The sequence below is a fragment of the Roseateles oligotrophus genome (assembly GCF_014204525.1).
GTDB lineage: Bacteria > Pseudomonadota > Gammaproteobacteria > Burkholderiales > Burkholderiaceae_C > Paucibacter_A > Paucibacter_A oligotrophus_A.
In genome coordinates this window covers 1-94,231 of sequence record NZ_JACHLP010000005.1, presented here as the reverse complement: position 1 = coordinate 94,231, position 94,231 = coordinate 1, and the positions used below count along the sequence as shown (strand labels likewise).

The 94,231-nt window shown below is 66.5% G+C and carries 79 protein-coding genes, 1 tRNA gene and 1 pseudogene; 34 read left to right on the top strand and 47 right to left on the bottom strand.

The features are described 5' to 3' along the window. Together HNP55_RS12935 and HNP55_RS24680 are read left to right on the top strand one after the other, a co-directional pair. Nucleotides 1-4,491 (top strand): annotated as a pseudogene (locus tag HNP55_RS12935) (hypothetical protein); the annotation flags it as partial. Nucleotides 4,492-4,554: 63 nt separating this feature from the next. Next, nucleotides 4,555-5,028, top strand: a complete 474-nt coding sequence (locus HNP55_RS24680; protein ID WP_184299936.1) for an acyltransferase — start codon at nucleotides 4,555-4,557, stop codon at nucleotides 5,026-5,028. 3 nt (nucleotides 5,029-5,031) lie between these two features. Here the strand turns inward: HNP55_RS24680 and HNP55_RS12925 are convergent, their stop codons facing one another. The 6 genes from HNP55_RS12925 to HNP55_RS12900 all read right to left on the bottom strand — a co-directional run bounded on the left by HNP55_RS12925 (nucleotide 5,032) and on the right by HNP55_RS12900 (nucleotide 14,045). Continuing rightward, entirely contained in the window at nucleotides 5,032-6,135 is a 1,104-nt protein-coding gene (locus tag HNP55_RS12925) for a DegT/DnrJ/EryC1/StrS family aminotransferase (RefSeq protein ID WP_184299934.1), read from the bottom strand. Next, nucleotides 6,128-7,093 (bottom strand): WxcM-like domain-containing protein, encoded by a 966-nt coding sequence (locus tag HNP55_RS12920; protein WP_348648699.1) that lies wholly within the window; start codon nucleotides 7,091-7,093, stop codon nucleotides 6,128-6,130. Before HNP55_RS12920 ends, HNP55_RS12925 begins: the two co-directional genes overlap by 8 nt. 19 nt (nucleotides 7,094-7,112) lie before the next feature. Further along, nucleotides 7,113-8,561, bottom strand: a complete 1,449-nt coding sequence (locus HNP55_RS12915; protein ID WP_184299930.1) for a TolC family protein — start codon at nucleotides 8,559-8,561, stop codon at nucleotides 7,113-7,115. A gap of 74 nt (nucleotides 8,562-8,635) precedes the next feature. Next, the gene (locus tag HNP55_RS12910) at nucleotides 8,636-9,844 is read right to left on the bottom strand and encodes an HlyD family efflux transporter periplasmic adaptor subunit (RefSeq protein ID WP_184299928.1); all 1,209 of its coding nucleotides are present in this window, start codon (nucleotides 9,842-9,844) and stop codon (nucleotides 8,636-8,638) included. Next, on the bottom strand, nucleotides 9,841-12,186 hold the full coding sequence (locus HNP55_RS12905) for a type I secretion system permease/ATPase (protein ID WP_184299926.1): 2,346 nt from the start codon (nucleotides 12,184-12,186) through the stop codon (nucleotides 9,841-9,843). The genes HNP55_RS12910 and HNP55_RS12905 overlap by 4 nt, the downstream gene beginning before the upstream one ends. 26 nt (nucleotides 12,187-12,212) lie before the next feature. Further along, entirely contained in the window at nucleotides 12,213-14,045 is a 1,833-nt protein-coding gene (locus HNP55_RS12900; RefSeq protein WP_246448392.1) for an acetylglucosamine transferase, read from the bottom strand. Nucleotides 14,046-14,353: 308 nt separating this feature from the next. Between HNP55_RS12900 and HNP55_RS12895 the strand changes: the two genes are divergently transcribed. The 5 genes from HNP55_RS12895 (at nucleotide 14,354) to HNP55_RS12875 (ending at nucleotide 17,384) form a co-directional block, all read left to right on the top strand. Further along, complete coding sequence (locus HNP55_RS12895) at nucleotides 14,354-14,848, top strand: hypothetical protein (RefSeq protein WP_184299922.1); 495 nt, start codon at nucleotides 14,354-14,356, stop codon at nucleotides 14,846-14,848. 6 nt (nucleotides 14,849-14,854) lie between these two features. Beyond that, complete coding sequence (locus tag HNP55_RS12890) at nucleotides 14,855-15,199, top strand: hypothetical protein (protein WP_184299920.1); 345 nt, start codon at nucleotides 14,855-14,857, stop codon at nucleotides 15,197-15,199. A gap of 72 nt (nucleotides 15,200-15,271) precedes the next feature. Beyond that, nucleotides 15,272-16,279, top strand: a complete 1,008-nt coding sequence (locus HNP55_RS12885; RefSeq protein ID WP_184299918.1) for a D-2-hydroxyacid dehydrogenase family protein — start codon at nucleotides 15,272-15,274, stop codon at nucleotides 16,277-16,279. Continuing rightward, entirely contained in the window at nucleotides 16,276-16,851 is a 576-nt protein-coding gene (locus HNP55_RS12880; protein ID WP_184299916.1) for a chromate transporter, read from the top strand. The genes HNP55_RS12885 and HNP55_RS12880 overlap by 4 nt, the downstream gene beginning before the upstream one ends. Continuing rightward, nucleotides 16,851-17,384 carry a chromate transporter gene (locus HNP55_RS12875; RefSeq protein ID WP_184299914.1) on the top strand — a complete coding sequence of 178 codons (534 nt, stop codon included), beginning with the start codon at nucleotides 16,851-16,853 and terminating at the stop codon, nucleotides 17,382-17,384. The genes HNP55_RS12880 and HNP55_RS12875 overlap by 1 nt, the downstream gene beginning before the upstream one ends. A gap of 9 nt (nucleotides 17,385-17,393) precedes the next feature. Here HNP55_RS12875 and HNP55_RS12870 read toward each other — a convergent pair whose 3' ends face one another. Genes HNP55_RS12870 through HNP55_RS12850 form a run of 5 tightly spaced genes read right to left on the bottom strand, consistent with a single transcriptional unit; the run spans nucleotide 17,394 to nucleotide 20,198 of the window. After that, the gene (locus tag HNP55_RS12870) at nucleotides 17,394-17,792 is read right to left on the bottom strand and encodes a PIN domain-containing protein (RefSeq protein WP_184299912.1); all 399 of its coding nucleotides are present in this window, start codon (nucleotides 17,790-17,792) and stop codon (nucleotides 17,394-17,396) included. Continuing rightward, nucleotides 17,792-18,013 (bottom strand): AbrB/MazE/SpoVT family DNA-binding domain-containing protein, encoded by a 222-nt coding sequence (locus tag HNP55_RS12865; RefSeq protein WP_184299910.1) that lies wholly within the window; start codon nucleotides 18,011-18,013, stop codon nucleotides 17,792-17,794. Before HNP55_RS12865 ends, HNP55_RS12870 begins: the two co-directional genes overlap by 1 nt. Before the next feature lie 51 nt (nucleotides 18,014-18,064). Then, the gene (gene upp, locus HNP55_RS12860) at nucleotides 18,065-18,697 is read right to left on the bottom strand and encodes a uracil phosphoribosyltransferase (RefSeq protein WP_184299908.1); all 633 of its coding nucleotides are present in this window, start codon (nucleotides 18,695-18,697) and stop codon (nucleotides 18,065-18,067) included. A gap of 2 nt (nucleotides 18,698-18,699) precedes the next feature. After that, a complete protein-coding gene (gene rlmB / locus HNP55_RS12855; protein WP_184299905.1) occupies nucleotides 18,700-19,458 on the bottom strand; it encodes a 23S rRNA (guanosine(2251)-2'-O)-methyltransferase RlmB in 759 nt (252 codons plus the stop codon). Beyond that, nucleotides 19,455-20,198, bottom strand: a complete 744-nt coding sequence (locus HNP55_RS12850; RefSeq protein ID WP_221439619.1) for a DUF1624 domain-containing protein — start codon at nucleotides 20,196-20,198, stop codon at nucleotides 19,455-19,457. The genes rlmB and HNP55_RS12850 overlap by 4 nt, the downstream gene beginning before the upstream one ends. A 78-nt stretch (nucleotides 20,199-20,276) precedes the next feature. Here HNP55_RS12850 and HNP55_RS12845 point away from each other — a divergent pair, with 78 nt between their 5' ends. Then, nucleotides 20,277-21,392: a S1C family serine protease gene (locus HNP55_RS12845; protein WP_184299903.1), complete on the top strand. Its 1,116-nt coding sequence runs from the start codon at nucleotides 20,277-20,279 to the stop codon at nucleotides 21,390-21,392. A 92-nt stretch (nucleotides 21,393-21,484) separates the two neighbouring features. Beyond that, on the top strand, nucleotides 21,485-23,800 hold the full coding sequence (locus HNP55_RS12840) for an ATP-binding protein (protein ID WP_184299901.1): 2,316 nt from the start codon (nucleotides 21,485-21,487) through the stop codon (nucleotides 23,798-23,800). 262 nt (nucleotides 23,801-24,062) lie between these two features. Here HNP55_RS12840 and purL read toward each other — a convergent pair whose 3' ends face one another. After that, nucleotides 24,063-28,046: a phosphoribosylformylglycinamidine synthase gene (gene purL / locus HNP55_RS12835; RefSeq protein WP_184299899.1), complete on the bottom strand. Its 3,984-nt coding sequence runs from the start codon at nucleotides 28,044-28,046 to the stop codon at nucleotides 24,063-24,065. A 389-nt stretch (nucleotides 28,047-28,435) separates the two neighbouring features. Here purL and HNP55_RS12830 point away from each other — a divergent pair, with 389 nt between their 5' ends. Then, the gene (locus tag HNP55_RS12830; RefSeq protein WP_184299897.1) at nucleotides 28,436-30,394 is read left to right on the top strand and encodes a DUF5666 domain-containing protein; all 1,959 of its coding nucleotides are present in this window, start codon (nucleotides 28,436-28,438) and stop codon (nucleotides 30,392-30,394) included. Nucleotides 30,395-30,449: 55 nt separating this feature from the next. On the opposite strand, the gene HNP55_RS12825 is transcribed toward HNP55_RS12830, so the two are convergent. From HNP55_RS12825 to HNP55_RS12775, 11 genes are all read right to left on the bottom strand, one after another. Continuing rightward, on the bottom strand, nucleotides 30,450-31,769 hold the full coding sequence (locus tag HNP55_RS12825) for a TRZ/ATZ family hydrolase (protein ID WP_184299895.1): 1,320 nt from the start codon (nucleotides 31,767-31,769) through the stop codon (nucleotides 30,450-30,452). A 57-nt stretch (nucleotides 31,770-31,826) separates the two neighbouring features. Next, nucleotides 31,827-32,819 carry a nucleoside hydrolase gene (locus tag HNP55_RS12820; RefSeq protein WP_184299893.1) on the bottom strand — a complete coding sequence of 331 codons (993 nt, stop codon included), beginning with the start codon at nucleotides 32,817-32,819 and terminating at the stop codon, nucleotides 31,827-31,829. 12 nt (nucleotides 32,820-32,831) lie between these two features. Next, nucleotides 32,832-33,824 carry a ribokinase gene (locus HNP55_RS12815; protein ID WP_221439575.1) on the bottom strand — a complete coding sequence of 331 codons (993 nt, stop codon included), beginning with the start codon at nucleotides 33,822-33,824 and terminating at the stop codon, nucleotides 32,832-32,834. A 3-nt stretch (nucleotides 33,825-33,827) separates the two neighbouring features. After that, entirely contained in the window at nucleotides 33,828-34,874 is a 1,047-nt protein-coding gene (locus tag HNP55_RS12810) for a LacI family DNA-binding transcriptional regulator (RefSeq protein ID WP_184299891.1), read from the bottom strand. A gap of 181 nt (nucleotides 34,875-35,055) precedes the next feature. Continuing rightward, a complete protein-coding gene (gene gltA, locus HNP55_RS12805) occupies nucleotides 35,056-36,366 on the bottom strand; it encodes a citrate synthase (RefSeq protein ID WP_184299889.1) in 1,311 nt (436 codons plus the stop codon). Between the two features lie 29 nt (nucleotides 36,367-36,395). Further along, nucleotides 36,396-36,689, bottom strand: coding sequence for a succinate dehydrogenase assembly factor 2 (locus HNP55_RS12800; RefSeq protein WP_246448391.1), 294 nt, complete (start codon nucleotides 36,687-36,689; stop codon nucleotides 36,396-36,398). Between the two features lie 25 nt (nucleotides 36,690-36,714). Continuing rightward, nucleotides 36,715-37,419 (bottom strand): succinate dehydrogenase iron-sulfur subunit, encoded by a 705-nt coding sequence (locus HNP55_RS12795; RefSeq protein ID WP_124451023.1) that lies wholly within the window; start codon nucleotides 37,417-37,419, stop codon nucleotides 36,715-36,717. A gap of 39 nt (nucleotides 37,420-37,458) precedes the next feature. Further along, nucleotides 37,459-39,261 (bottom strand): succinate dehydrogenase flavoprotein subunit, encoded by a 1,803-nt coding sequence (sdhA, locus tag HNP55_RS12790; RefSeq protein ID WP_184299887.1) that lies wholly within the window; start codon nucleotides 39,259-39,261, stop codon nucleotides 37,459-37,461. After that, nucleotides 39,261-39,620, bottom strand: a complete 360-nt coding sequence (sdhD, locus tag HNP55_RS12785) for a succinate dehydrogenase, hydrophobic membrane anchor protein (protein WP_184299885.1) — start codon at nucleotides 39,618-39,620, stop codon at nucleotides 39,261-39,263. Before sdhD ends, sdhA begins: the two co-directional genes overlap by 1 nt. 20 nt (nucleotides 39,621-39,640) lie before the next feature. Beyond that, nucleotides 39,641-40,081, bottom strand: a complete 441-nt coding sequence (gene sdhC / locus HNP55_RS12780; RefSeq protein ID WP_184299883.1) for a succinate dehydrogenase, cytochrome b556 subunit — start codon at nucleotides 40,079-40,081, stop codon at nucleotides 39,641-39,643. A gap of 118 nt (nucleotides 40,082-40,199) precedes the next feature. Further along, nucleotides 40,200-41,048, bottom strand: a complete 849-nt coding sequence (locus HNP55_RS12775; RefSeq protein ID WP_184299881.1) for a GntR family transcriptional regulator — start codon at nucleotides 41,046-41,048, stop codon at nucleotides 40,200-40,202. Between the two features lie 299 nt (nucleotides 41,049-41,347). Between HNP55_RS12775 and HNP55_RS12770 the strand changes: the two genes are divergently transcribed. From HNP55_RS12770 to HNP55_RS12730, 9 genes are all read left to right on the top strand, one after another. Continuing rightward, nucleotides 41,348-42,334: a malate dehydrogenase gene (locus HNP55_RS12770; RefSeq protein WP_184299880.1), complete on the top strand. Its 987-nt coding sequence runs from the start codon at nucleotides 41,348-41,350 to the stop codon at nucleotides 42,332-42,334. Nucleotides 42,335-42,431: 97 nt separating this feature from the next. After that, on the top strand, nucleotides 42,432-43,430 hold the full coding sequence (locus HNP55_RS12765; protein ID WP_348648698.1) for an HpcH/HpaI aldolase/citrate lyase family protein: 999 nt from the start codon (nucleotides 42,432-42,434) through the stop codon (nucleotides 43,428-43,430). A gap of 279 nt (nucleotides 43,431-43,709) precedes the next feature. Then, nucleotides 43,710-44,351: a hypothetical protein gene (locus tag HNP55_RS12760; RefSeq protein ID WP_184299875.1), complete on the top strand. Its 642-nt coding sequence runs from the start codon at nucleotides 43,710-43,712 to the stop codon at nucleotides 44,349-44,351. Nucleotides 44,352-44,458: 107 nt separating this feature from the next. Then, nucleotides 44,459-44,704 (top strand): AbrB/MazE/SpoVT family DNA-binding domain-containing protein, encoded by a 246-nt coding sequence (locus HNP55_RS12755; protein ID WP_184299873.1) that lies wholly within the window; start codon nucleotides 44,459-44,461, stop codon nucleotides 44,702-44,704. A 13-nt stretch (nucleotides 44,705-44,717) separates the two neighbouring features. Continuing rightward, nucleotides 44,718-45,122, top strand: a complete 405-nt coding sequence (locus HNP55_RS12750; RefSeq protein WP_184299871.1) for a type II toxin-antitoxin system VapC family toxin — start codon at nucleotides 44,718-44,720, stop codon at nucleotides 45,120-45,122. Nucleotides 45,123-45,162: 40 nt separating this feature from the next. Continuing rightward, nucleotides 45,163-47,754 carry a bifunctional aconitate hydratase 2/2-methylisocitrate dehydratase gene (acnB, locus tag HNP55_RS12745; RefSeq protein WP_184299869.1) on the top strand — a complete coding sequence of 864 codons (2,592 nt, stop codon included), beginning with the start codon at nucleotides 45,163-45,165 and terminating at the stop codon, nucleotides 47,752-47,754. Between the two features lie 275 nt (nucleotides 47,755-48,029). Beyond that, nucleotides 48,030-48,371, top strand: a complete 342-nt coding sequence (locus HNP55_RS12740) for an iron uptake protein (RefSeq protein ID WP_184299867.1) — start codon at nucleotides 48,030-48,032, stop codon at nucleotides 48,369-48,371. Beyond that, on the top strand, nucleotides 48,371-50,038 hold the full coding sequence (locus HNP55_RS12735) for a PepSY-associated TM helix domain-containing protein (RefSeq protein WP_184299865.1): 1,668 nt from the start codon (nucleotides 48,371-48,373) through the stop codon (nucleotides 50,036-50,038). Before HNP55_RS12740 ends, HNP55_RS12735 begins: the two co-directional genes overlap by 1 nt. 3 nt (nucleotides 50,039-50,041) lie before the next feature. Further along, complete coding sequence (locus HNP55_RS12730; RefSeq protein WP_184299863.1) at nucleotides 50,042-50,356, top strand: DUF3325 domain-containing protein; 315 nt, start codon at nucleotides 50,042-50,044, stop codon at nucleotides 50,354-50,356. Nucleotides 50,357-50,360: 4 nt separating this feature from the next. Here HNP55_RS12730 and HNP55_RS12725 read toward each other — a convergent pair whose 3' ends face one another. Genes HNP55_RS12725 through HNP55_RS12715 form a run of 3 tightly spaced genes read right to left on the bottom strand, consistent with a single transcriptional unit; the run spans nucleotide 50,361 to nucleotide 54,383 of the window. Continuing rightward, nucleotides 50,361-51,725, bottom strand: coding sequence for a hypothetical protein (locus HNP55_RS12725; RefSeq protein ID WP_184299861.1), 1,365 nt, complete (start codon nucleotides 51,723-51,725; stop codon nucleotides 50,361-50,363). After that, nucleotides 51,722-53,911 carry a hypothetical protein gene (locus HNP55_RS12720; protein ID WP_184299859.1) on the bottom strand — a complete coding sequence of 730 codons (2,190 nt, stop codon included), beginning with the start codon at nucleotides 53,909-53,911 and terminating at the stop codon, nucleotides 51,722-51,724. Before HNP55_RS12720 ends, HNP55_RS12725 begins: the two co-directional genes overlap by 4 nt. 46 nt (nucleotides 53,912-53,957) lie before the next feature. Then, a complete protein-coding gene (locus HNP55_RS12715) occupies nucleotides 53,958-54,383 on the bottom strand; it encodes a hypothetical protein (protein WP_184299857.1) in 426 nt (141 codons plus the stop codon). Nucleotides 54,384-54,582: 199 nt separating this feature from the next. On the opposite strand from HNP55_RS12715, the gene HNP55_RS12710 reads away from it, so the two are divergent. The 5 genes from HNP55_RS12710 to HNP55_RS12690 all read left to right on the top strand — a co-directional run bounded on the left by HNP55_RS12710 (nucleotide 54,583) and on the right by HNP55_RS12690 (nucleotide 58,674). Next, complete coding sequence (locus HNP55_RS12710; RefSeq protein ID WP_184299855.1) at nucleotides 54,583-56,154, top strand: AbgT family transporter; 1,572 nt, start codon at nucleotides 54,583-54,585, stop codon at nucleotides 56,152-56,154. Between the two features lie 100 nt (nucleotides 56,155-56,254). Beyond that, nucleotides 56,255-56,791 carry a GbsR/MarR family transcriptional regulator gene (locus tag HNP55_RS12705; RefSeq protein WP_184299853.1) on the top strand — a complete coding sequence of 179 codons (537 nt, stop codon included), beginning with the start codon at nucleotides 56,255-56,257 and terminating at the stop codon, nucleotides 56,789-56,791. A 100-nt stretch (nucleotides 56,792-56,891) separates the two neighbouring features. After that, on the top strand, nucleotides 56,892-57,785 hold the full coding sequence (locus HNP55_RS12700; protein WP_184299851.1) for an NAD-dependent epimerase/dehydratase family protein: 894 nt from the start codon (nucleotides 56,892-56,894) through the stop codon (nucleotides 57,783-57,785). Beyond that, nucleotides 57,782-58,174, top strand: coding sequence for a DoxX-like family protein (locus HNP55_RS12695; RefSeq protein WP_246448390.1), 393 nt, complete (start codon nucleotides 57,782-57,784; stop codon nucleotides 58,172-58,174). The genes HNP55_RS12700 and HNP55_RS12695 overlap by 4 nt, the downstream gene beginning before the upstream one ends. Next, the gene (locus HNP55_RS12690) at nucleotides 58,171-58,674 is read left to right on the top strand and encodes a DUF2269 family protein (protein WP_184299849.1); all 504 of its coding nucleotides are present in this window, start codon (nucleotides 58,171-58,173) and stop codon (nucleotides 58,672-58,674) included. The genes HNP55_RS12695 and HNP55_RS12690 overlap by 4 nt, the downstream gene beginning before the upstream one ends. Nucleotides 58,675-58,693: 19 nt before the next feature. On the opposite strand, the gene HNP55_RS12685 is transcribed toward HNP55_RS12690, so the two are convergent. From HNP55_RS12685 to HNP55_RS12670, 4 genes are all read right to left on the bottom strand, one after another. Next, complete coding sequence (locus HNP55_RS12685; RefSeq protein WP_184299847.1) at nucleotides 58,694-62,050, bottom strand: two-component regulator propeller domain-containing protein; 3,357 nt, start codon at nucleotides 62,048-62,050, stop codon at nucleotides 58,694-58,696. 96 nt (nucleotides 62,051-62,146) lie between these two features. Beyond that, a complete protein-coding gene (locus tag HNP55_RS12680) occupies nucleotides 62,147-63,424 on the bottom strand; it encodes a dihydrolipoamide acetyltransferase family protein (protein WP_184299845.1) in 1,278 nt (425 codons plus the stop codon). Between the two features lie 9 nt (nucleotides 63,425-63,433). Then, entirely contained in the window at nucleotides 63,434-64,438 is a 1,005-nt protein-coding gene (locus HNP55_RS12675) for a transketolase C-terminal domain-containing protein (RefSeq protein WP_184300677.1), read from the bottom strand. 62 nt (nucleotides 64,439-64,500) lie between these two features. Next, nucleotides 64,501-65,790: a thiamine pyrophosphate-dependent enzyme gene (locus HNP55_RS12670; RefSeq protein ID WP_184299843.1), complete on the bottom strand. Its 1,290-nt coding sequence runs from the start codon at nucleotides 65,788-65,790 to the stop codon at nucleotides 64,501-64,503. 284 nt (nucleotides 65,791-66,074) lie between these two features. Here HNP55_RS12670 and HNP55_RS12665 point away from each other — a divergent pair, with 284 nt between their 5' ends. Further along, nucleotides 66,075-68,066, top strand: coding sequence for a bifunctional 2',3'-cyclic-nucleotide 2'-phosphodiesterase/3'-nucleotidase (locus HNP55_RS12665; RefSeq protein WP_184299840.1), 1,992 nt, complete (start codon nucleotides 66,075-66,077; stop codon nucleotides 68,064-68,066). A gap of 9 nt (nucleotides 68,067-68,075) precedes the next feature. Here HNP55_RS12665 and HNP55_RS12660 read toward each other — a convergent pair whose 3' ends face one another. From HNP55_RS12660 to sbcB, 4 genes are all read right to left on the bottom strand, one after another. Continuing rightward, complete coding sequence (locus tag HNP55_RS12660; RefSeq protein ID WP_184299839.1) at nucleotides 68,076-68,396, bottom strand: hypothetical protein; 321 nt, start codon at nucleotides 68,394-68,396, stop codon at nucleotides 68,076-68,078. Nucleotides 68,397-68,528: 132 nt separating this feature from the next. Next, entirely contained in the window at nucleotides 68,529-69,470 is a 942-nt protein-coding gene (locus tag HNP55_RS12655) for a GGDEF domain-containing protein (protein ID WP_184299837.1), read from the bottom strand. 154 nt (nucleotides 69,471-69,624) lie between these two features. After that, entirely contained in the window at nucleotides 69,625-70,503 is an 879-nt protein-coding gene (locus HNP55_RS12650) for a DNA ligase (protein ID WP_184299835.1), read from the bottom strand. Between the two features lie 68 nt (nucleotides 70,504-70,571). Next, nucleotides 70,572-72,014 carry an exodeoxyribonuclease I gene (gene sbcB / locus HNP55_RS12645; protein ID WP_184299833.1) on the bottom strand — a complete coding sequence of 481 codons (1,443 nt, stop codon included), beginning with the start codon at nucleotides 72,012-72,014 and terminating at the stop codon, nucleotides 70,572-70,574. 97 nt (nucleotides 72,015-72,111) lie between these two features. Here sbcB and HNP55_RS12640 point away from each other — a divergent pair, with 97 nt between their 5' ends. Then, nucleotides 72,112-74,502: a penicillin-binding protein 1A gene (locus HNP55_RS12640; RefSeq protein ID WP_184299831.1), complete on the top strand. Its 2,391-nt coding sequence runs from the start codon at nucleotides 72,112-72,114 to the stop codon at nucleotides 74,500-74,502. Here the strand turns inward: HNP55_RS12640 and HNP55_RS12635 are convergent. Beyond that, complete coding sequence (locus tag HNP55_RS12635) at nucleotides 74,499-75,515, bottom strand: NAD-dependent epimerase/dehydratase family protein (RefSeq protein WP_184299829.1); 1,017 nt, start codon at nucleotides 75,513-75,515, stop codon at nucleotides 74,499-74,501. The genes HNP55_RS12640 and HNP55_RS12635 overlap by 4 nt on opposite strands. Before the next feature lie 10 nt (nucleotides 75,516-75,525). Then, entirely contained in the window at nucleotides 75,526-76,647 is a 1,122-nt protein-coding gene (locus tag HNP55_RS12630; RefSeq protein ID WP_184299827.1) for a beta-ketoacyl-ACP synthase III, read from the bottom strand. Between the two features lie 199 nt (nucleotides 76,648-76,846). On the opposite strand from HNP55_RS12630, the gene HNP55_RS12625 reads away from it, so the two are divergent. After that, nucleotides 76,847-77,824, top strand: coding sequence for a GMP reductase (locus HNP55_RS12625; protein WP_184299825.1), 978 nt, complete (start codon nucleotides 76,847-76,849; stop codon nucleotides 77,822-77,824). Between the two features lie 56 nt (nucleotides 77,825-77,880). Here the strand turns inward: HNP55_RS12625 and HNP55_RS12620 are convergent, their stop codons facing one another. The 6 genes from HNP55_RS12620 to HNP55_RS12595 form a co-directional block, all read right to left on the bottom strand. After that, complete coding sequence (locus HNP55_RS12620) at nucleotides 77,881-78,225, bottom strand: hypothetical protein (RefSeq protein WP_221439573.1); 345 nt, start codon at nucleotides 78,223-78,225, stop codon at nucleotides 77,881-77,883. Further along, nucleotides 78,191-78,409 (bottom strand): DUF433 domain-containing protein, encoded by a 219-nt coding sequence (locus HNP55_RS12615; protein WP_184299823.1) that lies wholly within the window; start codon nucleotides 78,407-78,409, stop codon nucleotides 78,191-78,193. Before HNP55_RS12615 ends, HNP55_RS12620 begins: the two co-directional genes overlap by 35 nt. 45 nt (nucleotides 78,410-78,454) lie before the next feature. Continuing rightward, nucleotides 78,455-79,513, bottom strand: coding sequence for an alkene reductase (locus HNP55_RS12610; RefSeq protein WP_184299821.1), 1,059 nt, complete (start codon nucleotides 79,511-79,513; stop codon nucleotides 78,455-78,457). 106 nt (nucleotides 79,514-79,619) lie between these two features. Next, nucleotides 79,620-80,963 carry an ATP-binding protein gene (locus HNP55_RS12605; protein WP_184299819.1) on the bottom strand — a complete coding sequence of 448 codons (1,344 nt, stop codon included), beginning with the start codon at nucleotides 80,961-80,963 and terminating at the stop codon, nucleotides 79,620-79,622. Next, nucleotides 80,960-81,658 carry a response regulator transcription factor gene (locus HNP55_RS12600; protein ID WP_184299817.1) on the bottom strand — a complete coding sequence of 233 codons (699 nt, stop codon included), beginning with the start codon at nucleotides 81,656-81,658 and terminating at the stop codon, nucleotides 80,960-80,962. The genes HNP55_RS12605 and HNP55_RS12600 overlap by 4 nt, the downstream gene beginning before the upstream one ends. Before the next feature lie 63 nt (nucleotides 81,659-81,721). After that, nucleotides 81,722-82,186, bottom strand: coding sequence for a Spy/CpxP family protein refolding chaperone (locus HNP55_RS12595; RefSeq protein ID WP_184299815.1), 465 nt, complete (start codon nucleotides 82,184-82,186; stop codon nucleotides 81,722-81,724). 254 nt (nucleotides 82,187-82,440) lie between these two features. On the opposite strand from HNP55_RS12595, the gene HNP55_RS12590 reads away from it, so the two are divergent. Beyond that, nucleotides 82,441-85,305: a valine--tRNA ligase gene (locus tag HNP55_RS12590; protein WP_184299813.1), complete on the top strand. Its 2,865-nt coding sequence runs from the start codon at nucleotides 82,441-82,443 to the stop codon at nucleotides 85,303-85,305. 6 nt (nucleotides 85,306-85,311) lie between these two features. Here HNP55_RS12590 and HNP55_RS12585 read toward each other — a convergent pair whose 3' ends face one another. Then, nucleotides 85,312-86,298 carry an NAD(P)-dependent oxidoreductase gene (locus tag HNP55_RS12585; RefSeq protein ID WP_184299811.1) on the bottom strand — a complete coding sequence of 329 codons (987 nt, stop codon included), beginning with the start codon at nucleotides 86,296-86,298 and terminating at the stop codon, nucleotides 85,312-85,314. A gap of 91 nt (nucleotides 86,299-86,389) precedes the next feature. Here HNP55_RS12585 and galU point away from each other — a divergent pair, with 91 nt between their 5' ends. After that, on the top strand, nucleotides 86,390-87,289 hold the full coding sequence (galU, locus tag HNP55_RS12580) for a UTP--glucose-1-phosphate uridylyltransferase GalU (protein WP_184299810.1): 900 nt from the start codon (nucleotides 86,390-86,392) through the stop codon (nucleotides 87,287-87,289). 63 nt (nucleotides 87,290-87,352) lie between these two features. Here galU and HNP55_RS12575 read toward each other — a convergent pair whose 3' ends face one another. From HNP55_RS12575 to cysM, 3 genes are read right to left on the bottom strand one after another with little or no spacing between them, the layout of a single operon-like run. Then, entirely contained in the window at nucleotides 87,353-87,580 is a 228-nt protein-coding gene (locus HNP55_RS12575; RefSeq protein ID WP_184299808.1) for a sulfurtransferase TusA family protein, read from the bottom strand. 46 nt (nucleotides 87,581-87,626) lie between these two features. Beyond that, nucleotides 87,627-88,166 carry an NUDIX hydrolase gene (locus HNP55_RS12570; protein ID WP_184299806.1) on the bottom strand — a complete coding sequence of 180 codons (540 nt, stop codon included), beginning with the start codon at nucleotides 88,164-88,166 and terminating at the stop codon, nucleotides 87,627-87,629. A 3-nt stretch (nucleotides 88,167-88,169) separates the two neighbouring features. Beyond that, the gene (cysM, locus tag HNP55_RS12565) at nucleotides 88,170-89,093 is read right to left on the bottom strand and encodes a cysteine synthase CysM (protein ID WP_184299804.1); all 924 of its coding nucleotides are present in this window, start codon (nucleotides 89,091-89,093) and stop codon (nucleotides 88,170-88,172) included. A gap of 96 nt (nucleotides 89,094-89,189) precedes the next feature. Between cysM and HNP55_RS12560 the strand changes: the two genes are divergently transcribed. Further along, nucleotides 89,190-89,274: transfer RNA gene (locus tag HNP55_RS12560), tRNA-Leu, on the top strand. A gap of 201 nt (nucleotides 89,275-89,475) precedes the next feature. Then, nucleotides 89,476-90,054, top strand: a complete 579-nt coding sequence (locus HNP55_RS12555; RefSeq protein ID WP_184299802.1) for a rhomboid family intramembrane serine protease — start codon at nucleotides 89,476-89,478, stop codon at nucleotides 90,052-90,054. On the opposite strand, the gene HNP55_RS12550 is transcribed toward HNP55_RS12555, so the two are convergent. After that, complete coding sequence (locus HNP55_RS12550) at nucleotides 90,055-90,969, bottom strand: SDR family oxidoreductase (RefSeq protein ID WP_184299800.1); 915 nt, start codon at nucleotides 90,967-90,969, stop codon at nucleotides 90,055-90,057. Nucleotides 90,970-91,081: 112 nt separating this feature from the next. Here HNP55_RS12550 and HNP55_RS12545 point away from each other — a divergent pair, with 112 nt between their 5' ends. From HNP55_RS12545 to HNP55_RS12535, 3 genes are all read left to right on the top strand, one after another. Beyond that, on the top strand, nucleotides 91,082-92,119 hold the full coding sequence (locus HNP55_RS12545) for a CDP-6-deoxy-delta-3,4-glucoseen reductase (RefSeq protein WP_184299798.1): 1,038 nt from the start codon (nucleotides 91,082-91,084) through the stop codon (nucleotides 92,117-92,119). Nucleotides 92,120-92,149: 30 nt separating this feature from the next. Continuing rightward, nucleotides 92,150-92,878 carry a 2OG-Fe dioxygenase family protein gene (locus HNP55_RS12540; protein WP_184299795.1) on the top strand — a complete coding sequence of 243 codons (729 nt, stop codon included), beginning with the start codon at nucleotides 92,150-92,152 and terminating at the stop codon, nucleotides 92,876-92,878. An 87-nt stretch (nucleotides 92,879-92,965) separates the two neighbouring features. Then, the gene (locus HNP55_RS12535) at nucleotides 92,966-94,072 is read left to right on the top strand and encodes a Leu/Phe/Val dehydrogenase (RefSeq protein ID WP_184299793.1); all 1,107 of its coding nucleotides are present in this window, start codon (nucleotides 92,966-92,968) and stop codon (nucleotides 94,070-94,072) included. Nucleotides 94,073-94,231: the final 159 nt, after the last annotated feature.

Genomic DNA, 94,231 nt, shown 5'->3' with positions numbered 1-94,231 from the left:
GGCACCGACCAGTTCAAGGCCCTCAGCACGGCCCAGGTCGCGGCCCTGACGACGGCCCAGCTCGCCACGCTGGAGAGCGACGACCTGCGCACCCTCGGCAGCAGTCAGTTGCGCACCCTCAGCAGCGCGCATCTGGCCGCCCTCTCGACCGACAATATCCAGGCGCTCAGAAGCGAGCAGGTGGGCGCCCTCACGACCGCCCAGATCAGCGGCCTGACGACCGACCAGATGGTGGCCCTGCAGAGCGACGATTTGCGCGCCCTGGGCTCGGCCCAGATCCAGGCCCTGACGACCAACCAGCTCGCTGCCCTCTCCACCGAACACATGGCTGCGCTGCGCACCGAGCAGGTGGCCGCCCTCTCCAGCAACCAGATCCGCAGCCTTGCCAGCGATGACCTCAACGCCCTGGGCACCGACCAGTTCAAGGCCCTGGGCACGGCCCAGATCGGCGCGCTGACGACCGCCCAGGTGGCCACGCTGGAAAGCGATGACTTGCGCACCCTCTCCAGCAACCAGCTGCGCAGCCTGGGCTCAGCCCAGTTCACCGCCCTCAGCACCGACAATATCCAGGCCTTGCGCAGCGAGCAGGTCGCCGCCCTGACGACGGCACAGCTCAAGGGCTTGAGCACCGACCAGATGGTGGCCCTGCAGACCGATGACTTGCGTGCCCTGGGCTCGGCGCAGATCCAGAGCCTCAGCACCGACCAGCTCGGCGCCATGGGCTCCGATCAATTCGCCGCCCTACGCACCGATCAGGTCGCGGCTCTCAGCAGCAACCAACTCCGCAGCCTGAGCAGCGACGACCTCAATGCCCTGACGACCGACCAGTTCAAGACCCTCTCCACCGCCCAGGTGGCCGCCCTCACGACGGCCCAGGTCGCCACGCTGGAGAGCGATGACTTGCGCACCCTGGCCAGCGGACAAATCCGCGCCCTGGGCAGCGAAGACCTCGCCGCCCTCAGCACCGACAACATCCAGGCCCTGAAGAGCGAGCAGTTCGGCGCCCTCACGACAGCGCAGATCAAGGCCTTGAGCACCGACCAGATGGTGGCCTTGCAGACCGACGATCTGCGCGCCCTGGGCACGGCCCAGATTGCGGCCCTCTCCAGCAACCAGTTGGGCGCCATGGGCTCCGACCAGTTCGCCGCGCTGACGACAGGCCAGGTCGGCGCCTTGACCACGGCCCAGGTCCGCAGCCTCAGCAGCGAGGACCTCAACGCCCTGGGCACCGACCAGTTCAAGGCCCTCACCACGGCCCAGGTTGCCGCGCTGACCACCGCCCAGGTCGCCACGCTGGAAAGCGACGACCTGCGCACCCTCAGCAGCGCCGCCCTGCGCACCCTGGGCTCCGAGCACATCGCCGCCCTGACGACCGACAACTTCCAGGCTCTGAAGAGCGAGCAGATGGGCGCCCTCACGACCGCCCAGATCAAGGGTCTGAGCACCGACCAGATGGTGGCCCTGCAGACCGAGGATCTGCGCGCCCTGGGCACGGCGCAAATCCAAGGCCTGTCCAGCAACCAGCTGGGCGCCATGGGCTCCGACCAGTTCGCCGCGCTGACGACGGCGCAAGTCGCCGCACTCACGACGGCCCAGGTCCGCAGCCTGGCCAGCGATGACCTTAATGCCCTGGGCACCGACCAGTTCAAGGCCTTGAACACCGCCCACATCGCCGCCCTCAGCAGCGCCCAGGTGGCCACGCTGGAAAGCGACGACCTACGCACCCTCTCCAGCAACCAGATCCGCGCGCTCGGCTCCGAGCAGATGGCCGCCCTCAGCACCGACAACATCCAGGCACTGAAGAGCGAGCAGGTCGCTGCCCTGGGAACCGCCCAGATCAAGGGTTTGACGACCGACCAGATGGTGGCCTTGCAGACCGAGGACCTGCGTGCCCTGGGCACGGCGCAAATCCAGGGTCTCTCCAGCAACCAGCTGGGTGCCATGGGCTCCGACCAGTTCGCCGCGCTGACGACCGCCCAGGTCGCCGCCCTGAGCACGACCCAACTGGGCAGCCTGAGCAGCGACGATCTCAATGCCCTGACGACGGACCAGTTCAAGATCCTCTCCACGGCCCAGATCGCCACCCTCACCACCGCCCAGGCCACCACACTGGAGAGCGACGACCTGCGCAGCCTCTCCAGCAACCAGATCCGCGCCCTGAGCACCCAGGACATGGCCGCACTCAGCACCGACAATATCCAGGCGCTGAAGAGCGAACAGGTCGGCGCCCTCACGACGGCGCAGATCAAGGCCTTGACGACCGACCAGATGGTGGCCTTGCAGACCGAGGACCTGCGCGCCCTGGGCACGGCCCAGATTGCGGCCCTCTCCAGCAACCAGCTGGGCGCCATGGGCTCAGACCAGTTCGCCGCCCTGACGACAAGCCAGGTCGCCGCCCTGACGACGGCCCAGCTGCGCAGCCTCTCCAGCGACGACCTCAACGCCCTGGGCACCGACCAGTTCAAGGCCCTCACCACGGCCCAGGTCACGGCTCTGACGACGTCCCAAGCGGCCACGCTGGAAAGCGATGACTTGCGCAGCCTCGCCAGCAGCCAGCTGCGCGCCCTCGGCTCCGAGCATATTGCCGCGCTCAGCACCGACAACATCCAGGCCTTGCGCAGCGAGCAACTGGCCGCCTTCGGCACGACCCAGCTCAAGGGCCTGGGCAGCGACCAGATGGCCGCCCTGCAGACCGATGATTTGCGCGCCCTGGGCTCGGCACAAATCGTCGCGCTCTCCAGCAGCCAGCTCGCCGCCATGGGCTCCGACCAGTTCGCCGCCCTGCGCACCGACCAGGTCACGGCCCTGAGCAGCAGCCAGCTGCGCAGCCTTGGCAGCGACGACCTCAATGCCCTGGGCAGCGACCAGTTCAAGTCCATGGGCACGGCCCAGATCGCCGCGCTGACCACGGCCCAGTTCGCCACGCTGGAAAGCGACGATTTGCGTGCCCTCACCAGCAACCAGCTGCGCGCCCTGGGCTCCGAGCAGGTGGCCGCCCTCAGCACCGACAATATCCAGGCCCTGAGAAGCGAGCAGCTGGGCGCCTTTGGCACGGCCGAGGTGAAGGGCTTGACGACGCAGCAGATGTCGGTGCTGGAAACCGATGATTTGCGCGCCCTGGGCACGACCGAGCTGCGCTCGCTCAGCACCGATCAATTGGCCGCCCTGGGCTCCGACCAGCTCGCCGCCCTGACGACGGGCCAGGTCAACGCCCTGACGACGAGCCAGATCCGCAGCCTCTCCAGCGAAGACCTCAACGCCCTGGGCACCGACCAGCTCAAGGCCCTCTCGACGGCGCAGATCGCCGCCATCAGCAGCAGCGATATCGCCACGCTGGAAAGCGACGATTTGCGCGCCCTCAGCAGCACCCAGCTGCGCGCCTTCGGCAGCGAGCAGATCAATGCCCTGTCTACCGACAGCATGCAAGCCCTGGGCACGGCGCAAGTGGCGGCCCTGAGCACGGCCCAGATCCACACGCTGAGCAGCAACCAGATCCATGCGCTGACGACCGACGCCATCCAGGCCCTGGATACCCAGCAATTCGCCACCCTCAGCTCCAACCAGCTGGCGGGCCTGAGCACCGACCACATCCAGGCCATCCAGACCCAGGACCTGGCGGCCCTCACCACCGCCTCCATCCACGGCCTGACGACCGACCATATCCAGGCCCTGCTGACCCAGCAGATCGCCGGGCTGGAGACCCAGGATCTGGCGGCCATGAGCATGGATCAGGCCCTGGCCTTCAGCACGGCGCAAACCGGTGCCATGAATGCGGGCCAGCTCAACGCCTTGATCGCCGCCTCGCCCATCATGCTGGACCTGGACGGCAACGGCATCCAGACCCTGGCCGCCAAGGACGGCGTCAACTTCGACCTCAACGGCACCGGTTCGACCCAGAAATGGGGTTGGGCCGGCGGCGGCGACGGCCTGCTGGTGATGGATCGCAACCACGACGGCATCATCAACAGCGGCAAGGAGTTGTTCGGCTCGGCCACCGTGCTGGGCAACGGTCACCGCGCGGCGGACGGCTTCCAGGCCATGGCCGCCGAGGACAGCAACCACGATGGCAAGCTCAGTGCGCAGGACGCGCACTTCAAGGACCTGCGCGTCTGGGTCGATGGCAACCACGACGGCAAGACCGATGCCGGCGAGCTCAAGACCCTGGACGAACTGGGCATTACCGAGCTGAACCTGCAGGCCAGCCGCGGCACGGCGCTGGACAACGGCAATCTGCTGGGCCTGGTGTCGGACTACAAGACCAGTGACGGCGCCACCCACAATATGACCGATGTCTGGTTCACCCAGGACCGCAGCGCCGCTGAGCCCCAGGTGTCCATCGCTGATGTGCTGGCCGCGCCCGCCGAGCATCTGCTGGGCCCGGTGGACAAGGCCGCAGCACCGCTCGCCGCAGAGACCAGCAGTAGCCACCACCTGCTGATCAAGCCCCGCAACCCGGACGATGAAGACAACCGTCTGAACCCGCTGATCTGACGCAGCTCACCGAGAGCGCGTGACCCTTGCGGTCACGCGCTCTCTCTCGTCTATGCTGACGCCATGACTGATCCCCATATCCATCCCAGCGCCGATGTGCAAAGCCAGAGCATCGGCGCCGATACCCGCATCTGGCAGTTCTGCGTCGTGCTGGCCGGCGCGCGCATCGGCCGCGATTGCAATATCAACGCGCAATGTTTCATCGAGAACGACGTGGTGCTGGGCGACCGGGTGACGGTCAAATGCGGCGTTCAGTTATGGGACGGCCTGCGGGTGGAAGACGATGTCTTCATCGGCCCCAACGTCAGCTTTGCCAATGACAAATACCCGCGCTCCAAGCAATACCCCGAGGCCTTCCAGAGCACCCATCTCGGGCGCGGCGCCTCGATAGGCGCGAACGCCACCATCCTGGGCGGCGTGAGCATAGGCGCGGGCGCCATGATAGGCGCGGGCAGCGTGGTGACCCGCGATGTACCGGCGGGCGAGCTGTGGCTGGGCAACCCGGCGCGTTCGCGCGGGCCGGTGCCTGGGCCCTGAACCCTAAACCGAAGCCTTGACGGCAGCGATGACGCGGGCCACCTGGGCCTCGCTCATACCCGGCCACAGGGGCAGGCTCAGTACCTCGCGATGCATGGCCTCGGCCACCGGGAAGTCCCCCGCCGCATGGCCCAGCTCCGCATAAGCGGGCTGCAGATGCGGGGGCACCGGGTAGTGGATCAGGGTGCCGACTCCCAAGGCAGCCAACCTGGCCTGCAAGGCATCGCGCCCGGGGTGGCGGATCACGAACAGATGCCAGGCCGGGTCGGCCCAGGTGGGCACCTGGGGCAACACCAGATCGGCGCCCGCAAGCCCATCCAGCAACTGAGCCGCGATAACGCGGCGCTGGGCGGTGGCGGCCTCCAGATGGGGCAGCTTGGCGCTCAGCACGGCGGCCTGGATCTCGTCCAGCCGCGAGTTGAAGCCCTTGACCTCGTTGTGATACTTGATGCGCGAGCCGTAATTGCGCAAGACCTTGACGCGCTCCAGCAAGGCCGCATCGCCGCCGCTGACCGCCCCGCCGTCGCCCATGGCACCCAGATTCTTGCCGGGATAGAAGCTCCAGGCCGACAGGTCCGCCAGACCCCCGACCGCCCTGCCCTTGTAACGCGCCCCATGGGCTTGGGCGCAATCGTCCAGCACGGCCAGGCCATGCTGGCGGGCCACGGCGTGGATGGCATCCATATCGGCCGGCTGGCCGTAGAGATGGACGGGTAGCACGACCTTGGTGCGCGGGGTGATGGCAGCCTGGATACGGGTGGCGTCGAGATTGAAGCTCAGCGCATCGGGCTCCACCGGCACCGGCGTGGCCCCGCATTGGCTGACGGCCAGCCAGGTGGCGATATAGGTGTTGGAGGGCACGATGACCTCGTCTCCCGGCCCCACGCCCAGGGCCAAAAGGCCTAAGTGCAGGGCATCCAGCCCATTGGCGACCCCGGCCGCATGGGCCGTGCCGCAATGGAGCGCCCAAGCGGCTTCAAACGCGGCCAACTCCTGGCCCAGCAGAAACCAGCCGCTGCCGGCCACCCGCAGCAAGGCCGCGTCGATGGCGCTCTGGGCGACCTGGTAGCCGGGTTGCAGATCGAGGAAAGGGATGGGCTCAAGCATGATCGCGGGCGCGCACGGCGCTCAAAAAGTCGTCGTAATTGCGGATGTAGTCCTCGGCCTCGTAGCAATGCGAGGCCAGCACCAGCAGCACGGCATCGGCCGAGAACTGGTACTGGATGCCCCAGACCCAAGGCGGGATGTGCAGGCCCACGCGGGCGCTGTCCAAGCGGATCTGGTCGCGCGCGCGGCCATCGTCCAGCACCACGCTGAGCGAGCCCTTGACGCAAACCAGGAACTGATGGCAGGCCTTGTGCGCATGCTCGCCTCTGACCTCCAGGCTGGGCACGTCATAAACCATGAAGAAGCGCTTGGGATCAAAAGGCAGGTGGGCGCCGATCTCGCCAAACGAGAGCGCGCCGCGCAAGTCCACGATCTTGGGCAAGGCATGCAGGCGGGCGCCGCGCGCATGCAGCGCGGGCAGGGACTCGGCCTGCGCGGCCGGGATGGCGGCGCTGCGGGAAGCATCCGCAGGTGCATCCACATAACCCGTGATGTAAGCCGGGTTGCCGGCCACGATGGCATTGGGCGGCACATCGCGGGTGACCACCGCGCCGTCGCTGACCCAGGCCGCCGCGCCGATGGTGAGACCGGGCCGGATGGTGGCCCCCGAGCCTATGCTGGCGCCCGCGCGGATGCGGGTCTGCAAGGTCTGGACGGGCGGCTGCTTGCTGCGCGGCAGGGGGTCGTTGGCGAAGGTGACGTTGGGGCCGATGAAGACATCGTCTTCCACCCGCAGCCCGTCCCATAACTGCACGCCGCATTTGACCGTGACCCGATCACCGATCAGCACATCGTTCTCGATGAAGACATGGTCGCAGATATTGGCCTCGCGGCCGATGCGCGCCCCCGGCAGCACATGGGCAAAGGCCCAGATGCGGCTGCCGGCGCCGATGTGCGGACTCTCCACCAGGGCATGTGAATGGATGAAAACCTCTTGCTCTGCTAACCCGCTGCTCACCATGACTGTCCTTGATTCATCACTGCAAAGGTGTCAATACGCCACGGCCCAGGGACCACAGCAAGGCCACCGACTGCTGGCCATCGACCAGGGCATTGACCTGGGCGACCCGCAGCGAATAGTAGTCGGCCTCGGCCCCCATCACGTCGAACAGCGAACGCCGGCCCAGCTGGGCCCATTGCTGCAGGGTCGAGGCACGCACACGCTCGCTATTGCGCAGGGTCTCGACGATGAGCCGGGCTCGCTCGAAGGAGGAGGTGGCCGCCTCATGCATGTCCAGCATGCGGTAGCGGCGCACTTCCAACTGCTCGTCGCGCTGCAAACGGGCCGCCTCGGAGCGCAGGCGGGCGGCAGAAATGCTGTGGTCCGAACCCGCGTTGTACAGCGGCATGTTCAGGCTCACCCCCGCCACCCACTCGCCGCTGCGCCGGGTATCACCGGCCTGGTGGATGGCGCTGGCCGTGCTGCCCAGCAGCAGGCTGACCTGGGGCTTGTAGGCCGCCGCCACCGAGGCGGCATAACTGCTTTGGGCCCGGGCCTGGGCGTCCAGCGCGACGATGTCGGGCGCCTGCTCGGCGTCCCGCTGCATCTCGCTCAATTCGGGCACCTGGGTCAGCAGTGCGCCATAGCTGGCACCGGGCGGCAAATCATCCCCCACCAGGCGGCGCAAGCGCCCTTCCACCTGGCGCAGCGTGCTGAGCGTCTGCAGCAGGGCCAGCTCGGCCTGCTGCTGGGTCTTTTGCGCCTGCACCAATTCGCTGGCACGGCCGCGGTCGGCCTTGACGATGGTGCCCAGGGCCTCGACCAGGCAGCGCATCTTGCCCACATACTGCACATAAACCTTGGCCTGCAACTGATAACGGCCTCGGTCCATGGACAGGGAGACGGTCTGCAACACCAGTTGCTGCTCGGTGCTGAGCAGCCCTAAGCGCGCGCCCTCGGCCAGTTGGGCGCGCCAGTTGGCCAGTTGGACGTTGCGGCCGGCGTCGAAGATGGGCGCGCTGACGCTCAGGTTGACGCTGGCCTTGGGGCCGCTTTGCAAGGGGTAGTCCTGAGTCTTGCTGCCCGCGTGGACCAGGCTGCCGCCCAGATTGAGCTGGGGCAGGCGGGCCGCCTTGGCCTCCTCCCAATCCGCACGCGCCGCCTGCGCCAGCAAATTCGCCGCGCCCAGGGCCTGGCTGCGCTGCAAGGCCTGCTGCGCCAGCTCCTGCAATTGCTGCCTGGGGTCGGCCGTGCCGGGCTCCAGGGCGCGCAGCTGGGCCAGGGCTGCGGGGGGCAGCTTGTCGCCCTCGCCGCAGCTGCCGGGCACGGGCAGGGTTTCGGCATCGACGGGCGCGGGCGCAACGGCCGCTGCGGGGGCTGCGGGGGCTGCGGGCAGCTTGCCGGGTGCCGCCCCGGCCAGGCCCTGGGCCAGAACCATCGCCATGCCCAGGGCACGCTGCGGCCAATGAGTGAGAGGGGATTTCATGCCCTCTACTTCATCACAGCGCGAGGCCTGGCAAGCGCCAAACAAAAGGCCACAAACCGGCCCAATTGCCCCGCTCAACGCTCCTGCAAAGCCTCCCGGCTCTTCAGCATGGGGCGCAGCAAAAAGCTCAGCACCGAGCGCTCGCCGGTCCGGATCTCCACCGAGGCCGACATGCCAGGAATGACTTGCAGCGCCTTGCCCTGGTAGCGCAAGGTGTTGCCCTCGGCGCGGATCAGGGCGCGGTAGTAGCGGCCCTCACCGCTCTTGGCATCCGCCTCGCCCAGGGCGTCGGGGCTGATGTATTCGACCTTGCCGCTCAGGCCGCCGAAGACGTTGTAGTCAAAGCCGCCCAGCTTGATGCGGGCAGTCTGGCCCACGTGCAGATAACCCACTTCAGAGGGCTTGATGCGCGTCTCCACCAGCACCGCATCGGTCAGCGGCACGATCTCCATGATGGGAGCGCCGGTGGTGATGACGCCGCCCAGGGTGTTGGCGCGGATGTTCTTGACCAGGCCGCGCACCGGCGAGCTGAGCACCGTGCGGGTCAGCGCGTCCTGGCGCACCACCATCTGCTCCTGCTGCTGGGCCAACTCGTTACGCAGCTTGACCAACTCCGAACTGGCCTCCTGGCGGAAGCGGGCGATGCGCTCGCTGCGCTGCAATTGCAGCTCGTTGACCTGGCGGGTCAGGCGCATCACCTCCACATCGGACAGCAAGCCCTTGGCCGCCATGGTCTGGGCCATCTTGAGTTCACGCCCCAGCAGGGCGGCGCTGCGACCGATGCTGGCCACGCCCTCGTCCAGCAGGCGCTGGCGGGCCTCGAAGGCCTCACGCTCGGTCGCCATCAAATCCTCATGCTCCCGCAGCTCGGGCGGCGTCTGCATGGGCTTGCCCAGGGACTCGGCCGTCAGCCGGGCGATGCCGGCCAGCAAGGCCAGGCGCTTGACCTGGCCCTCGTTCTGCTGCGCCTCCACCCGGGTCGGGTCCAGCCGCGCCAGCACCTGGCCCTGGCTGACCTGCTCGCCCTCGCGCACCAGCAGTTCGCGCAAGATGCCCACCTCGGCGCTGGCGATGACTTGCTCGCGCCCGTCCGGCACGATGCGGCCCTCGCTGCGGCTGACCTGATCGACCTGGGCCAGCCCGGCCCAGACCACCGCCACCACCAGGGCGGCCAGCAGCAGGTAGAGCACCCAGGTCACGCGCGGCAGGGGTTCGTCCACCTGGGCGGCCGCCAGGGCGCTCATGAACATGCCTTCGTCGCGCACGGTTTGGCCCGCGCTCATACCGAGGCCTGTCTTTGCACAGGCTGGGAGGATGGATGCATGTGCAGATTGGATTCGGAGTTAGCCGCTTGATTCGATGCAGGTGCCGGACGCACGCCCGACAAGGCGGCCAGCACCTGGTCGCGCGGGCCGTCCATCACCAGACGGCCGCTGTCCATCACGGCGATGCGCTGCACCAGCTCCAGCACGGCCGGCCGGTGCGTCACCATCACCAGCGTGCAATCACCGGCTGCGTCGCGCAATTGACGCAGAAACGCCACCTCGGACTGCGCGTCCATGGAGCTGGTGGGCTCGTCCATCAGCAGCACTTGCGGCTTGGTGACCAGGCTGCGCGCCAGCGCCACCAGCTGCCGCTGGCCGCCGGAGAGCAAGGCCCCCATCTCGCCCACCGGCAAATCCCAGCCCAGCGGGTGGTTGGCAATCACCCGGTCCAGGCCGGTCAGCCGGGCCACATCGACCAGGCGGGCCGCGTCCACATGGGCCCGCCCCATCAAGACGTTGTCTCGGAGCGTGCCGTGGAAGAGCCGCGGCTCTTGCGAGACAAAGCCCACGCGGGCGCGGAACTCGGCCGGGTCCACCTGGCGCAGGTCGATGCCGTCCACCTCCACCATGCCCTCGGTGGGCTGGTAGAGGCCGGCCAGCAGACGCAGCACCGTGGACTTGCCGCTGCCGATGCGGCCCAGCACGGCCACGCGCTCGCCCGCCCGCAGGCGCAGGTTCACGCCCCGCAAGACCTTGGGCGCGGCCGCCCCGCCTTGCGTGGGATAGGCAAAGCCCACATCCAGCAAGGCCATGCCGCCGCTGACGTTCTTGAGCGGCACATAGTTGCGATCCGCCGTGCGTTCGGTGGGCTTGGCCATCAGCTCGTTGAGCGAGAGCAGCGCCGCGCGCGCACCCTGGTAGCGCGAGGCCAGGCTGACGACGCTGCCCAGCGGCGCAATGGCCCGGCCGGCAAACATCACCGCGCCGATCAGCGAACCGGCCGTGACCTGGCCGGCCTCGATCAGATACACCCCCCAGACCAGCATCACCAGCGTGATGGCCTGCTGCAGGGTGGAAGAAATATTGCTGCTCCAGCTGTGCAGGCTGCGGGTGCGCATGCCGGACTCGGCCGCCATCGCGCTGCTGGCCTCGTAGCGGCGCAGGAAGCGGCCTTCGGCGCCCGAGGTCTTCAAGTCCTCCAGCCCCTCCACCGCCTCCACCAGCGTGCCCTGCAGATCGGCCATCTCGCCCATATTGGCGCGCACGGCCCGGCGCATCTGGCCCTGCATGGCCCAGCTCAGGCCCAGGATCAGCGGAATGGCCAATACCAGCACCCAGCCCAGCGGCCCGCCGACGATGAAGGCCATGGCCACGAAGAGCACGATGAAGGGCAGATCCGAGGCCACCGACATGCTGGCCGAGGCAAAGAAGTCGCGCACCACCTCGACCTGGGCCAGGGTGTGGGCGTAGGAGCCGGCCGAAGCGGGCTTGTGCTCCATGCGCACGCCCAGGGTCTGGCGGAACAGCTTGGCGCCGATGATGAGGTCGGCCTTGCGGCCGGCGATGTCGATCAGGTGGGCGCGCAATTGCCGGGCAAACAGGTCGAACAGCAAGGCCAGGGTGGCGCCGATGGCCAGGGTCCACAGCGTCACAAAGCTCTGGTTGGGAATGACCTTGTCGTAGATCACCATGGTGACCAGACCCGACACCATCATCAAGACATTGCTCAGCAGGGCCGCCACCATGGCCGCGCGGTAATAGGGAATGAAGCGCTTGAGCGTGCCCCACAGCCAGTGGCTGCCCTCCGCCCGCAGCAGGGGTTCGGCGCGGCTCTCGCTGCTGCCGGCCTGGGCCGCCTCGGGCAGGGTGGCCAGCAACACAAAGCCGCTGAACTCCGCCTCCAGCTCGGCAGTCGTGGCCAGGCAGACATTCGCATCCGCCCCCGGGAACACCACCTCGTAACTGTGCAGCCCAGCGCCCTCGCCGGCCTTGCGGCGCACCAGCACGCAGGCGTCGCCGCCCTTGAGCAGCAGCACAACGGGGAATAACAGGGGGTTGATCTCGTCGATGGGTTTGCGCAGCAGGCCGGCGTTGTAGCCGGCCTCGCGCATCACCCGCAAGGCCTGGTCGGGCGACAAAACCCCTTCCACCGGCATGCCGGCGCACAGCGACTCGGTCGAGCGCGCCCGCCCATGGTGGCGGGTCAGCCAGGCCAGGGCCTGCAGCAAGGGGTCGCCCAGAGCGGGCTCGTCCGCCGCCGGCGCGGCCTGGTCCACCGGCTCGGGCGCAGTGGCCAGGCGCAGGGTGGGGCCGGCGCTGGGCGCCTCGTCACCAAAAAATGAATCCCGTCGTGATTGCACGCCAGCCCCGTGTCAAAAATCAACCATCAAACCGCATCCCTGGCCCGCTGTGCCATGGCCAGGCGCTCGAACTCGCTCTCCATGGCCTTGACGATGGCCGGCATGTCAAACAGGGCGGACCCACGCCCCTGCTCGGCCAGATAGCGTTTGTAAGAGGCAGCCCGGGCCGGGTTGCGGCCGATCTGCACGGCCAGGCGCTCGTACTCGGCCAGGCTGTGGGTAATCAGGTCCGGCAGGCCCACGGCGCTCAGCAAGCTGCCGGCCATGCGCGAGATATAGCTGCGCCCGGCCCGGGTCAGGATGGGCGTGCCCATCCACAAGCAGTCGCTGGCCGTGGTGCCGGCGTTGTAGGGGAAGGTGTCGAGGAAGAGATCGGCCAGCGCAAAACGGGCCAGGTAGTCGGGCGGCAAGGCGCGCGGCGCAAACACCAAACGCCCGGCCTCCACACCATGTGCGGCCGCCACGCGCAGCATATTGGCCTGCGCCCACTCGTTGTCCGCCAGCAGCCACAGCACGCTGCCGGGCACCTGCACCAGCACCCGCATCCAGCTGGCAAACATCTCTTCGCTGAACTTGTGGTTGTTGTTGAAGGAGCAGAAGACAAAGCCTTCTTCCGGCAGGCCGCAAGCCTGCCGCGTCGGCATGGCGCCGGCCACGCGCTGGCGGTCGCTGACCTGGTAGCAATGCGGCAGGTAGATGGGTTTTTCGCTGCAATAGGGCAGATATTCGGGCGGCATCACAAAGCGGTCCGCCAGCATCCAGTCCACCCCCGGCACGGCTGAGGTGGCCGGCAAGCCCAGATAGCTGACCTGGATGGGCGCGGCGCGGTAGGTCAGGATATTGGGGCGGGCGCCGCTGGTCAGGCCTTGCAGATCGACCAGGATGTCGATGCCGGCCTCGGCGATCAGGCGGGCCGCCGTGTGGTCGTCCACGCCCTTGAGGCGCACATGGTGGTCCATGGCCTGCAGGATGCGCGCCCGCAAGGGGCTACCATCCTCGCGGCTCCAGCAAAAAGCGTAGGTCTCGAAGCGGGCCTTGTCATGCAGCTCGAATAACTCGGCAGTCAAGAGGCCGACGGCATGCATGCACAGATCACCCGAGAGATAACCGATCTTGATGCGGCCCTGGCGGGCCTGGCGTGCGGGGGCTTCAGCATGCAGGGGTGCGCCCTTGTGGGCCTGGGCCTGCACCTTCTCGTTGACGAAGCGCTGGGCCACCAGCAATTGCACGGCCGGGTCGTCGGTGGCGCTGAGCGTGGCCAGCAAGGAAGTGTTGACCAGCAACTGGTTTTGCGTCACCTCGCCCACCGTTTGATAGATGGGCCAGTCGCATTGCTTCTGACGGATGTGGATGTAGTGCTGGATCACATCGCCCTGGGCCGGGTTCAGCGCCAGGCTGCGCTGCATCAAGGCCTGCGACTCGGCATAGCGCTTGGCCGTCTCCAGCATGCGGGCGGCGTTGTTGAGGCCGTGCAGGCGCAGCTCCAGGCCGCTCTGGCCCAGGGACGGCGGCTGGGCCGCGTCGGCCACGGCCAGCCATTCGGCCAGGGCCTCGTCTATGCGGCCCTGGTGTTCCAGCTGATGGCCCAGATTGAGCTTGGCCTGGGCAAAGCCCGGCGTCAGGCTCAGCGCCAGGCGGTAGGCATGCTCGGCCTCCTTGTGCTTGTTCAGCCCGCCCAGCAAGGCGCCCCAGTTGTAACAGGCCACATGCAGATAGGCCGATTTGCTATGCATCAGCCAGGTCTGGTACAGCAGGGCGGCGGCCTCGGCCAGGCCAGCGCGCTCCAGCAGGCTGGCATGTTGGATCAGGGCTTCAAAAGCCATTTCGCCGCTGCCGGCCAGGCGCAGCAAACTCGCCATCTGTGAGTCTGCGGCGTGGGGCATCTGAGCGTTCAAAGTTGGAAAGTCCATGGCAAGACGATCCCGGCAAAGGGATGGCAGAAGGCTTGCTGGATGTTAGAAGCCACCCTCCTTGCTTATCGGCTGATTAGCCGCGGGATTAACCAGCATTTCTCGACACCAGGGCGACCCATCCAAGACTGCGAAAAATGCTAGCAATCTGCCGCTCAATTTCGCACTTCAGTTGCCAGATCGCCTGCCGAGAATCCCTTCATGCCCTCTGGAGGGGGACGGGGCCGCAAGGCGGCCGACAACAAGTAGAGCAACAAATGCTGAATGCAATTCTGACTCGTTGGGCCAGGACTCGCGGAGCTCTGACTGGCCACTCGCCGCGCGGCGCGGCATCGACCTTGCCGCCCTCTTTGCAAAGCCGCAGCTCCAGCTACCCGCCGCCCCGCGGCGCGGCGGCCGACACGCTGTGGCAAAGCCTGCTGCGCTGGATGCCCGGTGATGCCGACCCCTGGGCCGGCAAGCCCGTCCCGGCGCGCAATCCGGGCCTGCAGAACAATCTGGCGGCGGCACGGGCCCAGTTCCAGGCCAGCATGCAAGGCCTCAGCGGCGACAGCATCGACGAGTTGCGGCGCAGTGTGCAGCGCAGCCGCAGCCTGCGCGATCTCTGGCATCTGCGCACCTGGCTTTACACCGAGGTGGCCCGCGCCTTCTCGCAGCAGGAGGCCGAGCGCCGCTTGCAGCAGCTCAACCTCCTCTTCATCTGCGCCCCTGCGGCCCTGGCCAAGCCCGGCCGCGCCAGCAGCGGCCACTGAACCACCATGCTGCTGACCCTGCGCGAGATTCCCACATTCCCGCCCCCCTGGGGCTATGCCAGTGCCAGGCGGCCGGAGGAAAGGCGTGGCCGCAACCTGGCCAGACAGGGTTTTGTGACCCTCAAGCTGGTGTTCCTGCGCGCCGCCGCCGACATCCCGGGCGAAACCGGCCAGGAGTTGCAGCGCCGCATCCGCCAGTCCAGCGAGCCCATCGAGCTGTGGCTGCTGCGGGCCCAAGTGTTGGCCGCCCTGCCCGAGGAGCCGGGCCGCGGCCACGCGGCCGCCATTCGCCACGCCCTGGCCAGCGTCTACCCGGTGGGCAAGCCACTGGCGGCAAACACCCCGGGCTGAAGCGATAGCGCGCCGCTTTTTGCGTCCCCGGCCGAGCCGCCCTGCAGATCAGGGCAAAATGCTCGGCACACCATGAATATCACCATCCTCGACGACTATCAGGATGCGGTCCGCAAGCTCCGTTGCGCCGCCAAGCTTGAGCATCTCAATGCCAAGGTATTCACCAACACCGTCAAGGGCATAGGCCAGTTGTCGGTGCGCCTGCGGGACGCCGAGGTGCTGGTGCTGATACGCGAACGCACGGCCTTCCCCCGCCAGCTGCTGGAAAAACTGCCCAAGCTCAAGCTGATCGCCCAGACCGGCCGGGTCGGCAGCCATATCGACGTCGAGGCCTGCACCCGCTTAGGCATTGCCGTGGCCGAGGGCATAGGCTCGCCGGCCGCGCCGGCCGAGCTGACCTGGGCCCTGATCATGGCCGCCATGCGCCGCCTGCCCCAGTACATCGGCAATCTCAAGCATGGGGCCTGGCAGCAGTCGGGCCTCAAATCGGCCTCCATGCCGTCCAATTTCGGCCTCGGCATGGTGCTCAGGGGCAAGACCCTGGGCCTGTGGGGTTATGGCCGCATCGGCCAGTTGGTGGCGGGCTATGGCAAGGCCTTTGGCATGCAGGTGCTGGTCTGGGGCAGCGAGGCCTCGCGCCTGCGCGCCACGGCCGATGGCTATACCGCAGCCAGCAGCCGCGAGGAATTCTTTGCCAGCAGCGATGTGCTGAGCCTGCATCTGCGCCTGTGCGAAGCCACCACCGCCCTGGTGACGCCCGAGGACCTGGCCCGCATGAAGCCCACCGCCCTCTTCGTCAACACCTCACGGGCCGAACTGATCAGCGAGGGCGCCCTGGTCTCGGCCCTGAACCGGGGCCGCCCCGGCATGGCCGCCATCGACGTCTTCGAGACCGAGCCCGTGCTGCAAGGCCACCCCTTGCTGCGCATGGAAAACGCCGTCTGCACCCCGCATCTGGGCTATGTGGAGCAAGACAGTTATGAGCTCTACCTCAACGCGGCCTTTGACAATGTGCTGAGCTATATCCGAGGTGAGCCCAGCCATATCGTCAACCCCGAGGCCTTGAAGGTCTTGCGTTGACGGCCGCCACCCCAACACCGTCCCCGCCCCGCCCCGCCTCGCTGTGGGCGCTGTACTGGGCCTTCAACCGCCTGGCCTTGCAAGGCTTTGGCGGCGTGCTGGCCGTGGCCCAGCGTGAGTTGGTGGAGCGCCTGCGCTGGCTGACGCCGGAGGAATTCGTCGAGGCCCTGGCCGTGGCCCAGGTGCTGCCCGGGCCCAATGTGGTCAATCTCTCGCTGATGATTGGCGACCGCTTCTTTGGCGTGCGGGGCGCCTTCACCGCCCTGGCCGGCATGTTGCTGCTGCCCTCCCTCATCGTGCTGAGCATGGCGGCCGCCTATGGCCAGATGGCCGGCCACCCGGTGGTGGGCCAGGCCCTGCGCGGCATGGGCGTGGTGTCGGCCGGCCTGATCCTGGCCACCGGCTTCAAGCTCATCCCGACGCTGCAAACCAACCCCATGGGCCGGGCCATGGCCTGGCTGCTGGCTGTTCTGACGCTGCTGGCCATCGCCTGGCTGCGCCTGCCCCTGCCCTGGGTGCTGGCGCTGCTGGGGCCGCTAGGCATGTGGGCGGCCTGGCGGAGGCTGCGCTGATGGTCGAGCTATGGCCGCTGTTTCTGCATTTTCTGACGCTGTCCCTGCTGTCCATCGGCGGGGCCATCACCACGGCGCCGGAGATGCACCGCTATCTGGTCGGCGAGCGGCATTGGCTCAGCGACACCCAGTTCACCAGCTCCATCGCCCTGGCCCAGGCCGCGCCGGGGCCCAACATCCTGTTCGTGGCCGTGCTGGGCTGGAATATCGCCGGCTGGGCCGGCGCCTGCGCGGCCATGGCCGGCATCATGCTGCCCTCCACCACCCTGGTGCTGGCCGCCACCCGCTGGGCCCAGCGCAATCAGGCCAGCCTGGGCGTGCGCGCCTTCAAGGCCGGCGTGGCGCCCATCACCCTGGGGCTGCTGATCGCCACCGGCTGGCTGCTGGCCGAGCCCTATCTGCGCGAACCCGCGCAACGCTGGGCCATCTTGGCCTTGATGAGCGCCACGGTGGCCCTCACGCTCAAGACCCGTTTGAGCCTGGTCTGGATGGTGCTGGCGGGCGGCGCGCTGGGGGCGCTGGGCTGGGTTTAGAACTTATCCTCAGCCCAGCAGACGGGCACCTTCCATCTTGGCAGCGCCCTTGTCGAAGGTCCATAGAGGCAGCTCGCCGGCCTGTGCAGCGAGGGCGATATGCAGGCAGTCCGCAAAATCCGCTGAACCGTCTCGAAACAGTTGCAGCGCGACTTCGAGAGCACGCTCTGACTCAATGCCGAGTTCAGCGGCAGAGAACAGGCTGGACAGGGTCAGCGAAACCTCCTCCCGCCCGAACTTGAAGCATGCACGCAGCACCCATTCGAGTTCCAGCACCACGGTCACGGGCACAAACAAGGCCCGGCCTTCGCTCACGCTTTGCCGGATCAGCCGCTTCGCTGCCGCAAACTGCGCCGCATCGTCCTGGACGAGGTAGCGCACCAGGACATTGGTATCCAGCGCCGGCATCAGCGCCAGGGGTTCATGTCTTCGACGGCAACGCGCTTGCCCTTGGGAGCCTTGAGCATGCCGGCCATATCGAGGATGGACTTGGTCTTGGCCCGGACGACGATGGTGCCGTCAGGCATCACCGACCAGACCAGGCGCGTCCCCGGCTTGGCATCCACCAGCGCCCGGATTTCAGCCGGCACCGTGGTCTGCCCCTTGGCGGTGAGGGTCGATTCGCTCATGGCAGAACTCCTTACTTTCACGTAAATTGTAATGCCTCCAAGCCCGGAGAACTAACCCTCCTTGGTGCCAAAAATCTTGTCCCCCGCATCCCCCAGCCCCGGGATGATGTAGCCATGCTCGTCGAGGTGGCTGTCGATGGTGGCCGTCCAGCAGCGCACATCGGGGTGGGCATCGTTCAAGGCCTTGACGCCTTCGGGCGCGGCCACCAACACCAGGGCGCGGATGTCTTTGCAGCCACGGCGCTTGAGCAGATCAATCGTCGCCACCATCGATCCGCCGGTGGCCAGCATGGGGTCGACGATCAGGGCCGTGCGCTCGTCGAGCTGGCCGACAAAGCGCTCGAAATAATGCACCGGCTGCAGGGTTTCATGGTCGCGGGCCAGGCCGACCACGCTGATCTTGGCGTTAGGCACCATGTCCAGCACGCCGTCCAGCATGCCCAGACCGGCACGCAGAATCGGCACCACCGTGACCTTGCGGCCGGCGATCTGGTCCACCTCGGTGGGGCCACTCCAGCAGTCAATCGTGGTCTTCTCCAGCGGGAAATCGGCCGTCGCCTCATAGGCCAGCAAACGCGCCACCTCACCGGTCAGCTCGCGGAACTTCTTGGTCGAGATATCGGCCTCGCGCATCAGGCCGATCTTGTGTTTGACCAGCGGGTGCTGGACTTCGATGACGGGCATGTTCAGGCTCCTTGTTTGGCGACAGCGGCGGCACGCTGGCGCGCCACCTCGAACAGACAGACACCTGCCGCCACCGAGACGTTCAGGCTTTCCACCGCGCCGGCCATGGGGATGCGCACCAGCTCATCGCAGGTCTTGGCGGTCAGCTGGCGCAGGCCGTCACCCTCGGCGCCCAGCACCAGGGCCACGGGGCGGTTCAGGTCCAGGTCGTAAATGGATTTCTCGGCCTGGTCGGAGGTGCCCACCACCCAGACGTCGAACTCCTTCAGCTCGTTCAGCGTGCGCGCCAGATTGGTCACCATCACATAGGGCACGGTCTCGGCCGCGCCGCTGGCCACCTTGGCCACCGTGGCGTTCAGGCCCACGGCATGGTCTTTGGGGGCGAACACGGCTTGCGCGCCGGCGCCATCGGCCACCCGCAGGCAGGCGCCGAGATTGTGCGGATCGGTGACGCCGTCCAGCACCAGCAGCATGGGCATGCCCTGGATGTTCTCCATCACGTCGTCGAAGTTATGCGGCAGGGCCACGGCCTGCACACGCGCCACCACACCCTGGTGGCGGGTGGAGCCGGCGATCTTGGCCAGGCGATCGTCGTCGCTTTCCACCAGCTTGGTGCCGGAGGATTTGACGCGTTCGATGAACTGCTTCATGCGCTGGTCGCGCCGGCTGGCGTCGACATGGATCTCGCTGATCGAGGCCGGGTGCGTCTTCAGGCGCACGGTCACGGCATGGAAGCCGAAAAGGATTTTGTTGGAACTCATGCGCGCATCGTAGCGGCTAGCGTGAGAAGTCCGATCAAAACCGGTTGGTGGAGCATGTAAAAACTCAGCGACCATCGGCCCAAAACAGCCAGCGGATGCAAGAACCGGGGCAAACCACCGGCCAGAACGCCAGGCCGGCTGGCCAGCAGCCAGCGCGCCAGCGCAAAGCCCCAAAGCATCACACCCAGCCAGGGCAGCAGGGGCACATAGTCCTCGGTGACGGGCTTGCGGGTCACCAGGCCTAACCAGTTGGTCCAGCGGGAGTCGAACCAGGGATGGGCCAACAAGCAGGGCAAAAGCAAGGCCACGGCGCCGAGCACCAGCACCCATCGATTGGACAGCCGCGGCCCGGCCAGGCGCAGGACCAGCAGCATCACCGCCATGCCGTGCAGGACCCCGAAGCTGATGAAGCTGCGCGGATACATCAGCCAGGAGCCCAGCGACACGGCCAGGGCACAACCCGCCACCTGGGCCCAGCGGCGCCAGAAGCGCGGCCAGCTCAGGCCTTGCTGCAGGGCCAGGGCCTGGCCCATGCCGGCGCAGAGCAGGAACAGGCTGACGATGACGGTGCGCTGGCCGGTCCAGACCGGGTCGCGGTAGAAGTCCTGCCGTATCCAGCCGAAATGATTCAAATCGAAGGCGAAATGGAAACCGGCCATCCAGACCACGGCCGCGCCACGCAAGGCGTCCAGCCGCGCCTGCCGGGCTGCTTGAGGAATGGGCAAAATCGGGGAACTCAATGGCTTGGCCTTGCTTGCACAGGAATGAACTGGCGGCAGTCTAAGCCCAACTTTTTTCCTTGACCGCAGTCTCACGCCATGCCGAACACCAAACTCAAGACCTTGCTGCCCCTGGCCCTGTCCGCCAGCCTCCTGCTGGCCCTGGCCGGCAGCGGGTTCTGGCCCACGGCGGTGCAAAGCAAGCCCCAGGCCGAGCCGCGAGCGGTGCAGCCGCGCGGACCGCTGGAGCCGGCCGAGCAAACCCATATCAAGGTGTTCAAAAAGGTCTCGCCCTCGGTGGTGCACATCACCACGCTGGCGCGCAGCCGCGACTTTTTCTCGATGAATATCACCGAGCAGCCGGCGGGCACGGGCTCGGGCTTTATCTGGGACGAGGGCGGCCATGTGGTGACCAATTTCCACGTCATCCAGGGCGCCAATGCGGCCACGGTGACGCTATCCGACCAGAGCAGCTACCCGGCCAAGCTGGTGGGCGTCTTCCCCGACCGCGATCTGGCCGTGCTGCGCATCGACGCACCCAAGGCCAAGCTCACGGCCATCGCCATCGGCAGCAGCGCCGATCTGCAGGTGGGCCAGGCGGTCTACGCCATCGGCAACCCCTTTGGCCTGGACCAGACGCTGACCACCGGCATCGTCAGCGCGCTGAACCGCGAGATCGAGTCGGTGACCCGGCGCAGCATACGCGGCGCCATCCAGACCGATGCGGCCATCAACCCCGGCAACTCCGGCGGCCCGCTGCTGGACTCGGCCGGCCGCCTGATCGGTGTCAACACCTCCATCTACAGCCCCAGCGGCGCCAGCGCGGGCATCGGTTTCGCGATTCCGGTGGACGAGGTCAACCGCGTGGTGCCGCGCCTGATCCGCGACGGCCGCATCATCCGCCCCAGCCTGGGCGTGACGGCGGCAGCGGCCAATGTCAACCAGGCCCTCAAGCTGCCGCCCGGCGTGGCCCTGGTACGCATCAGCCCCGGCAGCCCGGCGGCCCAGGCCGGCTTGCAGGTGTTCGGCCGTGGCCGCGACGGGCGCCTGATCCAGGGCGATGTGATCACCGCCATCAACGGCGAGCCGGTGGCCGACCTGGACGATATGCTGAACCGGCTGGAGCAGCGCCAGGTGGGCGAGCGCATCACGCTGACGCTGTGGAACGCCGGCCAGACCCGCAAGCAGGCCCTCACGCTGGGTAGTTCTGACTGATTTTTGCCTTCAGCCTGCGGGCCGGGCCGCTGCGGCCAAGCCCCCTGTGTTACCGTGAAGTCTGTGAGTCCAGGGAAGTCGGCAAGACCTTGATGAGTAGCAGCGAACAAACGCCCGCTGGCACCCCCACCCGCCATATCCGGCTGCTGCGCGTGGCGGCCTACTGGCCCGCGCTGCTGACCGCCTTGCTGAGTAGCAGCCTGGTGCTGGGCCTGGCCAGGTCGCATGACCAGGAACGCCAGGCCAACGAGCGGGCCCGTGTGCAGGGCGAGCTGATGAACCTGCGGGAGCGGGTGGAAGCCCTGGGCCGTGCCACCTTCACCCCGACCGCCAATCTGGTCGCCATGATCGAGCTGGACGGCCACATCAGCGAGGCGCGCTTCAACGCCCTGGCGGCCCAGGCCCTGCCCTTGCTGCCGCATGTGCGCTCCATCGGCGCGGCACCGGACGATGTGCTGCGCTTCATCTACCCCCTGGACGGCAATCAGGCTCTGCTGAATCTGGACCTGCGCCAGCTGCCCGAGCAATACCGCCAGATCGAAAAAGCCCGCCGCCTGGGCCAGCCGCAGATGTCGGGCCCGCTGGCCCTGCGCCAGGGCGGCACCGGCCTGATTCAACGCAGCCCGGTCTTCGTCTCGCAGGGCGAGCAAGCCGCCCGCTACTGGGGCTCGGTCTCGGTCGTGGCCGATCTGCAGGCCTTTATGGACGCAGCCGGCCTGAACCAGCAGGCCGATCTGCATCTGACGCTCTACGAGCTGCAAACCCCGCCGGTGGATGCCGCCCCCGAGCAATTGCTGCCCGGGCCGCTGATCTGGGCCCAGGATGGGCAGAGCCCTCCGCCGGCGCTGGCGGCCGGCAGCATCAATCTGGCGCTGGATCTGCCCGGCGCCCGTTGGTTGCTGAGTGCCCGGCCGATTCAAGCCCCGCGCGCCCTGCCCAGCTGGGTCAGCCTGGAGATGGGCGTGGGCATGCTGGCCAGCCTAGCCATCAGCGCCCTGGTGGCCTTGCTGGTCTACCGCCGGCGCCAGCTGCAGCAGCGCAATCTGGCCCTGTCCAGTCAGCTCAGGGACGGCCAGCGCACCCAGGCCGAGCTGGAGGAGACCCAGCTGCGCTTTCGCAGCCTCACCGCCATGGCCACCGACTGGGTCTGGGAGCAGGACGAAGAGCTGCGCTTCACCTTCATCTCGCGCATTGCCGAGGAAGCCACCCAAGTGCCCTCGCCCAATATCCTGAACCACAAGCGCTGGGAATCCCCCTCGCTCCTGCCCGGCACCGATTGGGCCCGCCATATCGCGATGCTGGAGCGGCACGAAAGCTTCCGTGACTTTGAGTACGCCCAGCTCACGCCCGAGGGCAGCGTGCGGCATATCAGCATCTCGGGCGCACCCGTGTTTGACAAGGAGGGGCGCTTTTGCGGCTACCGTGGCATTGGCCGCAATATCACCGCCGCCAAACTGGCCGAGCAGGCGCTGCGGGACTCGCAGACCGCGCTGGGTACGCTCAATGCCGAGCTGGAACAGCGCGTGGCCCGCCGCACCCATGAACTCAGCGACGCCCTGCAACACCTGCGCAGCGCGCAGGACGATTTGCTGCGCTCCGAGAAGATGGCGGCCCTGGGCTCCCTGGTGGCCGGCGTGGCCCACGAGCTCAACACCCCGCTGGGCAATTGCCTGACCACCGCCTCCACCCTGGACGAGCGCATGCGGGAGCTGCGCCGCAGCTTTGACGGCGGCCAGATGCGGCGCAGCGAGCTGACACGTTTTCTGGACGACGGCCGCAGCGCCTGCAGCATCCTGCTCAGCAGCATGGGCACGGCCAATGAGCTGGTGGCGCATTTCAAGCAAGTCTCGGTGGACCAGACCAGCGCCCAGCGGCGCGTCTTCAAGCTCGGCGATGTGGTGGCCGATGTGCTCAGCGTGCTGCGCCCCAGCCTGCGCAAGAGCCGGGTGCGCACGCTGGAAGACATCCAGCTGCCCCGCCCCATCGACGGCTACCCCGGCCCGCTGGGCCAGCTCATCACCAATCTGCTGATGAATGCCTTGCTGCACGCCTTTCCCGAACCGGCCGGCGATACCGCGGCCGAGGCCTTGATCCGCCTGCGCGCCTGGCCGGTGGACGAGCACTACTTCGAACTGAGCGTCAGCGATAACGGCCAGGGCATGCGGGCCGAGGTGAGGCGCCGCGCCTTCGACCCCTTCTTCACCACCAAGATGGGCCGCGGCGGCACGGGCCTGGGGCTCAATATCGTCTACAACATCAGCACCGGCATCCTGGGCGGCCAGGTGGAACTGAAGAGCGAACCCGGCCAGGGCGCGGAGTTCATCTTCCGCCTGCCCTATGTGGCGCCCACGGCCTTGCCGGCGCAAGCCCATGCGCCGGCGCCCCCTTTGCCGCCGCCCCTGCCCTGAATGCAAAAGAGGTAGCGGCACACCCTGGTATTTCGGGCCGAGCGCCGGGCCGCTCCCAAGCCGGCCCGAATTGGCGATGTACTTGGCGGTCGATCCGCCAAGCATCGCCGCCCCCCCGGGGGCTGAGGCCGGACACATTGCGCCCAGTGGGCGCGATGTGCCTGCCGAAGGGCTGCGGCCTTGGCCGCAGCGCGGTCTGCAAGACCGACCGGGCTCGCCCGCGTTCAGCGGGGCGAGATTGGGCGAGGGGCTCCGTTTCGTTTCAGCCCACCCACTTGCGGGCGTTGCGGAACATGCGCATCCACGGGCTCAGCGCGCTCGCGTCGCCAGAAGTCCAGCTCAGCTGCAGGTTACGGAACACGCGCTCCGGGTGCGGCATCAGCACGGTGAAGCGGCCATCGGCCGTGGTCACCGAGGTCAGGCCGTCCGGGCTGCCATTGGGGTTGAGCGGATAGGTCTCGGTGGGCCGGCCGCTGTGGTCCACATAGCGCATGGCGCGGGCCACCTTGGTGGCGTCGCCGCGCTGCGAGAAGTCGGCGTAACCCTCGCCATGGGCCACGGCGATGGGCAGGCGCGAACCGGCCATGCCCTGGAAGAACAGGCTGGGGCTTTCCAGCACCTCGACCATGGCCAACCTAGCCTCGAACTGCTCGCTCTTGTTGCGGGTGAACTTGGGCCAGTCCTGCGCGCCGGGGATGATGGGCGACAGCGCCGCCATCATCTGGCAACCATTGCAGACACCCAGGGCGAAGCTGTCTTGGCGGGCGAAGAAGGCCTTGAACTGCTCGGCCAGCACCGGGTTGAACATGACGGAGCGGGCCCAGCCCTCGCCGGCGCCCAGGGTGTCGCCATAGCTGAAGCCGCCGCAGGCCACAAAGCCCTTGAACTCGGCCAGGCTGGTGGCACCGGACTGCAGATCGCTCATGTGCACGTCGTAGGTGTCAAAGCCCGCCTTGGCCATGGCATAACTCATCTCCACATGGGAGTTGACGCCCTGCTCGCGCAGAATGGCCAGCTTGGGTTTGGCGCCCAGATTGAGGAAGGGCGCGGCCACATCCTCTTGCGCGTCGAAGCTGAGATGCACATGGCGGCCGGGGTCGGCCGCCAGGCCGACCTGCTCGTGCTCGCTCTGGGCGCAGGCCGGGTTGTCGCGCAGGCTGGCGATGCGCCAGGACACCTCGTCCCAGCTCTTGTGCAAGGCCTCCAGCGGCGCGGCGAAGACCTTCTTGGCGTCGCGCCAGACTTCCATCGTCGCCGTGGTATTGGGCTTGCCCACCACATGGCTGCATTTGGCCAGGCCATGCTCGCGCAGGGTTTGCAGCACGGCGTCGCGATCGCTCTGGCGCACTTGCAGGACGGCGCCCAGCTCCTCGCTGAACAAGGCCTTGAGCGTCAGCTCCTCACGGCGGGCCGCCACCTGGCCGGCCCAGTTCTTGGCGTCGCCCACATCGGCCAGGCCCTCGGCCTCGGTGACCAGCATGTCCACATTCAGGCTCACACCCTGGTGGCCGGCAAAAGCCATCTCGCAGGCGGTGGCCCAGAGGCCGCCGTCACCACGGTCGTGGTAGGCCAGGAGCTTGCCCTCGGCGCGCAAGGCGTTGACGGCATTAACCAGATTCTTCAGCAGGGCGGCATCGTCCAGATCGGGCACGGCGCCGCCAAACTGGTTCAGGGCCTGGGCCAGGATGGAGCCGCCCATGCGCTGCTGGCCCTGGCCCAGATCGACCAGGATCAGGCTGCTCTCGCCAGCGTCGCTGCGCAGCTGGGGCGTCAGCGTGCCGCGCACATCGGCAATCGATGCGAAGGCGGTGATGATCAGCGAGACGGGGGCTGTGACTTGGCGCTCCTGGCCGGCCTCATTCGTCCAGCGGGTGCGCATGGAGAGCGAATCCTTGCCCACCGGGATGGAGACGCCCAGTGCGGGGCATAGCTCCATGCCCACGGCATGCACGGTGTCGAACAGGGCGGCGTCCTCGCCGGCCTCGCCGCAGGCCGCCATCCAGTTGGCGCTGAGCTTGACGCGCGGCAGCTCGATGGGCGCGGCCAGCAAATTGGTGATGGCCTCGGCCACGGCCATGCGGCCCGAGGCCGGGCCGTTGACGGCGGCCAGCGGCGTGCGCTCGCCCATGCTCATGGCCTCACCGGCAAAGCCCTTGAAGTCGGCCAGGGTGACGGCGCAATCGGCCACCGGCACCTGCCAGGGGCCGACCATCTGGTCGCGGCTGTTCAAGCCGCCCACCGTGCGGTCGCCGATGCTGATCAAAAAGCGCTTGGAGGCCACCGTGGGGTGGCGCAGCACGTCGAAGGCGACCTTGTCCAGGCCGACGCCGCTCAGGTCCAGCTTGCCGGCGTCGCGGGCCAGGCGGGCGACCTCGCGGTGCATCTTGGGCGGCTTGCCCAGCAGCACGTCCATGGGCATATCGACGGCGCGCTGGCCGCCGGGGCCGTCTTCCAGCACCAGCTCACGTTGCTCGGTGGTGACGCCGACCACGGCAAAGGGGCAGCGCTCGCGCTCGCACATGCTCTGGAACAGGGCCAGGCTGTCGGGCGAGATGGCCAGCACATAGCGCTCCTGGCTCTCGTTGCACCAGATTTCCTTGGGCGCCATGCCGCTCTCTTCCAGCGGCACCTGGCGCAGATCGAAGACCGCGCCGCGATGGGCGTCGTTGACCAGCTCGGGGAAGGCGTTGGAGATGCCGCCGGCGCCCACATCGTGGATGGCCAGGATGGGATTCTTCTCACCCAGGCCCCAGCAATGGTTGATCACCTCTTGCACGCGCCGCTCGATTTCGGGGTTACCGCGCTGCACCGAGTCGAAGTCCAGATCGGCCGTGTTGGTGCCGGCCGCCATCGAGCTGGCCGCGCTGCCACCCATGCCGATGCGCATGCCGGGCCCGCCCAGCTGCACCAGCAGGGAGCCGGCGGGGAACTCGATCTTCTGCGTCTGATCGTCGCGGATGGCGCCCAGGCCGCCGGCGATCATGATGGGCTTGTGGTAGCCGCGTTGCACGCCGTCCACCATCTGCTCGTAAACGCGGAAGTAGCCGTTCAGATTGGGCCGGCCGAACTCGTTATTGAAGGCCGCACCACCGAGCGGGCCTTCGATCATGATTTGCAAGGCGCTGGCGATATGGCTGGGCTTGCCGACGGGGTTTTGCTCCCAGGGCTCGCTCAAGCCCGGCAGGTGCAGATTGGAGACCGAGAAGCCGGTCAGCCCGGCCTTGGGCTTGGAGCCGCGGCCGGTGGCGCCCTCGTCGCGGATCTCGCCGCCGGCGCCGGTGGAGGCACCGGGGTAAGGCGAGATGGCGGTCGGGTGATTGTGGGTCTCGACCTTCATCAAGACATGGGCCAGCTCCTCGCGCGCCTCGTAGCGCGGGGCGCGGCGGTCACCGGCCGGCATCCAGCGCTCGATCGCATGGCCTTGCATCACCGAGGCGTTGTCGGAATAGGCCTTGACGGTGTGCTGGGGGCTTAAGCGCTCGGTGTTGCGAATCATGCCGAACAGGCTCAGCGGCTGATCCACCCCGTCGACCGTGAACTTGGCATTGAAGATCTTGTGGCGGCAATGCTCGGAGTTGGCCTGGGCAAACATCATCAGCTCCACATCGCTGGGGTTGCGCTGCAGGGTCTTGAAGGCGTTTTCCAGATAGTCGATCTCGTCCACCGACAAGGCCAGGCCGAAGGTCTTGTTGGCGGCTTCCAGAGCCGCGCGGCCCCGGCCCAGCACGTCCACATGCTCCAGCGCCTGGGCGGCTTTTTCGTCGAACAGGTGTTGGGCGTCCTCGCGGGCCAGCAGCACGCTTTCGGTCATGCGGTCGTGCAGCAGATCGGCGCAGGCGCTCAGCTCGGCCGGGCTCAGCGTCTTGACGCCGCCCAGCAGGCCGGGCTTGAGCTGGATGCGGTACTCGGTCACGCGCTCCACCCGGTGGATGTTCAGCCCGCAGTTGTGGGCGATGTCGGTGGCCTTGGAGGCCCAGGGGCTGACCGTGCCCAGGCGCGGGGCCACGACGACCAGGCCGCCGTCCTGGCCACCCACGTAGGCATCGCCGTAGTTCAGCAAGGCGGCCAGCTTGGCGCCCTCTTCCTCACCCAGGGCCGCATCGCTCCAGACCCAGTGCACATGGCGGGCATGGACAGCGCTGACGCGTTCGTTGATGGCCTGCAATTGCGGCAGCAAGGCCTGGGCGCGAAACGCTGACAGAGCGTTGCCGCCCTCGAAGGAAAGCAGATGCTTGTGATTGGCCATGGGGTCCCGGAGCTGGGTTGGCGCGCTGCTGGGCAGCGCAGGTGTTTGCAAGGAAGAGCGTCCAAGCCGTGGGCTCACGCCCCGGCTCAAAAGGAAAACCCGGGATTTTACCGATGCTGGCGCCCTTCTTGAGCGCGCCGCCGTTCAGAACTCAGAAAAAGCCGTTCATTCGGCCGCCACCCGGCTCGTGACTTTTTTCACGGACCGCCGCAAGGATCAGACACAAAAAGCCAGGCCGTAGAAATGCGCCGTCACTACATTGGACGCAGAGCGCCCAAATGGCAAAAAATGGCCAACCAGGCAGGCCATCCTCCCCCCGGCCAGGCCCGGTGCGCTCGACCGAAGGCTCTGCAAGAGCAGTCCCCCATTGCAGCAAAGGGTCCATTTCCATGAATATCTTGAGCAAGTCCTCTTCTTTCTGGCCCCGCTCGTCCTGGCGACCAGCGCTGGCCGCCCTCAGCACCGGCATCCTGGTCGCTTGCGGCGGCGGTGGCGGCGGCAGCCCGGCCAGCAGCGAGCCCGCCGCTACCCCGCCCCCACCGGCCGCACCGGCCGCACCCGCCGCCTCGGCGGCCAGCCTGGTGGAGGGCACGATCACCGGCTTTGGCAGCGTCATCATCGACGGCCAGCGCTATGACGATAGCGGGGTCAAGGTCGCTTTCGCCAACAACCCCGAATCCAGCAGCGCCGCCAGCCTCGGTGATTTGCGCACCGGCATGCGGGTGCAGGCCGATCTGAAGGACGGTGTGCTGCAGAACCTGGCGGTCAACTTCGCCTTGGTGGGCACCCTGGCCAATATCAACACGGCGGCGGGCACGCTGACGGTGTTCGGCCAGACCATCAAGATCGTCAGCGGCGGGCAAATGCCCACGGTGTTTGAGGGCTTCAGCAGCCTGTCGCAGCTGGCGCTGGGCGATTTGATCAAGGTCGCGGGCTCGGTCGCCAGCGACGGCAGCATCAGCGCCAGCCGGATCGAACGCCGGCTCAAGGACGGCAGCGAATTGTTCCGCCTCAGCGGCGCGGTGCAAAACCTCGACAGCACGGCCAAACGCTTTGGCCTGACGGGCAATAGCAGCGTCATGGTCGACTACAGCCAGGCCAAGATCCTGCCCGCCGGCGCGGCGATCGAAAACGGCAAGCTGGTCAGCCTGGTGTCTGTCACGGCGCCAGTCAGCGGCGTCCTGACGGCCACCGTGGTGGAGGTCAAGGCCAAGAAGCAGAGCGATAGCAAGGACTTCAGCGTCGGCGGCCTGGTCAGCGACTTCCAGTCCCTGGCCGCCTTCCGCATCGGCGATGTGCTGGTGGACGCCAGCACCGCCACGCTGAAAGAGGGCACGGTGGCCGCCGATGTGGCCAATGGGGCCCAGGCCTTTGCCCAGGGCGCCATCACGGCCGGCGTGCTGAAGGCCAGCAGTCTGAGGGTCTTCAAGACCGACACGGCCATCCAGGCCTTGCTGATCGGCCAGGTCACCGACTATGTCTCGCTGGCCAACTTCAGCCTGCGCGGCACGGCGGTGGACGGCAGCAGCGCCGCCTTCAGCAAGGGCCAGGCCAGCGATATCGCCGTGGGCACCTGGCTCAAGGTCAGCGGCCAGCTGACGGCCAGCGGCGTCAAGGCCAAGACCATCGAGGTGCAGGCGCCGCCGGCCAACAAGCCGGCCAAGCTGCAAGGCGCCATCAGCAATCTGGACCTGGCGGCCAAAAAGCTCACCGTGCTGGGCGTGACGGTGCAGTGGAACGACAGCAGCAAATTCAGCTTTGAAGGCGGCCTGACGCTGGCGACCCTGGCCAATGGCATGACGGTCAGCGTAGAGGGCAGCTACGACGCCAGCAGCAATGTCTTCACCCTCGGCAGCCTGCAGGCGAGCGCGCCCAAGAGCAAGCCCGACACGAGCCGGACGGTGGGCTTCTCGGGCATTGCCTTCAACGTCAGTGCCGGCGGCTTCTCGGTCGGCAGCAACGCCGTGCTGATCGGCCCCAACACCAGCGTCCAGCCCAGCGGCAGCAGCCTGGCCGATCTGGTCAATGGTGCGCGGGTGAATGTGAAGGCCAGCCTGACGCAGGTCGACGGCAAGCCGGTGCTGACGGCGCTGAGCATAGAGATCGAAAAGCCCGAGAAAGACAGTGCGGGCAATAGCTATCTCTACCTGGCCGGCCTGATCAGCGACTACCTCAGCCCGAGCAGCTTCAGCGTCGCGGGCCAGAAGGTCGATGCCAGCGGCAGCGGCCTCGTCTTCATCGACGGCAATGCCGGCAAGCTGGCCAATGGCGCCAAGGTCGAGATCAAGGGCAGCCTCAATGCCAGCGGTGTGCTGGTGGCGGTGAAACTGCACTTCATGCCGGGTTGATTTCACCGGCCAGCTCATCGGCAAGAGGCCCGCTATGCGGGCCTTGCTGAATCGATCAGCGCTGCGCCTTCATCTGGGCCACGATGGCCTCGATGCGGTCCAGCACCGCGGCCTGATCGAGCTGGGTCGGCAGGCGGTTCTTGAGCAGCTGCTTGCCGCCCACCCAGACGTCGGACACATGCTCGCGGCCGGCCACATAGACCAGCTGGGCCTCGGGGTTGTAGACCGGCCGGCATTCCAGCGCGGCCAGGCTGACGGCCACCACATCGGCCAGCTTACCCACTTCCAGCGAGCCCAGATCGGCCTCGCGGCCCATGGCCTTGGCGGCGCGCAGCGTGGCCATCTCCAGCGCCGTGCGGGCCGAGACGGTGGTGGAGTTCTGCGTCACGCCCTTGGCCAGCAAGGCGGCGGCGCGGATCTCGCCAAACATATCCTGGCGGTTGTTGGAGGCAGCACCATCGGTGCCCAGCACGGTGTTGACACCGGCGGCTTCCAGCGCCGTCACCGGGCAGACACCCGAGGCTAGCTTCATATTCGAGTTGGGGTTGTGCACCACATGCACGCCTTGCTGGCCCAGCATGGCGATCTCGGCCTCGTTCAGATGCACCATATGGACGGCCATCATGCGCGAATCCAGCAGGCCCAGCTTGTTCAAGCGCTCCAGCGGGCGCATGCCATGCTGCTTGACGCTCTCATCCACCTCGAACTGGGTCTCGTGGATGTGGCAGTGCATCTGCAGGCCCAGGCGGTCGCGCAGATCGCGCAGCTGGATGAAAGTTTCATCGGACACCGTGTAGGGCGCGTGCGGGGCCGAGGTCCAGTCCAGCAGCTTCTCGCCCTTGTACTGCTCGTAAGCCTCCAGGCCTTTGCTGATGTACTCTCCGGCGTTGGCGGCATAGCCGGTGGGGAAGTCGATCACATTGATGGAGACACCGGCGCGCAGGCCGCTGTCCAGCGCCGCCCGCGCCATCGCGGTCGGGAAGAAATACATATCGTTCAGATAGGTGACGCCGCCGCGCAAGGCCTCGCAGGCGCTCAGCAGGGAGCCCTGGTAGGTCCAGTCCTCGCTGACCCATTTCTTCTCCAGCGGCCAGATATGGTTGTTGAGCCAGTCCATCAGCGGCACATCGTCGGCCACGCCGCGCAGCAAGGACATGGCCGAGTGCGTGTGCGCATTGATCAGACCGGGGATCAGCACATGCTCGCCCAACTCCACCGTGGCCGCGTCCGGGAACTGTTGGGCCGCCTGCGCCCAGGGCAGGATGGCGGCAATGCGCTCGCCCTGGATGACCAGGGCATGCTCGTTCAGCACTTGGCTGCCCGGGCTCATGGGCAGCAGCCAGCGGGCCTTGAGGATGGTGGTTTGTGCGGACATGGGGAACTCCAAAATGAACGGCCTCCCGAGGGGGGCGGAAGGCCATGAGGCATGATGTTAGGCGTCAAACACCTGGTCGAACAAGGCCAGCACACGGGCGCTGTCCACAGCGATGCAGACCTGCTGGGCGGGGCAGCCCGTCCAGGCATCGGCCACGGGGCCGGGCGGGCGCAGCTTCTGGATGGTCTGGCCGCGCGCAATGCCTTCGAGGGCGACGCGCACCGGGCCGGCGCGCAGCTCGAAGGCCTCGGGGACGACGGCATAGGCGATCGCGCTGGCGTCGTGCGAGTAGATGCCGCGAATGCCATCGACCGAGTGGTAGAAGTCCTGGTAGTGGCGCGTGGCATGCCAGAGGAAATCACCGACCGCGCCACCACGGCCTTGCAGGCCGGCGAGGTAGTCCTCGTCCATCACCACGGCCTGGGTCACGTCCAGACCGACGATGACCACCGGCCATTCGGCGCCGAACACGATGTCGGCCGCCTCGGGGTCGTTGATCATATTGGCCTCGGCCACCGGCGTCACATTGCCGCTGCGGCCCTGGATGCCGAAGGCTCCGCCCATCACGATGACTTGCCTGACCTTGGCCGCGATGCCGGGGTCGTGGCGCAGGGCCTGGGCCAGATTCGTCATCGGGCCGACGGCAATCAGCGTGATCTGGCCGGGCTGGGCATTGACCAGATCGCAGATCAATTGATAGGCCGGGCGCGGGTCCAAGGGGTGCAGCGCGCTGCGGGCATCGATCGCCCTCTGCGCCTCGCCGCCCAGGCCGTCTTCGCCATGGACATGGGTGGAATGCTCGCGCTCGGCGCCGGCCTGCAGCGGGCCGGCCGCACCGGCCGCCACCAGGACCTGCTCGGGCGGCAGGCCGTACAGCCCGCACAAGGCCTGGGCATTGCGCGTGGTCACGGCCAGCGAGGCATTGCCGAACACGGTGGTGATGGCGCGCAGATGGATGGCCGGATGGCGGGCCAGCAGGAACAAGGCCATGGCATCGTCGATGCCAGGGTCGGTATCAAAAATCACCTGCAAACGGGTGTCGGATTTCATCGCAGACCTTTCTCAATCCTGGCGGGGCGCGAAAGCCGGGCCCAGCTCCGCCCGCCTGGGCATGGCGCTTTGCACACCGCTGCGGCTGACGGCGATGGCCGCCGCCGCCATGCCCAGACGCACGGCGTCCACGGCGCTCAGGCCCTCGGCCAGGCCGGTGGCGAAGCCGCCGACAAAGGTGTCGCCGGCACCGACGGTGTCCACCGCCTTGACGGCCTGGGCCGGCAGATGTTGCAGGCCCTCGGCCCCGCACATCAGCACACCGGTCCCGCCCAGCGTCACCAGCACCTGCCCTGCCCCACGCTGACGCAAAGCTTGAGCGGCGACGCCCACCTGGCTCAGCAATTGCGCAGGCGGAGTTTCCTCGGGCAAGGCCGGCAGACCGGCCAGCTGGAATGCCTCGGTCTCGTTCAGGACCAGCCAGTCCGTCAAGGCCAGCAAGGCGGGCGTCACCGCCAGGGCCGGCGCGGCGTTCAGCACCGTGCGGCCACCGGCGGCGCGACTCAGCTCAAAAGCCTGCTGGACGGCCGGCAGCGGCACCTCCAGCTGGGCCACGGTGACCGTGCCCGCCTGGAATTTGCGCGCGCCCGCCAGCACGTCCTGCGGGCTCAGCTGGGCATTGCTGCCGGGCACGTAGACGATGGAGTTCTCGCCGCCTTCGCTCGCCACCATGATGACGGCGATGCCGGGCAAGGCCTGGGCATCGCGCAGCACGGCGGAGCCGTCCACGCCCTCGTCCTGCAAGGCCTGCAGCAAGGCCTCGCCATGCTGGCGCGTGCCCACGCGGGAGACAAAGGCCACCGAGGCGCCCAAGCGGGCCGCGGCCACGGCCTGGTTGGCGCCCTTGCCGCCCGGCGCCATCACAAAAGCCTCGCCCACCAAGGTCTCACCGGCTGCGGGCAGACGCGGGGCATGGGCCACCATATCCATATTGATGCTGCCGACCACCAGGACCTGGGCAGGCAGGGCGGTCGAGTCGGACAGGCCGGAATTCTGCTGAGTCATTTTTTATGCTTTGAAAGAAGAACCCAGGCCGAGGCTGGGCGCGCTGGTGCTCTCGCGCAGCACCAGGCTGGGCGTCATCAAGAGCTCGCGCAGCTCGGCCTCGGGCTGGTCGATGCGCTCGATCAGCATCTGCCCGGCCTGCTGGCCCAGGGCCTTGATGGAGCAGCCCACGCTGGTCAGGGCCGGGAACACATAGGACCCCAGCTCGATGTCATCGAAGCCGATCACCGAGAGTTGCTGGGGCACGGCCAGGCCAAACTCGGCGGCCGCGCGCAGGGCGCCGATGGCCATCAAGTCATTGCTGGCGAAGATGGCGCTGATTTTCGCCGCGGCGGGCAGCTCGCGCTGCGCCTGCAAGAGCCGGCAGGCCGCGGCATAGCCGCCCTGGCTGCTGAAGTCGCCGGCAATCACCAGGTTCTCGTCTACGGGCAGGCCACGCGCTTGCAGGGCGCTGCGCCAACCTTGCAGGCGCTCGCGCGAAACCTCGAATTCGGCCGGACCGCTGATGCAGGCGATGCGCTGATGACCCAGCTCCAGCAGATGGGAGACGGCGTTATGCGCGCCCTGGCTGTTGTTGACGCTGACCCGGTCGGCGCGCGCACCCGGCACCAGGCGGTCCACCGTCACGGCCGGCACGCGCGCCATCTTGAAGATGCGGGCCAGGGCTTCGTCGTCGCCGGCCGAGGACAGCAAGAGCCCGTCCACCCGCTTTTCCAGCAGGGTGCGCATGTATTGCTGCTGGCGCTTGGGGTCGTTGTCGGAATTGCACAGAAAGACCGAGTAGCCGGCCAGGCGGCAGCTCTCTTCCACACCGCAAACCAGTTCGGCGAAGAAGGGGTTTTGCACATTGGGCACCAGCACGCCGACGATCTTGGTCTCGCTGGTGCGCAGGGAGCGGGCCACGGCGCTGGGCAAGTAACCGATTTCGTCCACCGCCTCCAGCACGCGACGGCGCGCCTCGGCACTGACGGGCCGGCTATTGTTCAATACATGCGAAACCGTGGTGAAGGACACCCCGGCGCGGGTGGCCACATCTTTGATCGTGCTCAAGAAGGGACTCTGCTGCTTGTCTTGGAAGAGAGGCGTTAGGCAAACGTTTGCTTGCGCCCCGCAGCATAGCCCAAGCCCGGGCATTGCGAGGCCTGACCCATAAGAAAAAAACCTTGCACCAGCCCCGGACGGGACCTGTGCAAGGCCTGGGCCAAGCGGGCGCGGCGTGCGCCCGCGAGGATCAACGCTCGCCGATGGGCTTGACGTTGCGGGCGGTGGCGCCCACGTAGAGCTGGCGCGGACGGCCGATCTTGTACTCCGGATCGCCGATCATCTCGTTCAGCTGGGCGATCCAGCCAACGGTGCGGGCGAGCGAGAAGATGGCGGTGAACAAGGGCACGGGGATGCCGATGGCGCGCTGCACGATGCCCGAGTAGAAGTCCACATTCGGGTAGAGCTTGCGGGCGACGAAGTACTCGTCTTCCAGCGCAATCTTTTCCAGCTCCATGGCCAGCTTGAACATGGGGTCGTTGTGCAGGCCCAGCTCGTCCAGCACCTCGTGGCAGGTTTCGCGCATCAGCTTGGCACGCGGGTCGTAATTCTTGTAGACCCGGTGGCCGAAGCCCATCAGCTTGACGCCGCTGTTCTTGTCCTTGACCTGCTTGATGAACTCGCCGATCTTGGCCACACCGCCGTTGCGCTGGATGTCTTCCAGCATATTCAGCGCGGCTTCGTTGGCGCCACCGTGGGCCGGGCCCCACAGGCAGGCCACGCCGGCGGCGATGGCTGCGAAGGGGTTGGTGCCGGAGGAGCCGCACAGGCGCACGGTCGAGGTCGAGGCGTTTTGCTCGTGGTCGGCGTGCAGGATGAAGATGCGGTCCATGGCCCGCACCAGCACGTCGTTAGGCTTGTAGTCCTCGCAAGGCGTGGCAAACATCATGCGCATGAAGTTGCCGGCGTAGCTCAGATCGTTCTTGGGGTAGATATAGGGCTGGCCGACGGTGTATTTGTAGGCCATGGCCACCAGCGTGGGCATCTTGGCGATCAGGCGGATCGCCGCGATCTCGCGGTGCTCGGGGTTATTGATGTCGGTGCTGTCGTGATAGAAGGCCGACATCGCGCCAACCAGGCCGGTCATCACCGCCATCGGGTGAGCGTCGCGGCGGAAGCCACGCAGGAAGAACTGCATCTGCTCGTTGACCATGGTGTGATTGGTCACACGGGCCACGAACTCTTCCTTCTGCGCGGGGTTGGGCAGCTCTCCGTACAGCAGCAGATAACAGGTTTCGAGGTAGTCGCAGCTGGTGGCCAACTGCTCGATCGGGTAGCCGCGATACAGCAGCTCGCCCTTGTCACCGTCGATATAGGTGATGGTGGAGTTGCAGGAGGCGGTCGACAGAAAGCCCGGGTCGTAGGTGAACTTGCCGGTCTGGGCGTAGAGCTTGCGGATGTCGATCACATCCGGGCCTATGGTGCCCTTGTAAAGGGGCAGGTCCATATTCGGACTGCCGTCGGAGAACGACAGGGTGGCTTTGACGTCTGACGGAATCATGGGCTTTTCCTTTGCTTCTTGGGTATTTCTTAAACGGCAGTCGCGGTGGTTCTCAGCAGGGCGAGGACCTCGATGACATCGGCACGAACCAACTCACCCTCGGGCTCCTTGCGGCGCAGCAGCAGGTCTAACAGATCGTTATCGGACAGATCCATCAGTTCCCGCAGGCCCTGAGCCTGTTTCTCGGTCAAGGCGGCAGCGTGCTTGTCAAAAAAACGCTCGATGAAGAGATCGTTTTCAAGCAAACCACGCCGGCAGCGCCAACGCAGTTTGGACAGAGCCCGCTCATCAATCAAGTTATTTTCTGACATCGACTCGGTCATATTGAGAATCACGCGACAGACCAGCTTAGATGGCGCGGCGCACCATCATTTCCTTGATCTTGCCAATCGCCTTGGTCGGGTTCAAGCCCTTGGGGCAGACATCGACGCAGTTCATGATGGTGTGGCAGCGGAACAGGCGGTAGGGATCTTCCAGGTTATCCAGGCGGGCTGCGGTGGCATCGTCGCGGCTGTCGGCGATGAAACGGTAGGCCTGCAGCAGACCGGCGGGGCCGACGAATTTGTCGGGATTCCACCAGAAGCTGGGGCAGCTGGTCGAGCAGCTGGCGCACAGAATGCACTCGTACAGGCCGTTCAGCTCGTCGCGCTCTTCGGGCGATTGCAGGCGCTCCTTGTCGGGCAGCGGCGTCTCGTTGATCAGATAGGGCTTGATCGAGTTGTACTGCTTGAAGAACTGGGTCATGTCCACGATCAGGTCGCGGATGACGGGCAGGCCAGGCAGGGGCTTGAGCACGATCACGCCGGGCAGCGTGCGCATATTGGTCAGGCAGGCCAGGCCGTTCTTGCCATTGATATTCATGGCGTCGGAGCCACAAACACCTTCGCGGCAGGAGCGGCGGAAGCTCAGGGTCGGGTCCACCGCCTTGAGCTTGCCCAGGGCGTCCAGCAGCATGCGCTCGGAGCCGTCCAGCTCGACCTCCAGGGTCTGCATATAGGGCTTGGCATCCTTGTCCGGGTCGTAGCGGTAGATCTGGAAGGTACGCTTGGTCATTGTCTTATTCCTTGAATTCTGGGCTGAGCAAACGTCCGTTTAGAACGTGCGCACCTTGGGCGGGATGGAGTCCACCGTCAGCGGCTTCAGCTTGACCGGCTTGTAGTCCAGGCGATTGCCTTCCGAGTACCACAGGGTGTGCTTCATCCATTCGGCGTCGTTGCGGCCGTTCGGATGCTCGGGCGTGTCCGCGTAGTCGTCCACGGTGTGGGCGCCACGGCTTTCGCGGCGGGCCGCGGCCGAGATGATGGTGGCCTGGGCCACTTCGATCAGGTTCTCGACCTCCAGAGCTTCGATGCGCGCCGTGTTGAAGACCTTGGACTTGTCCTTCAGCGTGATGTTCTTGACGCGCTTGGCGATCTCGGCGACCTGCAGCACGCCTTCGTCCAGCGTGGCCTGGGTGCGGAACACGCCGGCGTGGCGCTGCATGGCCAGACGCAGATCATTGGCCACATCCTGCGCGTATTCGCCGGAGTTGCTATTGTCCAGACGGGCCACGCGGGCCAGGGACTCGGCACCGGCATCGGCCGGCAGCGGCTTGTGCTGGGTGGTCTTGAGGCCGGACTCGACGATGTGGTTGCCGGCCGCACGGCCGAACACCAGCAGGTCCAGCAGCGAGTTGGTGCCCAGGCGGTTGGCGCCGTGCACGCTGACGCAGGCGCACTCGCCCACGGCGTAGAGGCCGTTCACCACCGCATCGGGATTGCCGTCCTTGGGCACAACGACCTGACCGTAGATATTGGTCGGGATGCCACCCATCTGGTAATGGATGGTGGGGACGACGGGAATGGGTTCCTTGGTGATGTCGACGTTGGCGAAGTTATGGCCAATCTCGAACACCGAAGGCAGACGCTTCATGATGGTGTCGGCGCCGAGGTGGGTCATGTCCAGCTCGATATAGTCCTTGTTGGGACCGCAGCCACGACCTTCCTTGATCTCCTGGTCCATGCAGCGCGAGACGAAGTCACGCGGCGCCAGATCCTTCAGCGTGGGCGCATAGCGCTCCATGAAGCGCTCACCGTTGCAATTGCGCAAAATCGCGCCCTCACCGCGGCAGCCTTCGGTCAGCAAGACGCCCGCGCCGGCCACGCCGGTGGGGTGGAATTGCCAGAACTCCATGTCTTCCAAGGGGATGCCGGCGCGCGCCGCCATGCCCAGACCGTCGCCGGTGTTGATGAAGGCATTGGTGGAAGCGCCGAAGATGCGGCCGGCACCGCCGGTGGCCAGCAAGACGGTCTTGGCTTCCATGATGTGGACTTCGCCGGTTTCCATTTCCAGCGCTGTCACGCCGACCACATCGCCCGCCTCGTTGCGGATCAGGTCCAGCGCCATCCACTCGACGAAGAACTGGGTCTTGGCCTTGACGTTCTGCTGGTACAGGGTGTGCAACATGGCGTGGCCGGTACGGTCGGCCGCGGCGCAGGCGCGCTGCACGGGCTTCTCGCCGTAGTTGGCCGTGTGGCCGCCGAAGGGGCGCTGGTAGATCGTGCCATCGGCATTGCGGTCGAAAGGCATGCCGAAATGCTCAAGCTCGTAGACGACCTTGGGCGCTTCGCGACACATGAACTCGATGGCGTCCTGGTCGCCCAGCCAGTCCGAACCCTTGACGGTGTCGAAGAAGTGGTAATGCCAGTTGTCCTCGGACATATTGCCCAGCGAGGCGCTCACGCCGCCCTGCGCCGCCACCGTGTGCGAGCGGGTCGGGAAGACCTTGGACAGCACGGCCACATTCAGGCCGGCCAGCGACAGCTGCAAGGAAGCACGCATGCCCGAGCCGCCAGCGCCGACGATGACCACATCGAACTTGCGCTTAGGAACCGAATTAGTAGTCGCCGCCGTCATCACATTCTCCACAACACTTGGACTGCCCAGCCGGTGCAGCCCAACAACCAAACCAAGCTGAACACCTGCAGAGCCAGACGCAGGCCCACAGGCTTCACATAATCCATCCAGATGTCACGCACACCGACCCAGGCGTGATAGGCCAGGGAGATGATCACGACGAAGGTCAGGAACTTCATCCACTGCTGGGCAAAGATGCCGGCCCAGCGCTCATAGCCCAAGGGGCCGGGCAGCAGCACCTGCACCAACAGGGCGACCGTGAACAAGGCCATCAGCACGGCGGTGACCCGCTGAGCCAGCCAGTCACGCAAACCATAGTGCGCACCAACGACGGTACGCTTGGAACCATAGGTAGTCATTTTCTTCTCTCTCCAATAGCTCAATACAGGCCGAACAGCTTGGCGCCCAGCAGCAGCGTCAGCAGCACGCTGAGGGCCAAGGTCACGACGGCCGAGCTATGGCCCTGCTCCTTGCTGACGCTATGGGTGGCATCCATCCAGAGATGGCGCACGCCGGCGATGAAGTGATGCAAATAGCCCCAGATCAGACCCAAGACCACCAGCTTGACGAACCAGCCCGGCAGGAAGCCGATGCCAGCCACGAAAGCATTGGTGAAGACGTCGTAAGAGATTTCCGAAGTCAGGCTCGTGTCGAACATCCAAATGATGAAGGGCAGGAGCAAAAACATCAGCAAGCCGCTGACGCGGTGCAGGATGGAGACGATGCCGGCGGGCGGCAAACGGTAGCCCGGCAGGTCGGAAAAGAAATTGACATTGCGAAATTCTCGCCTTGCCGTGGGGTTCTTGGTGGTGTTTGTCATACCCGACCTTGTGTAATCAACATGAAACTAGTGGAGTTTATTGCAATGCAGCAGACCAGCATCCGAGCCGCAATGCTTTGAGTCACGGGGAAGCAACGCCAAACCGTGGCTGCAAGCGTCAGTTAAGCTCGTTGCGATAAAAGTGTGATTCGGTGTGATAGAGCCCTCGGCGCAGCTCTACCGGCTTATCTCCATAGGTGAATGACAGTCTCTCCACGCTCAGCAAGGGCGCGCCCAGCGGCACTTGCAAGAGCGCGGCCGCTTCGGCATCGGCCGCCAGCGCGCGAATTTTTTCCTGGGCACGAATCATGTGCACGCCGAACTCGGCCTCGAACAGGCCGTAAAAGGGGCCGCGGTACTGGTTCAGCCGCTCCGTCGTCAGGCCCTTGAACAAATTGCCCGGCAGCCAGATATCGTCCAGCACCACCGGCCGCCCCTGCGCCTTGAGCAGACGGCGCACCTCCACCATCTGATCGCCGGCCCGCAGCTGCAACTGCTTGGCGATCGCCGCCGGCGCCCGCAGGCGTTTGCAGTCCAGCAACTGGCGCTCCAGGCTTTGCGAGCCCTCGTCGGGCATCAGGCGCAGAAAGCGGTACTGAACTTTTTGCTCGGCATGGGTGGCGACGAACGTGCCCTTGCCCTGGCGGCGCACCAGCAGATTCTCGGCCGCCATCTCATCGACCGCCTTGCGCACCGTGCCCTGGCTGACGCCGAATCTCGCCGCAAGATCCAACTCGCTGGGGATGGCCTCGCCCGCCTTCCATTCGCCGCCCTGCAGGCTGGCGGTGATCAAATCCTTGATCTGGCGGTAAAGCGGACTGAAGGACGGGCCGCCGGCGTGGCTCAAGCCCACCGCCTGGCCGGCAGACGCACCCTGATTGCCAGGGTTGGCGGCCCCGCCGGCTCCACGCACTTCTCGCTCGGTGGCGGCTTTCGTGGTGCTGAAACGGGACGGGACTGCAGACATGGCCGATATTGCAGCACAAGCCCGGCCTCAAGTCCATGAAAAGCCCCTGCAAAACAGCTAATGTCTTCTATAAGACATAAGACAGTAAACAATTTGCAACATGCGGTGATAATCTTCAGCGCCAAAACAAGACGACGGCCGGGCTATGCTCGGGAAATCCCTTGGACTCACCTACACTTGTCGCGCAAGCGCCAAGCTCGGCAATCGGTCAGGACCCACGGTTCAAGGCCGGATGACGAAATCTGCCGTGGTCCTGGCACGAATTCATTGCAAGCTTTCAACACCCTCGGAGCACTTTCATGAGCAAAAAACCCGTTCGCGTTGCCGTCACCGGCGCTGCCGGCCAAATTGGCTACGCCCTGCTGTTTCGCATCGCCTCTGGCGAAATGCTGGGCAAGGACCAGCCCGTCATCCTGCAATTGCTGGAAATCCCCGACGAGAAGGCCCAGAACGCGCTGAAGGGCGTGATCATGGAATTGGAAGACTGCGCTTTCCCGCTGCTGGCCGGCATCGAAGCGCACAGCGACCCCAAGACCGCCTTCAAGGATACCGACTACGCCCTGCTGGTCGGCTCGCGCCCCCGTGGCCCCGGCATGGAGCGCTCGGAGCTGCTGGCCATCAACGGCGCCATCTTCACCGCCCAGGGCAAGGCCTTGAACGAAGTCGCCTCGCGCAATGTCAAGGTGCTGGTGGTCGGCAACCCCGCCAACACCAATGCCTATATCGCGATGAAGTCGGCCCCGGACCTGCCGGCCAAGAACTTCACCGCCATGCTGCGCCTGGACCATAACCGCGCCGCTTCGCAGATCGCCGCCAAGACCGGCAAGGCCGTGGCCGAGATCGAAAAGCTGGCCGTCTGGGGCAACCACTCGCCCACCATGTATGCCGACTACCGCTTCGCCACCATCGGTGGTGAGTCCGTCAAGGCCATGATCAACGACGAGACCTGGAACCGCGAAACCTTCCTGCCCACCGTGGGCAAGCGCGGTGCGGCCATCATCGCCGCACGCGGCCTGTCCTCGGCCGCCTCGGCTGCCAACGCCGCCATCGACCATATGCGCGACTGGGCCCTGGGCACCAATGGCAAATGGGTCACCATGGGCATCCCCTCGAATGGCGAGTACGGCATCCCCAAGGAAGTCATGTTCGGCTATCCCGTGACCTGCGAAAACGGCGAATACAAAATCGTCGAAGGCCTGGAAATCGATGCCTTCTCGCAAGAGTGCATCAAGAAGACCCTGGACGAGCTGCTGGGCGAACAAGACGGCGTCAAGCACCTGATCTGATCACGTGCTCAAGCAAGAACCGGGCATGGCAACATGGCCGGTTTTTTTACGCCCGTATGGCAATATCGCCCCAGCCTGCAAACACCCTCAGCCCATCGTGACCGCCTCTCTACACCCCAAGCTCGCCCTGTTTGACGACAGCGAACAGAGCTCCCCCCTGCCCGTGGTTGACCACTACTGCGGCGTCGAAGCCCGCATGGACAAAAGCCTGGAACTGCAGGCCCAGCTGGGGCCGGTGTTTGACATCACGCTGGACCTCGAGGACGGCGCGCCGGTCGGCGGCGAGCAAGAGCATCGCGAGATGGTGGCCGAGAAGCTGCTGAGCCCCGCCAACCGCTTTGGCCGGGTCGGCGCCCGCGTGCATCCGCTGAGCCACCCCGCCTTCGAGGCCGATGTGGACGCCCTGATCGGCAAGGCCGGCGAGGCCATGGCATTCCTGATGCTGCCCAAGCCGGACAGCCTGGCCGAGGTGCAGGCGGCTTGCGCGCAGATCGACGCCTGCCTGCTGCGCCATGGCATCAAGAAAGCCCTGCCCATCCATGTATTGATCGAAACCCATGGTGCGCTGCGCGAGGTGCAGGCCATCGCCGCCCATCCGCGCATCGAATCCCTGTCTTTCGGCCTGATGGATTTCGTCTCGGCCCACCGCGGCGCCATCCCGCGCTATGCCCTCAGCGCCGAAGGCCAGTTCAGCCACCCGCTGATTGCCCGTGCCAAGCTGGAGATCTCCGCCGCCGCCCACGGCCAGGCCAAAACGCCCTCGCATTGCGTGGTCACCGAATTCAAGAACACCTCGGCCCTGCACGCCGCCGCCACCCGCGCCGCACGCGAATTCGCCTACACCCGCATGTGGAGCATCCACCCCGGCCAGATCCAGGTGATCCTGGACGCCTTCGCCCCCAGCGTGGCCGAACTGGACGAGGCCATCGAGATCATCCAGGCGGCGCAGGCCGAGCAATGGGCACCCATCCAGTACCGCGACACCTTGCACGACCGCGCCAGCTATCGCTTCTTCTGGCAGTTGCTGGAGCGGGCCCATCGCACCGGCCATCACCTGCCGATCGAAATCCGCCAAGCCTATTTCGCGGCGGATTGAGCCCGCCCCAGGCTCAATCGGCGGCCTGTGCTTGTTTCAAGCGACAGCGGCAACGACTTGACACAGTCTGCCGCCCCTCCACAGCCGCGGAGCAAGCGAGAATGCCGCACCCGACAAGGGCACAAGCAGTGCAGCCACGAATACCCGCAGTTCTTCGAGCATGGCAAGCTGCCCCAGCCCTCGTCAGCAAGCAAAGACCCCAAGCCGGCGCGGCCACACTCCTGCGGAGCAGGCCAGGCGCCCTCGTCTTCCTCTGAACCTTTGACTCTTCATTTCGCCATGAGCACTTTGAAACAATCCCTGCTGCACCTCTCCCTCGTCGGCCTGTGCAGCAGCGGCCTGCTGAGCCTGTCCACCGCCGCGCTGGCGGCCCCCGAGGCCGCAGCCAAGCCCGCCGCCAAGGCTGCCGCCCCGGCCAAGCCGGCGCCCAAGAACACCAAGGTCGTCAAGGGCAAGCCGGCCGCCAAGCCCGCCCCGGTCGACGTGGTGCTGGCCGAAGCCAACGAAGAACAGCTCTACGCCGCATCGCGCGCCTATATGGGCCAGTATGACTGCGAGTTCAAGCAGACCATCCACATCACCAAGCACCCCAAGACCGAGGGCTATCTGGACGTGGCCTGGCAGAAGCAGGTCTTCACCATGAAGCCCGTGCTGTCCAGCACCGGCGCCCTGCGCCTGGAAGACGTGACCGGCCGCACCCTGATGATCCAGATCGCCAACAAGTCCATGCTGATGGACACCCACGTAGGCCAGCGCCTGGTGGACGAGTGCATCAACCCCGAGCAGCGCACCCTGATCGACCTGGCCCGCGCCGCCGCGGCCGAAGCCGCCGCCTCCGGCATCGAGGCCACTGGCGGCCTGGGCATCGCCCCGGCCCCGGCCGCCGCAGTTGCGGCGACGGCTGCACCCGTCAAGAAGTAAGCCTCGGCAAGGCCCGGCGCATGGGCCCGCCTCGCCGGGCACTGGCTTTGATATGAAAAGTATGTAGAATCAATGCATACTTTTTACGCCATACCGCGGAGGCCAGCATGGAAGCGACCGTTGCCGAACGAGGCCAGATCACCCTGCCCAAGGCCGTGCGTGATGCACTGGGCCTGAGCAAGGGCACGACGCTCAAGGTCGAACTGGACGGCTCGCGCATCATCCTGCGCAAGAACGTCGATGACGCCATCTCCCGCGCCCGCGGCAAATTCAAGTTAGATGGCTTTGCTTCTGTGGATGAGGCCATGCGAGCCATTCGCGGCCGGGCACCTGGTGATCCGGTAGAAACCTGAGACCGGCCCGCCCATGATTGCCATCGACTCCTCCGTCCTGATCGACCTGCTCAGTGGCAGCGCACGCTCGTCAATGGCTGAAGCCGCCTTGCGCGAGGCGCTCAGCCAGGGCCCGGTGGTGGTCTGCGCCGTGGTGGTGGCGGAGGTCTGCTCCTCGCTGCAAGGCGGCGACCAGGCCATGCAAGCCCTGGAAGAAATCGGCCTGAGCTACAGCGCCATCGAACAAAAAGCCGCCATCCGTGCTGGCGAAATGCAGCGCCGCTACCGCAGCCGCGGCGGTACTCGCCAACGCACCGTTCCCGACTTCATCGTCGGCGCCCATGCCCTGCTGCAATGCAGCGCATTGATCACCAACGACGACGGCTTTTTCCGCGACTACTTCAAAGGCCTGAAGCTGATCAAGCCCGGCGCCCCCTAATCCTTAAAATCCACTCACCGCATCACCTGGAGTCACAGCCATGCTGCAAGCCTACCGCCAACATGTCGCCGAGCGCGCCGCCCTGGGCATCCCGCCCCTGGCCCTCTCGCCTGAGCAGACCGCCGAGCTCATCGAACTGATCAAGAACCCGCCCGCGGGCGAGGGTGAATTCCTGCTGGACCTGCTGACCCATCGCGTGCCCCCGGGCGTGGACGATGCCGCCAAGGTCAAGGCCAGCTTCCTGGCCGCCGTGGCCCATGGTGACCTGAGCGTCGCGCTGATCTCCAAGACCCGCGCCACCGAGTTGCTGGGCACCATGGTCGGCGGCTACAACGTCAAGCCCCTGATCGATCTGCTGGACGATGCCGCAGTCGCCGCCAGCGCCGCCGCCGCGCTGAAGAAGACGCTCTTGATGTTCGACTTCTTCCACGACGTGGCCGAGAAGGCCAAGGCCGGCAATGCCCAGGCCCAGGAGGTGATCCAGAGCTGGGCCGAGGCCGAGTGGTTCACCAGCCGCCCCGAGGTCGAGAAGAAGATCACCGTCACCGTCTTCAAGGTGCCCGGCGAAACCAATACCGACGACCTGTCGCCCGCGCCCGATGCCTGGAGCCGCCCCGACATCCCCCTGCACTATCTGGCCATGCTGAAGAACACGCGCGAAGGCGCGGCCTTCAAGCCCGAAGAAGACGGCAAGCGCGGCCCGATGCAGTTCATCGAAGACCTGAAGAAGAAGGGCCATCTGGTCGCCTACGTCGGCGATGTGGTCGGCACCGGTTCTTCGCGCAAGTCCGCCACCAACTCGGTGATCTGGGCCACCGGCCAGGACATCCCCTTCGTGCCCAACAAGCGCTTCGGCGGCGTCACGCTGGGCGGCAAGATCGCCCCCATCTTCTTCAACACCCAGGAAGACTCGGGTTCGCTGCCGATTGAAGTCGACGTCAGCAAGCTGGAGATGGGCGATGTCATCGACATCCTGCCCTACGAGGGCAAGATCGTGAAGGACGGCGCCACCGTCACCGAGTTCAAGCTCAAGAGCGATGTGCTGTTTGACGAGGTGCGCGCCGGCGGCCGCATCAACCTGATCATCGGCCGCTCGCTGACCGCCAAGGCCCGTGAATTCCTGGGCCTGCCCGCCAGCACCCTGTTCCGCCTGCCACAAGCCCCGGCCGCCACCCAGGCCGGCTTCACGCTGGCGCAGAAGATGGTGGGCCGCGCCGTCGGTCTGCCCGAGGGCCAGGGCGTGCGCCCCGGCACCTACTGCGAGCCCAAGATGACGACCGTCGGCTCGCAAGACACCACCGGCCCCATGACCCGCGACGAGCTGAAGGACCTGGCCTGCCTGGGCTTCAGCGCCGACCTGGTGATGCAGAGCTTCTGCCACACCGCGGCCTACCCCAAGCCGGTGGACGTCAAGACCCATCGCGAGCTGCCCGCCTTCATCTCCAACCGCGGCGGCGTGGCCCTGCGTCCAGGCGACGGCGTGATCCACAGCTGGCTGAACCGCCTGCTGCTGCCCGACACCGTCGGCACCGGCGGCGACTCGCACACCCGCTTCCCCATCGGCATCTCCTTCCCCGCCGGCTCCGGCCTGGTGGCCTTCGGCGCCGCCACCGGCGTGATGCCGCTGGACATGCCGGAGTCGGTGCTGGTGCGCTTCAAGGGCGAAATGCAGCCCGGCATCACCTTGCGTGATCTGGTCCATGCGATCCCGCTGTACGCTATCAAGGCCGGCCTGCTGACCGTCGCCAAGGCCGGCAAGATCAATGCCTTCTCGGGCCGCATCCTGGAGATCGAAGGCCTGCCCGATCTGAAGGTGGAGCAAGCCTTCGAGCTGAGCGACGCCTCGGCCGAGCGCAGCGCCGCCGGCTGCACCGTCAAGCTCAACCCCGAGCCGATCAAGGAATACCTCACGAGCAATATCGTGCTGATGAAGAACATGATCGCCGACGGCTATGCCGACGCCCGCACCCTGCAGCGCCGCATCGAGAAGGTCGAAGCCTGGTTGGCCAAGCCGAGCCTGCTGGAAGCCGACAAGGACGCCGAATACGCCCACATCATCGAGATCGATCTGGCCGACATCAAGGAGCCCATCCTCTGCTGCCCCAACGATCCGGACGATGCCAAGACCCTGAGCGACGTGGCCGGCACCAAGATCGATGAGGCCTTCATCGGTTCCTGCATGACCAATATCGGCCACTTCCGCGCCGCGGCCAAGCTGCTGGGCGGCCAGCGCGACATCCCCGTCAAGCTGTGGGTAGCCCCGCCGACCAAGATGGACCAGAGCGAGCTGATCAAGGAAGGCCATTACGCCGCCTTCGGCACCGCCGGTGCGCGCACCGAAATGCCCGGCTGCTCGCTGTGCATGGGCAATCAGGCCCAGGTGCGTGAGGGTGCGACCGTGGTTTCGACCTCGACCCGCAACTTCCCCAACCGCCTGGGCAAGAACACGCAAGTCTTCCTGGCCTCGGCCGAGTTGGCGGCCATCGCCTCCAAGCTGGGCCGCATCCCCACCGTGGCCGAGTACCACGCCGATATGGGCGTGATCAACAAGGACAGCGGCAAGATCTACCAGTACATGAACTTCGACAAGATCGAAGAGTACGCGGAAGTGGCCAAGACTGCCGTGAACTGAAGCCCACCCAGCCCATCAACTGAGGCTGGGAGCTCGACCACCAGGCCCGCCGGAGAAATCCGGCGGGCCTTTTTTCATACCGATTCGGCGCTGAGCCTCCCCCGCTGCAGCGCCAATCACCCCCTCGATGCCCAGCGCTCAATTCATCAATATTTTGCAAATAAGAATCATTATCAATATAATTTTCAGGATTTGCTAACTGTCTATTCGAACGGCAATGACTCGGCCGCCAATCACAAGCGGCCTAGCCTTTCCGATTCCCTGCCTGGAAACCCATGAACGCACCCCCCTCACCCGGCCTAGGCCGCGCCACCCAGTTTTCTCGCGCCCATCTGCTGGGCCGTATCGCTGCCGCCGTGCTGGGAGGCTATGCCTTTTGCTGGGGCTTCATCGCCCTGAGCATGGCCGCCCTGTACGCCGCCAAGATGCCCTTCCATGATGCCGAGCACCTGGCCGCCATCCTGGGATTCCTGCTGTTTGTGGCGGTGTTTTGCTGGGCCTTCGTGACCCGCAGCCTGGCGCGCGCCTGGCTGCTGCTGGCCGGGGGCGGCGTCTTGATGGCGACCGCGGCCCAACTCGTGCAACAGCTGCTGATCGCCGCAGCGGAGGGCCACTGATGTTGCAGAATTTCCGCCAAACCATGACCTGGCTGCACACCTGGTTCGGCCTGGTGCTGGGCTTTGTGTTGATGGTCGTGTTCTTCTTCGGTTCGCTGTCGGTGTTCGACCGCGAGATCGACCGCTGGGCCCTGCCGCAGACGCGCTTTGCGCCCCAGCCCATGCCCTCCTTCGACACGCTGTTGCGACCGGTCTTCGAGGCCATGCAGCCCAAGCCCGAGGATGTGGCCGCACTGGAGGGCAAGGTCAACGGCCCCCTGCCCCAGCGCTTTGACACCGTGTCCAACTGGGGCGCCTACACCACCCACCGCGATCCGGTGCTGCGGGTGTTTGCCGGCTTCCCGGTGCCCAATGCCAAGGACCCGGAAGAGAGCGTCTTCAGCAGCCACAATCTGGACCCCCGCAACGGTCGGCTGCTGCCCGAGGGCCAGCTCAATATCGGCAGCGATTTCTTCTACCCCCTGCACTACAGCCTGCACCTGAACTGGCTGAATCTGGGCTACTGGATCGTCGGCTTCGCCGCGCTGATGATGTTGGTGGCCCTGGTCAGCGGCGTGGTGATGCACCGCAAGATCTTCCGCGAGCTGTTCACCTTCCGGCCCCGCAAGAGCACCCAGCGCAGCGCGCTGGACCTGCACAACCTCAGCGGTGTGGCGGCCCTGCCCTTCCACTTTTTCTTCGCCTTCACCGGCCTGGTGATCTTTGCCGGCATCTACTTCCCCATCGGCCACAGCCAGTTGCACGATCTGCACGAGTTGCACGAGCGCATCGAAGCGCGCGAGACCGGCCTGCCGCATGAGCGCGCCGGCAAGGCCGCAGCGCTGGCCTCGGTGGATGCCATGGTGGCCCAGGCCCAGGCGCACTGGGCGGCCAAGGGCATGGCCGGCGAGGTGGGCTTTTTGAGCGTCCAGCATGTGGGCGATGCCAACAGCTATGTCAGCATCTACCGCGCCGGCACCGACCGAGTGGCACTGACCGGCGAGGGCATGCACTTCAAGGCCTCAACCGGAACGCTGCTGCGCGAAGACCCGCCCCGCACGGCGGTGGACAGCGTCAACGAGTTCCTCACCGGCCTGCATTTGCAGCATTTCCGCCATTGGCTGCTGCGCTGGCTCTACGTGTTAGGTGGCCTGCTGGGCTGCGTCTGCATCGCCACCGGCTTCATCTTCTTCGTCGAGAAGCGCAAGAAGCAGCATGCCAAAAGCGGCAGCCAGGGCAGCCGCCTGGTGGACGCTTTCGCCGTGACCACCGTGACCGGCATGCTGGCGGCCTCGGCCAGCATGCTGCTGGCCAACCGCCTGCTGCCCGCCGAGCTGGCGGCCAAGGGCGATTGGGAGCGCTATGCCTTCTGGGGCGCCTGGCTGCTGGCCCTGGCCCATGCGCTGTGGCGCGGTGCGCCGGTGGCGGAAGGCCGGCTCAACCCGGCTTGGCGCGAGCAATGCTGGGGCTTCGCATTGCTGGCGCTGGGCGCCGTGCTGATGAACTGGCTCAGCACCGGCGACCATCTGGCCAAGACCCTGGCGGCCGGCTACTGGCCGGTGGCCGGGCTGGACCTGAGCCTGCTGCTGACTGCGGGCCTGGCGCTCTGGGCGGCGAGCAAACTGGGGCAGCGCGCGGCGGCTGCCACCTCCTCTGTGGATGGCATGGCCATCGCAACGAAAGCCTGAGCCATGGCCGAATCCAACTATTCCTTGCTGGCGGGCGCGGCCCTGCTCGTCGCCCTGGGTTTTGCCTGGCTGGCCCTGGCCATGGACGGCCATTGGGAACAGGTGCACGGCCAGACCGGCCCCTCGGCCGGGCAGCAAAAACTGCTGCGCCTGCTGGGCGGCTCGCTGCTACTGGCCTCGCTGGCCCTGTGCCTGCTGGCCGACCACGCCACCATGGCGGCCCTGGTCTGGCTGATGCTGCTGGCCGGCGGCGTGCTCTTGAACGCCTTGCTGCTGGCCTGGCGGCCAGCCTGGCTGCGGCTGCTATGGCCCCGTTAGTCCGTCAGACCTTGTAGATGCTGATGTTCTTGCTGGCCGAACCGAGGTAGACGAGGGCCGACAAGCTGGGCAGCCACATCATGCGGCGCTTGACGATGCTGCCCGCGCTGGGCGCCGGCCAGTCGCCGGTGGCCTGCGGCATGCGCCTGAGCGTCCAGGGCGTGGTGCTGGGGTCCAGCTCGAACCAGGCCAGGCGCCCGTCCTTCATCTGGGTGCTGAGCCAGTAGCGGTTCAGCGGCGGGATATAGACCAGACCCGCGCCGTCGTAAAAGCTGCTCTGGTTGGCAAAGTCGCTTTGCGACAGCCCGGCCTCGAACTGCAACACGCCCTCGCTGGCCTGGCGCGTGCGCAGCTTGTAGCGCATATATCGGCCCGGGAAGCCGCGACTGCCGCTGCCCACATCGGGGTTGGAGGGCGGCCGCAGCAGGGTCAGCTCCTCGTTGAAGCAGGTGTCGGCGGCACCGTCCCAGTCCCAGGAGGCCCAGGGCGGCATATAGCCGGTCCAGGACTCGGTCTTGAAGTCGAAGGTGGCGCCAAAAGGGCCGTCCGAGCCGCAGCTGCCGACGATGAGCTGGCCGTTGGCCGGGTCCTGATAGGCAATCGAGGCCTCGCCGAAACCCCGGCTGGCGCTGTCCTTGGCATGGCGGCGGTAGGTCCAGCGGCCGGCCGCCAGGGAATAACGCCACAGCCGCCCGCGCGCCAGCACCAGCTCATTGCTGGCGGGCAGGTACACCGTGCCCGAGTAGACATGGCGGGCGATGGGCTTGCGGTCCCAGACCAGCTCATCGCCAAACCAGCCGCCCTCGGGCGGCTTGATGTCGGCCGCCAGATCGGCCTGGTACCTGGCCTCGGACTCCAGGCAGGGGCCGACCGAGCCGCCCGAGGCGATGCGCTGGTACAGGCTCTGGGCCTTGCCATAGGCGGCAAACGGGGTCTTCCACGGGCCGGTGTCCGAGGGCAGGCACTCGACGGCATAGGCCATTCTGAGCGCGTCGAAACGGTAGATGCCGTTGTTGGCGCTGTCGGCATGGCCGCCCGCGCAGACCCACCAGGCGCGGCAGCCCTCGGTGTCCATGGCCACGCCATTCCAGGCATTGGTGACGCCGTCCCATTTCTGCGAGCCGGGGTCGCTCCAGCCCGGGATGGCCGCCTTGACCACGGCATCCAGCGCGTCCAGCCGGGTGTCGGCCACGTTCAGCCATTGACCCGTGGGCACGGCGGCCCAGGAGACCTCGTTGACGGCGCCCTGGGCATCGCGGCCCGGCGTCCACAGACTGCCCTTGACGCTGCCCGGGTCCGTGCCCCGGCCCAGGGCCGGCCGGGCCAGGATGTGCAGGGAAATGGCGGCGGAAAGCAGCTTGCGTGTCATGAACTCAGATTTCGCGGATAGGCGCCACAGCGCGGGTCATTGGCAAAGCCGGCCCGCCAGGCGGCCAGATTCGTGATGTTGGCAAGCACCGTGTTCCAGGCCTGCGCGGCCCCAGGCACGGCGCGTTCGCGGGCGGCCACCAGGGCGGCCCAGAAATTGCTCGGATAACCGACGCCGCCGACGGACTCATAAGCCAGCGCCTCGACGGCGGCCCAGCTCTTCTCGTCACCGATGCCGCCGCCCCAAGGGCCCGCCACCGCGCTGGGGCGGCCACCGAGGTCGGCGGCGCGCTGCGCGCCCCAGCCGGGGTAGGCGGCCAGATTGCCGCCCTCATCGCCCAGGCGGCTGCGGTAGGGCAGGAAGCGCCAGCCGCCCTCGGGCTGCTCGTTGACCCATTTGACGACGGCCAGGGCCAGGCCATCTGCCACCTTGTCCACCGCCGCCTGGCGCTGGGCCGACAAGCCCAGCAGCAGCTGGCTGGCGGCGATGCGGTGCCACTCCATCACCACGAAGTGGTACATCCACAGCGAGACCTGGATGCCCGGCATATTCTTTTCCAGGTCCATGGGCCACTCCGGCTCGCCCTCGTACAGCGGCAGCAGCACGGCGCGGGTATTGGCGGCATAAGCGCCCAGGAAACGGCTGTTCCGGTCCAGCCACTGCAGGCCGCTGGCGCGCCAGGGATGGTCTTGCGGCGACAGCCAGGTGGCATGGCAGAGATTGCGCGGCCCCCAGGCCTTGGCCCGCATCTGCACATTGCCGACGATGCCCGTGGGGTCGCTGATGCCGGCCGCCGCGCCATCCATGTATTTGAGCAGGTCGCTGCTGGCGTCTATGGTGCCGGTCCAGACGGCGATCTTCTGCGCAATCTCGATATAGACCGGGCTGGGTCGGGCCACAAAAGCCATCAGGCCCGCGGCGGGCTGGTGCGCCACTTCGAAGGCGGGCTCGGCATTGTTGCTGGGCCAGTTCTTGTACCAGGAGCCCTGGGTCTTCAAGGGCATGATGGCGCTGTGCGGCACGACGCCGCTGACATCGCGGTGGTTGATGTTGTAGGACAGCATGGCCAGGGCGCTGGCCTCGGTGGCGGCCCAGGCGCGGGCGTCGCCCGACTGCAGGGCGCGCGCCTCCCACTGCGGCAGCGCGCCTATGCTGGGGTGATCGCCACCGCCGCCCATGCCCACGGCGCGATGGCGGCCCGTGCCCCAGGGGCGGTAGGCGTCCTGGGCATAGGCACTCATATCGAAGCTGGCCGCCTGGTCGCATTGGAAAAACAGCGGGTGTTTTTGCAGGTCTGTGTGGCGCTGCGTGACCCGCAGCTGCGGGTCGCCGCCCACCCAGGCACTGGCATACCAGGCGCGGAACGCACCGTGGACCCCGCCCACCGCGCCCGCCGTGCCGACCGTGGCCACCACCGCCTGGTTGAGCGTCAGCGTGGCCGTGGCGTAAGCGGCCGGCGCCGGGCCGCTGCTGCTGGTGGCTGTGGCCGCGGCCAGCTTGCCGTTCTCCACCACCACCTCCACCAGGGCGCGCTCGCTGGCCGCGAAGGCCTGGATGTCGATGACGGCCTCCAGCCCCGCATGCTGGGGCGCAGCGAGACGGTAGCGCGCGCAAATCGTCTGCGCATTGGCCCACCAGATGCGCTCGGGCCGGGCCAGATCGGCGATGCCGGCCTGACCCAGAACGCCGAAATTCACCGACAAATCCTTCACCAAGGCGGCGATGCGCGCCGGCGTCAGCGGGCTGGCATCAAGCGGCTTGGCCGTCTGTAGGCGCAGGCTTTTGGCCTGGTTTGCGGCCACCTCGACCACACCCGCCAGCAGCAGCACCGCCGCCGAACCATCGGGCCAGCTGGACAGCACGCTGGCCTGCAGCGAGCCATCATCCGGCGACTGAACCGTCAGCCCGGCCGGCACCTGGCCTTGCAAGGGCAGCAGGCTGGCCACATAGGGCAGGCGCCCCGCCAGTGCAGCGGCCTGCACGCTCAGTTCGCTGAAGACCGTGCCCAGGGCCGGCGGTGGTGGCGGCGATGGCAGAGCTGGCGGCGGAGCTGGCGCAGGCAGAGGTGCCGGGGCTGGGGCGGGTCCAGGCGCCGGGCTGGCGCCGGGTCCGGCGCCCCCGCAGGCCGGCAAACCCAGGGTGGCCAAGGCGGCTCCGGCAGCGCCGACGACGCTGCGCCGGCTCATGCCCTGTTTGTTTTGTGAATGGGTCAAGATCAAGCCCGATCAGGTCTCAAGGTTCTTGGTAGGAAAACACCAGACCGGCCAAGCTGCCCAGGCTGGCGCCCGGTTCGGCGCTCAACAAGCCCGCCGGCGTCAGCGTCAAACCGGCCGGCAGGGGCGTGCCGCTGGCGTCGACCCCGAACACCCCGCCTTTGGCATAGCCGCTGGGCAGGCTGGTGGCCAGGTCCAGAGACACCTGACCATTGGCCACCAGGTAGAGCGCCGGACCCAGATTCCAGTCCGCGGCCGCTGGCGGGGGCGCTGGCGTTGCGGTGGGCGGCGGGATGGGCGCAGGCGGCACCGGCGCTGGCGCAGGCGCAGGGAGGGGCGCAGGCGCTGGCGGGCTGCCCGCCGAGCCACCCCCGCAAGCGGCCAGGCCCAGGGCTTGGCCGGCCACGCTGACGGTCAAAAAACTGCGGCGGGAAATGAGGCTCATCACATTCGATCCGGCTGGACGTTCTGCGGCCTGGTGACACGGCGCAGCGCCAAAAAAATAATCACTATATCGGACGTCAAACTACAAACCCTTACCAAAATCTGGGCGACCCGATACCGGGCCAGCGTGCGCAAGACGCCCACGCCGGGCGCCGGCCATGGTCAACTCCAGACCCTGTACAAAACCTCTGCCTAAGCCCATGAACAAGCCCACGACAGCCCCCCGCCCCGGCGGCCTGGCACGCCTGCTCAACACGATTGAGCGGCTTGGCAACAAACTGCCCGACCCCGCCATCCTGTTCGCCCTGCTGCTGGCCGCGGTGGCCATGGCCTCCTGGGCCATGTCCAGCATGCAGTTCAGCGAGCTCGACCCGCGCACCGGCCAGGCCCTGGAGATCAGGAACCTGCTTTCCGGCGCGGCCCTGACCGCTTTCGCGGCCAATCTGGTCGGCACTTTTGTCAACTTCCCGCCCCTGGGCGTGGTGCTGGTAGCCATGCTGGGCCTGGGCGTGGCGGAGTACACCGGCTTCATCAATGCCGGCCTGCGCGCCATCCTGTCCGTCACGCCCCAGCGCCTGCTCACGCCGGTGCTGATCGCCGTCGGCATCCTCAGCCATGTCGCTGTGGATGCGGGTTATGTGCTGGTGATCCCGCTGGGTGCGGTGATCTTCTACGCCGCCGGCCGCCACCCGCTGGCCGGCATCGCGGCGGCATTCGCCGGCGTGTCGGGCGGTTTCTCGGCCACCTTCTTCATCCCCTCCAGCCTCGACCCCCTGCTGGCCGGCCTGACCCAGGCGGCGGCACGCCTCTCGGCCGACCCGGCGGCGGCCCAGATCGTCATCAACCCGCTCAACAACTTCTACTTCACCTCCGCCTCGGCCCTGCTGATCGTCTTGGTGGGCTGGGCCATCACCGACCTGCTGATCGAACCCCGCCTCAAGCAGACAAAGATCGACGGCGACCCGGCCGAGCTGCCCAAGATGGAGGCCCTGAGCGCGGTGGAAAAGAAAGGCCTGCTGCTGGCCGGCCTGTCGGTGCTGGTGGCCGGCGCCTTGTTCGCCCTGAGCCTGCTGCCCGGCAACTCGCCCTGGCGCGCGCCCGACGGCCAGTTGGCCGCGGCCGCCGCGCCGCTGATGAAATCCATCGTCGCGCTGATCTTTCTCTTCTTCCTGATTCCCGGTGTGGTTTACGGTTATGCCAGCGGCAGCGTCAAGAATTCGGGCGATGTCATCAAGGGCATGAGCAAGGCCATGAGCGGCATGGGCTACTACATCGTGATGGCCTTCTTCTGCGCCCAGTTCATCTACGCCTTCGGCCAGAGCAATCTGGGCGCCCTGCTGGCCATCAAGGGCGCGGGCTGGCTCAAGGACATGCACTTCCCCGTCGGCGCCACCCTGATCGGCATGATTTTGCTGACCGCCTCGGTCAATCTGCTGATCGGCTCGGCCTCGGCCAAATGGGCGCTGATCGGCGCCATCATGGTGCCCATGCTGATGGAGTTAGGCCTGTCACCCGACTTCATCCAGGCCGCCTACCGCGTGGGCGATTCCTCCACCAATATCATCACCCCCCTGATGCCCTACTTCCCGCTGATCGTGGTGTTCTGCCAGAAGTATGTGAAGGGCAGCGGCATCGGCACCTTGCTGGCCTTGATGCTGCCCTACGCCCTGCTGCTGATGTTCAGCTGGACCCTGTTCCTGCTGGGCTTCTGGATGCTGGACATCCCGCTGGGCGTGGGTGCGAGCTACACCTTCCCGGCCCTGACCAGGTAAGCCGAAAGCATGGCGGGCCCGCTCATCCCAAGCATCGGCGGGCCGCGTCGATGTAAATTTCTGTATTGACAGAAATTACAGACGCACTAGACTTCGCGCCATGGAACTCAGCGATATCGCAAGAAAATTTGTCGTCCACTGGGGCGAGATGGGCAGTGCCTGGGGCGTCAACCGGACGGTGGCCCAGATTCATGCCCTGCTCTTCTTCCACGGCCGCCCCCTGCATGCCGAAGAAATCGCGGAGACCCTGGCCGTCGCCCGCTCCAACGTCAGCACCAGCCTGAAGGAGTTGCAGAACTGGAATCTGATCCGCATCGCCCATGTGCTGGGCGACCGGCGCGATTACTTCGAGACCTCCGTCGACGTCTGGGAACTCTTCCGCACCATTGTGCGTGAGCGCAAGGAGCGCGAGTTCGACCCGACGCTGCGGGTGCTGGGGGACTTGGTGGCCGATCCGGGCTTCGCGAAGGAAAGCGCCGACGCCCAGGACCGTGTGCGCGAGGCCCAGCGCTTCATGGACACCCTGGGCGCCTGGTCGGAAGAGATGCTGCGGCTCTCGCCCACGACCCTGGAGAAGGTTTTGAAACTGGGCGCCAGCGTGCAGAAATTCGTTCGCGGCGCCGACAGCAAAGACTGATTCGAGGGCGGCGAACCGCTATCGCCGCCTTTTTTTGGGGTCTTAATTTCTGTTATTACTGAAATATCAGTCAAACATGCAAGCTTGGAGGAGTCTGCCCATGAAAGTTCTGCTCTGCGGTGCCCAAGGCTTTATCGGGCGGCATCTGCTGGCCAGGCTGCGGGCCCAAGGCCACCAGGTGCTGGCCACCAGCAGCCGCAACACGCCCCCCCAGGCCAGCGCGGGCATTGAATGGATACAGGCCGACTTCCGGCGGGATCTGGACCCCGCCGTCTGGCGGCCCCGGCTGGAGGGCGTCGACGCCGTCATCAACGCGGTGGGCGTGCTGCGCGACCGCCGCAAACGCCCCATGGAGGCCATCCACCATCTCGGGCCCGCGGCCTTGTTCGAGGCCTGCGCCCAGGCCGGCGTGGGCCGGGTCCTGCAGATTTCCGCGCTCGGCATCGCCCACAGCGAGACCCGCTACGCTTGCAGCAAGCGCGCCGCGGAGACAAGGCTGCAGGCCTTGCAGCAGGCCGGGCGCTTGAACGCCACGCTGATCCAACCCAGCATCGTCTTCGGTCCGGGAGGTGCCAGCAGCGCGTTATTCCTGCGCCTGGCCAGACTGCCCGTGCTGCTGCTGCCTGCCGAGGCCTTGCAATGCCAGGTGCAAGCGCTGGCGGTGGCCGACCTGGCCGAGGCTTGCGAGCGCCTGCTCGGCCAGACCGGCCCGGCCCGGCTGGCCGCCGTGGGCCCGCAAGCGCAAAGCCTGGCCGATTTGATTGCCAGCCTGCGCCAAGAGCTCGGCCAGGCTCCCGCATGGGTGGGGGTGCTGCCGGGCAAGATCAGCCGGCTCAGCGCCCGCCTGGGAGATTGCCTGCCCTTCCAACCCTGGGGCAGAGAAACCCTGACCCTGCTGCAACAGCCCAACTGCGCCGACCCGGCGCCCATGCAGGCGCTGCTGGGTCGGCCGCCCAGGCATGTCTGCAGCTTTTTGAATCCGGAGGCCGCATGAGCGCTTCACTGATGAGCGCGCGCAGCCGCCGCTGGGCCCGGCTGAGCTTGGTCCTGCTCTGGCTTTGGACGGGCGCGGTCAGCCTGTGGGAATTGCACGGCCAGTCGGCCGACTTGCTGCACGCCGCGGGCCTGAGTCAGCCGCTGTCCCAAACGCTGATCCTAGCCGGTGCCGGCCTGGACCTGTTGCTGGGCGCCGCCCTGTGGCGCTGGCATGCCGCCGGTCTCTACCTCGCGGTGGGCGGGGCCATGCTGTTGATGACGCTGCTGGGCAGTCTGCTGCTGCCCGAGCTATGGCTGCATCCCCTGGGGCCATTGAGCAAGAACCTGCCGATTGCCGCCCTGCTTCTGCTGCTGTTTGAAGACGCCAAAACAAACCCTCGACCATGAACACCTATCTCCTGATCAAAACCCTGCACATCGTCTCCAGCGTGCTCTTGGTCGGCACCGGCTTTGGCTCGGCCTTTTATCTCTTCTTTGCCAACCGCAGCGGCAATCTGGCGGCCCAGGCCGTGGTCTGCCGCCTGGTCAAGCGGGCCGATCTCTGGTTCACCACGCCGGCCATCATCATCCAGCCGCTCAGCGGCCTGTGGCTGGCGCAGCAGGCCGGCTGGTCGCTGCCGAACACACCATGGCTGGCGCTCGGGCTGGCGCTCTATCTGTTTGCGGGCGCATGCTGGTTGCCCGTCGTCTGGCTGCAGCTGCGCATGTCCGATATGGCCGAACAAGCCCTCCGGCAGGGCCAGGAGCTACCCGCTCTCTACTGGCGTTATGCACGCTGGTGGGAGGGTCTGGGCTATGCCGCCTTCTGCGCCATGCCCCTCATCTTCTATCTGATGGTGGCCAAGCCAGACCTGGCACTCGATCTGGCGCCCTGGCTGGGGCGATGAAGGCGAGGTTTTCCACCCCTCAAGGCGCCTGCAAGGGCAGTTCAATGATGAAGCACACCCCCTGGCCCGCTTCGCTCTCAACGCTGATCTCGCCGCCCAGCACCGCGTGCAGCAGGTTGTAGCAGATGCTCAGGCCCAGGCCGCTGCCACCCTGGCCCAGCTTGGTGGTGAAGAAGGGATCGAAGATGCGCGCGATCAGCTCAGGCGCAATGCCCAGGCCGTCGTCCCGGTAGACCAGGCGCAGGGCCTGTTCGCCATGCGGCCTGGCCTGCAGCAGCATGCGGCCGCCACGCCGGCCCTCGAAGCCGTGCAGCAGCGAGTTGCTGATCAACTGCTGCAGCAGCTCGATCAAGGGCTCGGGATAGCTCTCCAGCAGCAAGTGCTCGGGAATGTCCAGCACCAGCTCATGGCCCAGGCTGTGCAGCTCCTTGTACAGACTGGCGCGCAAGTCCTCGGCCAGGCCGCGCAGCGAGAAGCATTGCCTGGGCTGGCCTTGGCGGGCCACGGCCACCTGCTTGAAGCGGCTGAGCAGCTCGCCGCTGCGCTGCAGGCCCCGCATCAGCAATTGGGCCGCCAGACGCACATCGCCAACGAACTGGCTCAGCTCCGAACGCCGCAAGCCGCCCCCCGCCTGGCTCAGCCGGCCGTCCATGGCCGAGGCCCTGTCTTCCAGCGTGCTGGCCGCCATCAGGCAGTTGCCCAGCGGGGTGTTCAGCTCATGCGCCACGCCGGCCACCAGGCCGCCCAGGGCAGCAAATTTTCTTTGCCTCAGCAACTCCTCCTGGGTCTGTTCGACGATGGCTTTCTGCCGCTCGACCTCCTGCTTTTGCTCGCGCAACTCGGCCGTGCGCAAGAGCACCTGGGCCTCCAGCCTGCGTTTTTGCTCGGTCAACATGGCCAGCCGGGCACGGATCAGCGCAAACACCGAAAACAGCAGCACCAACCCCAGGCTCAGGCGGAACCACCAGGTCTGCCAGTAGGGCGCGGCCACCTCGATGTGCAGGCTGAGGCCTTGCTCGTTCCAGACCCCGTCCTTGTTGGCGGCCTTGACGCGGAACACATAGCGGCCCGCCGGCAGATTGGTGTAGCTGGCGCGAGGCTGGCCGGCCTGCACCCAGTCCTTGTCAAAGCCCTCCAGCTGATAGGCGTAGCGATTGCGCTGCGGGTCGGCGAAATGCAGGGCCGCGAACTCCAGCGACAGCGACTCGTGCAGATGGCTCAGCTGCAGCTCGCGCAGTTCGGCCAGGCCGCTGGCCAGCTTCACATCCTGCACCCACTCGTCGGGCCGCAAAACCTCGTTATTGAGCCGGATCTCGGTCAGGGCCAGCTGCGGTGCGTGGGGGTTGTCGCGGATCTCCCCGGGGTGGAAGGCCGTCAGCCCGTTCAAGCCGCCGAAATACATGCGGCCCTCGGCGTCCTTGAAGGCCGAGCTGGCGAAATGGAAGCCCTCGATCAGACCGTCCACCGAGGTGTAGTTGTGCAGCTCCTGGCTGTCGGGCGAATAGCGGCTGACGCCCGCGGTCGTGCTGACCCACAAACGCCCTTGTTCATCCTCCAGGATGCCGCCTATGGGGGCCGTGTCCAGGCCCTCGCCCAGCGCCGGGCGGCTGAAGCGGACGACACCCCCCGCCTCCCGGTGCAACTGGTTCAAGCCCTGGGCCGTGCCCACCCAGATGCGGCCACGCCTGTCCTCGTGCAGATAGTGGATGCGGTCGCTGCTGAGGCTGCCGGCCCGCCCGGCCTGGCTGCGGAAATGCGTGAAATCGCCGCTGGCCGGGTTGAAGCGGTCCAGCCCGCCATCGGTGGCAACCCAGACCTGGCCGTCGCGCGCCACCAGCACCATCTTGACCAGGTCGTCGGACAAGCTGCCCGGCCGCGCCGGGTCGTGGCGGTAGCTGGTCTTGCCGCGCCCATCCGGCGCCAGATGGTGCAGGCCCGCCAGCGACGACAGCCAGATGCCGCCCGCGGCGTCGCTGCTGACGTGGCGTATCACATCCGACTCCAGGCTCCCGCCGCCAAAACGCGGCAGACGCAGCCGGCCGGTCCGGGTGTCGGTGTAGCGGCGCAGCCAGGCCTGGGCGCTCGCATCATTCACCGCCACCCGGGCATCGGCGATATTCAGGCTCTCCAGCTCATTGCTCCCGAAGCGATGGACGCGCAGGCGGCCACTGGCCAGCTCCAGCTCGGCCGCATTGTCATAACCGCTCAGCCACAGCCAGCCGGGCTGCAGGCTGGCGATGCTGAAGATGCGGTTGTCCATCAGCTCCCCGCTCTGGCTGCGCAGATTGCTGATCCGCTTGAAGCCCCCGCTGGCCAGATCGACCCGGTAGCTGCCCGAGGCCCAGGTCCCCAGCCACAGCGTGCCGCTGCGGTCCTGCATCAGGGTGGAGATATGGCGCGGCACGCTGTGCTCGTCACCGGGCCGGTGGGGGAAGACCTGGAAACGCTGCTGCTGGGGCTGCCACAGCCACAAGCCCTCGGTCTCGGTGCTGACCCAGACCCTGCCGCTGCGGTCCAGAAAAGGCAGGATGAAGCTGTCATTGCTATGCCGCGGGCTGAACAGCAGGCGCCGGCCGACCTGCTGCCGACCCTCCAGCTGCCAGACCTGCAAGCCGGCCTGGCCGGCGACCCATAAACAGCCCTGCTCATCCAGCAGCAAGCCCTTGGCGGCACGCGCCCCCAGGGCTTGGCGGGCGTCGGGCATGGGCAGGGTTTGCAGCTGCTGGCTGCCGGGCCGCAGCAAGGCCAGGCCGGTCTCGCGGCCGACCCAGAGCAGGCCTTGCCGGTCCTGGAACAGGGCCGTCACCGCATCGCCGGGCTGCTCGTCCGCGCCGGCAAAGCGCTGGAAGCGCCGGCTCGCCGTATCCAAGCGGTAAAGCCCCTGGTCCGTCCCTATCCACAGGCCGGCACGGCCATCGGCCAGCAAGCTATGCACCTGCAGGCTGCCCGGCCCCGGATGCGGAATGGCCAGGGTTTCAAAATCATCGCTGGCCGGCAGATAACGCTGCAAACCCTTGCGCGTGCCCACCCACAAACGCCCCATTTCATCGGCCTGCAAGGCCTGCACCCAGCCGTCGGCCAGACCACGCTCGCGGCCGGGCTCATGCCGGTAATTGAGGACGCGCCGGCCATCGAAGCGGCTCAGCCCGGCCTGGCCGGCAATCCAGACAAAGCCATGGCTGTCCTGCTCGATGCGGGTGATGCTGTCGCGCAGCAAGCCCTGGGTTTCGTTCAGGCGCTCGAAATGCAAGCTGCGCGTGGCCGGCAGGCCGGCGGGCAGGCCGGCCTGCACCGGCAGCACGATCAGCAAGGCCGCAAACAAGGCCACACCGGCACAGCACTGCGGCAGCCGGAGCTTGAGGAAGGCAAAAAACATCAGCAGGGGGCAGCAGCAGCGCGCGGCCAAAATACGCGCAATACACGCTCAAGTCATACGTTACTTGACAGCCATCATAGGCCTGCCCGCCAGCCCCTAATCGATAAATAACTGGGCCGGACTCTCCAGCAAGGCGCGCACGGCCTGGATGAAGCGGGCCGCATCCTGGCCGTCCACCACGCGGTGATCAAAGGAGGAAGACAGATTCATCATCTGCCGCGCCACGACCTGGCCGCCCACCATCATCGGCCGCAAGACCATGCGGTTGACGCCCACGATGGCCACCTCGGGGTGGTTGATGACGGGCGTGCTGACGATGCCGCCCAGCGCCCCCAGGCTGCTGAGGGTGATGGTGGAGCCGCTCAGTTCGTCGCGGGTGGCGCGGCCCTGCCGGGCCACCTCGGCCAGGCGGGCGATCTCGGCGGCGCAGGCCCACAGGTCCAGCTCGCCGGCGTCGCGCAGCACCGGCACCATCAGGCCGGCATCGGTCTGGGTGGCGATGCCCAGGTGTACGCGGCGATAACGCGTCAGCACACCGGCTTCGTCGTCCAGGCGGGCATTGATCTGGGGGAAGTCGGCCAGGGCGCGGCTGAGGGCCCGCACCAGAAAGGGCAGCACGGTCAGCTTGCCGCGGGCCGCCCCATGCTGGCTGTTGAGGCGCTGGCGCAAGGCCTCCAGCTCCGTCATGTCCACCTCTTCCACATAGCTGAAGTGGGGGATGCGGCGCTTGGATTCCTGCATCTTCTTGGCGATGACCCGGCGCAGGCCGGTGATGCGCAGCGGGGTCTCGTCGTCCGGGCTGGTGGCTCGCGGCGCGGGGGCCGGTGCGGGTGCTGCCACCGGCCTGGGCGGCGGCAGCTTGGCCCCGCCCTGGGCCAGAAAGGCGTCCAGATCGGCCTGCATGATGCGCCCGCCGGGGCCGCTGGGTCGCAAGGCCTGCAAGTCCACCCCGGCCTCCCAGGCCCGGCGGCGCAGCGAGGGCGAGGCGATGGGGCGCTCGGCCAGTTGCTGGGCCGAGGCGGTTTGCTCGGGCTGATGGGGGCGCCGAACCGGCTCGGCCCTGGCTTCGGCGCGGCTTGCCGCCGGGGCAGGTGCAGCGAGGGGCGCGGCCGGACTCGGCTTCACCCCCTCCCCCACCGCAATACGAATCAGCGCCGCGCCCACCCGCATCAGCTCGCCCGCCTCGCCGCCCAGCTGCAAGACCTGGCCGGCCACCGGCGAGGGGATCTCCACCGTGGCCTTGTCCGTCATCACATCGGCAACGATCTGGTCCTCGGCGATGGTCTCGCCCACCGCCACCCGCCAGGCCACCACCTCCACCTCGACAATGCCTTCGCCGATGTCCGGCATCTTGATCACATATTCTTGACTCATGGCGCGTCCTCAGGCTTCCATCGCTTGTTGCAGGGCGGCGGCCACGCGGGCCGGGCCGGGAAAGTAGTCCCATTCCTGGGCATGGGGATAGGGGGTGTCCCAGCCGGTCACGCGGGTGATGGGCACCTCCAGGTGGTAGAAGCAATGCTCCTGGATCAAGGCCACCAGTTCGGCGCCAAAGCCACTGGTCCGCGTGGCCTCGTGCAGCACCACGCAGCGGCCGGTCTTCTTGACCGAGGCGGTGATGGCCGCCAGGTCTAGCGGCCAGATGCTGCGCAGATCGATGATCTCGGCATCCACCCCCAGCTCGCGGGCGGCGGCCTCGGCCACAAACACCATGGTGCCGTAGGTCACCACCGTCACGTCACGGCCGGGCTTGAGCACCGCCGCCTGCTCCAGCGGCAGGCTGTAATAACCCTCGGGCACCAGGCCTTTTGGATGCTCCGACCAGGGCGTGGAGGGCCGGTCGTGATGGCCATCGAAGGGGCCGTTATACAGGCGCTTGGGCTCCAGAAAGATCACCGGGTCATCGCATTCGATGGCGGCGATCAGCAGGCCCTTGGCGTCATAGGGGTTGGAAGGCATGACCGTGCGCAGGCCGCAGACATGGGTGAACAAGGCCTCGGGGCTCTGGCTATGGGTCTGGCCGCCGTAGATGCCGCCGCCGCAAGGCATGCGCAGGGTGATGGGCGAGGTGAAGTCGCCCGCCGAGCGGTAACGCAGGCGCGCGGCCTCGGAAACGATCTGGTCGGAGGCCGGGTAGAAGTAGTCGGCGAACTGGATCTCCGCCACCGGCCGCAGGCCATAGGCCGCCATGCCCACGGCCACACCGACGATGCCGCCCTCGGAGATGGGGGCGTCGAAGACGCGTTGATTGCCATACTTCTTCTGCAGGCCGTCGGTGCAGCGGAACACGCCACCGAAATAGCCCACATCCTGGCCGAACACCACCACATCGGGGTTGCGGGCCAGCATCACATCCATGGCCGAGCGCAGGGCCTGGATCATGGTCATGGGCACGCCGGCCGCTGTGCCCTCACCTTCCTGCGCCTGCAGGGGAAGCTGTTCGTTTTTCATCAGTCACGCCCTCCGAAGTGCCGGGCCTGGGCCATCTGTTCGCGCAGATGGGCCGGCATGTCTTTGTAAACATCCTCGAACATGGAGGCGATGCTGGGAATATGGCCGTTAGCCAGGGTGCCGAACTGCTCGGCCTCTTTTTGCGCGGCGATCACCTCGGCCTCCAGACTTTGCTGGGCCGCCTCGTGCTGGGCCTCGCTCCATTCGCCCAGGCCTATCAAATGGGTTTTCAGCCGGGCAATGGGGTCGCCCAGGGGGAAGCGCTGCCAATCGTCCGCCGGGCGGTATTTGCTGGGGTCGTCCGAGGTGCTGTGCGGGCCGGCGCGGTAGGTGACCCATTCGATCAGCGTGGGCCCCAGATTGCGCCGCGCCCGCTCCGCCGCCCAGCGCGAGACGGCGTAGACGGCCAGGAAATCATTGCCATCCACCCGCAGCGAGGCGATGCCGCAACCGACGCCGCGCGCGGCAAAGGTCGTGCCCTCGCCGCCCGCGATGGCCTGGAAGGTGGAGATGGCCCATTGGTTGTTGACCACGTTCAGGATCACCGGCGCGCGGTAGACATGGGCGAATGTCAGTGCGGTATGGAAGTCAGACTCGGCCGTGGCGCCGTCGCCTATCCAGCCCGAGGCGATGCGGCTATCGCCCTTGATCGCGCTGGCCATGGCCCAACCCACGGCCTGGATGAACTGGGTGGCCAGATTGCCGCTGATGCTGAAGAAGCCCGCCCGTTTGATGGAATACATCACCGGCAACTGGCGGCCCCGCATGGGGTCGCGCTCGTTGGAGAGCAATTGGCAGATCAGCTCCACCAGGGACACATCCTCGCGTGACAGCAGCAGGCTTTGCTGGCGATAGGTGGGAAAGCACATATCGCCCTGCTCGCCCTGCCTGAGCGCCATGGCGTGGGCCGAGCCAATCGCCTCCTCGCCCAGGCTTTGCATATAGAACGAGAGCTTTTTCTGGCGCTGGGCGATCAGCATGCGGGCGTCGAAGACGCGCGTCTTCAGCATGGCCAGCAGGCCGCGGCGCAACTGCTCGGGGCTGAGCCCCGGCGCCCAGGGGCCTTGGGCCCGGCCGTCTTCGTCCAGCACCCGGATCAGCCGGTAGGCCAGCTCGCCGGTGTCCGCCGCGGCCACATCGATGGGCGGCATGGACACGGCACCGGCGGGCGAGAGGCGGAGGTAGGAAAAATCGGTGTGGCAGCCGGGGCTGCCGGGTCGGGCACTCGGTTCCGGCACATGCAGGCGCAGGCGCTCGGCCGCTGGATCGGGGACAGGGTTCTGACTCATGCAACAAACTCCCGCGCGGGTCTCGCGCCAAGATTGTTCAATCCTTGAGCGGCTTATGCGGGCCCGGATGGCGGGCTCGCAGCAGCAACTCGCTGGCCGTGCCTGGGTGTGGCACGGCATGACCCGAGCGTAGCCGATTCGCAAGGCCCCGACACCCTGCCCAGGCAAGACCTGGCCCCGAAGTTTCCCCAATCCGCACACCGGCGCGTTCCAAACCCGCGCAAACCCAGGCAAGCCCGCATTAGGATGATCCATCTCCCAGCTCTTGAGCCGCCTTTCCTGCCATGCCTAACGCCATTTTCCCCCGCGCTCTGCTGCTTGCCCTGGGCTTGTCCGGCTGCTTGTTGGCGGGGGCCCAAGCGCAGGACAGCCGGCTCAAGCTGCGCCTGATGCAGACCAGCGATCTGCATATGAATCTGCTGAACTACGACTACTACCAGGACAGGCCCACCGAGGAGTACGGCCTGGCCAGGACCCTCACCCTGATCCAGCAGGCGCGTGGCCAGGTCGCCAACAGCCTCTTGTTCGATAACGGCGATCTGCTGCAGGGCAATCCCCTGGGCGATCTGGTGGCCCGCATCAAGCCGCTGGCACCGGGCCAGACGCATCCGGCCTACAAGGTGCTCAATCTGCTGCAGGTGGACGCTGCCAATATCGGCAACCATGAATTCAATTACGGCCTGCCTTTTTTGCGCCAGGCGCTCAGCGGCGCCGGCTTCCCCTACGTCAATGCCAATGTGATGCGGGCCGAGGCGGCTGGCAAAGCCCGCCATGCCTTCACGCCCTATGTGCTGCTGGAGCGGCAGTTCAAGGATGAGGCCGGAAAGACCCAGCGCCTGAAGATAGGCGTGATCGGCTTTGTGCCACCGCAAATCATGCAATGGGACCGCCCGCTGCTGGCGGGCCGGGTGCGAGCCGAAGACATGGTCGAAACCGCCCGCCGTCTTGTGCCCCGCATGCGCCGCGAGGGTGCGGACCTGGTCATCGCCATCGCCCACTCGGGTTTCGAGAAAACCCCGCAAGGCCGGCTGGCCGAAAACACCGTGGCCGAGCTGGCCCAAGTGCCCGGCATCGACGCCCTGCTCTTCGGCCATGCCCATGCCGAATTCCCCGGCCCGCAATTCGCCGACTACCCCGGCGTCGACGCCCAGCGCGGCCGCATCCACGGCGTGCCCGCCGTCATGCCCGGCCGCTGGGGCGATCATCTGGGCATCATCGATCTGGAACTGCAGCGGGCCGGCAAGAGCCGGCGCTGGACGCTCAGCCACAGCCAGGCCCAGCTGCGCCCCATCTTCGACCGCCAGACCCGCCGCGCCCTGGTCGAGGCCGATCCGCTGGTCGCCCATGTGATCGCGCAGGAGCATGCCGACACCCTGGCCCATGTGCGGGCCCAGCTGGGCCTGACGCCGACGCCGATTCACAGCTACTTCGCCCAGGTGCTGGACGAAGCCTCGGTGCGCATCGTGGCTCGCGCCCAGTTGGCTTATCTTGAACGGGCGGTGCAAGGCACGGCATTTGAAGGCCTGCCCCTGCTGGCCGCGGCCGCGCCCTTCAAGGCCGGCGGCCGCCAGGGTTGGAGCCACTACACCGACATCCCGGCCGGCCCGCTGGCCATCAAGCATGTGGCCGATCTCTACGTCTACCCCAACACCCTCAAGGTGCTCAAGCTCAGGGGCAGCCAGATCCGGGAATGGCTGGAGATGTCGGCCGGGCAGTTCCGCCACATCGACGCCCAAGGCCCCGCGGCGCAGGACTTGCTGGCGCCCGAATTCCGCGCCTACAACTTCGACAGCCTGCGCGGGCGCGAGAGCTACCGGCTGAACGGGCAGGAGCTGAAAGCGCCCGAGCTGAGTTACGAGATCGATGTCAGCGTGCCTGCGCGTTATGACGCCGAGGGCCGCCGCAGCGAGAGCACGGCCTGGCGCATCAGGAATCTGCGCTTCCGCGGCCAGCCGCTGGACGCGCAGGCGGAGTTTCTGGTCGCCACCAATAATTACCGCGCCAGCGGCGGCGGCAATTTCCCCGGCCTGGGCGCCAGCCAAATCGTCATCGACTCGCCGGACGAGAACCGCCAGGCCTTGGCGAGCTACCTCGCGCAGATGTCGGGCAAGGCGGAGCCGCCGCCCCAGGCCGCCTGGCGCATCCTGCCCGTGCCGGGTGTGTCCCTGCGTTTCGAGTCCGGCGCCGGCGCGCAGAAATACCTGCCGGACTGGCCGCAGCTGCGCCTGCTGGAGGCCCGCGGCGATGGTTCGCTGCTGCTGGAGTTGCTGCCCTGATCCAGGGGCTCAAGCCTTGATATTCAGCAGCGCGCCGCTGCTGTCCAGCTGCGATTGCAGCACACGCAGATTGGCGACAAAGGCGTAAGTGTCCTGCTTGCGGCTGCTCAGATCGGCCTCGGCCGACTGGCTGGCCGCGGGCACCTGCTGCAAGACCCGGGCACGGGCCGCATCGGCTTGCGAGTTTTCGGCCTGGGCCTGAGCCTGCAATTGACGGGCCTCGGCCGAGCTGGCCTTGGCCGCCGCACTGCTGGCACCGGATGCACTGGCGCGCAAGCGTTCATTGGCCGCGGAAATACCCGACAAAGTGGTGGACAGGCCGATAGACATGATGGCAACGCTCCGAGCAGCAGGCGAAAAACCGGGATGGCTCCCGGCCTATCGGCCGCTTTTTTCGGAACTTTAGAAATAAAAGGCAAAAAACCTTTTATTTCTGCCTTCTTGCCTGCTCACACGGGGCCCTCAAAGAGCCAGCTCCTCAAAGCCGCCGGCCGAGACGAAGACCCGCACGCTGTCCCCCCCGGCCGCCTTGGCCTCGGTGCAGGCCAGGGCCGCGGCGCCCAGCACGGCGTCCACCGTTTCCAGGCTGTTCTGCACCTGGACCACGCCCAGGCAGGCCTTGACCCGGGTGCGATGCAGGCCCCAGCGCAGGCGGTAGGAGGCCACGCCGGCGCGGATCTTCTCGGCCACGATCTGGGCGTAATGCTGATCGCAATTGGGCAGCAGGACGGCGAAATGATCGTCCTCCAGCCGCGCCACCAGATCGGAAGCGCGCACCTTGCTGAGCAGCAACTGGCCCAGGCCGTAGAGGAAATGGTCGCCCACCTCGACGCCCATGCTGCCAATCACCTCGGTGAAGCGGTCCACATCGATCCACAGCACCGAGACCGGCAGCTTGCGGGCGCTGCCCACATGCTCGGCCAGGCGGCGTTCGAACTCGCGGCGATTGGCCAGCTCGGTCAGCTGGTCGTGCTTGGCCGTCCAGGTCGGCTGCAGGCGGACTTGCCGCGCGGCCGTGACGTCTTGCACGATCCACAGCGACTCCGAGCCTTTTTGATCCCAGTACAGCGGCGTCGCCTGCAAGCGGCCCCAGAAGCGGCTGCCGTCATGGCGCACATACTCGATCTCTTCGTCGAAGGGGCGGCCGCCGCCGAAGGCCGTGCCCATGCGTTCCAGAATGGCTTGGTGAGCCGCATCGGAGACATGGACCCGGCGTACCGGCTGGCCGCTCAGCTCGCTGTCATCGCCATGGCCGAAGAGCTGGTTGAACTGTTCGCTGACCATCTCGAAACGGCCCTCGCGGACAAAGCCCATGGCCATGGGGGCGCGCTGCATCAGGGCGCTCATGCGGGCCGCCAACTCGGGCTCGCCGCCGGCAGAGGCCACAACAGGTTTGCTTGACATCAACAACACTCCTTGTCCGCTAAGCCATCCAATGAGGGCTGGCTTCCGTAGGTGTAACCGTTTTTCGCTTGGAAGAAAACCCGGAACTGCCTGAGCAATGACCTCTATATTCCACGGCAGCTTGCCCAGCCCCGCAAAAGCCGCAGGGGATCAATCAAAGCGGCTGCACCCGCACAAAGCTGGCGAAGCGCGGCAAGCCGGTGGCGGTCAGCCCACGATAACGGTAAGTCACCACGCTGCCCACCGCGGGCGGCAGGCGGCGCTGGGCGTCGCTGAAGCCCGTACCCAGCGAGAATTCCTGGCCCTGGCCATTCCTGACTCGCAATGCTCCCATCAGGCCGGCCAGACGCCCGGTCCCAGGCAAATGCGCCAGCACCACCGCTTCATCGTCATCTTGGGGCTTGAGCTTGAGCAGGACTTCGCTGCGCCCACTCAGATACGGGGCATCGGCACGGTGCAGCATCAAGCCCTCGCCCCCGTCTTGCAGCACCTGGGCCAACTGCGCGCGCAGGGCCGCTACGTCGCTGCCGGGGCTTTGCCGCAGGGCTTGCACGGCGTCCCAAGCCAGCTCCCTGGCCAGGTCACGCAACAAACCGGCGCGCTGCTCGAAGCTGCCCTCGGCCTCGGGCAGCTCAAACAGCATATAGCGCATGCGCGCCCATTCCCCCGCCTCCGGCCGGCTGCGGCGCAAGGCCACCGCGGTGGCCTCGAACTGGCCGCGGCCCAGCCATAACTCGCCATCCAGCGGGCGCGCCGGCAGGCGCCGGCTGAAGTCCTGGGGCAGATTCAAGGCCAGGCCCTGGCGGGAAATCATGGCCTGGCCGTTCCAGAAGGCCCGCACGCCGTCGAGCTTTTCGCTGACCAGATAGTCGCCGAGCCGGAGCGTCGCCAGATCGCGCGGCGCATTCCTGGCCAGCAGCAAGGCGGGCGCCGCGGCATCCCTGGGCTTGGCCGCCAGGCCGGGGGCCGCCCAAAAAGCACTGGCCCCGCTGGACCAGGCCGCCAGGGCTTGCAAGACTTGCCGCTTGTTCATGCCGACCTCCGCTGACGAGTTGTCAAGCAAGAGCCATCATCGGCATATCGAGTTCAAGCTTCAAGCCCTCAGGCTGCTGGCGCGATCTGCTCCGCCCATTCGTACAAGGCGCCCAGAATCTCCTGGCCCCGCTCGTCCGCCGCCTCGCTGAGGCTGTCGATCTGATCGAAAAAAGCCGCCAGGGTCTGCGCCCCAGCGGCACCCTCGTGCAGACGGGCGGCGCAATGCGCGGTCCAGCGCTGCTGCTCGGCCTCGCTCAGGCTGGCGGCGAAATTGCGCGCGCGCCAGCGGAACACCAATTCCTCCAGGCGCTCGTCCTTGAACACCAGCCTGCCTTCGGCGGCCCGCTCGGCCAGGGCCGCGGGCGTCAGGCCGAGCAGGCGGCTCAAGGCCTTGCGATCCTCCGGGCCGACGAAGCCGCCGTACAAATCCTCGTCCACATCGCCGCCGCCCTCCAGGCCGGCACGCTGATAGACCTCGCCCCACAGGCCGCTGAGCAGATGGCCTTGCTCGGCCAGGCGCTGGGCGTGTTGCAGGCCCTGGGCCAGGTCCAGCCCCCAGCGCTGGGCCATCTCGGGCGAGAGAATCTTCAGGGCGCTGATGACGATGGGCGATTTATTGACGTGGATGCTCTTGATGGGCAGGCGGCTCACGCCCTCGGGCAGATCGGCCTGCTTGACGAAGAGGCGCTCGCGGATGGCGGCGGCATTCAGCGTTAGCAGCTCGCTGGGGTCTTCGCTGCAGTCCCAGACGATCAGTTCATTCTTGTTCGTCGGGTGCGGTGCCAGCGGCCAGACCAGGGCGATGCAGCCGCGCTCGGGCGCATACATGCCGGAGATGTGCAGAAAGGGCCGGCCCACGCCAATCTCCGCCCAGACCGCGTCTTTCTTGTGCAGCTTGAAGCAGAAGTCCCAGAGCTTGGGCTGGGCCTGCTTGATCAAGCGGGCCAGGGCGATGGTGGCGCGCACATCGGACAAGGCATCGTGCGCGGCCTCGTGGGCCAGGCCGTTGGCCTGGGTCAGATGCTCCAGCTTGAAGCTGGGCCGGCCGTCCTCATGCCGGGGCCAGGTCAGGCCCTCGGGCCGCAAGGCGTAGGCGCAGCGCACGACGTCGAGCAGATCCCAGCGGCCGCAGCCGTTCTGCCATTCGCGGGCATAGGGCTCGCGCAGATTGCGCCAGAGCAGAAAGCGGGTGACCTCGTCGTCGAAGCGAATGCTGTTATAGCCCAGGCCCACCGTGCCGGGCGCGGCCAGTTCGGCCTCGATGGCGGCGACGAACTCATGCTCGGACAGGCCTTGTTCGGCGCAGGTCTGGGGCAGGATGCCGGTCAGCAAACAGGCCTCGGGGTCGGGCAGGCTGTCCAGCGGCGGCTGGCAATACACCATCAGGGGCTGGCCGATTTCGTTCAGCTCGGCATCGGTGCGTATGCCGGCAAACTGGGCCGGGCGGTCGCGCCGCGGCACGCGGCCAAAGGTTTCGTAGTCGTGCCAGTAAAAAGTCATCTCGTGCATGGGCGGCACGATACCGCATTCGCTGGGCACAGCCCTCTAAGCAGTGCCCGCGGAGATCGTGATAATCGGCCACCGATTCCGTTTCAACACCTCTTCGATGACTGCTGACAAGAACACCGCCACACCCCTGGCCCGCATCCTCGCCTGGGCCCAGGACGGCCGCGTCTGGCGCCGCCTGCTGGTCTGGGCCGGCGCCGGCCTGGCGCTGATCCTGCTGCTGCTGGCCATCGCCGCGGCCTTTGTCTACCCCACCCTGCCGGACCTGGACAATCTGAGCGACTACAAGCCCAAGCAACCCCTGCGGGTGTACACGGCGGACGGGCAGCTGATCGGCGAATTCGGCGCCGAGAGGCGCCACTACCTGCCGCTGGCGCAGATTCCCAAACGCATGCAGGACGCCTTGCTGGCCACCGAGGACCGCTATTTCTACAGCCACGGCGGCATCGATGTCCGCGGTGTTGCGCGTGCCCTGCTGGCCAATCTGACGGCCTCACGCAGCCAGGGCGGGTCCACCGTCACCCAGCAATTGGCACGCGATCTCTACCTGACGAAAAAGAAGCTCTACAGCCGCAAATTCATCGAGGCGCTGCTGGCCTACAAGATCGAAAGCCAGCTGAGCAAGGAAAAAATCCTCGAGGTCTACCTGAACCAGATCTATCTGGGCCAGCGAGCCTACGGATTCGAGGCCGCGGCCGAGACCTATTTTGGCAAGTCGCTCAAGGACTTGAGCCTGGCCGAAACCGCCATGCTGGCCGGCCTGCCCAAGAATCCGGCTTATGCCAACCCCATCAGCAATTTCCAGCGCGCCAAACGCCGCCAACTGGTGGTGCTGGAAAGCATGAAGGACTTCGGCGTCATCAAGCAGGCCGAACTGGACCAGGCCAAGGTCGAAGAGTTGCGCATACGCAGCGCCCAGGACCCCCGCCTGCATGCCGAGTTCGCCGCCGAGATGGCCCGTCAGGCCGTCTACGCCCAATATGGCGACGAGGCCTACACCCTGGGCCTGCAGGTCCACACCGGCCTGATCGCCGATCAGCAAGGCGCCGCCTACAAAGGCCTGCGCCGCACCCTGCTGGAGCTGGAGCGCCGCAAGCCCTATCGCGGCCCCGAGGGCTTTGTCGAACTGCCCAAGGACGAGGCCGAGCAGGACGATGCCATCGACCAGGCCCTCAGCGAACACCCGGACAACGACGATCTGCGCGCCGCCGTCGTGCTGAGCGCCAGCCCGAGCAAGATCCTGGCCGTGCTGCAAAGCGGCGACGAGGCCCTGGTGCAGGGCGAAGGCCTGCGCTCGGTCCAGGCCGCGCTCGCCGCCAAGGCCAGGCCGGAGTTGCGCATCCGGCCCGGCGCCATCATCCGCTTGCTGCGCGGCAACCCCAGCAAGGCCGAACCCCAGGGGGCCTGGATGGTGACGCAATCGCCCGAGGCGGAAGGGGCCATCGTGGCCGTCGAGCCTGCCACAGGCCTGGTGCGCGCCCTGGTCGGCGGCTTCGACTTCCATCGCAACAAGTTCAACCATGTGACCCAGGCCTACCGCCAGCCGGGCTCCAGCTTCAAGCCCATCGTCTACTCGGCCGCGCTGGAGCAAGGCATAGGCCCGGCCACACTCGTAGAAGACGCGCCCCTGGTCTTCGGCAGCTGGGAGCCCAAGAACTCGGACGGCCAGTTCGACGGCCCCATGACGGTGCGTACCGCCCTGGCCCGCTCCAAGAATATGGTGACGCTGCGGGTGATGGAGCAGGTCGGCCCGGCCCGCGCCCGCGCCTGGGCCGGCCGTTTCGGCCTGGAGGTGGACAAGCAGCCCGCCGACCTGACCCTGGCCCTGGGCTCGGGTGCCGCCACGCCGCTGCAGATGGCCAGCGCCTATGCCGTGTTTGCCAACGGCGGCTATGCGCTCAAGCCCCTGCTGATCACCCGCATCCTGGACGCCAAGGGCGCCGTGCTCTTCGAGGCCAAGCCGCAAGCCCCGGCCGAGGAGCTGCGCGCCATCTCCGAGCGCAATGCTTTTGTGATGAGCAGCCTGCTGCAGGAAGTGACCCGCAGCGGCACGGCGGCGCGCGCCTCCGGGGCGCTGCGCCGCAGCGATATCTACGGCAAGACCGGCACCACCAATGACTCGGTGGACGCCTGGTTTGCGGGTTATCAGAAAAACCTGGCCGCCGTGGTCTGGGTGGGTTATGACAACCCGCGCTCCCTGGGCGACCGCGAGTTTGGCGGCGGCCTGGCCATGCCGGCCTGGATAGACCTGATGGCGGTGGCGCTGAAAAATGTACCGATCAGCGAGATCGCCCCGCCGGCCGAGGGCTTGCTGCACAGCGATGGCGATTGGTCCTTCGAGGAATTCGCGGGCGAAGCCGGCGTGCGCTATCTGGGCAGCAATACGGAGGCCGTGGCTGCCGCCGCCTCGGCGGCCTCGGCTGCGGCGGCCGGCCTTGCGCCGCCGGCGGCCGCCACTGCAGGCAGCGCCACCACCTTCCCGGTGCGCTAACTCAGCAGAGACTGCAGGACCTCGGCCTCGCGCGCGGGGCTCAGGCCGGCCTTGCTGAAAACCTGCTCGGCCGCCGACAGGCCCCGCCACCAGGCCCAGGTGTCGGCCACGGTGTCCAGCAAGGGGCGCAGGCGCAGGCCCGCGTCCAGCGCGGCCTGGTTTTCGCAGCGCATAAAGGCGGCGTAGTCGGGCTCGGCCGGCAGGCACAGCGGCAGATCGACCCAAGGTTGGAGGCCTTGCGCCATCAGGGCGGCCAATTCGGCGCGCTGCCAGCGGGGCTCAAAACCCAGGCCGGTGGCTTGCACGCAGGCCTGCAGCAGATCGCGGCCACGAATGCTGCCCGGCGTGCTGGCCGCGTTGAAGACACCACTGCGGTTTGCCGCCAGCAGATGCAGGATGAATTGCGCCAGATCACGGGCGTCGATGAATTGCAGCTGCGCCTCGTCGGCAATCGGCATCAGCAGCGGCTCGGCCGGGCGCGCCCGGCCTATGCGCGCCGGCCAGTAGCTGAAGCGCTGAGTCGGGTCGTGAGGCCCCACCACCAGGCTGGGCCTGACGATGCTGCAGGCCTGCGGAAAATACTCGCGCAGCCTGGCCTCGCAAGCGGCCTTCAAAGGGCCGTAGCTGGCGCCCGTAACTTCTTCGATCGCCGGATCGCTCAGGACACCCAGGGCGCTGTCCTCCCGATTGGGTGCGGCAAACGAGGCATAGGCCGAGACGCTGGACACCAGGGCATAGCGCCCCACCCTGCCCTGCAGCAGCCTGGCCATGGCCTCGACCTCACGCGGCAGATAGGCGCAGCAGTCGACGACCGCATCCCACTCGCCCCGGGCCAGGCCCGACAGATCGCCGCGCCGGTCCCCCAGCACGCGCCGCAGCTGCGGCGCTCTAGCAAACAGCGCGGCCCCCGTCTGGCCACGGTTGAACAGGGTCAGCTCATGGCCCTGGGCCAGCGCCGCCTCGACCAGATGGCGGCCGACGAACTGCGTACCCCCCAGGACCAGCAAGCGCATGGCCGGCCGCTCAGCGCTTCTTGACGATCACGCTGCCGACCGAGTAGCCGGCGCCAAAGGAGCAGATCACCCCCAGATCGCCCGCCGCCAGATCGGCGCGATGGCGGTGGAAGGCGATGATGGAGCCGGCCGAGGCGGTGTTGGCAAACTCGTCCAGAATCAGCGGGGCCACGTCGGAACCGGCCTCACCAGCGACCAGCTTCTTGATGATCAGCTGGTTCATGCCCAGATTGGCCTGGTGCAGCCAGTAACGCCGCACGCCCGCGGGCTGGCAATCATGCTTGGCCAGATGCGCCTCGATGTGGGCGGCAGCGATGGGCACCACCTCCTTGAAGACCTTGCGGCCTTCCTGGCGGAAGGTCTTGTCGCGGGCCAGCGGGTCACTGTCCTCGGCGCGGTTCATGAAGCCGAAGTTGTTGCGGATATTGTTGGAGAACTGGGTCGCCAGTTGGGTGCCCAGGATCTCCCACTGGTCCTGGCCCGTGGCCAGATCGGCGCGCTCGACGATCAAGGCTGTGCAAACGTCGCCAAAGATGAAATGGCAGTCGCGGTCGCGCCATTCCAGATGGGCCGAGGTGATCTCGGGGTTGATCACCAGCACGCATTTGGAAGCACCGGAGCGCACGGCATTGAAGGCCTGCTCCAGCGCAAACGTGGCCGAGGAACAGGCCACATTCATATCAAAGCCATAACCGCCCGCGCCCAGGGCTTGCTGGATCTCCACCGCCATGGCCGGGTAGGCGCGCTGCATATTGGCGCTGGCGCAGAAGACGGCGTCGATATCGCTGGCCTGCTTGCCGGCGGCGGCCAGGGCCTCGCGGGCCGCGTCCACCGCGATCTCGGCCATCAGCGAGATTTGATCGTCCGGCCGCTCCTTGAAGCGCGGGTACATGCGCGTGGGGTCCAGCACGCCGTCCTTCTCCAGCACATAACGCTGTTTGATGCCGGAGGCCTTCTCGATGAACTCCACGCTGGAATGCACCAGGGGCTGCCGCTGCCCCGCCGCAATCGCCTCGGCATGCCGGGCGTTTTGCAGATCGACATAGGCATTGAAGGCTTGCACCAATTCGGCATTGCTGATGGTGTGCGGGGGCTGGTAGAGACCGGTGCCGCTGATAACGACAGAGTGCATGGAAGATCCTGGGAGGCAAAGAATTGGTATGAATTTGATCAGTTTAGCGGCTGGATAGCGCGGTAACGACGCGTAGAATCAATCACCGGGCCCAAATTTTGGCGTCCGGTTTTTTCTGGCCGGACCCAAGTCAAGCGCTCGCAGCCCAGGTGGTGCACTGCTTGCAACGCACCCCAATATGCGAACTTGGACTCTTGCCATGGAAATCTTCGACTACGACAACATCCTCTTGCTGCCGCGCAAATGCCGCGTCGAGAGCCGCGCCGAATGCGACACCTCGGTGGCCTTTGGCCCGCAGCGCTTCAAGCTGCCTGTCGTGCCCGCCAATATGAAGACGGTGGTGGACGTTCCCATCACCGAGTACCTGGCCGCCAACGGCTATTTCTACGTCATGCACCGCTTCGATCTGGACACGGTGGCCTATGCCAAGTCCATGCGTGACAAGGGTTTGTTTGTCTCGATCAGCTCGGGCGTCAAGCCCGCCGACTACGCCGTCATCGATCGCCTGGCGCTGGAGGGCGTGGGCGCCGACTACATCACCATCGACATCGCCCACGGCCACGCCGACAGCGTGCAGCGCATGATTGCCCATATCAAGCAAAAGCTGCCCCAGGCCTTTGTGATCGCCGGCAATGTGGGCACGCCCGAAGGCGTGATCGATCTGGAGAACTGGGGCGCCGACGCCACCAAGGTCGGCATCGGCCCGGGCAAGGTCTGCATCACCCGCTTGAAGACGGGCTTTGGCACGGGCGGCTGGCAGCTCTCCGCCCTCAAATGGTGTGCCCGCGTGGCGACCAAGCCCATCATTGCCGACGGGGGCATACGCCACCACGGCGACATCGCCAAGAGCGTGCGCTTTGGCGCCGCCATGATCATGGTGGGCTCGCTCTTCGCCGGCCATGAAGAGTCACCCGGCAATACCGTCGAAGTCGACGGTAAGCTCTACAAGGAGTACTACGGCTCGGCCAGCGACTTCAACAAGGGCGAGTACAAGCATGTGGAAGGCAAGCGCATCCTGGAGCCGGTCAAAGGCAAGTTAGCCGACACCTTGCGCGAGATGGAAGAAGACGTACAAAGCTCGGTCTCCTACGCCGGCGGCCGCTGCCTGGCGGATCTGCGCAAGGTCAACTACGTAATTCTTGGGGGGGAGAACGCGGGGGAACATCTCTTCATGTAGCTGCTCTGCGCTGGCCCCGCGTTCCGGCGCAGCCAGAACGCGGGGGGAACACCTCTTCAAGTCTCGGCTTGCAAGAGAACGTAGGTGCCCGGCTGAAGCTTCGCCAGCGCCGTCTCAAGGACAGGAAGCAGTGGCAGCAAGTAGGGCAATTCGTTTGACACGGCGTCCAATACCAGCACTGCCACCGGCAAGGCCGACCTATTCTGTTGATAGGGAAGATTCTTGTCGACGGTGATGAATGCGTCGAAACCTTCGGCCGCAAGAGCCAGCAGTTTTCCATTCTTGACGCCGGACCAGCCCTGCTGGACCACCGTTGACACCTGATGCAAGGGCAGCGACCTCTTCAGGCGCGCTGGAACACATTCGTCAAGCAGCAGGCGCATCGGCGGCGAGGCGCTCACGAGCAGCCTCAAGTACTGCGACGACCCGCTCACGGGACAGCGCCGGAAAATCCTCAAGAAAGTCCTCAAGCGATGAGGAGCCCTCAAGGTAATCGAACAGATTCTTCACCGGGACGCGAGTGCCTGTGAAGCAAAGCGCTCCACTCATGATTTCCGGGTCTCGCTTGACAAGTGCAGAGTCCATAGACGCCTCCAGAGTTGAAGTTTAGCGCGAGGACAGCAAGCACCGTCAGCCAAGCACCGGATAGTCCGTATACCCCTTGGCCCCCGGCGTGTAAAAAGTGCTGGCGTCGGGCGCGTTGAGCGCGGCGCCGGCCTTGAAGCGGGCCGGCAGATCGGGGTTGGCCAGAAAGCCGGTGCCAAAGGCCACGGCGTCCAGCTTGCCCGCGGCCAGGGCCTGCTGCGACTCCTCCAGGCCATAGCCCATATTGCCGATCAGCAAGCCCTTGTAATGGGCCCGGGCCGGCGTGATCACATCGCCGCTCTGGGCCTGGAAGAAGTCGGCCCGCATCAGATGCAGATAGGCCAGCTTGAAGCGGTTCAGCTGCTCGGCCAGATAAGTGATCAAACCCACGGGGTCGCTGTCCACCATGCTGTTATAGCTATTCAGGGGCGAGAGGCGCAGGCCCACGCGTTCGCTGCCGATGGCGGCCGTCACCGCTTCCAGCACCTCGAAGAGGAAGCGGGCCCGGTTCGGCAACGAGCCACCGTAGGCGTCCTGGCGCTGGTTGGCGCCGTCGCGCAGGAACTGGTCGATCAGATAGCCGTTGGCACCATGCACCTCCACCCCGTCAAAGCCCGCGGCGATGGCGTTGCGGGCGGCCTGGGCATAGGCTTCGACAATGGTCGGGATTTCGTCGATGCGCAATGCACGCGGCACGGCGTTAGGCCGCTTGCCCTGGGGCGTATGCACCTCGCCCTCGATGGCGATGGCGCTGGGCGCTACGTTCTCGGCACCTTCATTCATGGCCGGATGGGCGGCACGGCCGGCGTGCCAGATCTGCAGAAAGATGCGGCCGCCCTTGGCATGCACGGCGGCCGTGACCTGCTTCCAGGCCGCTATCTGCTCGGCGGAATAAATGCCGGGCTCGGCATGGAAGGCCGAGGTGCCCGGCGCAATCATCGTGCACTCGGTGATGATGAGGCCGGCACTGGCGCGCTGGGCGTAGTACTCGGCCATCAAGGCATTGGGCAGATGGCCGGCATCGGCCCGGGTGCGGGTCAGCGGCGCCATCAGGAGACGGTTGGGCAGGGTCAGGGCACCGGCTTGCAAGGAGCTGAACAACATGGACAAGACCTTTCGTTTGAATGGGTAGAAGGCGAGGCAAGGTAACACCCACCGAGATGGCCTTGGGCCGGGCGGGGGCTCTCCAAAAAGGCGTATAGCAGCAGGCTCAGGCCGGCCGAATTTGCGCCGGCCTGGCGGGCAAAACCAGGCTCACCACCAGGCCGGGTTGCGCGTTGGCAAAGTCCAGCCGCCCCCCATGGGCCAGGGCGATCAAACGGCACAGGCTCAGGCCCAGGCCGGCCCCACCCTCGCTGCGGCTGCGCGCCGCGTCGGTGCGATAAAAGGGCTGGCCCAGCTGGCTCAGCTGCTCGGGCGGCACGCCCAGCCCCCGGTCGCGCAGCCGCAGTTCAATGCCTTGCTCGCTGCGCCGCGTACTCATTTGCAGCGGCCCCAGCTCGGGCCGGTGATGGCGGGCGGCGTTGTCCAGCAGATTGCGCAGCAGCAGCTGGATGCGCATGGGGTCCAGCTGCAGGGCGGGCAGATCCTGGGCCAGGTCCAGCTCCACCGGGCTGGTCTGGCGCCCGACCGCCTCGCGCACCAGCGCGTTCAGATCGGCGGCCTGCAGCTGCAAGGCCTGGTGGCCCGCGCCCAGGCGCTCGCTTTCCAGCAGATCGCTGATCAGCTCGCCCATCAAGCCCAAATCATTCAGCAAGGCCTGCTGGGCGGGGCCGGGCTCCACCAGCTCGGCATGCAGGCGCGCACGGGTCAGCGGGCTGCGCAGCTCGTGGCTGATGGCCAGCAGCAAGGCGCGCTTGCCGTCCAGCATCTGCTGGATGTCGGCCGCCATCTGGTTGAAACGCAGGGCCAGATCGCCCAGTTCATCGAGGTGACGCGGGCCCTTCAAGCCCACCCTGATCGGGATGCGGTGCTCAAACTCGCCCCGCCCAAAGGCTGCGGCGCCCAGGGCCATGGCTTGCAAGGGGCGCAACATCCAGCGCACGCTGGCGTAGGCCAGGGCCGTGACCAGCAAAAGCCCCGCCAACATCCACCAGGCCTTGCGGCTGGGGTGCTGCTGCCAGGCCAGGCCGGACAGGCCGATGCGCAGCTCATGCCCGTCCGCACTGCGGCGGCTGAGCTGCTCGGCCCAGGCCTTATGCCGGCTCTGCCAGGGATCGAAGGCAGACGGCTGCACGCCCCCGTCCGCACGCTCTTGCCGCGAACTCCAGTTCACCACCGGCCCGCGAATCGACACCTCCAGCGGCAGACGCTGCGTCAGCGCGCGGGCCCGCTCGATCTGGGGCGGCGAGCCCAGGTCCAGCACCACCCGGTCGACATAGTCGCTCATCAGAGGCTGGACCCAATAGCGCCAGCCCTGATCCAGCAGCTGACGCACGCCGCCGACCAGGATCAGGCTGCTCAACGCGGCCAGCAGCACAAAGACCAGCACCATGCGGGCGCCGAGCCGGTGGCGCAGGCGCTTGCTCTTCAAGGCAGGACTTGTGTTTTTCATGCCGGCAAGGCCGCCAGGGCGAAGCTATAGCCCACATTGCGCAGGGTCTTGATGGCGTCCAGCGGCTCCAGCTTGCGGCGCAGGCGGCTAATCAGGATGTCCACCGCGCGGGTGTAGAGATCGGCGTCCTGGCCGCGCAGCTGGTTGAGGATGTCGTCGCGGTGCCAGACCCGGCCGGGTTCGCGGGCCAGCAGGAGCAAGAGCTCGAACTCGGTGCCGGTCAGGTCTAACAAAACGTCGCCACGGCGCGCCTCACGACGCAGGCTGTCGATCTGCAAGCCCTCGAAACGCTGCACAGGGCTCGCCGCCAGCGGCACGGCCGGCGGGACCCGGCGCAAAATGGTCTGCAGCCGCGCCGCCAGCTCGCGCGGCTCGAAAGGCTTGGCCAGATAGTCGTCCGCCCCCAGCTCCAGACCCACCACCTTGTCCGTCAGATCGCCCCGCGCCGTCAGCATCAGGATGGGGATGTTGCGAAATACCCAGTCGCCCGCGCGTATGCGCTTGCACAACTCGAAGCCGTCCATCTCGGGCAGCATGCCGTCCAGGATCAGCGCATCAAAAGCCCGGGTCTGCAGGCTTTGCAGGCCCAGGCTGGGTTTGCAGGCCTGCTCCAGGCTGAAGTCAAACCTCGCCAGATACTGGGCCAGCGGCGGGCCCAGGGCTTGGTCATCGTCGATCAGGAGCAGATGGGGCATGGTGTTGCGGCGGCAGCGGTTGTTTCAAGTCATTGTGCCGCGCCAAGCCTCTGGCCTCTGGCCTCAGGCACGGCCATGGTGGCGATTCATGAAACCGCGCAGCTTTTCCTGCTGCTCGGGCCGCAGCGAGTCATAGAAACCCGCCACCGCGGCGATCAGCGCCGGCCCCTTGTCCTGCACGGCCGCCGTCTTGCTGTCCAGCAAGGCCTGAGCCGCCGCTTGGTCGAATTTGGGGCCGGCCAGCAGGGCTTGCACCGCCTGGCGGGACTCGCCCTTGGCGCCCATCATGGCCTCGCGCTGGGCTTGCAGGGTCTGGGCCAGCTTGTCCAGCTGCTGCTTCTGATGGGCGTCCAGATCCAGCTTGGCGCCGACCTTGGCGACGATCTGGGCCCGGCATTCGTTGGCGTCCCCGCCGTGGCGGCAGGAGCCCATGCGGTGGGCAAAGGCCGAGGCAGCAAAAGCGATCAGGCCCACACCGGTCAATGCCAGCAAGCCGCGCTTGAAGAAACGTTTTTGATAGAACTTCATGGGGAGAGACTCCGGTCTGCGTTGATGAGGACTGCAGTCTCCGGCGCCTGGCCTGCCCGGTGTTTTCATGCCGGTATCGCTGCGTTTCGTTTTGTATCGCCGCCTACAATCCCAGCATCTCTAGGAGTCTGTCGGACTTGGGAATCGCCGGCGGGAAATCGACCGCAGCGGTCCATTTTTCACCGGCGATTCCCAAGCCCGACAGACTCCTAGCCCAAGCAACAGCCACGCGGCCCCGGCCGCTTCAAGCCTCTATGACCGAACTCGCCAAATCGTTTGAGCCCGCCGCCCTGGAAGCCCACTGGGGCCCTTTGTGGGAGGCCAAGGGCCTGTACAAGCCCACACTGGACTCAGGCCGCGAGTCCTTCAGCATCCAGCTGCCACCGCCCAATGTGACCGGCACCCTGCATATGGGCCATGCCTTCAACCAGACCATCATGGACTCGTTGACGCGCTACCACCGCATGCTGGGCCACAACACGCTGTGGGTGCCCGGCACCGACCACGCCGGCATCGCCACCCAGATCGTGGTGGAACGCCAGTTGCAGGCCCAGGGCCTGGACCGCCATGGCCTGGGCCGCAAAAATTTCGTCGCCCGCATCTGGGAATGGAAGCAGGAGAGCGGCAACACCATCACCGGCCAGATGCGCCGCATGGGCGACTCGGTCAGCTGGGATCACGAGTACTTCACCATGGACGAGAAGCTGTCCAAGGTGGTGACCGAGACCTTTGTCCAGCTCTTCGACGAGGGCCTGATCTACCGCGGCAATCGCCTGGTCAACTGGGACCCGGTGCTGAAGTCCGCCGTCTCCGATCTGGAAGTCAATAGCGAAGAGGAAGACGGCTTCCTCTGGCATATCCGCTACCCCTTGGTCGACGGTTCGGGCGAGCTGGTCGTGGCGACCACCCGGCCCGAGACCATGCTGGGCGATGTGGCCGTGATGGTGCACCCGGAAGACGAACGCTACAACGCCCTGATCGGCAAGCAGGTCACCCTGCCCCTGTGCGGCCGCAGCATCCCGGTGATCGCCGATGACTATGTGGACCGCGCCTTCGGCACCGGCGTCGTCAAGGTCACGCCCGCGCACGACACCAATGACTACGCCGTCGGCCAGCGCCATGGCCTGCCCCTGATCGGCGTGCTGACCCTGGACGCCAAGATCAACGACAAGGCCCCCGAGGCCTACCGCGGCCTGGACCGCTTTGTGGCACGCAAGAAGATCGTCGCCGACCTGGAGGCGCAAGGCCTGCTAGTTGAGGTCAAGAAGCACAAGCTGATGGTGCCGCGCTGCGAGCGCACCGGCCAGATCATCGAGCCCATGCTGACCGACCAATGGTTCATGGCCATGAACAAGCCCGGCCAGAACGGCCGCAGCATCGCCCAGGGTGCCGTCGAGGCGGTGGCCAGCGGCGAGGTCAAGTTCTACCCCGAGCAATGGATCAACACCTACAACCACTGGATGGGCAATATCCAGGACTGGTGCATCTCGCGCCAGCTCTGGTGGGGCCATCAGATCCCGGCCTGGTATGGCGAGGCCGGCCAGCTCTTCGTCGCCCGCGATGAAGAAGAAGCCCGCGCCAAGGCCACGGCCGCCGGCTATAGCGGCGCGCTCACGCGCGACGAGGATGTGCTGGACACCTGGTACAGCTCCGCCCTGGTGCCCTTCTCGACGCTGGGCTGGCCCGAGCAGACGCTGGAGCAGGATCTCTTCCTGCCCTCCTCGGTCCTGGTCACGGGTTACGACATCATCTTCTTCTGGGTCGCCCGGATGATCATGATGACGAAGCACTTCACCGGCAAAGTGCCCTTCAAGCATGTCTACATCCACGGTCTGGTGCGCGACTCGCAGGGCCAGAAGATGAGCAAGAGCGAGGGCAATGTGCTGGACCCGGTGGACCTGATCGAAGGCGTGGACCTGGACACCCTGGTCGCCAAGTCCACCGCCGGCCTGCGCCGCCCCGAGACCGCGCCCAAGGTCGCCGCACGGGTGAAGAAGGAATTCCCCGAAGGCATGCCGGCCTACGGCGCCGACGCCCTGCGCTTCACCATGGCCAGCTATGCCACGCTGGGCCGCAATATCAATTTCGACACCAAGCGCTGCGAGGGCTATCGCAACTTCTGCAACAAGCTGTGGAATGCCACGCGCTTTGTGCTGATGAATTGCGAGGGCCAGGACAACGGAGTGGAACGGAGTTGCGGCGACGACTTACTTGCGCAGCAAGTTAGTCAAAGCCACTGCGGCGTGGCCGAGGGCGAGCTGAGCCTCAGCCCGGCGGACCGCTGGATCACCGGCGAGTTGCAGCGCGTGGAAGCGGCCGTGGCCCAGGGCTTTGCCGAGTACCGCCTGGACAATGTAGCCAACGCGGCCTACTCCTTCGTCTGGGACGAGTATTGCGACTGGTATCTTGAAATCGCCAAGGTGCAGATCGCGCAGGGCGACGCGGCCCAGCAGCGCGCCACCCGCCGCACCCTGATCCGCGTGCTGGAGACCGTGCTGCGCCTGCTGCACCCCATCGCCCCCTTCATCACCGAGGAGCTGTGGCAGACCGTGGCGCCGGTGGCCGGCCGCAAGGCCGCCGATGTAGAGAGTTACATCGTCAGCGCTGCCTACCCGCAGGCACAGCCCGAGCGCATTGACCCGGTCGCCGATGCCTGGGTGGCCTCGCTCAAGACCGTGGTGGGCACCTGCCGCAGCCTGCGCAGCGAGATGAATCTCTCGGCCTCGGAGCGCGTGCCCCTGCTGGTGGGGGGCGACACCCGCTTCCTGAGCGAGGCCGCACCGTTTCTGAAGGTGCTGGCCAAGCTCAGCGAGGTTCAGATCATCAATGACGAGGCGGCCTTCAACGCCGCCAGCCGGGCCGCCCCGGTGCTGGTCCATGGCGAGGCCCGCCTGGCCCTGCATGTGGAGATCGATGTGGCGGCCGAAACGGCTCGTCTGAGCAAGGAGATCACCCGCTTGACAAGCGAGATCGCCAAGGCCGAGGCCAAGCTGGGCAATGAAGGCTTTGTGGCGCGCGCGCCGGCGGCCGTGGTGGCGCAGGAGCGTCAGCGCATCAGCGATTTCAGCAGCACGGTGACGCGCCTTCGCGCGCAGCTGGATCAGCTGCAGGCCGGCTGAGGCGGCTCAGCGCCAGCGTCGCAAGGCGCTTGCGTCCATCGGCCCGTTTGAGGGGCTGACGACGCCGGCCCTGGGCTCGCCCGTGGGTTCGGGCGATGCGGCCAGCAGCTCATCGATGCGCCGCGCCACCCCCCAGGCCGCACGCGCCCGCGACTCACGGGTGGTGCCGGCCAGGCGGGGCGTCACCTGCAAGGCCGCCAGGCCGTGCAAAGGCCGGCCCGGCTCCTGCATGCCGGGCTCCAGGCTGTCCAGCCAGGCGGCCAGCAGCCGCCCCGAATGCAAGGCCTCAGCCAGCGCCGCGTCGTCCAACAAGGCAGCGTGGGCGATGCTCACCAGCACCTGGCCCGGCTTGGAAAAGCCCAGCACCCGCTCGCCGATCAAGCCCCGGTAGCGCGGGAAGTAGGCCAGTTGCACGCTGACGCCATCGCTCTGCTCCATCAGCTCGCGCAGCGACAGGGGCTCAATCCCCCATTGCGCCCACAAAGGGTCGCTCTGGTGCAGGCTGGGGTCATAACCCACCACCCGGGTGCCAAAAATAGGCAGCAGCTGAGCCAGCACGCGGGCGGCCGGCGTCATGCCGATCAAGCCCACGGTAGAACAGCCCAGCTCGCGCCCCACCCACATGCCGTCGCTGGACTGCACCGGCACCCGGCGCAGCAGGGACAAGAGGGCGGCGATCACAAATTCGGCCTCGGCATTGCCGGTCGCCGTGGCGCTGCGAACCACCTCGACCTGGGCATTGCGGCAAGCGTCCAGATCGATGTTCTCACCGCCCGCGCTCATGCGCCCGAGCACGCGCAGCTTGGGTGCCGAACGCAGCAAGCTGGCGTCCACCGCCACACTGGGCGGCAGGATCACGGCGCGGGCCTGGCGCAAAGCCTGGCGCAGTTGGCCGGGCTGGGCCGCCAGCTCGGGGGCGAAGCGCAGATCCTGGCGCTCCGCCAGCCATTGCATCACCTCGGTTTCCAGCGGCTCAAGAATCAGCAAACTCATGTCTCATCCACAGTCTTGTCATCCGCCTGCCGCCTAATGCGCACATGCAACAATGGCATGTATCTTGAATTCAAAGGGAGAGTGTACGGTTATGTCCATCAAAGCAGCATCCACATCGGGCGTCAGCAAGGCCATCTTCCCCGTGGCCGGCCTGGGCACGCGTTTCCTGCCGGCCACCAAGGCCCAACCCAAGGAAATGCTCCCGGTCGTGGACAAGCCTTTGATCCAGTACGCCGTCGAGGAAGCCTATGCCGCCGGTGTGCGGGAGATGATTTTCGTGACCGGCCGCCACAAGCGACCGATCGAGGATCACTTTGACATGACTTTCGAGCTCGAGGTCGCACTGGAACAGGCCGGCAAGGAAGAATTGCTCGAAGTTGTCCGCAGCGTGAAGCCCGACGATATGGAATGCGTCTACGTCCGCCAGGCTCAGGCCCTGGGCCTGGGCCATGCCGTGCTGTGTGCCCAGCGCCTGGTGGGCAACGAGCCTTTCGCCGTGTTGCTGGCCGATGACTTGATGGTGGGCCCCGCAGACGGCCGGCCGGTGCTGGCGCAAATGGTGGAGCAGTTCGCCGAATGGCGGGCCTCCATCCTGGCCGTGCAGGAAGTGCCGGCCGAGCAAACCAAGCGTTATGGCATCGTGGCCGGCAACCCGGTCAACGACAAGCTGATGGATGTGAGCCGCATCGTCGAAAAACCCTCGCCAGAATCCGCCCCCTCGCGCCTGGCCGTGGCCGGCCGCTACATCCTGACGCCCGGCGTCTTCCACGAGATCGCCAGCCAGCCACGCGGCGTGGGCGGCGAGATCCAATTGACCGACGGCATTGCCGGCCTGCTGCGCCGCGAGAAGGTGTTTGCCTACCGCTACGACGGCAAGCGCTATGACTGCGGCAGCAAGGAAGGCTTTCTGCAAGCCAATGTGGAGCTGGCCCTGGCCCACCCGCAGCTGGGCGCCGGCTTCCGCGAGTTCCTGCGCGGCCTGGAAATCTAAGGCTCAAGTCCCAGCAAAAAGGGCCGTCGTTTGACGGCCCTTTTTATTGGCAACGAATCGAACTCAACGGCGCTTGAGCACGTGAACGAATTCATCCGCCTGGCTGCTTTGCTCCATCAACTCATTGCCGGTCTGGCGCGCAAAAGCCTTGAAGTCGCGCAGCGAGCCAGGGTCGGTCGAGACCACCTTCAGCAACTGGCCACTTTCCATTTCGGCCAGGGCTTTCTTGGCCTTCAGAATGGGCAAGGGGCAGTTGAGGCCGCGGGTATCGATTTCTTTGTGGACGTTCATGGCTTTCCTTTGAGCGTCGATTCTAGGGCCCCGGCAAGGCCCTGAATTAAGCGGGATCCAGCCATTGCGGCTCAATGCCACGCGAACGCAGCCAAGTCGCCAGGGCCTGGCCAGTGCCCTGCGGCCAGCAGCGCACTTGCTCCGGCGGGATCAGCTTGTACTCTGCCAATTCGGGCGACAGCGCAATCTCGCCGCGCGCCCGCGCATGGTAGGCAATGATGAGCTGATTCTTGCGCTGGAAGTCCCACACGCCCAGCAGTTGCAAGGCCTCCACCTGCAGCGAGGTCTCTTCCGCGATCTCGCGCCGAATGCCCTCTTCCGGCGTCTCGCCGGCCTCCATAAACCCGGTGATCAGGCCAAAGAAGCGACCCGGCCAGGCCGCGTTGCGGGCCAGCAAGACCTGACCCTCGCGGTCCAGGCATTCGATCACCGCCGCCAGCACCGGCGTGGGATTGTTCCAGTGCGTGAAGTCGCAACGAGGGCAGCGCAGGCGCGCCTTCGGACCGCCGTCCTCGGCTTGCGTTAGCCAGGCAAGCTCGGCCGCGCACTGCGGGCAGAAACGATAGACCGGCTGATCGGCGCTCATGGCTCAGGCCGGGAACACGCCGGTGGAGAGATAACGGTCCCCACGGTCGCAGACCACGAACACAATCGTCGCGTTCTCCAGCGTGCGCGCCAGCTGCAGAGCCACCCAGCAGGCGCCGGCGGCCGAGATGCCGGCAAACAAGCCTTCTTCGCGGGCCAGCTGCCTGGCCATGTCCTCGGCGTCAGCCTGGCTGACCAGGACCAGCTCGTCCACCGCCTGCGGGCTGTAAATCTTGGGCAGATAGGCTTCCGGCCATTTGCGGATGCCGGGGATGCGCGAGCCCTCCGAGGGCTGGGCACCGATGATGCGCACGGCCGGGTTCTGCTCCTTCAGATAGCGCGAGGTGCCGGTGATGGTGCCGGTCGTGCCCATGGCGCTGACAAAGTGGCTGATCTGGCCGCCGGTGTCGCGCCACAGCTCGGGGCCGGTGGTCTCGTAATGAATGCGCGGATTGTCGGCGTTAGCAAACTGATCCAGCACCCGGCCCTTGCCGTCGCGCTGCATCTGTTCGGCCAGATCGCGGGCGTACTCCATGCCGCCCGAACGCGGCGTCAGGATCAGCTCGGCGCCAAAGGCCTTCATGGTCTGGGCGCGCTCGATGGAGAGGTCCTCCGGCATGATCAGCACCATGCGGTAGCCGCGTATGGCCGCGGCCATGGCCAGGGCGATGCCGGTATTGCCCGAGGTGGCTTCGATCAAGGTGTCGCCCGGCTTGATCTCGCCGCGCTCCTCAGCCCGGCGGATCATGCTGATGGCCGGGCGGTCCTTCACCGAACCGGCCGGGTTATTGCCCTCCAGCTTGGCCAGGACCACATTGCCACGCGCGGCAATCTCGGCGCTGACCAGGCGCTGCAGACGCACCAGCGGCGTGTTGCCGATGACGTCTTCCAAGGTGAGGTATCGGGGGGTGCTGTTGTGCTTGCTCATGGCGAATATTGTGGCAGTCAAACACACAAACTTCTTTGCCCAGGCAAAAAAGCATGGCATAATCGTGGGCTTCAGCAGCGATGCTTTTACCTAGATGCCCGGGTGGCGGAATCGGTAGACGCAGGGGACTCAAAATCCCCCGCCGCAAGGTGTGCCGGTTCGAGTCCGGCCTCGGGCACCATCAAGATGGAAGTTCACCGCGCTGAGACCGCAAGAAACCACCCCCGAGGTGGTTTTTTTGCGCCCAGTTTTGTGCCCACGCCATGGGCGCGAAACCCGGCCCTTCTCGGGAATTTACACGTCCGGCTTGCGCTTACACTGCGCTTTTGCAACGACGTGGCCGAGCCTGGAGGGCTTGGCGGCGCATAGAGAAAAAACATTCATGCCCCCGATCCCTTCGGTCACCAAAGCGTTCATGCTGGCCTGCGTCGGCCTCTACTGCGTCTTCTTTCTGGCACCGGGCTTGCAACCCTGGTTCGAGCTCTGGCCTCTGCAATCGGGCAACTTCCTGCCCTGGCAACCCGTCAGCTACGCTTTTTTGCACGGCAGCGAGTGGCATCTCTTCTTCAATATGCTGGGCCTGTGGATGTTTGGCTCGGAACTGGAGCGCGTCTGGGGCGCCAAGCGCTACACCCAGATCCTGCTCGCCAGCACCGTCAGCGCGGCCCTGGCGCAATTGCTGGTCACCTATCTGATGGGCTCCAACGCGCCCACGGTTGGCGCTTCCGGCGCGCTGTTCGGCCTGCTGCTGTCCTTCGGCATGCTGTTCCCGGACCGCATCATCGTGCCCCTGTTCCCCCCCATCCCGATGAAGGCCAAGTACTTCGTCGCCATCTTCGGCACGCTGGAGCTGCTGCTGGGCATCAACAACACCGGCGGCGTGGCCCACTTCGCCCATCTGGGCGGCATGCTGGGCGCCTATCTGCTGATCCGCTACTGGCGCACCGGGCGCCGCCGCTGATCAGGCCAGCAAGCCCTGCTGCGGCAGGGGGTAGCGCAGACGCAGGCGCAGCTCGGTCTTCAGGCGCCGGTTGCTCAGGCGCCGGCTCTCGCTCATGAAGCTCAGCTGCATGGGCGACATCAGTTGCTGTGCCTCGGCTCGGCTGACCCGGGGCGGACGCGGCAGGCCGCAGAGATCGGCCGCCAAGTCGAAGTAGTCCCCCATCAGGAGCTCGCTGTCGTCGCAGACGTGCAGCACCCGCTGCGCCGGACCGCGCATCAAAGCCAGCACACAGGCGCGCGCCAGATCATCCGCATGAATGTGGTTGGTGAACACATCGTCCACCGCCCGCAAGACCGCCGAACCGCGCTGCAAACGCTCGCGTGGGTGACCGCCCATCCGGTTGCCCGCATAAATGCCAGGCACGCGCAAGATCGTCACCCGGCAGATCTTCTCCTTGCCAAAGACCCGCAGCTGCCGTTCCGCATCGACCCGCCGTCTGGCCCTGTCGGTGGCGGCGGCCGTGGGGCGGCTCTCGTCAAACCTGGCCCCCTCGCAATTGCCGTAGACCCCGGTTGTGCTGGCGTACACCAGTTGCCGTGGCGTGCGCGCGCGGCTCAGCGCCTGCAGGAGATGGCGGGTGCGCAAATCCTCGGCCCCGCTGCCCTGGGGCGGCGCCAGATGCAGGACCCGATCGGCCCAGCCCGCCAGGCGACGCAAGGTTTCCGGCTGGTCGAGATTGCCCACCAGCGTCCGGGCGCCGGCCGCCCGCAACTCGGCGCAACGGGCCGGGCTGGAGGTCAAGGCCAAAACCTGCCAATGCCGCGGCAAGCGCTGCAGCACCCGCATCCCCACATCGCCACAGCCCACAATCAATAAACGTGGCCGGTGTTGTGCAGTGCTTTGCTTTGACTCAAAAGGGGAATAGAAAGACATGGAACAAGCTCAGGCAAAATAGCGCGCAAGTTTACGGTCCGCCTTGCTCGACAAGCCGGACCGCTTTCTTTGCCGGGCCCCTTTCTCCCTTCTTTGCCCCCTGTTGTTCACCATGAATTTTCAAATCACCGTGCAGCCCAGCGCCCGCGTCTTCGAAGTCGAGCGCGATGAAACGATTCTGGGCGCAGCCATACGCGCCGGCGTCGGCCTACCCTATGGCTGCAAGGACGGGGCTTGCGGTTCCTGCAAGAGCCGCCTGCTGGAGGGCCGCGTGATTCATGGCGCCCATCAGGCCAAGACCCTGAGCGAAGCCGAGGAGGCCGAAGGCTTTGTGCTGACCTGCTGCGCCACCCCGCAGACCGACTGCGTACTGGAAGCCCGCACGGTGCCCGGCGCGGGCGAGCATCCGGTGCTCAAGCTGCCCAGCCGCGTGCTGAGCCTGGCGCGCCCCAGCCACGATGTGGCCATCGTCAAGCTGCAGCTGCCCGCCACGCAGAACTTCCAGTTCCGCGCCGGCCAGTATGTGGAGTTCATCCTGCGCGACGGCACCCGTCGCAGCTACAGCATGGCCAACGCCCCGCACAATCTGGGCACGCCGCCGGCCATCGAGCTGCACATCCGCCACATGCCCGGCGGCAAGTTCACCGACCATGTCTTCGGTGCGATGAAAGAAAAAGACATCCTGCGCATGGAAGGCCCCTTCGGCAGCTTCTTCCTGCGCGAGGAGAGCAGCAAGCCCATCGTCCTGCTGGCCAGCGGCACAGGCTTTGCACCCATCAAGGCCATCATCGAACGCCTCCAACACCTGGGCTCGACCCGGCCGATCACGCTCTTCTGGGGCTGCCGCAGCAAGGCCGACCTCTATCTGCAGGACTGGGCCCTGCAGGCCGCGGCCAGCCTGCCGCAGCTGCGCTATGTGCCGGTGCTGTCCGAGCCCAAGGCCGAGGAGGGCTGGACGGGCCGGACCGGCTTTGTCCATCAGGCGGTGATGGCCGATCTGCCCGATCTGAGCGGCCACCAGGTCTATGCCTGCGGTGCGCCCATCGTGGTCGCATCGGCGCAGCGCGACTTCTCGGCCCTTTGCGGCCTGCCGCCCGAGGAGTTCTTCGCCGACTCCTTCACCTCCGAAGCCGACAAGCACGCGGCCTAGTTCCCGCCCCTTCCAAAGGCCAGCCCCATCATGATGTTCGAACCGCCGTACGCCACGGCCGAAGAATTCCAGGCGCAGTTGAAGGCCCTGGGGCATAGCGTCATCGCCCCCCTCAGCCTGCCCGCGGCCCTGGGCTGCGAGCCGGCCGTGCTGGACGAGCTCAAGCCGCTCTGGCAAGACCTGCCCCCCGATGCCTATCTGCGCGACGGCGGTCGCTACCGCTTCCGCCGCCACGCCTGCTTTGTGGCCGAGCAGGGCCGGCTCACCCTGGCACCCCACCGCGCCCACTGGCAGCCGCTGGACTACAACGCCTTGCACGGCGGCATCGAACGCTGGTTCGAGCCCCTGGACGAGCGCCTGCTGGCCCATCCGGCCTGGACCCAGCTGCTGCTGGGCCTGGCCCGCATCACGTCCAGGCTCAAGGGTGAGCAAGCCTGGTTCATCGAGGCTCACCAGTTCCGCATCGACACCACCGACGGCATCGGCCGGCCCACGCCCGAGGGTGCGCACCGCGATGGCGTCGACCTGGTGGCGGTGTTCCTGGTCGACCGCCAAGGCGTCAAGGGCGGTGAATCGCGCGTCTTCGAGGCTCAGGGCCCGCAAGGCCAGCGCTTCACACTGAGCCAACCCTGGACCCTGCTGCTGCTGGACGATGAGCGGGTGATCCACGAAACCACACCCATCCAACCCATGGCCGAACACGGCCACCGCGACACCCTGGTGATCACGCTCAGGGCCGGCGGTTTCCAGTCCAGCTGAGCGGCGCATTTACACTTGCACTCCCGGGCTCCACAAGCGTCCGGGCCGCCCTTTCTTCCTCGCATCACAAGTGCTTCACCGAAAATCATGAACGCCCATACCGACCTCGCCACGGCCCTCGCGGCCGCCCCCGCCGCCTCCATCCCCTCTTCCCTGTTCGGCCTGCCAGGCCAAGCCGCCCACGAGCGCGTGCTGCTGGCAGCCGACGAGCAGACCGGCCTGAAAGCCATCCTGGCCGTGCACAGCACCGCCCGTGGCCCCGCCTTCGGTGGCTGCCGCTTCTGGACCTATGACAACGAGCTGGCCGCGCTGAACGACGCCCTGCGCCTGTCGCAAGGCATGAGCCTGAAGAACGCCTTGGCCGACCTGCCCTTCGGCGGCGGCAAGGCCGTCATCATCAAGCCGGCCGGCCACTTTGACCGCCCCGCCCTGTTCGCCGCCTTCGGCCGCGCCGTCGAGTCCCTGCAAGGCGCTTACATCACCGCCGAAGACGTGGGCACCACCACCGCCGACATGCTGGGCATGCAGGCCCAAACGCAATACGTCAGCGGCATCCCGCGCGCCGGCGCCTTCGGTGGCGACCCCAGCCCCAAGACCGCCTGGGGCGTGTTCGTCAGCATCCAGGCCGGTGTGCGCCTGCAGCTGGGCCGCGAGTCGCTGGAAGGCGTGCGCGTCGCCCTGCAAGGCCTGGGCGCCGTGGGCTGGCATCTGGCCGAGTTCCTGCACAAGGCAGGAGCCAAGCTGGTGGTGGCCGATGTGGACGCCGCCAAGGTCGCGCGCGCTCAGGCCGAGCTGGGCGCCCAGGCCGTCGGTGTGCTGGAAATCCTCAAGGCCGATGTGGACGTGCTGGCCCCTTGCGCCCTGGGCGCCTCGCTGAATGCGCAGACCATCCCCCAGATCCGCGCCCAGCTGATTGCCGGTGCCGCCAACAACCAGCTGGCCACCGTGGAAGACGGCGACGCCCTGCAGCAGCGCGGCATCTGCTATCTGCCCGACTACCTGGTCAATGCCGGCGGCATCGTCAGCGTGGCGCGCGAGTACCGCAACGAGGGCGAAGAGTCCGCCGTGATGGCCGAGGTCAGCCGCATCGGTGAGCGCGTCGCAGAGCTGCTGGAGCGCGTCAAGCGCGAAGACTCCACGCCCGCCCGCGTGGCCGATGCCTGGGCCCGATCCAAGCTGGTCAAGCCTGTCTGATTCCCGGCACCGCGCAAGTAAAAAGGCAGCCACTCCGGCTGCCTTTTCTTTTCATTCCCGCGGGCCGACTCAGAGGGTGAGAACTTTTGTCGCGAGCGGTCGTCAGGCTAGGCGGACGGAGCTGCGGATGCCGGAACGTACTCCCTGTACGTGAGGATT

Bases quoted from the DNA above. Each gene is read 5' to 3' on its own strand.
- HNP55_RS24680 (WP_184299936.1), top strand. From the start codon at position 4,555: ATGACTGATCCCCATATCCATCCCAGCGCCGATGTGCAAAGCCAGAGC.
- HNP55_RS12925 (WP_184299934.1), bottom strand. From the start codon at position 6,135: ATGCTTGAGCCCATCCCTTTCCTCGATCTGCAACCCGGCTACCAGGTC.
- HNP55_RS12915 (WP_184299930.1), bottom strand. From the start codon at position 8,561: ATGAAATCCCCTCTCACTCATTGGCCGCAGCGTGCCCTGGGCATGGCG.
- HNP55_RS12910 (WP_184299928.1), bottom strand. From the start codon at position 9,844: ATGAGCGCGGGCCAAACCGTGCGCGACGAAGGCATGTTCATGAGCGCC.
- HNP55_RS12900 (WP_246448392.1), bottom strand. From the start codon at position 14,045: ATGGCGAGTTTGCTGCGCCTGGCCGGCAGCGGCGAAATGGCTTTTGAA.
- HNP55_RS12895 (WP_184299922.1), top strand. From the start codon at position 14,354: ATGCTGAATGCAATTCTGACTCGTTGGGCCAGGACTCGCGGAGCTCTG.
- HNP55_RS12890 (WP_184299920.1), top strand. From the start codon at position 14,855: ATGCTGCTGACCCTGCGCGAGATTCCCACATTCCCGCCCCCCTGGGGC.
- HNP55_RS12885 (WP_184299918.1), top strand. From the start codon at position 15,272: ATGAATATCACCATCCTCGACGACTATCAGGATGCGGTCCGCAAGCTC.
- HNP55_RS12875 (WP_184299914.1), top strand. From the start codon at position 16,851: ATGGTCGAGCTATGGCCGCTGTTTCTGCATTTTCTGACGCTGTCCCTG.
- HNP55_RS12870 (WP_184299912.1), bottom strand. From the start codon at position 17,792: ATGCCGGCGCTGGATACCAATGTCCTGGTGCGCTACCTCGTCCAGGAC.
- HNP55_RS12865 (WP_184299910.1), bottom strand. From the start codon at position 18,013: ATGAGCGAATCGACCCTCACCGCCAAGGGGCAGACCACGGTGCCGGCT.
- upp (WP_184299908.1), bottom strand. From the start codon at position 18,697: ATGCCCGTCATCGAAGTCCAGCACCCGCTGGTCAAACACAAGATCGGC.
- rlmB (WP_184299905.1), bottom strand. From the start codon at position 19,458: ATGAGTTCCAACAAAATCCTTTTCGGCTTCCATGCCGTGACCGTGCGC.
- HNP55_RS12845 (WP_184299903.1), top strand. From the start codon at position 20,277: ATGCCGAACACCAAACTCAAGACCTTGCTGCCCCTGGCCCTGTCCGCC.
- HNP55_RS12840 (WP_184299901.1), top strand. From the start codon at position 21,485: ATGAGTAGCAGCGAACAAACGCCCGCTGGCACCCCCACCCGCCATATC.
- purL (WP_184299899.1), bottom strand. From the start codon at position 28,046: ATGGCCAATCACAAGCATCTGCTTTCCTTCGAGGGCGGCAACGCTCTG.
- HNP55_RS12830 (WP_184299897.1), top strand. From the start codon at position 28,436: ATGAATATCTTGAGCAAGTCCTCTTCTTTCTGGCCCCGCTCGTCCTGG.
- HNP55_RS12825 (WP_184299895.1), bottom strand. From the start codon at position 31,769: ATGTCCGCACAAACCACCATCCTCAAGGCCCGCTGGCTGCTGCCCATG.
- HNP55_RS12820 (WP_184299893.1), bottom strand. From the start codon at position 32,819: ATGAAATCCGACACCCGTTTGCAGGTGATTTTTGATACCGACCCTGGC.
- HNP55_RS12815 (WP_221439575.1), bottom strand. From the start codon at position 33,824: ATGACTCAGCAGAATTCCGGCCTGTCCGACTCGACCGCCCTGCCTGCC.
- gltA (WP_184299889.1), bottom strand. From the start codon at position 36,366: ATGATTCCGTCAGACGTCAAAGCCACCCTGTCGTTCTCCGACGGCAGT.
- HNP55_RS12800 (WP_246448391.1), bottom strand. From the start codon at position 36,689: ATGACCGAGTCGATGTCAGAAAATAACTTGATTGATGAGCGGGCTCTG.
- HNP55_RS12795 (WP_124451023.1), bottom strand. From the start codon at position 37,419: ATGACCAAGCGTACCTTCCAGATCTACCGCTACGACCCGGACAAGGAT.
- sdhA (WP_184299887.1), bottom strand. From the start codon at position 39,261: ATGACGGCGGCGACTACTAATTCGGTTCCTAAGCGCAAGTTCGATGTG.
- sdhD (WP_184299885.1), bottom strand. From the start codon at position 39,620: ATGACTACCTATGGTTCCAAGCGTACCGTCGTTGGTGCGCACTATGGT.
- sdhC (WP_184299883.1), bottom strand. From the start codon at position 40,081: ATGACAAACACCACCAAGAACCCCACGGCAAGGCGAGAATTTCGCAAT.
- HNP55_RS12775 (WP_184299881.1), bottom strand. From the start codon at position 41,048: ATGTCTGCAGTCCCGTCCCGTTTCAGCACCACGAAAGCCGCCACCGAG.
- HNP55_RS12770 (WP_184299880.1), top strand. From the start codon at position 41,348: ATGAGCAAAAAACCCGTTCGCGTTGCCGTCACCGGCGCTGCCGGCCAA.
- HNP55_RS12760 (WP_184299875.1), top strand. From the start codon at position 43,710: ATGAGCACTTTGAAACAATCCCTGCTGCACCTCTCCCTCGTCGGCCTG.
- HNP55_RS12755 (WP_184299873.1), top strand. From the start codon at position 44,459: ATGGAAGCGACCGTTGCCGAACGAGGCCAGATCACCCTGCCCAAGGCC.
- HNP55_RS12750 (WP_184299871.1), top strand. From the start codon at position 44,718: ATGATTGCCATCGACTCCTCCGTCCTGATCGACCTGCTCAGTGGCAGC.
- acnB (WP_184299869.1), top strand. From the start codon at position 45,163: ATGCTGCAAGCCTACCGCCAACATGTCGCCGAGCGCGCCGCCCTGGGC.
- HNP55_RS12740 (WP_184299867.1), top strand. From the start codon at position 48,030: ATGAACGCACCCCCCTCACCCGGCCTAGGCCGCGCCACCCAGTTTTCT.
- HNP55_RS12735 (WP_184299865.1), top strand. From the start codon at position 48,371: ATGTTGCAGAATTTCCGCCAAACCATGACCTGGCTGCACACCTGGTTC.
- HNP55_RS12730 (WP_184299863.1), top strand. From the start codon at position 50,042: ATGGCCGAATCCAACTATTCCTTGCTGGCGGGCGCGGCCCTGCTCGTC.
- HNP55_RS12725 (WP_184299861.1), bottom strand. From the start codon at position 51,725: ATGACACGCAAGCTGCTTTCCGCCGCCATTTCCCTGCACATCCTGGCC.
- HNP55_RS12720 (WP_184299859.1), bottom strand. From the start codon at position 53,911: ATGAGCCGGCGCAGCGTCGTCGGCGCTGCCGGAGCCGCCTTGGCCACC.
- HNP55_RS12715 (WP_184299857.1), bottom strand. From the start codon at position 54,383: ATGAGCCTCATTTCCCGCCGCAGTTTTTTGACCGTCAGCGTGGCCGGC.
- HNP55_RS12710 (WP_184299855.1), top strand. From the start codon at position 54,583: ATGAACAAGCCCACGACAGCCCCCCGCCCCGGCGGCCTGGCACGCCTG.
- HNP55_RS12705 (WP_184299853.1), top strand. From the start codon at position 56,255: ATGGAACTCAGCGATATCGCAAGAAAATTTGTCGTCCACTGGGGCGAG.
- HNP55_RS12700 (WP_184299851.1), top strand. From the start codon at position 56,892: ATGAAAGTTCTGCTCTGCGGTGCCCAAGGCTTTATCGGGCGGCATCTG.
- HNP55_RS12695 (WP_246448390.1), top strand. From the start codon at position 57,782: ATGAGCGCTTCACTGATGAGCGCGCGCAGCCGCCGCTGGGCCCGGCTG.
- HNP55_RS12690 (WP_184299849.1), top strand. From the start codon at position 58,171: ATGAACACCTATCTCCTGATCAAAACCCTGCACATCGTCTCCAGCGTG.
- HNP55_RS12685 (WP_184299847.1), bottom strand. From the start codon at position 62,050: ATGTTTTTTGCCTTCCTCAAGCTCCGGCTGCCGCAGTGCTGTGCCGGT.
- HNP55_RS12680 (WP_184299845.1), bottom strand. From the start codon at position 63,424: ATGAGTCAAGAATATGTGATCAAGATGCCGGACATCGGCGAAGGCATT.
- HNP55_RS12675 (WP_184300677.1), bottom strand. From the start codon at position 64,438: ATGACCATGATCCAGGCCCTGCGCTCGGCCATGGATGTGATGCTGGCC.
- HNP55_RS12670 (WP_184299843.1), bottom strand. From the start codon at position 65,790: ATGAGTCAGAACCCTGTCCCCGATCCAGCGGCCGAGCGCCTGCGCCTG.
- HNP55_RS12665 (WP_184299840.1), top strand. From the start codon at position 66,075: ATGCCTAACGCCATTTTCCCCCGCGCTCTGCTGCTTGCCCTGGGCTTG.
- HNP55_RS12660 (WP_184299839.1), bottom strand. From the start codon at position 68,396: ATGTCTATCGGCCTGTCCACCACTTTGTCGGGTATTTCCGCGGCCAAT.
- HNP55_RS12655 (WP_184299837.1), bottom strand. From the start codon at position 69,470: ATGTCAAGCAAACCTGTTGTGGCCTCTGCCGGCGGCGAGCCCGAGTTG.
- HNP55_RS12650 (WP_184299835.1), bottom strand. From the start codon at position 70,503: ATGAACAAGCGGCAAGTCTTGCAAGCCCTGGCGGCCTGGTCCAGCGGG.
- sbcB (WP_184299833.1), bottom strand. From the start codon at position 72,014: ATGCACGAGATGACTTTTTACTGGCACGACTACGAAACCTTTGGCCGC.
- HNP55_RS12640 (WP_184299831.1), top strand. From the start codon at position 72,112: ATGACTGCTGACAAGAACACCGCCACACCCCTGGCCCGCATCCTCGCC.
- HNP55_RS12635 (WP_184299829.1), bottom strand. From the start codon at position 75,515: ATGCGCTTGCTGGTCCTGGGGGGTACGCAGTTCGTCGGCCGCCATCTG.
- HNP55_RS12630 (WP_184299827.1), bottom strand. From the start codon at position 76,647: ATGCACTCTGTCGTTATCAGCGGCACCGGTCTCTACCAGCCCCCGCAC.
- HNP55_RS12625 (WP_184299825.1), top strand. From the start codon at position 76,847: ATGGAAATCTTCGACTACGACAACATCCTCTTGCTGCCGCGCAAATGC.
- HNP55_RS12615 (WP_184299823.1), bottom strand. From the start codon at position 78,409: ATGGACTCTGCACTTGTCAAGCGAGACCCGGAAATCATGAGTGGAGCG.
- HNP55_RS12610 (WP_184299821.1), bottom strand. From the start codon at position 79,513: ATGTTGTTCAGCTCCTTGCAAGCCGGTGCCCTGACCCTGCCCAACCGT.
- HNP55_RS12605 (WP_184299819.1), bottom strand. From the start codon at position 80,963: ATGAAAAACACAAGTCCTGCCTTGAAGAGCAAGCGCCTGCGCCACCGG.
- HNP55_RS12600 (WP_184299817.1), bottom strand. From the start codon at position 81,658: ATGCCCCATCTGCTCCTGATCGACGATGACCAAGCCCTGGGCCCGCCG.
- HNP55_RS12595 (WP_184299815.1), bottom strand. From the start codon at position 82,186: ATGAAGTTCTATCAAAAACGTTTCTTCAAGCGCGGCTTGCTGGCATTG.
- HNP55_RS12590 (WP_184299813.1), top strand. From the start codon at position 82,441: ATGACCGAACTCGCCAAATCGTTTGAGCCCGCCGCCCTGGAAGCCCAC.
- HNP55_RS12585 (WP_184299811.1), bottom strand. From the start codon at position 86,298: ATGAGTTTGCTGATTCTTGAGCCGCTGGAAACCGAGGTGATGCAATGG.
- galU (WP_184299810.1), top strand. From the start codon at position 86,390: ATGTCCATCAAAGCAGCATCCACATCGGGCGTCAGCAAGGCCATCTTC.
- HNP55_RS12575 (WP_184299808.1), bottom strand. From the start codon at position 87,580: ATGAACGTCCACAAAGAAATCGATACCCGCGGCCTCAACTGCCCCTTG.
- HNP55_RS12570 (WP_184299806.1), bottom strand. From the start codon at position 88,166: ATGAGCGCCGATCAGCCGGTCTATCGTTTCTGCCCGCAGTGCGCGGCC.
- cysM (WP_184299804.1), bottom strand. From the start codon at position 89,093: ATGAGCAAGCACAACAGCACCCCCCGATACCTCACCTTGGAAGACGTC.
- HNP55_RS12555 (WP_184299802.1), top strand. From the start codon at position 89,476: ATGCCCCCGATCCCTTCGGTCACCAAAGCGTTCATGCTGGCCTGCGTC.
- HNP55_RS12550 (WP_184299800.1), bottom strand. From the start codon at position 90,969: ATGTCTTTCTATTCCCCTTTTGAGTCAAAGCAAAGCACTGCACAACAC.
- HNP55_RS12545 (WP_184299798.1), top strand. From the start codon at position 91,082: ATGAATTTTCAAATCACCGTGCAGCCCAGCGCCCGCGTCTTCGAAGTC.
- HNP55_RS12540 (WP_184299795.1), top strand. From the start codon at position 92,150: ATGATGTTCGAACCGCCGTACGCCACGGCCGAAGAATTCCAGGCGCAG.
- HNP55_RS12535 (WP_184299793.1), top strand. From the start codon at position 92,966: ATGAACGCCCATACCGACCTCGCCACGGCCCTCGCGGCCGCCCCCGCC.